At 63.0% G+C, this 113,401-nt stretch carries 111 protein-coding genes and 1 pseudogene (2 of these 112 cut by a window edge); 54 read left to right on the top strand and 58 right to left on the bottom strand.

All coding sequences use genetic code 11. From position 1 onward, the window contains the following. From LC343_RS05900 to LC343_RS05920, 5 genes are all read right to left on the bottom strand, one after another. A protein-coding gene (locus tag LC343_RS05900) for a sugar ABC transporter ATP-binding protein (protein ID WP_223476188.1) crosses the window boundary here: on the bottom strand, positions 1-1,400 show its 5' portion. 112 nt of this gene lie to the left of the window's left edge; only the first 1,400 of its 1,512 coding nucleotides appear in the window; the start codon lies at positions 1,398-1,400; the stop codon falls past the left edge of the window. Further along, the gene (locus LC343_RS05905) at positions 1,397-2,419 is read right to left on the bottom strand and encodes an ABC transporter permease (RefSeq protein WP_223476189.1); all 1,023 of its coding nucleotides are present in this window, start codon (positions 2,417-2,419) and stop codon (positions 1,397-1,399) included. The genes LC343_RS05900 and LC343_RS05905 overlap by 4 nt, the downstream gene beginning before the upstream one ends. A 13-nt stretch (positions 2,420-2,432) precedes the next feature. Then, positions 2,433-3,425, bottom strand: a complete 993-nt coding sequence (locus LC343_RS05910) for an ABC transporter permease (protein ID WP_223476190.1) — start codon at positions 3,423-3,425, stop codon at positions 2,433-2,435. Positions 3,426-3,494: 69 nt separating this feature from the next. Further along, on the bottom strand, positions 3,495-4,292 hold the full coding sequence (locus LC343_RS05915; protein ID WP_223476191.1) for an SDR family oxidoreductase: 798 nt from the start codon (positions 4,290-4,292) through the stop codon (positions 3,495-3,497). A gap of 74 nt (positions 4,293-4,366) precedes the next feature. Continuing rightward, positions 4,367-5,332: a sugar ABC transporter substrate-binding protein gene (locus LC343_RS05920; protein ID WP_223476192.1), complete on the bottom strand. Its 966-nt coding sequence runs from the start codon at positions 5,330-5,332 to the stop codon at positions 4,367-4,369. Between the two features lie 341 nt (positions 5,333-5,673). Here LC343_RS05920 and LC343_RS05925 point away from each other — a divergent pair, with 341 nt between their 5' ends. From LC343_RS05925 to LC343_RS05970, 10 genes and pseudogenes are all read left to right on the top strand, one after another. Then, a complete protein-coding gene (locus LC343_RS05925; protein WP_223476193.1) occupies positions 5,674-7,368 on the top strand; it encodes an extracellular solute-binding protein in 1,695 nt (564 codons plus the stop codon). A gap of 21 nt (positions 7,369-7,389) precedes the next feature. Further along, positions 7,390-8,196 (top strand): SDR family NAD(P)-dependent oxidoreductase, encoded by an 807-nt coding sequence (locus LC343_RS05930; protein WP_223476194.1) that lies wholly within the window; start codon positions 7,390-7,392, stop codon positions 8,194-8,196. 70 nt (positions 8,197-8,266) lie between these two features. After that, entirely contained in the window at positions 8,267-9,568 is a 1,302-nt protein-coding gene (locus LC343_RS05935; RefSeq protein ID WP_223476195.1) for a M24 family metallopeptidase, read from the top strand. A 10-nt stretch (positions 9,569-9,578) separates the two neighbouring features. Continuing rightward, complete coding sequence (locus LC343_RS05940) at positions 9,579-10,583, top strand: thiamine pyrophosphate-dependent dehydrogenase E1 component subunit alpha (protein WP_223476196.1); 1,005 nt, start codon at positions 9,579-9,581, stop codon at positions 10,581-10,583. Between the two features lie 10 nt (positions 10,584-10,593). Then, on the top strand, positions 10,594-11,592 hold the full coding sequence (locus LC343_RS05945) for an alpha-ketoacid dehydrogenase subunit beta (protein ID WP_223476197.1): 999 nt from the start codon (positions 10,594-10,596) through the stop codon (positions 11,590-11,592). Next, the gene (locus tag LC343_RS05950) at positions 11,582-12,901 is read left to right on the top strand and encodes a biotin/lipoyl-containing protein (protein ID WP_223476198.1); all 1,320 of its coding nucleotides are present in this window, start codon (positions 11,582-11,584) and stop codon (positions 12,899-12,901) included. The genes LC343_RS05945 and LC343_RS05950 overlap by 11 nt, the downstream gene beginning before the upstream one ends. A gap of 14 nt (positions 12,902-12,915) precedes the next feature. Next, positions 12,916-14,346, top strand: a complete 1,431-nt coding sequence (locus LC343_RS05955; protein WP_223476199.1) for an NAD-dependent succinate-semialdehyde dehydrogenase — start codon at positions 12,916-12,918, stop codon at positions 14,344-14,346. A gap of 10 nt (positions 14,347-14,356) precedes the next feature. Next, entirely contained in the window at positions 14,357-15,241 is an 885-nt protein-coding gene (locus tag LC343_RS05960; protein WP_223476200.1) for a 2-oxo acid dehydrogenase subunit E2, read from the top strand. Positions 15,242-15,251: 10 nt separating this feature from the next. After that, positions 15,252-16,019 carry an SDR family oxidoreductase gene (locus tag LC343_RS05965; RefSeq protein WP_223476201.1) on the top strand — a complete coding sequence of 256 codons (768 nt, stop codon included), beginning with the start codon at positions 15,252-15,254 and terminating at the stop codon, positions 16,017-16,019. Positions 16,020-16,193: 174 nt separating this feature from the next. Then, positions 16,194-16,955 (top strand): annotated as a pseudogene (locus LC343_RS05970) (IS5 family transposase). Here the strand turns inward: LC343_RS05970 and LC343_RS05975 are convergent. Next, on the bottom strand, positions 16,952-17,374 hold the full coding sequence (locus tag LC343_RS05975; RefSeq protein ID WP_223476202.1) for an acyl-CoA thioesterase: 423 nt from the start codon (positions 17,372-17,374) through the stop codon (positions 16,952-16,954). The pseudogene LC343_RS05970 and the gene LC343_RS05975 sit on opposite strands and share 4 nt — an antisense overlap. 129 nt (positions 17,375-17,503) lie before the next feature. On the opposite strand from LC343_RS05975, the gene LC343_RS05980 reads away from it, so the two are divergent. The 10 genes from LC343_RS05980 (at position 17,504) to LC343_RS06025 (ending at position 26,260) form a co-directional block, all read left to right on the top strand. Further along, positions 17,504-17,947, top strand: coding sequence for a DMT family transporter (locus LC343_RS05980; RefSeq protein WP_223476203.1), 444 nt, complete (start codon positions 17,504-17,506; stop codon positions 17,945-17,947). 99 nt (positions 17,948-18,046) lie between these two features. Then, complete coding sequence (locus LC343_RS05985; RefSeq protein ID WP_223476204.1) at positions 18,047-19,069, top strand: BMP family protein; 1,023 nt, start codon at positions 18,047-18,049, stop codon at positions 19,067-19,069. Next, a complete protein-coding gene (locus LC343_RS05990; protein ID WP_223476205.1) occupies positions 19,069-20,622 on the top strand; it encodes an ABC transporter ATP-binding protein in 1,554 nt (517 codons plus the stop codon). Before LC343_RS05985 ends, LC343_RS05990 begins: the two co-directional genes overlap by 1 nt. Then, positions 20,612-21,661, top strand: coding sequence for an ABC transporter permease (locus LC343_RS05995; RefSeq protein ID WP_223476206.1), 1,050 nt, complete (start codon positions 20,612-20,614; stop codon positions 21,659-21,661). The genes LC343_RS05990 and LC343_RS05995 overlap by 11 nt, the downstream gene beginning before the upstream one ends. Positions 21,662-21,663: 2 nt before the next feature. Next, positions 21,664-22,605 carry an ABC transporter permease gene (locus tag LC343_RS06000; protein WP_223476207.1) on the top strand — a complete coding sequence of 314 codons (942 nt, stop codon included), beginning with the start codon at positions 21,664-21,666 and terminating at the stop codon, positions 22,603-22,605. After that, on the top strand, positions 22,602-23,888 hold the full coding sequence (locus LC343_RS06005) for an amidohydrolase family protein (protein ID WP_223476208.1): 1,287 nt from the start codon (positions 22,602-22,604) through the stop codon (positions 23,886-23,888). Before LC343_RS06000 ends, LC343_RS06005 begins: the two co-directional genes overlap by 4 nt. Positions 23,889-23,895: 7 nt before the next feature. Continuing rightward, positions 23,896-24,180, top strand: a complete 285-nt coding sequence (locus LC343_RS06010) for a hypothetical protein (RefSeq protein WP_223476209.1) — start codon at positions 23,896-23,898, stop codon at positions 24,178-24,180. Between the two features lie 16 nt (positions 24,181-24,196). Further along, positions 24,197-25,132, top strand: a complete 936-nt coding sequence (locus tag LC343_RS06015; protein WP_223476210.1) for a hypothetical protein — start codon at positions 24,197-24,199, stop codon at positions 25,130-25,132. A gap of 19 nt (positions 25,133-25,151) precedes the next feature. Next, entirely contained in the window at positions 25,152-25,631 is a 480-nt protein-coding gene (locus LC343_RS06020; RefSeq protein WP_223476211.1) for a hypothetical protein, read from the top strand. Beyond that, positions 25,628-26,260 carry a hypothetical protein gene (locus tag LC343_RS06025; protein WP_223476212.1) on the top strand — a complete coding sequence of 211 codons (633 nt, stop codon included), beginning with the start codon at positions 25,628-25,630 and terminating at the stop codon, positions 26,258-26,260. The genes LC343_RS06020 and LC343_RS06025 overlap by 4 nt, the downstream gene beginning before the upstream one ends. Here LC343_RS06025 and LC343_RS06030 read toward each other — a convergent pair. Then, positions 26,244-27,182 carry a hypothetical protein gene (locus tag LC343_RS06030; RefSeq protein WP_223476213.1) on the bottom strand — a complete coding sequence of 313 codons (939 nt, stop codon included), beginning with the start codon at positions 27,180-27,182 and terminating at the stop codon, positions 26,244-26,246. The genes LC343_RS06025 and LC343_RS06030 overlap by 17 nt on opposite strands. Before the next feature lie 527 nt (positions 27,183-27,709). Between LC343_RS06030 and LC343_RS06035 the strand changes: the two genes are divergently transcribed. From LC343_RS06035 to LC343_RS06045, 3 genes are all read left to right on the top strand, one after another. After that, a complete protein-coding gene (locus tag LC343_RS06035) occupies positions 27,710-29,803 on the top strand; it encodes a caspase family protein (protein WP_223476214.1) in 2,094 nt (697 codons plus the stop codon). A 25-nt stretch (positions 29,804-29,828) separates the two neighbouring features. Further along, complete coding sequence (locus tag LC343_RS06040) at positions 29,829-32,675, top strand: CHAT domain-containing protein (RefSeq protein WP_223476215.1); 2,847 nt, start codon at positions 29,829-29,831, stop codon at positions 32,673-32,675. A gap of 80 nt (positions 32,676-32,755) precedes the next feature. Continuing rightward, entirely contained in the window at positions 32,756-33,805 is a 1,050-nt protein-coding gene (locus LC343_RS06045; RefSeq protein ID WP_223476216.1) for a S1 family serine peptidase, read from the top strand. Between the two features lie 73 nt (positions 33,806-33,878). On the opposite strand, the gene LC343_RS06050 is transcribed toward LC343_RS06045, so the two are convergent. Then, on the bottom strand, positions 33,879-35,321 hold the full coding sequence (locus LC343_RS06050) for a patatin-like phospholipase family protein (RefSeq protein ID WP_223476217.1): 1,443 nt from the start codon (positions 35,319-35,321) through the stop codon (positions 33,879-33,881). A 138-nt stretch (positions 35,322-35,459) separates the two neighbouring features. Between LC343_RS06050 and LC343_RS06055 the strand changes: the two genes are divergently transcribed. After that, the gene (locus LC343_RS06055; protein WP_223476218.1) at positions 35,460-36,128 is read left to right on the top strand and encodes a hypothetical protein; all 669 of its coding nucleotides are present in this window, start codon (positions 35,460-35,462) and stop codon (positions 36,126-36,128) included. Between the two features lie 4 nt (positions 36,129-36,132). On the opposite strand, the gene LC343_RS06060 is transcribed toward LC343_RS06055, so the two are convergent. Next, on the bottom strand, positions 36,133-36,615 hold the full coding sequence (locus tag LC343_RS06060) for a hypothetical protein (protein ID WP_223476219.1): 483 nt from the start codon (positions 36,613-36,615) through the stop codon (positions 36,133-36,135). A gap of 88 nt (positions 36,616-36,703) precedes the next feature. On the opposite strand from LC343_RS06060, the gene LC343_RS06065 reads away from it, so the two are divergent. Beyond that, a complete protein-coding gene (locus LC343_RS06065) occupies positions 36,704-37,036 on the top strand; it encodes a hypothetical protein (protein WP_223476220.1) in 333 nt (110 codons plus the stop codon). Between the two features lie 6 nt (positions 37,037-37,042). Here LC343_RS06065 and LC343_RS06070 read toward each other — a convergent pair whose 3' ends face one another. Further along, positions 37,043-37,867, bottom strand: a complete 825-nt coding sequence (locus LC343_RS06070; protein WP_223476221.1) for a DUF1176 domain-containing protein — start codon at positions 37,865-37,867, stop codon at positions 37,043-37,045. Between LC343_RS06070 and LC343_RS06075 the strand changes: the two genes are divergently transcribed. Beyond that, a complete protein-coding gene (locus LC343_RS06075) occupies positions 37,830-38,231 on the top strand; it encodes a hypothetical protein (protein WP_223476222.1) in 402 nt (133 codons plus the stop codon). The two genes, LC343_RS06070 and LC343_RS06075, sit on opposite strands and share 38 nt — an antisense overlap. Before the next feature lie 57 nt (positions 38,232-38,288). Here the strand turns inward: LC343_RS06075 and LC343_RS06080 are convergent, their stop codons facing one another. From LC343_RS06080 to LC343_RS06100, 5 genes are all read right to left on the bottom strand, one after another. Beyond that, positions 38,289-38,618: a hypothetical protein gene (locus tag LC343_RS06080; protein ID WP_223476223.1), complete on the bottom strand. Its 330-nt coding sequence runs from the start codon at positions 38,616-38,618 to the stop codon at positions 38,289-38,291. 49 nt (positions 38,619-38,667) lie between these two features. After that, positions 38,668-39,504 carry a metal ABC transporter permease gene (locus LC343_RS06085; protein WP_223476224.1) on the bottom strand — a complete coding sequence of 279 codons (837 nt, stop codon included), beginning with the start codon at positions 39,502-39,504 and terminating at the stop codon, positions 38,668-38,670. Then, a complete protein-coding gene (locus LC343_RS06090; RefSeq protein ID WP_238484199.1) occupies positions 39,501-40,322 on the bottom strand; it encodes a metal ABC transporter permease in 822 nt (273 codons plus the stop codon). The genes LC343_RS06085 and LC343_RS06090 overlap by 4 nt, the downstream gene beginning before the upstream one ends. 39 nt (positions 40,323-40,361) lie before the next feature. Beyond that, on the bottom strand, positions 40,362-41,258 hold the full coding sequence (locus tag LC343_RS06095; protein ID WP_223476226.1) for a manganese/iron ABC transporter ATP-binding protein: 897 nt from the start codon (positions 41,256-41,258) through the stop codon (positions 40,362-40,364). A gap of 123 nt (positions 41,259-41,381) precedes the next feature. Continuing rightward, positions 41,382-42,284, bottom strand: a complete 903-nt coding sequence (locus LC343_RS06100) for a metal ABC transporter substrate-binding protein (RefSeq protein ID WP_274384735.1) — start codon at positions 42,282-42,284, stop codon at positions 41,382-41,384. Positions 42,285-42,529: 245 nt separating this feature from the next. Between LC343_RS06100 and LC343_RS06105 the strand changes: the two genes are divergently transcribed. Beyond that, positions 42,530-43,111, top strand: coding sequence for a VOC family protein (locus tag LC343_RS06105; protein ID WP_223476227.1), 582 nt, complete (start codon positions 42,530-42,532; stop codon positions 43,109-43,111). 98 nt (positions 43,112-43,209) lie between these two features. Here the strand turns inward: LC343_RS06105 and LC343_RS06110 are convergent, their stop codons facing one another. The 11 genes from LC343_RS06110 to LC343_RS06160 all read right to left on the bottom strand — a co-directional run bounded on the left by LC343_RS06110 (position 43,210) and on the right by LC343_RS06160 (position 53,585). Beyond that, positions 43,210-44,313, bottom strand: coding sequence for a DUF1513 domain-containing protein (locus LC343_RS06110; protein WP_223476228.1), 1,104 nt, complete (start codon positions 44,311-44,313; stop codon positions 43,210-43,212). After that, positions 44,313-45,398 carry an imelysin family protein gene (locus LC343_RS06115; RefSeq protein ID WP_223476229.1) on the bottom strand — a complete coding sequence of 362 codons (1,086 nt, stop codon included), beginning with the start codon at positions 45,396-45,398 and terminating at the stop codon, positions 44,313-44,315. The genes LC343_RS06110 and LC343_RS06115 overlap by 1 nt, the downstream gene beginning before the upstream one ends. Then, a complete protein-coding gene (locus LC343_RS06120) occupies positions 45,398-46,948 on the bottom strand; it encodes a di-heme oxidoreductase family protein (RefSeq protein WP_223476230.1) in 1,551 nt (516 codons plus the stop codon). The genes LC343_RS06115 and LC343_RS06120 overlap by 1 nt, the downstream gene beginning before the upstream one ends. Continuing rightward, entirely contained in the window at positions 46,917-47,405 is a 489-nt protein-coding gene (gene bfr, locus LC343_RS06125) for a bacterioferritin (protein WP_223476231.1), read from the bottom strand. Before bfr ends, LC343_RS06120 begins: the two co-directional genes overlap by 32 nt. Positions 47,406-47,479: 74 nt before the next feature. After that, positions 47,480-47,770: a (2Fe-2S)-binding protein gene (locus tag LC343_RS06130; RefSeq protein WP_425419467.1), complete on the bottom strand. Its 291-nt coding sequence runs from the start codon at positions 47,768-47,770 to the stop codon at positions 47,480-47,482. Between the two features lie 39 nt (positions 47,771-47,809). Further along, the gene (locus tag LC343_RS06135; RefSeq protein WP_223476233.1) at positions 47,810-49,087 is read right to left on the bottom strand and encodes an imelysin family protein; all 1,278 of its coding nucleotides are present in this window, start codon (positions 49,085-49,087) and stop codon (positions 47,810-47,812) included. A gap of 20 nt (positions 49,088-49,107) precedes the next feature. Further along, positions 49,108-49,638 carry a hypothetical protein gene (locus LC343_RS06140; RefSeq protein ID WP_223476234.1) on the bottom strand — a complete coding sequence of 177 codons (531 nt, stop codon included), beginning with the start codon at positions 49,636-49,638 and terminating at the stop codon, positions 49,108-49,110. Positions 49,639-49,758: 120 nt separating this feature from the next. After that, positions 49,759-50,403: a maleylacetoacetate isomerase gene (gene maiA, locus LC343_RS06145; RefSeq protein ID WP_223476722.1), complete on the bottom strand. Its 645-nt coding sequence runs from the start codon at positions 50,401-50,403 to the stop codon at positions 49,759-49,761. Positions 50,404-50,430: 27 nt separating this feature from the next. Further along, complete coding sequence (locus LC343_RS06150; protein ID WP_223476235.1) at positions 50,431-51,888, bottom strand: NAD-dependent succinate-semialdehyde dehydrogenase; 1,458 nt, start codon at positions 51,886-51,888, stop codon at positions 50,431-50,433. Between the two features lie 173 nt (positions 51,889-52,061). Beyond that, the gene (locus tag LC343_RS06155) at positions 52,062-53,114 is read right to left on the bottom strand and encodes an AbrB family transcriptional regulator (RefSeq protein WP_223476236.1); all 1,053 of its coding nucleotides are present in this window, start codon (positions 53,112-53,114) and stop codon (positions 52,062-52,064) included. A gap of 114 nt (positions 53,115-53,228) precedes the next feature. Continuing rightward, positions 53,229-53,585, bottom strand: a complete 357-nt coding sequence (locus LC343_RS06160; protein WP_223476237.1) for a protein tyrosine phosphatase family protein — start codon at positions 53,583-53,585, stop codon at positions 53,229-53,231. A 146-nt stretch (positions 53,586-53,731) separates the two neighbouring features. Between LC343_RS06160 and mutL the strand changes: the two genes are divergently transcribed. Together mutL and LC343_RS06170 are read left to right on the top strand one after the other, a co-directional pair. Continuing rightward, complete coding sequence (gene mutL / locus LC343_RS06165) at positions 53,732-55,540, top strand: DNA mismatch repair endonuclease MutL (protein ID WP_223476238.1); 1,809 nt, start codon at positions 53,732-53,734, stop codon at positions 55,538-55,540. 46 nt (positions 55,541-55,586) lie between these two features. Beyond that, entirely contained in the window at positions 55,587-55,805 is a 219-nt protein-coding gene (locus LC343_RS06170; RefSeq protein ID WP_223476239.1) for a DUF2093 domain-containing protein, read from the top strand. A 4-nt stretch (positions 55,806-55,809) separates the two neighbouring features. Here LC343_RS06170 and lpxK read toward each other — a convergent pair whose 3' ends face one another. The 6 genes from lpxK to LC343_RS06200 all read right to left on the bottom strand — a co-directional run bounded on the left by lpxK (position 55,810) and on the right by LC343_RS06200 (position 61,545). Then, entirely contained in the window at positions 55,810-56,841 is a 1,032-nt protein-coding gene (gene lpxK, locus LC343_RS06175) for a tetraacyldisaccharide 4'-kinase (protein ID WP_223476240.1), read from the bottom strand. Further along, positions 56,828-58,207, bottom strand: coding sequence for a lipid IV(A) 3-deoxy-D-manno-octulosonic acid transferase (waaA, locus tag LC343_RS06180; protein WP_223476241.1), 1,380 nt, complete (start codon positions 58,205-58,207; stop codon positions 56,828-56,830). The genes lpxK and waaA overlap by 14 nt, the downstream gene beginning before the upstream one ends. Beyond that, entirely contained in the window at positions 58,204-58,908 is a 705-nt protein-coding gene (locus LC343_RS06185) for a lysophospholipid acyltransferase family protein (RefSeq protein WP_223476242.1), read from the bottom strand. The genes waaA and LC343_RS06185 overlap by 4 nt, the downstream gene beginning before the upstream one ends. Positions 58,909-59,082: 174 nt before the next feature. Beyond that, on the bottom strand, positions 59,083-59,322 hold the full coding sequence (locus LC343_RS06190; RefSeq protein ID WP_223476243.1) for a DUF4170 domain-containing protein: 240 nt from the start codon (positions 59,320-59,322) through the stop codon (positions 59,083-59,085). Between the two features lie 49 nt (positions 59,323-59,371). After that, entirely contained in the window at positions 59,372-60,199 is an 828-nt protein-coding gene (locus tag LC343_RS06195; protein ID WP_223476244.1) for a 3'(2'),5'-bisphosphate nucleotidase CysQ, read from the bottom strand. A gap of 8 nt (positions 60,200-60,207) precedes the next feature. Further along, positions 60,208-61,545, bottom strand: a complete 1,338-nt coding sequence (locus LC343_RS06200) for a TldD/PmbA family protein (protein ID WP_223476245.1) — start codon at positions 61,543-61,545, stop codon at positions 60,208-60,210. A gap of 151 nt (positions 61,546-61,696) precedes the next feature. Here LC343_RS06200 and LC343_RS06205 point away from each other — a divergent pair, with 151 nt between their 5' ends. Genes LC343_RS06205 through LC343_RS06215 form a run of 3 tightly spaced genes read left to right on the top strand, consistent with a single transcriptional unit; the run spans position 61,697 to position 65,373 of the window. Next, on the top strand, positions 61,697-63,520 hold the full coding sequence (locus LC343_RS06205) for a monovalent cation:proton antiporter-2 (CPA2) family protein (protein WP_223476246.1): 1,824 nt from the start codon (positions 61,697-61,699) through the stop codon (positions 63,518-63,520). Between the two features lie 2 nt (positions 63,521-63,522). Beyond that, complete coding sequence (locus LC343_RS06210) at positions 63,523-63,939, top strand: VOC family protein (RefSeq protein WP_223476723.1); 417 nt, start codon at positions 63,523-63,525, stop codon at positions 63,937-63,939. A 9-nt stretch (positions 63,940-63,948) separates the two neighbouring features. Further along, a complete protein-coding gene (locus LC343_RS06215; protein WP_223476247.1) occupies positions 63,949-65,373 on the top strand; it encodes an MATE family efflux transporter in 1,425 nt (474 codons plus the stop codon). On the opposite strand, the gene LC343_RS06220 is transcribed toward LC343_RS06215, so the two are convergent. Genes LC343_RS06220 through LC343_RS06230 form a run of 3 tightly spaced genes read right to left on the bottom strand, consistent with a single transcriptional unit; the run spans position 65,374 to position 68,479 of the window. Then, positions 65,374-66,264, bottom strand: coding sequence for a patatin-like phospholipase family protein (locus LC343_RS06220; protein ID WP_223476248.1), 891 nt, complete (start codon positions 66,262-66,264; stop codon positions 65,374-65,376). Next, positions 66,248-66,826 (bottom strand): 16S rRNA (guanine(966)-N(2))-methyltransferase RsmD, encoded by a 579-nt coding sequence (gene rsmD, locus LC343_RS06225; RefSeq protein ID WP_223476249.1) that lies wholly within the window; start codon positions 66,824-66,826, stop codon positions 66,248-66,250. Before rsmD ends, LC343_RS06220 begins: the two co-directional genes overlap by 17 nt. Before the next feature lie 6 nt (positions 66,827-66,832). Beyond that, positions 66,833-68,479, bottom strand: coding sequence for a pseudouridine synthase (locus tag LC343_RS06230; protein ID WP_223476250.1), 1,647 nt, complete (start codon positions 68,477-68,479; stop codon positions 66,833-66,835). A gap of 101 nt (positions 68,480-68,580) precedes the next feature. Between LC343_RS06230 and LC343_RS06235 the strand changes: the two genes are divergently transcribed. Continuing rightward, positions 68,581-69,012 (top strand): nucleoside deaminase, encoded by a 432-nt coding sequence (locus tag LC343_RS06235; protein ID WP_223476724.1) that lies wholly within the window; start codon positions 68,581-68,583, stop codon positions 69,010-69,012. Positions 69,013-69,016: 4 nt separating this feature from the next. Here the strand turns inward: LC343_RS06235 and LC343_RS06240 are convergent, their stop codons facing one another. The 6 genes from LC343_RS06240 to LC343_RS06265 form a co-directional block, all read right to left on the bottom strand. Then, positions 69,017-69,589 (bottom strand): thioredoxin domain-containing protein, encoded by a 573-nt coding sequence (locus LC343_RS06240; protein WP_223476251.1) that lies wholly within the window; start codon positions 69,587-69,589, stop codon positions 69,017-69,019. A gap of 151 nt (positions 69,590-69,740) precedes the next feature. Next, entirely contained in the window at positions 69,741-72,788 is a 3,048-nt protein-coding gene (ileS, locus tag LC343_RS06245) for an isoleucine--tRNA ligase (RefSeq protein ID WP_223476252.1), read from the bottom strand. A 206-nt stretch (positions 72,789-72,994) separates the two neighbouring features. Next, positions 72,995-73,753, bottom strand: coding sequence for an SDR family NAD(P)-dependent oxidoreductase (locus LC343_RS06250; RefSeq protein ID WP_223476253.1), 759 nt, complete (start codon positions 73,751-73,753; stop codon positions 72,995-72,997). After that, positions 73,750-74,463, bottom strand: a complete 714-nt coding sequence (locus LC343_RS06255; RefSeq protein ID WP_223476254.1) for an SDR family NAD(P)-dependent oxidoreductase — start codon at positions 74,461-74,463, stop codon at positions 73,750-73,752. Before LC343_RS06255 ends, LC343_RS06250 begins: the two co-directional genes overlap by 4 nt. Before the next feature lie 2 nt (positions 74,464-74,465). After that, a complete protein-coding gene (locus tag LC343_RS06260; protein ID WP_223476255.1) occupies positions 74,466-75,455 on the bottom strand; it encodes a bifunctional riboflavin kinase/FAD synthetase in 990 nt (329 codons plus the stop codon). Between the two features lie 12 nt (positions 75,456-75,467). Continuing rightward, on the bottom strand, positions 75,468-76,322 hold the full coding sequence (locus LC343_RS06265) for a TIGR01459 family HAD-type hydrolase (RefSeq protein WP_238484185.1): 855 nt from the start codon (positions 76,320-76,322) through the stop codon (positions 75,468-75,470). Between the two features lie 208 nt (positions 76,323-76,530). Between LC343_RS06265 and LC343_RS06270 the strand changes: the two genes are divergently transcribed. The 12 genes from LC343_RS06270 (at position 76,531) to LC343_RS06325 (ending at position 88,658) form a co-directional block, all read left to right on the top strand. Beyond that, positions 76,531-77,094 carry a TadE/TadG family type IV pilus assembly protein gene (locus LC343_RS06270; RefSeq protein ID WP_223476256.1) on the top strand — a complete coding sequence of 188 codons (564 nt, stop codon included), beginning with the start codon at positions 76,531-76,533 and terminating at the stop codon, positions 77,092-77,094. Positions 77,095-77,101: 7 nt separating this feature from the next. After that, entirely contained in the window at positions 77,102-77,701 is a 600-nt protein-coding gene (locus tag LC343_RS06275) for a TadE/TadG family type IV pilus assembly protein (RefSeq protein ID WP_223476257.1), read from the top strand. Between the two features lie 10 nt (positions 77,702-77,711). After that, a complete protein-coding gene (locus LC343_RS06280; RefSeq protein WP_223476258.1) occupies positions 77,712-79,211 on the top strand; it encodes a pilus assembly protein TadG-related protein in 1,500 nt (499 codons plus the stop codon). A 126-nt stretch (positions 79,212-79,337) separates the two neighbouring features. Beyond that, positions 79,338-79,736: a hypothetical protein gene (locus tag LC343_RS06285; RefSeq protein WP_223476259.1), complete on the top strand. Its 399-nt coding sequence runs from the start codon at positions 79,338-79,340 to the stop codon at positions 79,734-79,736. 130 nt (positions 79,737-79,866) lie between these two features. Continuing rightward, positions 79,867-80,163: a co-chaperone GroES gene (groES, locus tag LC343_RS06290; RefSeq protein ID WP_223476260.1), complete on the top strand. Its 297-nt coding sequence runs from the start codon at positions 79,867-79,869 to the stop codon at positions 80,161-80,163. Between the two features lie 63 nt (positions 80,164-80,226). Next, positions 80,227-81,867 (top strand): chaperonin GroEL, encoded by a 1,641-nt coding sequence (gene groL / locus LC343_RS06295; protein ID WP_223476261.1) that lies wholly within the window; start codon positions 80,227-80,229, stop codon positions 81,865-81,867. A gap of 164 nt (positions 81,868-82,031) precedes the next feature. Further along, positions 82,032-82,202 (top strand): CsbD family protein, encoded by a 171-nt coding sequence (locus LC343_RS06300; protein ID WP_223476262.1) that lies wholly within the window; start codon positions 82,032-82,034, stop codon positions 82,200-82,202. Between the two features lie 97 nt (positions 82,203-82,299). Continuing rightward, entirely contained in the window at positions 82,300-84,213 is a 1,914-nt protein-coding gene (locus LC343_RS06305) for a tetratricopeptide repeat protein (protein WP_223476263.1), read from the top strand. Positions 84,214-84,497: 284 nt separating this feature from the next. Beyond that, positions 84,498-85,790, top strand: coding sequence for an extracellular solute-binding protein (locus tag LC343_RS06310; RefSeq protein WP_223476264.1), 1,293 nt, complete (start codon positions 84,498-84,500; stop codon positions 85,788-85,790). Between the two features lie 70 nt (positions 85,791-85,860). After that, the gene (locus LC343_RS06315) at positions 85,861-86,742 is read left to right on the top strand and encodes an ABC transporter permease subunit (RefSeq protein ID WP_223476265.1); all 882 of its coding nucleotides are present in this window, start codon (positions 85,861-85,863) and stop codon (positions 86,740-86,742) included. A 10-nt stretch (positions 86,743-86,752) separates the two neighbouring features. Further along, positions 86,753-87,595 (top strand): sn-glycerol-3-phosphate ABC transporter permease UgpE, encoded by an 843-nt coding sequence (gene ugpE / locus LC343_RS06320; protein ID WP_223476266.1) that lies wholly within the window; start codon positions 86,753-86,755, stop codon positions 87,593-87,595. 10 nt (positions 87,596-87,605) lie between these two features. Then, positions 87,606-88,658, top strand: a complete 1,053-nt coding sequence (locus LC343_RS06325; RefSeq protein ID WP_223476267.1) for a sn-glycerol-3-phosphate import ATP-binding protein UgpC — start codon at positions 87,606-87,608, stop codon at positions 88,656-88,658. Between the two features lie 57 nt (positions 88,659-88,715). Here LC343_RS06325 and LC343_RS06330 read toward each other — a convergent pair whose 3' ends face one another. Together LC343_RS06330 and LC343_RS06335 are read right to left on the bottom strand one after the other, a co-directional pair. Continuing rightward, positions 88,716-89,180, bottom strand: a complete 465-nt coding sequence (locus LC343_RS06330) for a DsrE family protein (RefSeq protein ID WP_223476268.1) — start codon at positions 89,178-89,180, stop codon at positions 88,716-88,718. Between the two features lie 127 nt (positions 89,181-89,307). Then, complete coding sequence (locus LC343_RS06335; protein WP_223476269.1) at positions 89,308-90,546, bottom strand: PhnD/SsuA/transferrin family substrate-binding protein; 1,239 nt, start codon at positions 90,544-90,546, stop codon at positions 89,308-89,310. Positions 90,547-90,710: 164 nt separating this feature from the next. Here LC343_RS06335 and LC343_RS06340 point away from each other — a divergent pair, with 164 nt between their 5' ends. Further along, a complete protein-coding gene (locus LC343_RS06340) occupies positions 90,711-92,321 on the top strand; it encodes a SulP family inorganic anion transporter (protein ID WP_223476270.1) in 1,611 nt (536 codons plus the stop codon). A gap of 69 nt (positions 92,322-92,390) precedes the next feature. Here LC343_RS06340 and LC343_RS06345 read toward each other — a convergent pair whose 3' ends face one another. Then, entirely contained in the window at positions 92,391-93,140 is a 750-nt protein-coding gene (locus tag LC343_RS06345; protein ID WP_425419502.1) for a L,D-transpeptidase, read from the bottom strand. 200 nt (positions 93,141-93,340) lie between these two features. Here LC343_RS06345 and LC343_RS06350 point away from each other — a divergent pair, with 200 nt between their 5' ends. Next, on the top strand, positions 93,341-93,973 hold the full coding sequence (locus LC343_RS06350; protein ID WP_223476271.1) for a DNA-3-methyladenine glycosylase I: 633 nt from the start codon (positions 93,341-93,343) through the stop codon (positions 93,971-93,973). Further along, positions 93,970-94,338 carry a DUF1801 domain-containing protein gene (locus LC343_RS06355; protein WP_223476272.1) on the top strand — a complete coding sequence of 123 codons (369 nt, stop codon included), beginning with the start codon at positions 93,970-93,972 and terminating at the stop codon, positions 94,336-94,338. The genes LC343_RS06350 and LC343_RS06355 overlap by 4 nt, the downstream gene beginning before the upstream one ends. On the opposite strand, the gene LC343_RS06360 is transcribed toward LC343_RS06355, so the two are convergent. After that, positions 94,335-94,883: a methylated-DNA--[protein]-cysteine S-methyltransferase gene (locus tag LC343_RS06360; protein WP_223476273.1), complete on the bottom strand. Its 549-nt coding sequence runs from the start codon at positions 94,881-94,883 to the stop codon at positions 94,335-94,337. The two genes, LC343_RS06355 and LC343_RS06360, sit on opposite strands and share 4 nt — an antisense overlap. A gap of 208 nt (positions 94,884-95,091) precedes the next feature. On the opposite strand from LC343_RS06360, the gene LC343_RS06365 reads away from it, so the two are divergent. The 5 genes from LC343_RS06365 to hisG all read left to right on the top strand — a co-directional run bounded on the left by LC343_RS06365 (position 95,092) and on the right by hisG (position 99,527). After that, entirely contained in the window at positions 95,092-95,547 is a 456-nt protein-coding gene (locus LC343_RS06365) for a BA14K family protein (protein ID WP_223476274.1), read from the top strand. Positions 95,548-95,650: 103 nt separating this feature from the next. Next, on the top strand, positions 95,651-97,195 hold the full coding sequence (hisS, locus tag LC343_RS06370; protein WP_223476275.1) for a histidine--tRNA ligase: 1,545 nt from the start codon (positions 95,651-95,653) through the stop codon (positions 97,193-97,195). Positions 97,196-97,345: 150 nt separating this feature from the next. Then, a complete protein-coding gene (locus LC343_RS06375) occupies positions 97,346-97,720 on the top strand; it encodes an endonuclease domain-containing protein (protein WP_223476276.1) in 375 nt (124 codons plus the stop codon). Then, entirely contained in the window at positions 97,717-98,835 is a 1,119-nt protein-coding gene (locus tag LC343_RS06380) for an ATP phosphoribosyltransferase regulatory subunit (protein WP_223476277.1), read from the top strand. The genes LC343_RS06375 and LC343_RS06380 overlap by 4 nt, the downstream gene beginning before the upstream one ends. Then, positions 98,832-99,527, top strand: coding sequence for an ATP phosphoribosyltransferase (hisG, locus tag LC343_RS06385; RefSeq protein ID WP_223476278.1), 696 nt, complete (start codon positions 98,832-98,834; stop codon positions 99,525-99,527). Before LC343_RS06380 ends, hisG begins: the two co-directional genes overlap by 4 nt. Before the next feature lie 142 nt (positions 99,528-99,669). Here hisG and LC343_RS06390 read toward each other — a convergent pair whose 3' ends face one another. From LC343_RS06390 to LC343_RS06445, 12 genes are all read right to left on the bottom strand, one after another. Then, positions 99,670-100,194 carry a DUF4405 domain-containing protein gene (locus tag LC343_RS06390; RefSeq protein WP_223476279.1) on the bottom strand — a complete coding sequence of 175 codons (525 nt, stop codon included), beginning with the start codon at positions 100,192-100,194 and terminating at the stop codon, positions 99,670-99,672. A 175-nt stretch (positions 100,195-100,369) separates the two neighbouring features. Next, a complete protein-coding gene (locus LC343_RS06395) occupies positions 100,370-100,774 on the bottom strand; it encodes a DoxX family protein (protein ID WP_223476280.1) in 405 nt (134 codons plus the stop codon). 116 nt (positions 100,775-100,890) lie between these two features. Then, a complete protein-coding gene (gene fumC / locus LC343_RS06400) occupies positions 100,891-102,276 on the bottom strand; it encodes a class II fumarate hydratase (RefSeq protein ID WP_223476281.1) in 1,386 nt (461 codons plus the stop codon). Positions 102,277-102,412: 136 nt separating this feature from the next. Then, positions 102,413-102,847, bottom strand: a complete 435-nt coding sequence (locus LC343_RS06405) for a universal stress protein (RefSeq protein ID WP_223476282.1) — start codon at positions 102,845-102,847, stop codon at positions 102,413-102,415. Between the two features lie 91 nt (positions 102,848-102,938). Then, positions 102,939-103,922 carry an aldo/keto reductase gene (locus LC343_RS06410; RefSeq protein WP_223476283.1) on the bottom strand — a complete coding sequence of 328 codons (984 nt, stop codon included), beginning with the start codon at positions 103,920-103,922 and terminating at the stop codon, positions 102,939-102,941. A 163-nt stretch (positions 103,923-104,085) separates the two neighbouring features. Continuing rightward, complete coding sequence (glcF, locus tag LC343_RS06415; RefSeq protein WP_223476284.1) at positions 104,086-105,429, bottom strand: glycolate oxidase subunit GlcF; 1,344 nt, start codon at positions 105,427-105,429, stop codon at positions 104,086-104,088. A gap of 23 nt (positions 105,430-105,452) precedes the next feature. Next, positions 105,453-105,836: a DUF4870 family protein gene (locus LC343_RS06420; RefSeq protein ID WP_223476285.1), complete on the bottom strand. Its 384-nt coding sequence runs from the start codon at positions 105,834-105,836 to the stop codon at positions 105,453-105,455. Positions 105,837-105,857: 21 nt separating this feature from the next. Continuing rightward, a complete protein-coding gene (glcE, locus tag LC343_RS06425) occupies positions 105,858-107,087 on the bottom strand; it encodes a glycolate oxidase subunit GlcE (RefSeq protein ID WP_428982511.1) in 1,230 nt (409 codons plus the stop codon). Next, positions 107,084-108,526, bottom strand: coding sequence for an FAD-binding oxidoreductase (locus LC343_RS06430; protein ID WP_223476286.1), 1,443 nt, complete (start codon positions 108,524-108,526; stop codon positions 107,084-107,086). The genes glcE and LC343_RS06430 overlap by 4 nt, the downstream gene beginning before the upstream one ends. A 147-nt stretch (positions 108,527-108,673) precedes the next feature. Continuing rightward, complete coding sequence (locus LC343_RS06435; protein ID WP_223476287.1) at positions 108,674-110,149, bottom strand: TRAP transporter large permease; 1,476 nt, start codon at positions 110,147-110,149, stop codon at positions 108,674-108,676. Then, positions 110,149-110,712: a TRAP transporter small permease subunit gene (locus tag LC343_RS06440; protein ID WP_223476288.1), complete on the bottom strand. Its 564-nt coding sequence runs from the start codon at positions 110,710-110,712 to the stop codon at positions 110,149-110,151. The genes LC343_RS06435 and LC343_RS06440 overlap by 1 nt, the downstream gene beginning before the upstream one ends. A gap of 148 nt (positions 110,713-110,860) precedes the next feature. After that, positions 110,861-111,892 (bottom strand): TRAP transporter substrate-binding protein, encoded by a 1,032-nt coding sequence (locus LC343_RS06445; protein ID WP_223476289.1) that lies wholly within the window; start codon positions 111,890-111,892, stop codon positions 110,861-110,863. Between the two features lie 284 nt (positions 111,893-112,176). On the opposite strand from LC343_RS06445, the gene LC343_RS06450 reads away from it, so the two are divergent. Beyond that, positions 112,177-113,127, top strand: coding sequence for a LysR family transcriptional regulator (locus tag LC343_RS06450; RefSeq protein ID WP_223476290.1), 951 nt, complete (start codon positions 112,177-112,179; stop codon positions 113,125-113,127). A gap of 13 nt (positions 113,128-113,140) precedes the next feature. Here LC343_RS06450 and LC343_RS06455 read toward each other — a convergent pair whose 3' ends face one another. After that, on the bottom strand, positions 113,141-113,401 hold the end of the coding sequence (locus LC343_RS06455; protein WP_223476291.1) for a DUF3422 family protein. 1,059 nt of this gene lie beyond the right edge of the window; 261 of the gene's 1,320 nt are visible here — the last part of the coding sequence; its start codon lies beyond the right edge, outside the window — the gene reads right to left on this strand; it ends in the stop codon at positions 113,141-113,143.

The raw sequence follows: 113,401 nt of genomic DNA on the forward strand, positions 1-113,401 counted from the left end.
CGGTCGGAGACCCGCAGAATTTCAGGCATCTCCGAGGAGATTACGATGACCGCATATCCAGAATGGGCCAGTTCGCGAATGAGGTTGTGGATCTCGGCCTTCGAGCCGACATCGATACCGCGCGTCGGCTCGTCGACGATCAGCACGCGCGGCTTCATTGCTAGCCACTTTCCGATGACGATCTTCTGCTGGTTGCCGCCGGAGAGATTGCCGACTTCGCTGCGCCAGCTTGGCGCCTTGATGTCGAGCCGGTCACGATACATGTCGTAGATCGCGATCTCCGCTCCGTTTGAGACGAACGGTCCGGCTGTCATGTCATCGACCTGCGGCAGCGTAATGTTGTCGCGGCAGTTCATGCCCAGCACGAGGCCCTGCTCTTTGCGGCTTTCGGGCACCAGCGAAATGCCCTGCGCGATCGCCTCGGCCGGTGAGCCGATTGTGACATCCTCGCCGCCGAGCCGGATCGTCCCGCCCGACGGTTCTCGCAGACCGAAAAGGGTTTCGGCAATCTCCGTCCGCCCTGCCCCGACAAGGCCATAGAAGCCGACGACCTCTCCGGCGCGCAGTGAAAAGCTTACATCTTGATAGAGTTTTCCGCAGGACAGGCCGCTGACCTCGAGGGTGATATCGCCAATTTCGCCTTTCTCGACATTGCGCGAATAATCGAGACTGCGACCGATCATCAACTGGGTCACCTCGTCCTCGGTGGTGTCGGTCGCGACAAGCGTACCGCGGTAGGATCCGTCGCGAAGCACCGTGATGCGATCGGAAATCGTGAAGATCTCCTCCATGCGGTGAGAGATATAGACGATGCTGACGCCATCGGATTTCAGGTCGTTGATGATATCGAAAAGAACCACTTTCTCGGCGTCAGTCAGAGAAGCGGTTGGTTCGTCAAAAACGACGACCTTCGCCTGGTGGGTCAGGGCGCGGGCGATTTCGACCATCTGCTTCTTGGCGATCGACAACGTGCCGACATTCGTGCGCGGCCCGAAATCGCAATTTAGCTTGGTGAGGATGGCGCCGACGCGCTCTTCGAGCACTTTCCAGTCGACGAAACCCCAGCTCGTGCGAGGCAATTCGCCAAGAAAGACGTTCTCGGCGACTGTCATCTGTTCCGCCAGCGACAGTTCTTGGTGGATCAGAATGACGCCGTTTTGCTTTGCCTCGATCGGATTGCGCATGACGACCGGCTTGCCGTCGATCATGATGCGCCCTTCATTGGGCTGATACATGCCGGCGAGCACCTTCATCAGGGTCGACTTGCCGGCGCCGTTCTCTCCCATCAGCGCGTGCACCTCGCCGGGGAACACGCTGAAATCGACGCCGTCGAGCGCACGCACACCGGGGAACGTCTTGACGATGCCTTCTAGGCGCAGAACCGGTTGAGCTTCACTCATATCCGCAACTCCTCACCGCCCTTGCGATTCAATTGCTTGTCGAGGAACAGTACGGCGATCAGGATCACGCCGAGGGTCACGAGCACGTAGAATGCCGGGACCTGCATCAGATTCATGCCGTTGCGCAGGATGCCGATAGCAAGCACGCCGCCAAACGTCCCGATGATGTTTCCGGCGCCGCCCGTCAGCTTGGTCCCTCCCAGCACCGTCGCCGTGATCACCCACAATTCGTAGTCGCGTCCGAGATTGGGCGTGGACGCGCCCATCTGCGTCGACAAGGTTAGCCCCGCCAGCGCCGCGAAGAACCCGACGATCATGAAGTTGATCATCATGTGCGGCCCGACTCGGATGCCGGCATTGACCGCCGCTTCGCGATTGTCGCCGACGGCGTAGGTGTTTGAGCCGTGCACCGTTCGCGACAGCAGGACATGCATCAGAACGGTGAAGATCAGAAACACCCAAGCCAGGGTCGGCAGGCCGAGGAAGCGGCTGGCCCCGAAATCGGAATAGGCGAAATTCAGCGCGAAGAAGGACTGCTCGCCAGTATAGACGAAGACGAGCCCGCGCACGCCGAGCATCGCCCCGAGCGTGACGATGAAGGCGTCGACGCCTGTCTTCCAGACGATCAACCCGTTCAGCGCGCCAAGCAAGACTCCCGATGCGAGCCCGGCCAGCACCGCCGGCAGGATCTGCCAGTTGCCCCAGCTCTCGAACATCGGCCAGCCCATGATGTCGACAGTGAGACTTGCCGCCAATGCGACGACAGCGCCGACGGACAGGTCGATATTGCCGTTGATCATCACGATCGTCATGCCGAGCGCGATGAGCCCGAGCGTCGAGGTCTGGACGAGGATGTTCTCGAAATTGCCGAGCGAGAAGAAATTGTCGGTCATCAGCGAGAAGAAGATGAAGATCATCACCACGAAGGCCCAGATCGGATGCCGGACGAGCCAGCCCAAATTGGCCTTCATGCCGCCCGACGCCTGTACCGGCGTACTTTCCACGGATGTTTGCGACATATCTTCCTCCACTTCAGGCGATCGGCGACAGCAGCCGACCGCGCTTCGCCGCGACATCGAGCCAGACCGCAAGAATGATGACGACCCAAGTGACGATCCACTGGGCGAAATAGGGATAACCGAGAAGCAGCAGGCCGTTCTGGATGAAGCCCAGAATCAGCACGCCGATTACTGTTTTAAGGATGCTGCCGGACCCGCCGAGGAGCGACGTTCCTCCAAGGATGACAGAGGCGAGCACCAGCAGTTCGTAGCCCTGGCCGACATTGTTCTGCGATCCCATCACGCGGCTGCCGAGAATGATGGCCGCGATGCCGACGCAGAAGGCAGAGATGAGATAAGTCGAAAAGACGACGCGGTTTCGTCGAATCCCGGAAAACACCGCTGCGGTCGGGTTGCCGCCGACCGCGTAAACGCGTCGGCCATACGGCGTGAACGCGATGACGAAACCGATAATGATCGCCAGCACGAAGAATATGATGATTGGCATGTCGATACCGGCCACCTCGCCACGACCGAAGACGCGAAACCAAGTCGTGTCCTGAGTGCTCGGGTTGACATCGACATTCTTGCCGCCGGAATAGATCAGGGTCAGCCCCTGGATCGCCGAGAGCATGCCAAGCGTAACGATCAGCGAGTTCAGACGAACGAAGCCGATCAGGAAGCCGTTCACCGCGCCGAGCAGCAACACGCAGACCATCATGACCAGAATTGCCGGCCCCGGACCGATCTTGTCATGCAGGTCAACGACCATGACTGTACCAAATGAGAGCATAGACCCAACCGATAGGTCGAGATTGCCGGAAATGACGACGATGGTGACACCGAGGGCCATTACGCCGATCATTGCCGAGGACCGGACGACGCTTTCCAGGTTGTTGAAGGACAGGAACTTGTCCGACCCAATTCCGAAGGCAATCATGAACGCGATGAAAGCGATGAAGATGCCGTTCCTGGCGATCAGCCCTTTTGCTTCGCCTTGCCGGATTCTTTCGACGAACCCCGTCATTCCACTTCCTCCCTGGCCCTTTCGCGAAGCCACTCGCGCTTCAGCGTTTCGGCGGGCCCGCCGATTTCGTCAAACCAGAACCATGCCACCATCTATCATGACGACCTGTCCGGTCATGTAGTCGCTTTCCTTCGACGCCAGGAACGTGGTCGTTCCCGTAATGTCGTCAGGTGTGGCAACTCTGCCGCGCAGGATATCCGCAGAGAACTCTGCGATCGCCTGCCCTTCGCGCTCTGACGCGCCAATTTCCATCAGGTCCCGATCGAGCTGACTCCACATTTCAGTAGCCACCACGCCCGGCGCGAATCCCGTAACGGTAATCTTGTGCTTCGCCAGGTCGCGAGCGCCCGACTGCGTCAGCGAGACGACCGCCCATTTCGACGCGCAGTAGGGCGCGACATTGTCGAAGCCTTGCCGGCTGGCGATCGAGGCGGTGTTGACGATCTTTCCGCCGGTCCCCTGCCGGATCATCTGCTTTGCCGCTTCCTGCATGCCGATCAGCACACCAAGCCCGTTGACCTTCATGATCGTGTTCCAGTTGTCTTCTGTCACATCGAGCAGGTTCATCGGCTTGTTGATGCCGGCATTGTTGAATTTCACGTCGAGCTTTCCGAAGGCGGAAACAGCGATCCCGATCATCTCCTGGACCTGCTCCCGCTCCGTCACGTCGACCTTGGCCCAAGCGACCTTACCGCCGTTGCGGTCGGCGCGTTCCTCGTTTTCGCGGGCGGCCCTTTCTGCGGTATCACCGTCTATGTCGGCGAAACACACATCGGCGCCCTCGTCGAGCAGCGCTTCCCCGATGGCGCGGCCGATGCCCCGGGCGGCACCCGTGACAATGCATGAACGGCCAGACACGCGACCCATGGCTATCCTCCCACGAATTCAGAGACGCAAATGGACGCGGGGCCTCCGTGGCCCCGCGTCCCTCCGGGAGAAGATCAGAACACCGGCTTGGTGAACTGGTCCATGTTGTCCTGGGTGATTTTCGGCGTATCGAAGTAGTTGAGGAACGGGACGTCCTCGCCGTTGACGACCGCCTTGGCGGTTGCCAGCGCGTTCTTCGCATCATCGACCGGCGACTGGTAGATCGAGCCCCAATATTCGCCCCGCGCCATCGCCTCGTAGCCGACGGCGAAGTTTGTCGCGCCGACGAAGATGATGCCGTCGCGTCCGGCAGCCTTGGCGGCATTCAGCGCGCCGACCCCCATATTGTCGTCGCCCGCATAGACACCGTCGATATCGTCATATTTGACCAGGAAGGCCTCCATGACGCGCTGCGACTTCTCGCGGTTCCAGTCGCCAGGCTGGGTTTCCAGAAGCGTCACATTCGGACACACCTCGGGAAGCCGGTCTTCGAAACCCTTGGCGCGTTCGATGGCGGTCGTGTAGCCGGGCTGGCCGGAAATCTGGACGATCTGGGCCTCGTTCTCGATGCCCATGTCCTTGAACTTGTCGCACATGATTTCAGCCGAACGGGAACCCTGCGTGATGTTGTCGGGTCCGGAGAAGGACTTGATGAAGTCGAAGCCTTCCTCGGCAATATTGGAGTTCGTGATGACGACCGGAATACCGGCCTTGTCGGCAGCGCGCACTGCCGGGACCACCGCCTTGCCGTTGGTCGGCCAGATGATGATGGCGTCGACCTGCTGCTGCACGAGGTCCTGAATCTGCGCGATTTGGCGCGCTACGTCGCCGCCGGCGTCGAGGACAACGGTCTCGACCGAGGGATCTGCGTCGGCGGCCTCGATGAAGGCCTTTTCATAGGTGGTCTGATAGCTGTCGACGCCGACATTGTTCTGCGTGATGCCGATTGTCATCGGCTCCTGAGCCATCGCGGTGCCGGCAAACGCCATGCCCGCAAGAGCCGTCGTGCCTGCGATAAGTGACTTGTAGGCGATCTTCATTTCGTCATTTCCTCCCAATTCGATCCCCTTGCTGCGGTCGCCGCCGTTCGAGCGGCTTTTCGAATTCCCGACAGCAATGCGGGTAGCAGGAACTTGCGGCTTCCGTCGTTTCTGATCGCCATCAAATATGTCCATTCTGGATATAATGAAATCCAGAATGGATAGAATGCGCATATCGCAACATTCTCATTTTGAACAGTTTGGACGAAGGAGCTGCCATGACCCCCACGACGAAATCCATCTTGGACAATTCGGAAGCGGTGGCTCCTGCGCCCGTAACGCGGCAGCGCAACCCGAACACGAATAATGGAGGCAGGGAAAGGAAAGACCCACCGATTTCGATGCGCGCCCGCGACGAAATCCTCGAGATCATGAACTTTCTCGAAGACTTCGAACTAGAGGTGGAAACAGCGCTCGATCTCGCGACGCCTGATCCCTATTACAAGATGGCGACCTGTCTGATCCGCAACCATCTCGAGGCCAAGCCGGTGACGCCGTCATCGTTGACGGCCGCGGCCGGCGTGCCCTACGCCACGGCCGTGAGGCGGCTGAACGAGATGCAGCAGGCAGGCATCATCGAGCAACGCCCCCGCACTCGGACCGGCAAGAGCTTCACGTTGCATCCGAGCGCCGAACTCATCGAGCAGTGGCTTCAGATGTGCGGACGCATCAAGCGCCTTGCCGCCAAATCTTTCGGCGGCGACGTCCGCGAGACCAAGACGCGCGACTACTATTTCGGCGGCTCCTATATCTATGGCCAGTCGATCCAGCCGCCGCAAGTGCTGCCAGAGCCTCTGGCGCTTCCTGGCGGATTACGCATTCTCGTTCACGGCGACCCGACCTTCATGGTCATGGATGCCCTCAAGCGCCAGTTCGAACAAGTCATTGGCGTTTCCATTCACCAGCGCGCCTTCTCCATCGACCGATTGCACGAGGAAGCGCTGCGCAACGCCCAGCGCAAAACGAGCCGCTATGATATTATCGCCGTCGATTTACCCTGGATCGGCGAATTCGCCACCCAGGGCGTGCTGCTGCCGCTTGACGACGTCATGGATGTCGACCGGCTCGACCCTGGCGATTTCCACACCGCGGGCTGGCGCGCCACGCATTGGGCGGGCCGTCCCTATGGCGTTCCGGCCCAGACCACGCCGGAGCTCCTGTTCTTCCGCCGCGACCTCTTCGCCGAGGCCGGCTTCGAGCCGCCTACGACCACCGACGCGGTGCTGCGCGCAGCCGAAAAGTTCCATGACCCGGCTCAGAGGCGCTACGGTATCGCCTGGAACGCCGCGCGCGGCACGGCGCTCGGCCACCAGTTCATGATGACATGTGCCGATTTCGGCCAACCCCTTCTCAATCTCGAGGAGATTGCCGGTGGATATGATGCCGACCACCTCGACCGCGCTGATCTGCATCCGACGATCGACAGCGACGGTGCGCTGGAGGCCGCCGAATATCTGCTGGCGCTGGCGCGGTTCTCCCCGCCCGACATATTGTCGATGTCCTGGTACGAGCGCGTTCGCCCCTATGCGGCCGGCAAGATCGCCATGGCCTACGGCTACACACTTCTGGCGCCCTATTTCGAGCTTGATCCGTCATCGCCGGCTTACGGTCAGACTGGCTATCTTCCGCATCCAGCGGGTCCGAGAGGTACTCCGGTTGCACCCGTCGGCGGCTATGTGCTCGGCATACCGTCCAATCTGCCCGAGGAACGCTGCGCCGACGCCGCGGAGGCGCTGATCGCCTTCACCTCGCCCGAAGCGCAGAAACTCTATGTCCAGAACGGCAGCCGTACCGCGCCGCGATATTCCGTCGGCGCCGATCCCGAGGTCAGCCGGCTGTCGCCGATATTCGAGGCGGTCGACGGCATGTCCTGGCGGGACGAACTGCAGTTCTGGCCGCGGCCGCCGATCCCGCAGATCTCCGACATCATCAAGATTTGCGGCGAGGAGATGCACGACATGCTGCGCGGCATCATCGGACCACGCGAAGCGCTCAAGAAGGCCCAGGCAAGGGCCGAAGAAGCCATGAAAATCTAGAATTCTAAACGGGAGGAACAGATGGATCCGCAAAGGCTCAAGGGAAAGAATATCCTGATCACGGGCGCTGCCCGCGGAATGGGCGCCACCAATGCCGAACATTTCGCTGAACAGGGCGCAAATGTCTGCCTTGGCGACATCGATCTCGATGGCGCCAATGAGACGGCCGAGCGGATCAACAATCGCGGCAATGGCAGGGCGATCGCCGTCAAGTTGGACGTGACCAAGCGCGAGGATAACGCAGCGGCCGTAAGCGCGACCGTCGACGCATTTGGCATGATCAATGTGGGCGTCTTCAATGCGGGCCTGAACAAGCCCCGCTTCTTCATGGACATCGACGAGGACAACTGGAACCTCATCATGAACGTCAACACCAAGGCGATGTGGCTGGGTATGCAGGAGACCGCGAAACAGATGATCGCCCAAGGCTCCCAAGATTATCCCTACAAGCTGATCAATGTCGGTTCCATCGCCTCGCGCAAGCCGCTGATCGACGTGACCGTCTATTGCACCTCTAAATATGGCTGCCTGGCGCTGACCCATTGTGGCGCCGTGGCGCTCGCCGAGCACAACATCACGGTCAACGGCTATGCGCCGGGCGTCGTCGTGACACCGCTCTGGGAACAACTCGACAAGGACCTCGTCGACATTGGCTTCAAGGAGCGCCAGGGCCAGGCCTACGAGGACATCGTCGCCAACGAATTGAAGATCAAGCGCGTCTCCTATCCCGACGACATCAAGGGCACTGCCGCTTTCCTGGCCAGCCCAGAGAGCGACTACATGACCGGCCAGATGATCCATATCGACGGCGGCTGGTGCATCCAGTAGCCGACGCGCCCTTCAAACGATTTCCATCACATGACAGCGCGCCCGCCGGGCGTGCAACGGGAGGCATATAATGAACACGACAGCCCTCAATCCGCGCATCCTGCAGCCGGGCGACATCGATCCAAACTGGCGCTGGGACCGGCATATTCCCGCTCTTGGCCATACCGCGGTCGACTTCGAGCGCCGTGTCGATCACGATCGGCTGCGCCGCTATCGTCTCAGTCGCGCCAAGGACGCACTGAAGAAGTCGGACTGCGGCGCGCTTCTGCTCTTCGACGTCAACAACATCCGCTATGTCTCCGGCACCAAAATCGGTGAGTGGGAGCGCGACAAGATGTGCCGCTTCGCATTGCTGGCCGGCGACGAGGAGCCCTATGTCTGGGACTTTGGTTCGGCCGCCGTCCATCACCGCGAATATTGCGACTGGCTCGATCCCGAACGCATGCGTGCCGGTGTCGTTGGAATGCGCGGCACCATCCCGCCCTCCTTCGGGCTGATGAAGCGGTATGCCGAGGAAATTTATTCTCTTCTCAAGAAGGCCGGCGTCGCCGACATGCCGGTCGGCATCGACTATGCAGAGACGGCGATGTTCTTCGCACTGCAGGAGGCTGGCGTGAAGGTTGTCGACGGCCAGCAGATCATGCTCGGTGCCCGCGAGATCAAGAACATCGACGAGATACAGCTGCTCAACCAGGCCGCCTCGATGGTCGACGGCGTCTACCACATGATCTGGCAGGAACTCAGGCCGGGCATCCGCGAGAGCGACATCGTCGCGATGTCCAACAAGATGCTCTACGAAATGGGTTCCGACGACGTGGAGGCGATCAACGCCATCGCCGGCGAGCGCTGCAACCCGCACCCGCACAACTTCACTGACCGCTATTTCCGGCCCGGCGACCAGGCCTTCTTCGATATCCTGCAATCCTATCAGGGATATCGCACCTGCTACTACCGGACCTTCAATGTCGGCCGCGCCACGCCGTCGCAAACCGATGCCTATGTCCGCTGCCGCGAATGGCTGGATGCTGCGATCCAGCTCATCAAGCCTGGCGTCACGACCGATACCGTCGCCAAGGTCTGGCCGAAGGCGGAGGAATTCGGCTTCCCGGACGAATTGTCGGCTTTCGGCCTCCAGTTTGGTCATGGCCTCGGTCTGGCGTTGCACGAACGGCCGATCATCAGCCGCGCTGTCAGCCTCGACAATCCGATGGAGATCGAGACCGGCATGGTCTTCGCGCTCGAAACCTACTGTCCGGCCTCCGACGGCTATTCGGCAGCGCGCATCGAGGAAGAGGTCGTCGTCACCGACACCGGCTGTCAGGTGATTAGCCTTTTCCCCGCCGAAGAGCTACCGATTTCGCACCGTTATTGAGGACGCCGTCATGGCACCGAAGAAGAAAACCAACACTGAAGACTATCTGCAGATGTACCGGCAGATGGTCCGCATCCGCGCCTTCGAGGACAATGCCAACCAGCTCTATTTGTCCGCGAAGATGCCTGGCCTGACGCATATGTATTCGGGCCAGGAGGCGGTTGCCGTCGGCATCTGCGAGGCGCTGGAGGACACTGACAAGATCACTTCCACCCACCGTGGACACGGCCACTGCGTCGCCAAGGGTGCGGAGTTCAAGGAGATGTTCTGCGAACTGCTTGGCAAGGCGGAAGGCTACTGCCGCGGCAAGGGTGGTTCGATGCATATCGCTGACCAGAGCCATGGCAATCTCGGCGCCAATGCCATCGTCGGCGGTTCCATGGGGATTGCTACCGGAGCTGCTTTCTCGGCGAAACGGCTCGGCACCAAAGACGTCGCCGTCTGCTTCTTCGGCGACGGCGCGACGGCGCAGGGCCTCTGGTATGAGGTCATGAACATGGCCGCGCTCTGGAGCCTGCCGGTCATCTATGCCTGCGAGAACAATGGCTACTCGGAATACACGAAAACCGAAGAGATTGCCGCCGGCTCTCTGACGGCGCGCGCCCAGGCTTTCGGCATTGAGGCGCATTCGGTCGACGGGCAGGACGTTCTCGCCGTCAACGAACTGGCGCAGAAGCTCGTGGCCCGCGCGCGCAAGGGCGAGGGGCCTTTCTTCATCGAACTGAAGACCTACCGCTATCACGGCCACCATGTCGGCGACATCAACCGCGACTATTACCGTTCGAAGGACGAGGAAGCCGAGTGGAAGATTACACGCGATCCTATCGTCAATTTTGGCAAGTGGCTGGAGGCCGAGGGCGTCTTGTCAGCCGACGAACTGGTGGCGATTAATGACGAGATCAAGGCCGACGCGAAAGCCGCGGTCGATTATGCGCTGGACGCCGCCTATCCGCCGACAGGTGAGGTCGACATGCACGTCTTTGCCGGCGTCGACCACGCGCTTTCCTATGTCTGAGGAGACTTCCATGTCCCGCGAAATCACGCTGTCGAAAGCCGTCAACGAGGCGATAGCCGAGGAGATGCGGCGCGACCCGGCAATCTTCTTGATCGGCGAGGACGTCGCCGAAGCCGGCACTCCCTTCAAGGTCTTGTCCGGCCTCGTCGAGGAATTCGGGCCGGACCGCATCATCGACACGCCGATATCCGAGCCCGGTTTCATGGGCATCGCCGTCGGCGCGGCGATGACCGGCTCGCGGCCGATCGTCGACCTGATGTTTGGCGACTTCCTGTTCCTCGTCATGGACCAGCTCTGTAATCAGGCCGCCAAAACGCATTACATGTCAGGCGGAAAACTCCAGGTGCCGCTGGTGCTCCGCACCAATCTCGGCGCGACGCGCCGTTCCGCCGCACAGCACTCCCAGTCCTTGCACGCCCTCGTCGCGCACATTCCGGGGCTGAAGGTTGCCCTGCCATCCTCCGCCTACGAAGCAAAGGGACTCCTTAAAACGGCGATCCGTGATGACAATCCGGTCGTCATCTTCGAAGACAAGTTGATGTACAACGACAAGGCGCCGGTCCCGGAGGAGGAATACCTAATCCCCTTCGGCGAGGCCGCTGTCTTGCGCGAAGGCCACGAAATCACATTGGTCGCGACATCGTCCATGGTGCAGGTTGCACTTAAGGCGGCCGATTTGCTCGACCGTGACGGCATCTCGGCGGAAGTGATCGATCCGCGAACCATCGTGCCGCTGGACGAGGAAACGATCCTTTCCTCGGTGCGCAAGACCAGCCGCGCCATCGTCATCGACGAGGGACATCAGAATTTCGGCATCACCGGCGAGATCGCCAGCCGGATCAGCGAGAAGGCGTTCTATCATCTCGACGCTCCCGTCGTGCGCATGGGCGCGATGGACGTTCCGGTGCCCTTCTCGCCGGCCCTTGAGGACCTGACCGTACCGACGCCGGAAACGGTCGCGGAAAACGCGCGGCTGAGCGTCCGCGGGGAGCTCTTCCATGCCGCATGAAGTCATCATGCCGGCGCTCGGCATGGCGCAGGAAACCGGGTTGATCCTCGCTTGGCGCAAGGCGCCGGGGGACGCAGTGAAGATCGGCGACGTGTTGATGGAAGTCGAAACCGACAAGGCGGCGATGGAGGTTGAGGCCCAGGCCGAAGGCTACCTGGCCGATATCCGGGCGCGCGAGGGCGAAAACGTGCCGGTTGGCAATGTCATCGCCGTGATCGCCGACGAACCCGGTGCGGTCGCGGCCCGTGAAGAAGCCACGCCTGCGGACGCACCGTCCGACGAGCAGCCCCCCGCGCAGCAGGACGGCAATGAGGTCATCATGCCGGCACTCGGCATGGCGCAGGACACGGGTCTGCTTGTCGCCTGGCACAAGCAGCCGGGCGACGCCGTCGCTGCCGACGACGTCCTGCTGGAGGTAGAAACAGACAAGTCGGTCATGGAGGTCCAGGCCGGTCATGAGGGCTATGTCGCAGAATTGCGCGCCGAGGCCGGAGAGAATGTCCCTGTCGGCGACGTGATCGCTGTCATATCAGCTGAAAAACCCGAGGTGCCTGTAAAGCGCAATACCTCTAAAAAGAAGGACGCGAAACCAGAACAACAGGTAACGCCGGCTTCTCCGAAAAATCCTGAAACTTCTCGCCCTGCGCCGAAGCGCGCTGCTTCGCAGCCACCGACAGGGGACCGCATTCTTGCGTCGCCCAAGGCAAAGCGGCTTGCCGCAGAGCGCGGGCTCGACCTCGCCCGATTGGCCACCGACGGCCATCGCCAACCCTATCACGTTGCCGATCTCGATCGTCTCTCCGCCGTGCCCGCGCAGCCCTCCACCGCAACCGCCAACGCCTTCGACCACGTCGAGGCACGCGTCGACAGGAGCGGTTATGACGCGTTCCGTCTGTGGCTGGCGGGCGAAAGTCAGATCGATGATCTTGCTGTGTGGTCAGCCTTTGCGATCGCCACCCTGCGCGCCGCCATTCAATCGGAAAGCCGGCGAATGGTCGCGCAAGCACACCGGCCGCTCCGCCGTCAAAGCGTTCGCTTTTGCGATCCCGACCTTTCCGGCCTGTCCGCCATCGAGGCATCGCAGGACGATCTTGCGCCCGACCTTATCCTGCGGGACTTGACCGGCAGTGCCGTGACCAAGGCGCATTTCGGCGCGCCCGCCGTACCGGCGATCAGCATTTCCGACAGTAACGGCACGTTCGAAATAATACTGGAGTTCCCGGCCGGAATGCTGGAACCGGAAACGGCGCTCGCGATTGTTCATGAAATGGCCGCGCGGCTGGAAGAGCCGCTGCGCCACCTGCTTTGACTGGGAGACACCGAATGGAACATACCGATCTCTACATCGACGGCGAGTGGCGCAAGGGCGCCGCTGGCGAACGTTTCGATGTACTGAACCCGGCGACCGAGGAAGTTCTGGCCTCCGTCGCCTCCGCCGAAATCGCCGACGCCGATGCGGCGCTCGATGCCGCCGAGGCCGCCTTTGCCGACTGGGCTGGCCGCAAGCCGCGCGAACGCGCCGAGGTGTTGCGCAAGGCCTTCGAATTGATGACGGCGCGTCTGGAGGAGTTCGCGCGGTTGATTACGCTGGAAAACGGCAAGGCACGGGCCGACGCCATGGGCGAAGTGACCTACTCCGCCGAGTTCTTCCGTTGGTTCTCCGAAGAGGCCGTGCGCGCCGACGGGTTGATCACCCACGCGCCGGCATCGGGCGCGCGCATCGTCGTCCAGCACAAGCCCGCCGGCATCGCTGTTCTGGTAACGCCGTGGAACTACCCGGCGGCCATGGGCACCCGCAAGATCGCGCCGGCGCTCGCCGCCGGTTGCCCGGTGATCATCAAGCCCGCCTCCGAAACGCCGCTGACGATGCTCGAACTGATGCCGCTTCTGGAGGAAGCAGGCGTGCCCAAGGGGCTTGTTAACGTCCTGCCGTCGAAAAGGAGCGGCGCGCTCGTCGACCACATGCTGCATGATCCGCGTGTGCGCGTGATCTCGTTCACGGGTTCGACAGGCGTCGGTCGCAAGCTACTACATGCCGCCGCCGACCAGGTGCTCAAGCCGGCGATGGAACTCGGCGGCAACGCGCCACTGCTCGTCTTCGAGGATGCCGACATTGACACCGCCGTCGAGGGCGCGATGCTCGCCAAAATGCGCAATCTCGGCGAAGCCTGCACGGCGGCCAATCGCTTCTACGTGCATGAAGAGGTGGCCGAGGCCTTCACGCAGAAATTCACGCAGAAAATGGCCGCCCTGAAAGTCGGCAATGGCCTCGACGCAGGCGTAGATGTCGGCCCTCTGGTCAATGCCGATACGCGCGACAAGGTCGCACATTTCGTCGAGGATGCGGTTGCAAAGGGCGCGGAACTGCGCCTCGGCGGCACCATTCCAAACAGCAAGGGTTTCTTCTACCCACCGACGGTCCTCTTCGGCGTCTCCGAGGACGCCGAATGTATCCATGACGAGATCTTCGGCCCGGTCGCCGCGATCCAGACCTTCGCCGACGAGTCCGACGTCATTCGCCGGGCCAACGACACCGAATACGGTCTCGTCGCCTATGTCTTCACCGAGGACATGAAGCGAGGCATGAAGGTCTGCGAACAGCTTGAATACGGCATGGTCGGCCTCAACCGTGGCCTGGTTTCCGATCCCGCCGCCCCGTTCGGAGGCGTTAAGCAGTCGGGCCTCGGCCGCGAAGGCGGCCACGAGGGCATGCTGGAGTTCATGGAAACCCAATACATTTCCGCAAACTGGTGAGGAGACGCCAATGACAGCCGCCATCGCCAGCCCGTCGACCCGCGCTCTCGCCGGGCGCAAGGGTATAGACATAGACGCTTTGGCCGACGAACTGGGGCGGGAGACGATTGCCAAAGAGGATCTTGACCGCAAGGCAGGCGACAAGCCTTCCGCCGCTGCCGACGGGACGTCATATTGGGACGTTGACCATTCCGCATTCGGTCCGGTCACCGAGGAACCGATGTCGCGCTTCGCGCAGGTCGCCTCGGATAATCTTGCCGCGGCGCAGGCTTTAATCCCGGCGGTCACCCATCACGACCGCGCCGACATGAGCGCTATCGAAAGCTTCCGTGCCACGTTGAAGGAAGAAGGGCGCGCGCGGGGGGTCAAACTGACCGCTCTCGCCTTCCAAGTCAGGGCGCTCGCCCGGACTCTGCGCGACTTTCCTCGCTTCAATGCCTCTCTGTCGCCCGATGGCAAGACGCTGATCATGAAGAACTTCGTTCATATCGGCATAGCAGTCGATACGCCGCGCGGGCTGCTGGTGCCGGTGATCCGGGACGCCGATCGTAAGGGGCTTTGGGCCATTGCCGCTGAGATCGCCGATCTCGCCGGTCGCGCCAAGGACCGAAAAGTGCGGCCGGAAGAGATGGGGGGCGCGTCGATGTCTATCACCAATCTCGGCAGCATCGGCGGCACCGCCTTCACCCCGATCGTCAATCCTCCGGAACTGGCGATCCTCGGCATCACGCGCGCCGAAATCGCACCGGTCTGGGATGGGGATACATTTAAGCCGGTTCCGATGGCGCCGCTGGACCTCTCATACGATCACCGGGTCATCAACGGTGCCGACGCGGCACGGTTTCTCGCCCAGTTCGCGCGGCTTCTCGCCGATCCCCGGCGCATTCTGATCTGAGGAGAATCGCATGTCGAACGGCCCATTCGATCTTTCCGGCAAGACCGCGCTGGTCACCGGTTGCCGTCGCGGCATCGGCCGCGCCATTGCGAACGCTCTCGCAGAGGCCGGCGCGGACATCGTCGGCGTCAGCGCCGGTCTGGAAACACTGGGAAGCGACGTCGAAAGAGATGTGCTGGCGGCCGGCCGGCGTTTCGATGCCCATCGCTGCGACTTTTCCGACCGCGCAGCGTTGCACAGCTTTCTAGAACAACTCGACGAGGACGGTCATTCGATCGATATCCTCGTCAACAATGCCGGCACCATCCGCCGCGCGCCGGCCGCAGAACATTCCGACGAGGATTGGGACCACGTGATCGAGGTCGACCTCTCGGCGCCTTTCGTCCTGACGCGCGAGATCGGCAGGCGCATGATCCAACGCGGCAGCGGCAAGATCATTTTCGTCGCCTCTGTGCTTTCCTTCCAGGGCGGGATCAACGTGCCGAGCTACGCATCCGCAAAAGCTGGAGTCGCACAACTGACGCGCTCCTTAGCCAATGAGTGGGCGTCGATGAGCATCAACGTCAATGCGGTCGCGCCCGGCTACATCGCTACCGACAACACAGCGGCTCTGCAGGCCGACGACAAACGCAGCGCCGAATTGATGGCGCGTGTTCCAGCCAAACGCTGGGGAGAGCCGGCCGATATCGCCGGCCCGGTCGTGTTCCTCGCGTCCGAGGCCGCAAGTTTCGTGCATGGGTCTATCCTGCCCGTCGACGGCGGCTGGCTCGCGCGATAGGCAAGTATGTTCACGGACGTAAAAAGTGAGATTTCAGTTGGGCCGCTTTGGGTCATGAACTGCCCTCGTAGCTTGGCGGAACGACGACCGCTTCCGGGTGGAATTCAGACATGCGATCCCGCTTGAGAACAGGTGCCTTGGCCTGATTCAAGCTCCGAAAAAAGAGCCTCCATCATGCGATACGCCCTCAGCGAAACCGAATGGAACATCATCCAGCCGATCCTGCCGAGCAAACCGCGTGGCGTCCCGCGCGTTGATGACCGGCGGCTCCTAAATGGCATCTTCTGGGTTCTGCGATCAGGAGCGCCATGATGTGACCTGCCGGAGCGGTATGGTCTCTACACAACTTGCTACAACCGATTTGTCCGGTGGCGCAGGGCGGGCGTGTGGGAAAGGATCATGGAATGCCTCGCCGTCGATCACGACGCAGCGATCCAGATGATCGACACATCCATAATCCGCGTGCACCAGCACGGTGCCTGCGTTACCGGTGGTCCCGCCGAGAGCATCGGCCGCTCGCGTGGCGGGCTCACAACCAAGCTCCACGCTGTCGTGGATGCCAACGGCTTGCCGGTACGGCTCGGTCTCACCTGCGGTCAGGCGCACGACAACCGGCTCTGCTCGACGCTCCTGAGCTCGCTTCAGCCGAACGCGCAGCTCTTGGCCGACCGAGGATACGACGCAGACTGGATCAGGACTTTTGTCGCAGTGCGCGGCGCGTGGGCCAACATACCACCGAAACGAAACAGGACATCGCCGATCTGCTTAAGCCGGCACCTATAGCGGGACCGCAATCGGGTCGAGCGGTTCTTCAACCGGATCAAGCATTGCCGGCGCGTGGCCACCCGTTGTGACAAGCTGGCTGCGAACTACCTTGCCTTTATCAAGCTCGTCTGCATCCGCCTGTGGCTACGGGTTAATGAGTCCACGTCCTAGTCGGGCTCGGACAGCATCTTCTCGGCCGTAGCGCGGACCTCGGGCAGGATCGGCATCCCTCGCCGCGCCTTCATGTCGAATTGCGCGGTGACCGATTCCAGTTCGGCGGCGATCTCGCCGGTGTGCAGGTTGCGCATGCGGTAATGCGCGGTCATCGACTTGTTGCCGACGCGGACGACCCGGCCATGGACGATGATCAGCGACCCGGCGCTCAGTTCGGCGAGGAACGTCGTCGTCAGCTTCACGTCGGCGATCCCGATGCCGGATGCGAGATGGTCGGGTGTATAACCGAGCGTGGCGAAGAGGTGATAGGACGCATCGTCGAACATCGCCGTGTAGTGACGCGTCGTCATGTGTCCCATGCTGTCGCACAGCCACGGATGCACGACGCCGCGATAGCATTCGATTTCGGTAGCCAAGGCAGTTCTCCCGTCAGATCGTCACGCGCCCTTATGCGGATTCGGTGCAGGCGAGGCAATGCGCAGCGACGGGTGACGCGTCGGCTTCGTTTCGTATAGCGTGTCGCGGCTGACTACGGGGACAATACCATGACCGGATTCTGGATAGCGCTGCTCTGCGTCTTTGCCGGCGGCGTAGCGATCGGCCTGCAGCCGCCGGTGAACGCCGCCCTGGCGCGCACGCTCGACGACAGCATCGTCGCCACAGCCATATCCTTCGCCGTCGGCTTCATCGCGCTTTTTGCCCTGATCGCCGTGCGCAACGCCTTTCCGAGCCTGACGCTGGTCCGCGAAATCAGGCCATGGATGCTCTTGGGCGGCCTGCTCGGCGCCTTCTATGTCTGGACATCGGTCTGGGGCGTGTCCCGGCTCGGCGTGGTGACGTTGATCGCCGCGATCATTATCGGGCAGATGTTCGCGGCCATCCTGATCGACCGCGCCGGCGCCTTCGGACTCCCGGTCCATGAGATCAGCTGGCAGCGTGTCGTCGCGGTCATCCTGGTCGGAGCCGGGCTCGTCATGTCACGCCTGTGAGGAAACATCTCCGCCTCTTGCCGTTTTTTTGATCCCGATTTACCATCTGATCAAAATTTTGGCGGGTTACCGGATTTTCAACAAGCAGGAGTGCGCGCAATGTCCAACAAATCCTTCACCACAACCCGCCGGAGGCTGCTCAAGGCAGGCGCCGCGGGCGCATCGGTTCTCGCCATGCCGGGCCTGATCGGCCGGGCCGCCGCGCAGGAAAAGCTCAAGGTCGCGGCGATCTACACCGTTCCCGTCGAGCAGCAATGGGTGAGCCGCATCCATATCGCGGCCAACGCCGCCGCCGAGCGCGGCGACATCGAATACGTCTTTTCCGAGAACACGTCGAACAGCGACTATGAGCGCGTGATGCGCGAATATTCCGAAGCCGGTCACGACCTGATCGTCGGCGAGATCTTCGCTGTCGAGGAAGCCGCCCGCCAGGTCGCGCGCGACTATCCGGACACGGCCTATCTGATGGGGTCTTCCTTCCTGCCACAGGACGACACGCCGAACCTCGCCGTCTTCGACAACTACATCCAGGACGCCTCCTATCTTTCCGGCATCATCGCCGGTGCGATGACCGAGTCGAAGAATATCGGCATGGTCGGCGGCTTCCCGATCCCGGAAGTGAACCGCCTGATGCACGCCTTCATGGCAGGCGTGCGCGAAACGGCGCCGGACACCACCTTCCAGGTCGCATTCATCGGCTCGTGGTTCGACCCGCCGAAGGCCAAGGAAACCGCCTTCGCGCAGATCGATGCCGGCGCGGACATCATGTATGCGGAGCGTTTCGGCGTCTCGGACGCGGCCAAGGAGAAGGGCATCCTGGCGATCGGCAACGTGATCGACACCCAGCCGGACTATCCGGACACGGTGGTGGCCTCGGCGCTGTGGCATTTCGAGCCGACCCTCGACGCCGCGATCGCCAAGGTGAAGGCCGGCGAGTTCAAGGCCGAGAATTACGGTATCTACTCCTTCATGAAGGAAGGCGGATGCTCGCTCGCACCGCTCGGCACCTTCGAAGGCAAGGTGCCGCAAGAGGCGCTCGATCTTGTCGCCGAGAAGGAAGCCGCCATCAAGTCCGGTGACTTCACGGTCGAGATCAACGACGAAGAGCCGAAATCGAGCTGATGAACGCCGAGGGGGGCGGAGAGGCGGAGACCGTACTCCGCCTCTCGAACATCACGAAACGCTTCGGTCCACTGACAGCCAGCGACTCCGTTTCCTTCGACCTGAAGCGGGGCGAGGTCATCGCGTTGCTTGGCGAAAACGGCGCCGGCAAGACCACGTTGATGAACATCCTGTTCGGCCATTACGTGGCCGACGAGGGCACGGTCGAGGCGTTCGGCAAGACATTGCCGCCCGGCGAGCCGCACGCCGCGCTCGCCGCTGGTATCGGAATGGTCCACCAGCATTTCACGCTGGCCGACCAGATGACCGTCCTGGAGAATATCGCGCTCGGCACGCAAAGCCTGTTCGCACCGCGCTTCGATCGCGGCAGGGCGCTGGCCCGGATCGAAGAGCTGTCGCGCGATTTCGGTCTGGAGATACGGGCGGATGCGCTGATCTCGGACCTGTCGGTCGGCGAGCGACAGCGCGTCGAGATTCTCAAGGCACTCTATCGCGACGCGCGGGTTCTCATCCTCGACGAGCCGACCGCAGTGCTGACGCCGCTCGAGACGGAAGCGCTGTTCGCGACGCTCAGAAAGCTGGTCGCCACGGGGCTTTCGATCATCTTCATCTCGCACAAGCTCAACGAGGTCATGGCCGTCAGCGACCGGGTTCTGGTGCTGCGCTCGGGCAGGATTTCCGGCGAACGCCGCACGGCGGACACGGACCGGGGCGAATTGGCGGCCCTGATGGTCGGCGAGACGATCAAGGAGCCGGAAGTCGTCGAACATTCACCGGGCGACACCGTGATCGAACTCGTGGCTGTCTCGACGGCGGGTCGCGCCGGCGGCGCGCCGCTCGACGCGATCGACCTCGCCCTGCGCGAAGGCGAGATCACCGGCCTTGCAGGCGTTTCCGGAAACGGACAGGCGGCGCTTGCCTCCCTCATCGCCGGCACCACGAAGCCGGAATCCGGCACGATCCGGATCCGCGACGAGATCGTCTCGGACTGGTCGGCGCGCGCGGCCCTGGCGCACAGGATCGGGCGCATTCCCGAGGACCGGCACGCAACAGGCATGATCGGCGACATGAGCGTCACTGAAAACGTGATCTCCGAAGCCTACCGCTCGCCGCGCTTCAGCCGCGCGGGCCTGCTCGACTGGAAGTCGGCCGAGCAATTCGCCGAGACCATCATCCGCGACTATGACGTGAAATGTCCCTCCCCGAATGCCCGGGTGCGCCTGCTCTCAGGCGGCAACATGCAGAAGCTTATCCTCGGGCGCGCCTTTGACGGCGAACCGCAGGTGATCCTCGCAAACCAGCCGACGCGCGGCCTCGATGTCGGCGCCGTCGCCTATGTTCACACCAAGCTGCTCGAGGCGCGCAATCGCGGCGCGGCGGTGCTGCTGATCTCCGAGGATCTGGACGAGGTTCTGGCGCTGGCCGACCGCGTGATTGTGATTTCCAAGGGCCGTCTTTCGCCGCCTTCGAAACGCGGCGAATTGTCGGTGCGCGAGATCGGCGAGCGCATGGCCGGGCACGGATTTGCAGACGGGGTGACCGATGCGGCTTGAACCGAAACCGACGCCCGGGCTCGCGACCACCCTGCTCTATCCCGCCGGCGCGATCCTCGCCACGATCGTCATCGCTTCTCTTCTGGTGCTGATCGCGGGCGCATCGCCCTTCAACGTCTTCTGGTTGGTCGCGAAAGGCGCGGCAGGATCGCAATTCGCCCTGCTGGAAACGCTGACGCGGGCAACACCGCTGATCTTCACCGGGCTTGCGGTCGCCGTCGCCTTCCGTGCCAAACTCTGGAATATCGGCGCCGAAGCGCAGCTCTATATCGGCGCGGTGGTGACAGTCGTGCTCGGGACAGGCGCGGTCGCGATGCCCACGCCGGCGCTGATCCCGCTCATCATGATCTGCGCGATGCTGGCCGGGGCGTTGCTGCTGCTCGGCCCCGCCGTCCTCAAGGTCCGGTTCGGCGTCGACGAAGTCGTCACGACCCTGCTGTTGAACTTCATCGTCATCCTGTTCGTATCGATGCTGCTCGAAGGCGTGTTGAAGGATCCGATGGGGCTCGGCTGGCCGCAGTCGAAACGGGTGATCGCCGACGCCCAGCTGCCAAGGCTGATCCAGGGCAAGCGGCTGCATTTCGGCTTCGTCATCGCCGTGGCCAGCGCCGTCGTGATGTGGGTGGTCATGAAAAAGACCACGCTCGGCTACGAGATGCGCGCCGTCGGCAACAATGCCGAAGCGGCACGTTTCGCCGGCATTCCGGTGAACCGGGTTCTGATGAAAACGGCGCTGCTCTCCGGCGGTCTCGCGGCGCTCGCCGGCTTCTCCGAAGTCGCCGGCCTCAAGGGCAACCTGACGCTCGATCTGTCGCCGGGCTTCGGCTACACGGGCATCGTCGTCGCCATGCTGGCCATGCTCAATCCGCTCGGCGTGGTCGCATCCGCGATCTTCGTCGCCGGCATTTTCGTCGGCGCGGACGCGATGAGCCGGTCGGCGGGCGTACCGAGCTACATCGCCCAGGTGATGGTCGCGACCGCGCTCCTGACCATGGTCACCGCGATCATGCTGACGCGCTACAGGATCAGGTGGAAGTAGTGATGGAAGCCTTCGATATCCTGCTGACGACGAGTTTCTGGGTGGCGGCGATCCGCATCGCTTCGCCGCTGATCTTCGCGACGATGGGCGAACTGATCTGCGAACGGGCGGGCGTGCTCAATCTCGGTATCGAGGGGATCATGACCGCCGGGGCCTTCGCCGGCTGGATCACGGTCTATGCCGGCGGCGATCTCTGGCTCGGCGTGGCGGTGGCGGCGCTGACCGGCGTCGTCTTCGGATTGTTGCACGGTTTCCTGACCGTCCCGCTCGGCCTGTCGCAGCACGTCACCGGCATCGGCATCACGCTGCTGGCGACCAGCCTGACCTATTTCACCTATCGCGTCTCGCTGCCGGAGGTGACGTCGCCACCCAAGATCGAGCCGTTCCAGCCCTTCGCCATTCCCGGCCTGTCGGACATACCGCTTATCGGCCCTGCCCTGTTCAACCAGACGCCGCTGACATATCTCGCCTATGTCACCGTCGCGCTCGTCGCGTGGGTTCTCTATCGCACGCCGGTGGGAATCGCCGTGCGCGCGGTCGGGGAAAACCCCTCCGCCGTCGAGGCGCAGGGCATCAGCGTCACGGCAATGCGCATGGGCGCGGTCGCCGTCGGGTCCGCGCTGATGGCGGTCGGCGGCGCGTTCCTGACCATGAGCGCCTTCAATTCCTTCTTCTTCGAGATGATCAACGGACGCGGCTGGATCTGCATCGCGCTCGTCGTCTTCGGATCATGGCGGCCGGGCAAGGCGCTGATCGGCGCGATCCTGTTCGCTGCCTTCGACGCGTACCAGGTCCGCCTCCAGCAGGTGACCGGGGGTGTCATCCCCTACCAGATATTCCTGATGATGCCCTATGTGCTATCCATCCTCGCACTTATTGTCGTGGCGCGGCGTGCGACCTATCCGAAGGCGCTGATGGTCCCCTATCAAAAAGGTGAGAGATGAGTTTCGACCTGCTGTTGAAGGGCGGCGTCCTGCCCGACGGAACATCGGCGGATATCGCGATCGCGGGCGACACGATCGCCGCGATCGAGCCGGACATCACCGCCGAGGCCGGCGAGACCATCGACATATCCGGCAATCTCGTCTCGCCGCCTTTCATCGATCCGCATTTCCACATGGACGCGACGCTTTCCTATGGCCTGCCGCGCATCAACGCGTCCGGCACGTTGCTCGAAGGCATCTCGCTGTGGGGCGAATTGAAGCCACTCCTGACCGAAGAAGCCGTCGTGGAGCGGGCGCTGGCCTATTGCGACTGGGCCGTCTCGATGGGCCTGCTCGCCATCCGGTCCCATGTCGACACCTCCGACGACAACGCGATGACCGGCGTGCGCGGATTGCTGGCCGTGCGCGAGATGGTGAAACCCTATCTCGACCTGCAGCTCGTCGCTTTCCCGCAGGACGGGTTCTATCGCGCGCCCAAGGCCCGCGAAATCACCATCCAGGCGCTGGATATGGGCGTCGATGTCGTCGGCGGCATCCCGCATTTCGAGCGGACGATGGAGGACGGCCGACGCTCGGTGACCGAGCTTTGCGAGATCGCCGCGGAGCGCGGACTGCGCGTTGACCTCCACTGTGACGAAACCGACGACCCGATGTCACGCCACGTCGAACAGCTCGCCTACGAGACGCAGCGGCTCGGCCTGCAGGGCCGGGTGAACGGATCGCATCTGACCTCGATGCATTCGATGGACAATTACTATGTCTCCAAACTGCTGCCGCTGATGGCCGAAGCGCAGGTTTCGGCGGTTCCCAATCCCCTGATCAACATCACGATCCAGGGCCGCCACGACACCTATCCGAAACGGCGCGGCCTGACCCGCGTGCCCGAGATGCTCGCCCATGGCATCCGCGTCGCATGGGGGCAGGACTGTGTTCTCGATCCATGGTATCCGCTCGGCACCGCCGACATGCTCGACGTCGCCTTCATGGGCCTCCACGTCGCCCAAATGACGAGCCCGGCGGAGATGCGCCGTTGTTTCGACATGGTCACGACGGAAACTGCCGCGATCATGGGGTTGGAGGATTACGGGTTGGAAAAGGGCAAGAGGGCCAGTCTGGTCGTACTCGACGCTGGCGATCCTATCGAGGCGATCCGCTTGCGGCCGGGACGACTGCTGGTCGTGTCGAAGGGAAATGTCGTCGCGCGGCGCGCAAAGGGCGAGAGCGCGATGTCGCTGCCCGGACGCCCCGCCAGTGTGACCCGGCGTTTCCAGCCGCCGGCGTAAACACTCCATGGTTCAGTTCCTCGCCTATGCCGGTATTGCCGGCCTCGTCGTCAGCATTGCCATCGGGATCATCGGCGCCGTGATGGCGATCAGGCCGTGGCCCGCCTACGTCGCGCGCTGCCATGCGCAGGGCGAACAGCCGGGCTTCGTGTGGTCCAACCGCTATATCGACTCCATCGCCGACGAAAAGAAGCGCAAGTCCGTCAAACGCGGCATCGTTCTGCACGGCATCGGTCTTGCCGGCCTCATCCTCTTCTTCCCGTTCGTTCTCCTGTCGGGGATCGCGTCTTGACGGAGAAACCGGTGAGATGAACCTGCTTGGCAAGATATTTTTCGGCACGATCCTCGTCATCGTGCTGCTGGCGATCTGGCTTTTCGGATCGCCTCCGGCAATCTCGATATTCTGGGAACGCACCGACGTCACCGTCATGCGTCACGACACGCGCGAGGTGTATGACGGCTGGGGCAATGTGGTTCGGACCGATCCGATCGTCGAGATCGATAACGGCCGGGTCATCAGGACGCCAATTCGCCTTCTGGTCAGGAACGCGGTGGATGGCCGGGACGCGGTTGTGGATGCCTGGCCGGTCGGGGCCACGGTCAGTGCGCGGCTCGCGCCGGGCGGCAATGTCGCCTACCCGGCAACCTGGCGACCTTTCCTTCTCATTCCCGCGATTGCCTTCACGATCGTTGCGGCATTCATCGGCTTTCTCTTTTTCCGACCCTTTTTCGAACGCCGATGGCGCAGCCAGGGCGGTGACGCGGTTCGCAGCAATGCCGGCTATTCCTTCCGGCCGATCGCGTTCGGTTTCGGCATGGCATTCACGGCCGTGCCCCTCATTCTGCTTTATGCGATGTGGACTTTCGGCGACCCTCCTCCCTACTCGATAACATGGCCGCGCCACGACATGCGGGTCGTCGACTCGCGCGTTCGGCCACATCAGGTCGGCAACGGAAACATCGCGGCCTATCTCGATGTCGAAGTCGAATTTCCCGACGCGATCAACAACGAGAAAATTCTCCTTCAGGGTATCACCTATGGCTGGGTGCCCATTCCCGAGGCGCGCGAGTTGCGCGAAGCGCGTTACCTGCCCGGCGAAACCGTGCGTGCCATGCAATCGCCCGATGGCACGTTCTACGTTGTGCGCTGGCGGTTTTCCGATTTCCTCGCCTTCTTCATCATTCCGCTGGCGTTGATCACCGTGCCCATCGGTTTGTTTGCCATGCGACTGGCGCTTGTCTAGACACTCCGGGGGATCGGTCATGGCATTCGCGGCACGTTACGAGGATACGGTTCGCACGGGGACGCTCTTCGCGGCGATCGCCGGTTTCGTGGCGAGCGCTCTCGCGGTCTTCATCATCACCGATGACTTTATCGGCGCCGGCCAGGTCCAGATCATAAGCCTGTCCGCCATTATCGGCGGCACGGCCTCCATGGCGGCGGCGTGGCGATGGCTCGTACCGGGTCATGACGGTTTCGGCATGTGGCGCGCCGTCGGAGCGGGCGCGGTGTCGGCAATCGCCTCGTCGGTCTTCATGTGGCTGATCGCGTTCGTCGCTTTTCTCTCCGACATGGCAAGCGACCCGCTCAGCATGATCGAGATGATCCGGCGGGCGCTCATGCTCTCGTTCTACTTCGCCATCATCGGCAACATCCTCGTCGGGTGGGTCACGATCCCGCTCGGCATCGCCGCCGCCTGCGTGGTCACCGCCTGGGCGCAAAAACGGATCGAAACGCCATGACCGAACTTCCCGTTCGCGTGACATACAAGCCGGCGCTTCTGGCCGGCAGTCAGACCGTCGAGATCGGCGAGACGCATCTGACCTGTTCGGACAATGATGGCCGCGAGAAATGGCGGCTCGCCTGGCCTGATATCTCCCGCGCCGCATTCGTGGAGCACACGATCCGTGGATCGCGGCTCAGCCGGATCGACCTGATCACGGCGAACGACGCGCAAAAGTTTTCTCTCAGCCGCACCACCTACGCGGCCCGTTCGATGAGCGATCCGGATTATGTGAGCTTTCTTTCCGCAGTCGGCGCCATCGCGACCAGGCTCGGCGAAGTCGCTCCGGACCTTCCGGTCACGATCGGAGAATATGGCCGCTCCCGGCTCGCGATGTTCATTGTCGGCGCCCTGTGCCTCATCGGCGGCGTCGGCATCGGCATCGCCGCTCTCGCGGACGGCCGCGGCGACCGGTTGATGGGCGAAGCCATGACGCCGCTCGCCCTGATGATCCTGGTTGGCATATTCTACTCATGGAAGCACGCGCCATGGCGCGCCAGCGAAAGCCTGTCCGCGAAGATCTTTGCGGTGGTGTTCGCCAAAACCGACGCCCCGGAAACGGAACCGGGGCCTAATCCTCCAGCGTAACGAGTTCGCCGCTCACATCCCGATAGCGCACCTGGATGTGCTCCACCCCCGACGCACGCAGTTCCGCACGCATCGCAGCCGCCAGTTGGGCCGCGCGTTCGACATGGCGCGCCTGTTGACCCTCCGCCCACATGGCAACGGGCTCCTCATCCACCTCTTCACAGGCGGCATCGAACTCGTCCTGCCACGCGGTGAGTTCGTCCGCGAGCTTGCCGGACAGGCCGAGACGGATCGGTGAATTGTATTCCGCATCGTCCTCGAAAAATTCGATATGGACCGGCCAGGCCCAGTGCTCCGGCGAAAGACTGAGCGCACGGATCCGCGTCATGTCCATCAGCGCCTCGTCAGGTTCGACCGGTTCCAGTCCGGCCCCAAGCCCACCATTTCCGGCCGGCATGCGGGACCTGATCGCGACCCAGACGACATAGACGGCGAGCATGGACCCTGCGGCGACGAGTGAAGGCATTCCGTCGCCCGTCAACGGAAGAAGCTTGCCCGAAAGCCCTGCCGCCGCGACACCGAGCGCGCACGCGCCGAAAATGAAGGCGGCGTTTATGGTTTGCCTGCGCCCGGCCGGGTCCGGCTCCTCATCGCGATCGAAATAGCGCGGCGCCAGCCATGTCAGGTAGATGACCTGTTGCAGCATAGCAGCCGCGAACAGCCAGACGGCGATGCCGGACAGGACGAGCAGCGCCGCGCCGGACGCGAAGACGAGGATCGCGCCCGATGTCATCCACGCGGTCTCGAAACGCTCGAGCCGGCTGGGCTTTTCAAAGGAGATCATTTCGATTGCGCGTGTAAGCACCCGGTCAAGCATCACCTGGCGCGCGAGCACGAGCCCCGCGAAAATGTAGAAGAGGCCGATGACCGCAAGGAGGACGCCGGGAAAGCCTGCCAGCCTTTCGAGATAGGGTTCGAACACGTCGTCAGCCCTTCATTTGCCTACGTTTCCCGGCTGCCGTCGTCGCAACCACAACCCGTTAGCGGAAGTATCCCCGCGAAAGCGCCCCCCTGAACAGAGGGTTGACCGGGTAACCGCATGCCCGCTTTCTGCCACAAAGCTGCGCGGCAGTCCGCTAAATGCAGCGATTACGGCGCTTTATCGAGAAAATACGCGATGCATTTTTTGCATTTCCCGGTTGCATGCGGCGACTTCGCGGCTACCGTGCAAAATACCAAGATTTCAGGGGTTGGGAGGCTGAAATTGGCGAATTGTGCGTGTCGTGCATCGGCGGCTGACCACTCCCGGAATCATCACCAGACATTACCGCTTGAAAGATTCTGCGAGAACCGCCCAATTTTCTCCATGCTTGAACCGAAACTTCTGGCCGCGACCAGAACATGTACGCCCCGCAAGCCGGGCGCGGAAATGACAGGACCCGGAGCGCCAATGCCTTCGCGCAGGCGAACCGGAGCACGATTTGAGGGAACGGGATGATGAAGTGGTCTTTGAAGACACGAGCTGCGCTTGCGGCCGCACTTGCGGCCGGAACGCTTCTGGCCGGACCGGCATGGGCGCGCACGAACCATGCCCTGATCGTGGCCGTTTCGAAATATCCCAATCTGTCGGAAGACAAGTGGCTCAACGGGCCGGTAAATGATGCGAAACTGGTGCGCCAGTATCTGCTCGAAGGTGCGCCCCTCGATTTCGAGGAAAGCGAGATCACCGTTCTTGCAGACGGGATCGAAGGCGCGGCGGAACCGACCGGCGACCATATTCGCGAGGCCTTCGCCAGCCTCGCCGAAGAGGTCGAGCCCGGCGATTTCGTCTTCCTGCATTTTTCCGGCCACGGATCGCAGGCACCCGCCCTCGTGCCGGGCTCCGAGCAGGACGGCATGGACGAACTGTTCCTGCCCGCCGACATCTCCGGCTGGGACCAGGCAACCGGCACGGTTCCCAATGCGCTTGTCGACGATGAACTCGGCGCGATGATCACGGCGCTGACGGACAAGGGTGCGAATATCTGGGCCATCTTCGACAGCTGCCACTCGGGCACCGTGACCCGCGCGGCGCCGTCCGGCGATCCTCTGGACGCCGAAAAGTCCCGTGACATCAGCCCGGCCGCTCTCGGCATCCCGCAGGACGTGCTGGACGCCGTCGAGCCGATCCGGACCCGCAGCGGAACGCCCGAACCCGAAATCGCGACGATCGAGACCACCGGCTCCACCGAAGGCCAGCAGGTTTTCTTCTATGCCGCGCAAACCAACGAAACGACGCCGGAGATGCGGCTTCCCGCGGACGATCCGGACCGCGTGTCGCACGGGCTTTTCACCTTCACCCTGTTCGAGACGCTGGCGCAGAACCCGGCGCTGACCTATCGCCAGTTGGGCGAGGAAGTGCTGCGCCGCTATTCGATCGGTTACCGGGTCCAGCCGACACCGCTCTTCGAAGGCGCACTCGATGCCCCCGTGTTCGGCGCGGCGGACGGAGAAGCGGGCCGTATCCAGCAATGGCCGGTCAAGCAGGACGGCGGAAAGCGGATCTTCTCGGCCGGACGCCTGCACGGCATTTCGGTCGGCGACGAACTCGCGCTGCTCGACAGTCCGGCTGCGAGCGACGACGAGAAGATCGCGACGATCCGCGTTACCGCGACGAGCGATTTCCGTTCCGAATTCGAAATCGTGGATGGCGGTTTCGTCATGCTCGACACCGGTTTCTACGCCCGCAAGGCGCAAGAGGAGATGCGGTTTTCGATCGCGGTCGCAAAGCCGGATCTGTCCGAAGCGCCGGAGGCGACGCGCGCGGAGATCGATGCCGTCATCGAGGCGCTGGTCAACACCGAGAAAGAAGGTCTTCGGCTGGACATGGTTGAGCCGGGCGACAATGCGGACATCTACCTGCAAGTCGCCGACGGCGCCTTGTGGCTCGTGCCGCGCGGCGGCGAACTGGTCAGAGACGGGGCCAACAAAACCACTTCGATCGGCTATGCCGACCGAGAAACGAAGGAAACGACGTTCTATCTCGCCGACAGTCTTTCGCGCATCGCCCGCGTCGCGAACCTTCTGAAGCTTGGCGGCGGTTCCGGCTCCGGCGGCGCCGGCCTGGAGATCAGCTATTCGATCCAGTACCCGGACAGCGAAGAACGCATCCCGATCGCGCCGCCATCCATACCGCGTATCGAGCCCGGCGCCATCGTATGGGTCGAGGTCGGCAACAAGACCAACCGGCCGCTGGACCTCAACATCCTGTATACCGGCGTCAATTACTCGATCGACCACATGTTCAACGATCGCTTTCTTCCCGGTGAGTCACGCGCCATCGATCTTCTCGACGTCATCGAAGGCGACTATGGCCGCGAGCGGCTGATCGCCATCGTCACCCCGGTGGAGCCGCAATCGGTCGTCGCCGATTTCGGCTGGCTGTCGCAGCCCGAGCTTGGAAAAACACGCGCAGTCGCGCGCGGCGGGTTCAGCGCCATGCTCGAGGAAGCGGGCTTCGGCGAAAAGACACGCGCCGTCCGCAAGAGATCGCGCGATGACGCTGGAGGCGGCATTTCCCAGGTCGCCGTCGAAACCGTCCCGCCCGGCTCGGTCTCGGACTAGGTCGCGGAACGGTGGAGCCGATGACATGAGAACGACCGGCGCGAAGATTGCTCTCCTTTTCTGGCTGCTGCTTTCCGGCATCGCCGGGGCATTGGCCGACGGGCTCGATCCGAACGCGCCGATCGATCCGAAGCTGCTCGAGGGCGCGGAAGCCGGCGATGCAGCCTCGCTGTACAATCTCGGCTGGATTCATCTCAACCGGGAGAACAACACGGAGAACTCGGTCGCCGCGCAGGACTATTTCGAGCGGACGCTGGATGCCTATCAAGGCGCGACCGGCGACGACCTCAAATGGAAAGCCGAGACCTTTGCCAATCTGGCCTATATCCACCTGAACCGCGGCAGCGACGAAGACCTCAATACCTCCATCGACTACTTTAACAAGGCGCTCGACACCTATGCCCTGACCGAAGGCGAGGATTTCGGCAGCTATCGCAGCTCGCTCTACAATCTCGGCTGGATTTATCTGAAGAAGGGCGGCGCTGAAAATCTCACGCTTTCGCGGACCTATCTTCAGCGCGCGATCGACGCCTATGCGGATGCGACCGGCGATGACCTGAAATGGAAAGCCGCGCTCTACCGCATGCTGTCCGACGCCGACCAGGCCGCGTCGCGCTACAGCGAATCCCTCGACGCGCTCGACAACGCCATCACGATCTACGGGGAGATCGGCGAAGACGGGGCCGAGTTGTCGCACGCGCTCGAAAGCTGGGGCATGGCGCTGCAGGGCCTGTCGAAATACGAGGAGGCCATCACCTATTTCGAGAAGTCCCGCGCCATCCGCACGGAAATCTTTGGCGACATCAGCACCGAAGTCGCCGACACCTATCTCGACGAAGGCATCTCTCTGGAGGGGGCGGGCAAGTATCGCGAGTCGCTCGACACCTACACCGAAGCCCTGCTGCGCTATTCCAAGGTGCTCGGCAACGACGCGATGCAGGTGGGCTGGGTGACGAACAATATCGGCTGGGTGCATCGCCGCCTCGAGGAATACGAAGTCTCCAAGCGCTGGTTCCTGAAGGCGCATCCGATCATCGCCCGCCACGAGGGCCGCTATTCGCGCAATATCGGCAAGGTCAACATCAATATCGGGATCATCGAACACTATCTCGGCAACGAGGATTCGGCGATCCGCTGGACCATGAAGGCGATGCCCTTCATCAAGGCCAACAACGAGATCACGCTGGACGAGCAGCGCTGGGCGTATGACACGCTGGCGCGTGCCTTCCGCGCAAAGGGCGACACGGAGCGCGCCATCGCCTTTGCCAAGCTTGCCGTTAACGCCCAGCAGTCGATCCGCTCCGCGAACAAGTCGCTGAGCGAAGACGAGAGCAAGGAACTCAAGGACGAGTGGCGCTGGCTATACCAGCATCTCGCGGACATGCTGATCGAACAGGGCCGCTTCGTCGAGGCCCAGGCCGTTCTCAACATGGAAAAGGAGCAGGAGGTCTTCGAATTCCTGCGCCGCGACAGCGCGGCCGATCTTCGGGAGACGAAGGCGCTGCTCAACGACACCGAGCTCGGCGAGGAAGAAAAGATCGTGGCGCTTGCCGCCTTCCCGCTTGCGGCCGCGCAGGAGCTCGACCGGCTCGTCGCCAAGCTCGACAGCGGCGAAGCCACGGCAGAAGACGAGGATCGCATTTTCCTACTGCAGGAAAGCGTCCAGGTCGCCGCCGACGATTTCGAGGCGCAGGTGGACGCGTTTCTGGAAAGCGCCACCGGTCCGAAACAGGAAGTCTACAAGGCGCAGTTGAGCGCGGTCGGCTCCTACCAGGACCTCCTCACCTCTTTCGAGGAAAAGACAGCCATTCTCCAGATCGCCGCCATCGACCAGGCGACGCACATCTTCCTGACGCTTCCCGAACTGACGCTGCATGAAGAGTCGAACATCTCGAAAGCCGAGCTCTCGCGGATGACCTTCGACGCGCTGGTCGCGATCGAGGCGCGCGGCAGCGATGCCAACACGAAACTCGGCGCGCTCTACGACGTTCTCGTCCGGCCGGTCGCCAAGTCCCTTGCCGATGCCGGCGTCAAGGTCGTCATGCTCAATCTCGACGGCTTCCTGCGCTACGTGCCCTTCGCGGCGCTGTATGACGGCCAGCGCTATTTCATCGAGGACTACGCGGTCGCGCTCTACACGTCCTCCGTGCCGACCCGTTTCGAGCGCGGCGGTCGCGAGGCGCAGAAGAGCGCCGGGTTCGGCGTCACGGCGGCGCATCCGGGCTTCTCGCCACTGCCCGGCGTGCGGCGCGAGATCGAGACGATCTTTGCGGGCGACGACGCCTCCGGCGTGCTGCAGGGTCCCGCCGGACTGGACGAGGATTTCTCGGAACGCAGCCTGCGGCGCACTCTTCTGTCGCGGCCGTCGATCCTCCACATCGCCAGCCACTTCAACCTGATTCCCGGACGCGAGGACGATTCCTTCCTGCTTCTCGGCGACGGTTCGCACCTTCCCCTGTCGGATATCCGCTCCAAGCGGGCGCTGTCCTTCAAGGGTATCGATCTCGTCACGCTGTCGGCCTGCCAGACGGCGCGCGGCGGTGGCGACGGTTCGGAAATCGAGGGTTTCGGCGCGACGGCGCAGTTGAACGGCGCGTCCTCGGTCATGGCATCGCTCTGGCCGGTCGCCGACGAGGCGACCGCGCGCCTGATGGGCGATTTCTACGAGGGCATGGTGCGTGACGGCCTGTCGAAGGCGGACGCCCTGCGCGCGGCCCAGATCCGCATGATGTCCGGCGAGATGAGCGTCGCGTCGGCGGAAAGCGGCGAACGCGCCGCACAATCGAGACAGAAGAAGACGCAGGCGGCCCAGACGGGATTTTCCCATCCCTATTTCTGGTCGCCATTCGTCCTGATGGGAAACTGGCTATGATGCATGTTGCAATCACCCGCCGGAAAGCCCCCGTACCAATCAAGGCACAACCAACTATTGCAAACCCGAAAGGATCGAAAATGACATCACGTCTTACAAAGATTGCGAGCATCGCCGCCATGGCAGTGATGCTGCCAGCCATGGCAACGGCCGAACCGACCTGGCAGAAAGAAGAAGGCTCGCCCGAGATGCCGTTCAATTTCGCCGGAAGCGCGGAAAAGGCCGCATTGCTTGAAGGCAGCACGGACGGCGAGAAATCGCGCGTTCTCAACGGCAAGATCGCCGAGGATGGCGCCTGGCCATGGCAGGTCGCGCTGATGCGCGTGGATGTCGAGAACGATCTCCTTTCGCAGTTCTGCGGCGGCTCGATGATCCAGAACAACTGGGTCCTGACGGCGGCACACTGCGTGGTCGAGGAGAAGTCCGACGGCTACTACCTGATCAATCCGGCGAACACCCGGATCATGGTTGGCACCAACCGCATTTCCAACGAAGGCGATTTCGTCGAGGTCGAGCAGATCATCGTTCACGAAGGCTACAATCCCAACAGCTTCGACAACGACATCGCGCTGATCAAGCTGGCCCGCCAGCCCAACGCCAAGTTCGCCACGATCACCATTCCGACCGAGGAATATGCCGACATTCTCGAAAAGCCCGACACCACGACGATCGTCACGGGTTGGGGCCGCACCGAGGCCGGCACCCCGTCGCGTGAACTGCGCGAGGGCAAGATCGAGATCATCGACCGCGGTATCTGCAACCAGGTGCTGCTGAGCGGCCCGATCAAGGCGGCTGCCGGTTACTTCCAGCAGACGGTCACGGCGCTCGATATCCCGGGTAACACGGCCAACGAGCTGTGGAGCCAGGTTCTCGACAACGTGCCGGTGCCGATGACCGAGAACATGATCTGCTCGGGCACGCCCGAGGGACCGCGCGGTGCGTGCGACGGCGACAGCGGCGGTCCGCTCGTCGTTCCGGTCGGCGATGGCAAGTACATCCAGGCGGGCATTGTCTCCTGGGGTCTCGCGTCAGCCGACGGTGTGGGCTGCAACCGCGACGCCAAGTTTTCCGCCTATACGCGCACCGGCAACTACGCCGACTGGGTGCTGGGCAAGCTCGGCTACAAGTAATGGGACGGGCGATAGCCTGAAGAGGCGGGCGGCGGATTTATCCGCCGCCCGTTTTGCATGGGCAGGCACAGGGTCAGAGACGCCGCTTGCCCTTGGCCGATATGCCCTGGATGGACGTCAGATAGGTCAGGAAGGTCGGGCTTATCGACAGCGCCTTGCGGCCCGCCGCGATCGTCAGATCGACCTGCTCGCGCGGCAGTTTGAGCCGTGTCGGAACCTCGTTCAGCTTTGCTTCCATATCCGCGCCAAGCTGGTCGAAGCGCAGTTCGGTGACATAGAGCTTGAGGCTGCGGCAGTTCCAGGTTTTCGGATCGCCGCCGAACTTCTTCACTTCCGCCTTGGACAGGGAGCAGCGATAGGCGATCAGGTCGTCGTGCCAACGCGCCATCGCGGCGCGAAACGCGTCGAAGCCCTCGCGCGTCGCCGACGCCATGGCGGTATCGGCGATGGCCGACACCAGATCGAGCCCTCCGGGCCCCGCCACCTCGTTCGCCCAGTCGCCGTCCAGTTCGCGACCGGCATTCGCGACGACGAACAACATGCGTTCGAGAGCGACCGCCTCGCGTTCCGTAAATGGTGCGTGACGGCTTTGCGCGCGCCCTCGTGCGATGGAGATGCCGGTCAGGCCGAAATTGTCCGTCACCGCGCCGTCGAGCAGCTTCACGTAACGCATCTTTTCCGGGTCGCGATAGTTGCGCAGCGCGCGCGCATAGGCGCGGAGCGACGCCGAAGCCTCGGTGTTGTGCGCGGCGGTGGTCAGCCAGCCCGGCTGTTCGTAGCTGCAGCGCGGTCCGTAGGCTTCCAGCACGATCGGGCTGAACACGATCGGCACAGCCGCCGACGCCGCGACCGCTTCTGCGACCGGCAGCTTGTTGAGGTCGCTGCACAGTGCCCGGAACGTCTCGGGCTCGAAGGTGAAGGGCGTGCGATTGTAGATGTCGGACGCGTTGATCCAGGTCGTCGTCTTCTTGTTGCGGTAGAGATCGGCGAAGGTCGCGCCCTTGAACAGGTTCTCGTCCAGCCAGCGTCCGAAGCCCTGCCGGCTGTTCACACCGCCGCTTGCCGCACGCAGGAGGTTGATCGGATCCACCTTCGATGTGCGCAGATACTCCTCGCCGTTTCGCACGAGGAAATTGCTCTTGAAATCGCCGAAGGCGCGTTCGCCCTTCAGGCCGAAATAGGCCGCCGTCACCGACCCGCCGGACACGCCGGACAGGAAGTCGATCTCATCATAGACCGTCGTCCCTTCCTTGCCGGGAAAGGGCGTCGCGCGCATCTGTTCGAGGATACCGTAGGCGAAGGCGGCGGCGCGGGTGCCACCGCCGGAGAAGGACAGCGCGACAAAATCGGTTTCGGGTTTTGCACCCTCTTCCTGAGACGTCAGGCCCGGATCGAATTCGGGCTGTATCTCGGTGAAGGAATTGAGCGTGTCGTTGACCGACACGCAACCGGCGAGCGCGGTCGCCATCATCAGGCCAGCGGCCCTGCGCAGAATTGTCGATCGAATTCGCGGCATCGCCGTTCCCAGTCTCCTGCAGCCCTCCTTATCTTACCTGAAGACAATCGGCTGCCAACCACTTGTACCCTCTGCCCTTTTAACGCCGAATTCTGACGGATTATTGGTGCCGTGAAACCCGGGCTGGAGATTTCGCTCATGAACACCGCAAAACGCCTTTTGGCCGCGATTTCGGCGTCCGCGCTTGTCGCCGCCGCGACCGTCCCGTCGGTTGGACAATCTGCACCCGACGACCCGCAGGCCGACGCGCTCGCGCTGATCCTCATGTCGCGGCAACTGCATGACCGCGCAATCGAAACCTCCGACCCCGTGCTCATGCTCTCCGCCGCGCGGCTGCGCAAGGATTCCGGCATGAAGCGTGGCGAAATCGGAACGCCGGATGCTCCCGACGAAGACATTCCGGAAGAGGATGTTTTCGGCTGGGAAGGCTGGCTGGATGAAGCCGTTCGCATCTCGGGCGGAAGCACGATCATCGCGGGTCTCGCCGACGACATCAGGACATCGAAGTCAAAGGGTCTGAAGGATGGCGGCATCTACACGGAGCGCCGCATCCCCGCGCGCGGCAAGAAGAGCCATCGCGCGCTGAACTTCATCGGCGGGGAGTTCGCCCTGGTCTATTCCGAGGGTATGGGCGACGCCGACATCGACATGTTCGTCTATGACGCGCGGGGCGCTCTCGTCTGCTCGCAGACCGACACGAGCAATCTCAACCAGTGCGGCTGGACGCCTGGCGTGACCGGGCCATTCGACGTGACGCTCGAAAACAAGAGCGATTTCGGCGACACCTACGCCCTGTCCACGAACTGAGCGTCTACCGGCAACCCGCGCGGTACCAGATCTGCGTCGGGATCGCGACGGGGTCTGCCGACCCGTTCGTCCCGTACCACAACGCACTGCCGAGGCCGGGCATGAAGACCGCGTCCGGCGCCGGCTCGCCGGAAGCCGGCATATCGTGCTCGGAGGGCACGAGACGGTCTCCCCGACGCTGGAAGAAGAAGACGATCAGGCCATCCTCCGAGACGGATTCGTCGTCGGGGATGGCGTAGAAATTCCCGTATCCGTTGGATGCGGTGAGACGGAACCCGAAACGCTGCGGCACATCGCCGGCCGTGACCGCGATATCGAGATCGGAATAGGCCGTGGAATGTTTACGTCTTTCAAAGACGAGTTGGCCGCCTTTGGCGTCGGCCATTTCATAGACCGCGTCCTCAACCGCGCATTCCTGCGCGTATGCGGGCGCAGCGAAAAACAGCGCAAGCGGCAGGAGCGAGAAGAAGCTTTTTCCGGTGGTCATGGGCATACGAATGCAATTCTGTTTTAGCTCAGGTCGGTGACGATACGCCGATTGCGGACAATGGCGAAGCGGGAGATAGTGCCGGGCCATGACACGGCGCGTGAAACTGATGGCCGATTACGATTGCTGGCCCCTGTGGGGGATGGACGGCGATGATATCGGCAATCTCGACCCGGCCGGTCTCGGTCTTTCGTCCGGCCTTGTCGCCCGCCTCGTGCATTGGTCCGAAGCCTATGACGCGCGGCTGGACCGGACGGACCCGGCCCGCTCGCCGCAGACTTCGCCGGAGGACTCCAGCCGTTTCGAACGCGAGGGACTGGAACTCTGGCGGCTCGTTCGCGAGGAACTCGGATCCGGTTACGAGGTCCACTATTTCAGCGACCTCGAACAGCGCCTCATGAGCCCTGACAAGTCGGGCTGAGGCACCTCAGTAATCCAGCGACAATTGCGGATCGATCTCGCCGTCGTAGTCGGCGTCCGCCTCGAAATGTTCGAGGACGAAACCGCCGTCCCGAAATACCCAGCGCCCCTCGTCATAGGCGTCGCCAATTCCCCGCCAGTAGGCTCGTGCGGTGACGGTCTGCGATTCCTCATCGAATTTTGCATTGGTCAACGTCAGCGCGGACTCGTATCCGGTCACGGTGATGGCCTTGACCGGGGAGTCGTAGTCTTCGGTTTCGTTCTCGATCGAAATCGCCGGACGCGCGAAGGCTAATGGATCAAAATGTTCGTCCATGAACTTGATGAAGGCGGACTGGACATTGTAGGCGCCGGCGTCGCAGAAGAACTGGTAGATCGTGGCGGTTTCGGGCTCGTCGCCCGGCAACTCAAAGCTCGGCATCCACGAAACCTCGAAGCGTGCCGGCATTTCATCCGCGCCGCCGTCGAAGAGGAACAGGGTCTCGGAATAGGGCCGGCACCGATCCTTGAAGGCGCTGTCGAAATAGGCAACCGCTTCTTCGGTCGTCCCCTCCTGAGCGACGGCCACCTGCGTGGCAACCATCGAGCCGGCAATTCCGGCCAAGACCCCGAGGGTCAATCGAACCGCGTTCACCTGATCTCTTTTCGCTTTCGCCATTACCAGCCTCCAAATTGCCCTGAAATGACCTAACATCACGAAAAAACAGCCAAAATTAAGACTGTTTCCTTGTGCAATATTTCGTGAGGCCGGAGTTGTTTCCTGCCCGTCGAAACCAATTTCGAGAGGAGCCAGAATGAAAATCCTTCGCAACACAGCAATCGCGGCCGTCATGGCCGGCGCCATGATCCAGCCGGCATTTTCCGCCGACAATAACCTGGAACTGTCGGAGGGCGCGCAGCAGCAATTGCAATTGTCCGACAATCTGATCGCGCTCGGGCGCGAACGCAAGGACCCGATCCTGATCATCGCCGGTGCGCATCTGCGCAACACTCTGACCAACGATTCCATCGACGGTTCCGGCGACATTCCCTCCAAGAGCGATCTGCTGGCTGAAGCCAAGAGCTACGCCAATGGCCGAGCCGACCTGATCGGCATCGCCGAGGACGTCGATGCGGCAAGCTCGCGCGGCTGCTACAACTGGAATGGCGGAACGGGCGCGTTTTCCTGCCCGCCGGATTCGCAATTCGCGAACTGACATTCGGGCTTTCGATCGCCGCATGCGCCCATCACGGCGTATGCGGCGTTTGCATTTTCACACCCGTTTCTTTGCCCCGCCCGAGAGAATGCCGCTGACATCCTCGTCGCCCAGCGGTTTGAAGGCCCGCAGGTTGTGTTCCGCGTTTTCCAGATAGAGCATGCCGCATTGCGTGCACTGCCAGGCGCTGCGCGCCATGTCGCCGATCAGCCTGCGCATATGCATCGCGGATGCCTCGCGTTTTCTCGCATTCCCCTCCCTCTCGATCGCCTCGTCCAGTGCATCCCACATCTCGTTCCAGCGGCGGTCGGGAATGAAATGCGCCTTATGACCGAGACCGTCGGTCCCGTCATGGATGAGATGGCCACACTCGCACTGGATCTTCATCGTCCACTCCCCTTGAACCGTCGGCGGGACAATGCCCGGTTTCAACGGCTCAGGACAAGCGTGCCGTCGCGGAGCGCGTGCGCATCATCTTGGCGATAAAGGCGACGATGAAGAAGGCGGTCAGGATCAGGATGATCGTCGGCGCCGGCGCGCTGTCCAGCCAGAAGCTGGCATAGATGCCGCCGGTCATCGCCATGATCGTCACCGCCACCGCGACGGCGAGCATACGGCCGAAACTGCGCGTCATGAGAAAGGCGATGGAGCCCGGCGCGATCAGGAGACCGATGGCGAGGATAAGGCCGACGGCCTTGAGGGTCGCGACGATTGTCAGCGAGAGGATTGCCAGGAGCCCGTAGTGAAAGACCGCGACGGGCATTCCCGAAACCCGCGCCTGGGCGGGATCGAAGGAATGCAGCAGGAGGTCCTTCCATTTGACCAGGATCGCGACCGTCACGAAAAGCGAGATCAAGCCGGCCGTCAGCAGGTCGCCGGCCCCGACACCCAGCATGTTGCCGAAAAGGATGTGATCGAGATGCACGGTGGTGGAGATCTTTGTGTAGAGCACCATGCCGAAGCCGAACATGCCGGAGAACACGATGCCGAGCACCGTATCCTGCTTGATGCGGCTGTTCTGCTGCAGGAAACCTGCCCCCAATGCGCACACCATGCCGGCGACGAAAGCGCCGATGATCAACGGGATGTTGACGATATAGGCGATCACGATGCCGGGCAGCACCGCATGGCTGATCGCGTCGCCCATGAGCGCCCATCCCTTGAGCACCAAATAGCAGGACAACAGCGCCGTCGGCACCGCGACGATGAGCGCGATCCAGAAGGCGTTCTGCATGAAGGCGAACTGGAAGGGGGCGAGCAGCGTCTCGATCATGCGTCGCCCTCCAGCGCCTCGGCGGCGCGACGACGCGCCGCCAGCATGCCGTGCTTGGGTGCCAGGAAGAAGACCACGAGAAAGATGAGCGTCTGCAGGGTAATGATGACCCCGCCCGTCGCACCATCCAGGAAGTAGCTCAGATAGGCCCCGGTGAAGCTCGTCAGCGATCCGATCGCGACCGCAAGCACCAGCAGGCGCGGAAACCGGTCTGTCAGCAGATAGGCCGTCGCGCCCGGCGTCACGACCATGGCGATCACGAGGAAAGCGCCGACGGTCTGGAGCGCCGCGACGCAGGACGCCGAGAGCAGCGTGAAGAAGACCACCTTGAGCATGCCGGTGCGCAGTCCGATGGACCGCGCGTGGGTCTCGTCGAAGAAAGTGACCATCAGGTCCTTCCACTTGGCGAGCAATATGACCAGCGACACGATGCCGATGATCGCCAGTTGCAGCGTATCCTCCGGCGTGATCGCGAGAATGTTGCCGAGCGTGATGGTCTTGATGTCCACCGAGGTCGGTGAGACCGAAGCCAGGAACAGCCCGAGCCCGAAGAAGGAGGTAAATATCAGCCCGATGACGGCATCGACCTTCAAGCCGGAGCGTTCGTTGAGGAACAGCATGGAGCCGGCGGCAAGTCCGCCGGCAATGAAGGCACCGAGCGCGAAGGGAATGCCCAGCATGTATGCGCCCGCGACACCGGGAACGATCGAATGGCTGAGCGCGTCGCCGATCAGCGACCAGCCCTTGAGCATCAGATAGGCAGACAGGAACGCGCAGACGCCGCCGACCAGCGCGCTGACCCACATGGCATTCGTCATATATCCGTAGGAGAAGGGTTCGAGCAGCAGGTCCACGGCTCAGCCCTCCTCGCCGGACTGCGAATTCTCGTCCGGCCGATCGGGATTGGCGCGCTGGGTTTTCTCGTCATACATGACCAGCGGGCGTTCATCGTCGGTGAGGATCTTGATCTCGCGGCGATCGTCGTCGTCATGCAGGTCGCGCCCGCCGAGAACGAAATGACGCAGAACGCCGCCGAATGCCTCCTCCAGATTTTCGGCGGTGAAGGTCGTCGCGGTCGGACCATGGGCGAGAACCGTTCCCTTGATGAGCACCGTGCGATCACAGAACTCGGGCACCGATCCCAGATTGTGGGTGGAAACCAGCATGACCCTGCCCTCTTCGCGCAAGTCGCGCAGAAGCGCGACGATCGCCTCCTCAGTGGTGACATCGACGCCCGTAAAAGGCTCGTCGAGCAGAATGACGCGGCCATCCTGCGCGAGCGCACGGGCGAGAAAGACCCGTTTCTTCTGCCCGCCCGACAATTCGCCGATCTGGCGGTGCCGGTAATCCGACATCCCCACCCGCTCGAGCGCCTTGTCGACAGCCTCGCGATCTTTGGCCTTGGGAATGCGCAGGAAGCCCATGTGGCCGTAACGGCCCATCATCACGACATCCTCGACGAGGACCGGAAAGCTCCAGTCGACTTCCTCGGCCTGCGGCACATAGGCGACGATGTTCTGTCGCAGGGCCTCGGCGACGGTCATGCCCAGAATGCGAATCTCGCCTTTCGCCGTCGGCACGAAGCCCATGATGGCCTTGAACAGCGTTGACTTGCCCGAACCATTCACCCCGACAAGCGCCGAGATCGTGCCGGTCGGGATTTCGAAACTCGCATCGCGCAACGCCGTATGACCGTTGCGATAGGTGACCGTGATATCGTGAACGGACAGTCCGGAAGGGGATTGTTGCAACATGGGGCTCAGCGTTTCGGCGTGTGTGTTCGTATCATTGACTGCATGCACTTCCACAAACTTTCAGCGCAGCGCAGGTCTCATGGTTTCCCGCGAGGTTCCTCAGGCGAATTGATCCGTTCGTCGTCAATTGACCGTGGCCGCGAGACTGCGTGCGACGGTTTCCGACGTCACCCGGAGCAAATCGAGATAGGTCGGCACGGGGCCGTCGGAATCGGTCAGGGAGTCGACATAGAGCATTCCGCCGTATTTCGCGCCGGTCTCGCGCGCAACCTGCTTGGCCGGATCGTTGTTCACCGTGCTTTCGCAGAAGACGACCGGAATGTCGTTTTCCCTCACGCCGTCGATGACCTTGCGAACCTGTTGCGGCGTGCCTGTCTGGTCGGCGTTCATCGGCCAGAGATAGAGTTCGCGCAGTCCGAAGTCGCGGGCGAGATAGCTAAACGCCCCCTCGCAGGTGACAAGCCAGCGCTTTTCCTCGGGGACGGTGTCGATCATCGCCCTCAGAGGCTCGATCGCCGCCCGGATCTTCTGCTTGTAGGCTTCGGCATTCGCCTTGTAGGTCTCCGCGTTTTCCGGGTCATGCTCGACAAAGGCGTCGCGGATATTGTCGACATAGATCAGCGCGCTTTCGAGCGCCATCCAGGCATGCGGGTTGGGTTTGCCCTCATAAGACCCTTCCGCAATGCTGATCGGTTCGATGCCCTCGGTCAGCGTGACCGCCGGAATGTCGCGCAGATTGTTGAAGAACTGTTCGAACCAGAGTTCCAGGTTCATCCCGTTCCACATCACCAGATCTGCGCCCTGCGCGCGAACGAGATCGCGCGGCGTCGGATCGTAGCCGTGGATTTCGGCGCCCGGCTTGGTGATCGATTCCACCACGGCGGCATCGCCGGCCACATTGCGCGCCATGTCGGCAATGACGGTGAATGTCGTGACGGCCTTGAACTTGTCCGCCGAGAATGCGGCCCCGCCGGTCGCTGCCAAAATGGCCACACCGGCGATCAGAACTCGCATCGTCTTGAACATCGCGCACATATCTCCTGCCTAACTTTGAATGATTATGCGAAGCATTCGCAGAAAGTCAAGCTAGTTGCGAATGATTTGCAAAAAGATGGATGGAGGCCGACTAATTCGAGCGGCGAGACTCATCAGCCGCGGCCACCATTCCTGGAAAGCCCCTGCCCCGGAACACCCGCCCATGGTCTCGCCGTCGCGATCGGGCTAAACTCCCGGAAAAGCGGGCGTCCGCGACCATGCCGGAGGAGAAAACGATGCGAAAGCTGCAAACGCAAGGCGTTCACCACATCACCATCGTGGGTGCGGACCGTCAGACCTCGATCGATTTCTGGGAGGGCGTTCTCGGCATGCCGTTCGTGTTCGAACAACCCAATCTCGACAGCGAGCAGGAAAGCCACCTCTATTTCGATCCCGGCGACGGACGGCTGATCACGATCTTCACCGACGAGAGCCGCAAGCCGGACGCGACGCGCACGCCCACCGAGATCGGCTGCGTGCATCACCTTGCGCTTTCGGTTTCACAGGCGACCTTCTGGCAGGCTGTCGAACGGCTGGACGAACGCGGCATCAGGCACAGCGGTCCGAAGGATCGCGGCTTCATGGATTCGATCTATTTCAACGATCCGCTCGGGCTTTTGATCGAACTTGCTTCCTACCGGTTCGAGCCCCCTTGGGGCGTCTCGCATGGCCAGGTCATGCTGGAAGCCCACAAGATCCGCGTGGCGCGGGGCGATCATCACATCGACAAGATTCACCTCGCCGACGCGATCGAGAAACTGACCGCCCAAACCTTCGACAGCCTGTCCACCGACCGAGATCCGAAGAACCCTTACTAGTGCAATTCAGGTTTTGGTTGAAACATCAGCATCGGAATGCGCGTTCGAGCCGAAGGCGAGAGGCAGCGCATTCAGATCCTATTGCAACCTGAAATGCGCTAGGCCGGGTTCCACGGACGGCGCACGATGTGATTGTCCCAGGCCAGTTGGGTCTGGTGACCATCCATGACGCCCATGCCGCTCGACAGCAGGAAGCCGTCGCCGCGATCGGCCGCACCGCAAATATCGGGAAGCGTCACGCGTTCGCGCACCGCGCCGCTCGCGCCGTCGATTTCGAGCGCGGTGTTGCCCTGCGGCGATGTGAGAACGACCGCGCCCGTGCGGTCATTGGCCGCCACCGAGCCGACATAACCGCGCATCAGCCGCAAATCCTCCGGCGCAAGATCGAGCAGGCGCACATTACCGTCCGGCGAAATCGAGCCGGCAAGCGGCAACGGTTCGTGGATATCGCCCTGGTTCTGGGACGCGAACCAAGTCGTGCCATCCTCCATCATGGCGAGGTGGCGGATCGACAGCTTGTGAAGATGCGGCGCCAGTTCATGCACCGACAGGATGCGTGACTCTTCGAGATCGACAAAGGTCAGGTTCGGTTTCATCGTCGCGACATTGAGCACTGTCCGGCCGTAATCCGGATGCGTTTCGAGCCCGCCATTGGCGATCAGCATCGTGCGGCCGTCGGGGAGAACCGTCATGTCGTGCGGCCCGATTCCGCCGGAAAAGAACTCGCCAATTCGCCGGAAGCCATCGGTTGCATCATGTACGCCGATAACGCCGCGCGCATTGTCGTAATCATTGTCGGTCGAATAGAGCAGCTTGCCGTCGGTGGAGAAGCAGCCATGACCGTAGAAGTGGCGCCCTTGCGGCGCATGGAAGACGAGCGGTTCGTTGTCCTTGCGGAGATCGATCGCCGCGGCGAAGGTCCCCGGCCGCCGCGCGAAGACGACGACCCTTTCGCCGCGCGGGTCGAACACCGCGTCATGTCCCCGTTCGGGAAGAGCGTAGCGATGGATGACCGTGCCGTCTTCCGCAAGAAGTGCGATGCCGTAGCTCCCGTCGCCATCATAATAGGCGGACGCGAAAACCGCATCGGTATCCTGAAGCGCCCTGGCGGCGCGCGGAGCGAGACCGGCAAGGAACGTCCCGCCCGCGGCGCGCAGCAGTGTCCGTCGGTCGATCAGCCCGGTCGATGAAAACAGTCGCATCAGTCTCCGTCCAGCGATGAGAACCCGACCGACAACCCCAACGCCGCCGTCACCTGCTGGCCGAAGAGGCTCTGCAGGCTCTGAGTCAGGATGACGAGATAATCCAGGTCCTTCACTCGCTCTTCATTGGCGAGAACCTCTTCGACCGGCATATTCAGCCGGTCGAGCGTCGCCTCGGCATTATTGAATTCGAACTCGATCGAGCGCGCCAGCCAGCTTTCGTCTTCCGGCAGGATGTCGGAAATTCCAGCGGTTTCGTAATAGGAGCGAAGCGCCTCGAACGCCGCATCGACAAATTCCAGCGAAATCCCGGACCGCCAGAACAGCGCCCTTTTCGGATTGGCTTGCCCGTCCTCGGGAAGCATCGGCTTCAACCGCTGATCGCGGATGATTTCGAAAGCTTCGGCGGGAATGGACAGGAGCTCGCTGACGACCTCATCGGCATTGCGGAAGATCGGGTTCTCCTCGCCCGGGTTCGACCAGAGCGTCGCGTATCCGTCCTTGTCCTGCCAGGCGGCGTTCAGCTCCACCGCGATGGCGTGGATGTTGCGGGCGACAGCCCTGGCGAAAAGGCAACGGTGCCCCGCATCGGACGCAAGATCGTCGGATCCGGTGCCGAAGAGAAGGAATTCGAGCGTTGTAAAGCCCTGCAGGGCGACGCTTTTCGCGGGCAGGTTTTCCGCGTCGGTCACGCTCTCGTCGCCGGACCCGATCACGCCCTGGACCTGCCTCAGTGCAATGCCGCGACGATCCGGCCAGAACAGCAGGCGCTCGAGCCGGTTCTCCTGGATCAGGGGCCCGGTGCGCAGGAATTCGACCCGGGCAAGGGCGAGCGCGCTCGCGCGAAATGCCGCGCGGGCAGCATCGAGCGTCCGTTCGCCGGGGTCCTCGCAAAGCTCGTCCGTCGCGATTGCCGCCAGTTCCGCGTCGTCCGCGAAGCGCTCGAAACCGGGCTGGATGAAACCAGCGACAAGCAGGCGGACTGACCGGACGGCCTGCTCGCCATCGACCGTGAGTTCCTGCGAGGATGCAGGGCCCGCGAACAGCATGGCGAGACTGATAAACGTAGCGACAAGACGGCGCATCAAAGAGACTCCAGGAAACGGATTAGCGCATCGCGATCGGCCTTTTCCAAAGCCGCGAAACGGTCACGAGCACCCTGCGCCTCGCCACCATGCCAGAGAATCGCCTCCGTCAGATTGCGCGCGCGGCCGTCGTGCAGAAAGAAAGTGTGACCATTGACCGTTTCGGTCAAGCCGATACCCCAAAGCGGCGCCGTGCGCCATTCCCGTCCGTTCGCAACCCCGACCGGCTGGCCGTCGGCAAGCCCTTCGCCCATGTCGTGCAGAAGAAAATCGGAATAGGGCCAGATCAGTTGAAAGGCATGGACCTCGTCCGCCGCATCGCGGCTGGTGACGAATTTCGGCCGGTGACAGGAGGTGCAGCCGAGGCTGTAGAACATCTCCTTGCCACGCAGGACGTCGGGGGCCTCGTAGTCGCGCCGTGCCGGAACCGCAAGGTTCTCGGAATAGAAGGTGACGAGATCCATGATGGGGTCCGGAGCCTCTGTATCGCCGAGACGCTTCTGCACGCCTGTCGGCCGGGCGAGACATTCCTCCTGCGCCGGCATGCAATCGCCATGGCTCTTCGGAAGGTCGGGCGACGAGATGCCGATATCGCCGGCGAAGGCGGCGGCGGTCTGTTTGCGAATCGACGGGTTCTGCGCCTTCCAGCCGAAGCGGCCGATTTCGATCGCGGAGTCCGGTGTCGCGCGCGTCAGCTGGACACGGCCGGAAATTCCGTCGCCATCGGCATCGTCCGGGTCCGCATTCGCCACGATATCGGACGGCTCGATGGCCTGGATGAGTCCCATGCCGATCATCGGCGGCGCGATGCGTGGGGACAGCGTCGTTTCGGGATGCAACGGCCCGTATCCGAGATCGTCGATCGCATAGGTCGGCTTTCGCAGCGAAACGATCTCGCCCCCCGCGAGCGCGACCGGAACTTCCTCGTACTCGATGCGCATATGCCCCTCGGCCTTCAGGCCGGGCACGGCATTGTCCTGCAATTGCCCGCCGTAAACGGGATCGGGGAAATTCGCCGCGACGTAGCTCTCCAGCGCGGCACGCTCGGCATCGTTTTGCGCCGGGCGGGCGAGGCGCAGGAACATCGAGGTCGCGTCCGCGGCCCCTTCCGGCGGATGGCCACGCCCATCCTTGAGATGGCAACTCTGGCAGGCGCGCGCATTGAACAGCGGTCCGAGGCCGTCCGAGGCCTGTGTCGAGGACGGGGACGAAACCCAGAGCTTGCGGAACAGCGCGTTACCGAGCTTGAAATCGCGCTCCTGTTCGAAGCTCAAATTGGCCGAAAACTGGGAAAAGGCATCGCGGTTGACCTTCTTTCGGGAGGTCGTGGCGCCGCCGGACATGGCCTCGAAGGCTTCCGCCTTCGAAAAATCGCCTGTCGGTGTCGTGACCTTCTCGACGCGGGCGAGGTCTTCGGGCGTCAGGTCACCGCGCTGCGTTGGGATATCGTCGGCGAAGGCTGTGCCGGCGAGACCGGCCGCCAGAAGGGCGGCCAGCCGGAATGTCCGGGAAATCGCGCTATTCTTCCTGCTCGTCGGCACTTGCCGCATTGAGAAGACCGTATTTTTCCTCACCGAGTTTCCCGAGGAGTTCGAGTTGAGTTTCGAGGAAGTCGATATGACCTTCCTCGTCCGCGATCAGTTCCTCGAACAGGTTCTTGGTGACATAGTCGCCTTCCTGTTCGCAGATGTTTCGCGATTGCGTGTAGGACTTCCAAGCCTCGTACTCGCCGGCGAGATCGGCCTCGAGGACCTCCTTCACATTCTGCCCGATATGCAGCGGCGCCACGTTTTGCAGGTTGGGATGGCCCTCCAGGAAGATGATGCGTTCCACCAGCTTGTCGGCGTGATGCATCTCTTCGATCGATTCCGCGCGTTCCTTGGCAGCGAGCTTGCCGTAGCCCCAGTCCGCGAGAAGGCGATAGTGCAACCAATACTGGTTCACCGCGCCGAGTTCGAGAAAAAGAGCCTCGTTCAGACGCTCGATAACCTGTTGTTTGCCCTTCATAATTCACACTCCTGTCCAGACTGGCCGTCTCCGGCCTACAATCTCAGGAGGACTACTCCGAACACATCAGTGCATCAAGCTGCGGATCGCCGCATCCTGTTATGCCGGGCGATCATGCGCGCCGTTTCGCAACGCTCGTGCTCCGCCCGGATCTTCTGGATGAAAGGGATGATCTTCTCGTCCGGCGTTTCCAGCTCGCGGTGAAAGCGTTCGGTCGTGTCCACGATGATCGAGATCACGTTTGGAAAACAACCGCAGCACCGGCCTCGCTTCTTCATGGAATGATAAACGACGCCCGGCGTGATCAACTGCCAGGCATCCTTTTTGAGGAGGTCGATGATGACCCCCTCGATCTCATTCTTCATGATGACGTTGCAACTGCAAACGATCATGGTCGCTAAGCCTTACTGGAAAACAGCTCCGGGCGCGTCGAGGCTGTCGGAGCCCTCGAATTCTATCGCATCGAGTTCGAGAAGCGCAACAATTCTTTCGATGGAGCGGGTCTGGTCGACGAGACCGTCGATCGCGGCCTGCACGACAGCGTTGCCCTCTTCATTGCCTTCACCGATCATCTGGTCATAGGCCTCGACGGTATCGGCGCGTTCCGACATCACCGTCATGGCGTCGAGCGTGGTCTGAAGCTTCGCCTTCAGTTCGGCGTCGAGATCGGCATCCTTTACGGAAACCAGATCCGACACGGACGGGCCGGAAACGACCGAGCCGTCGATCCGCTCATAGGACCCGAGATAGACGTTGCGGATGCCGACGGCGTCGTAGAGATGCGACTTGTCGGTGTTGTCGGAAAAGCAGTCATGCTCTTCTTCCGGATCGTGCAGCAGCAGGCCGAGCTTCATGCGCTCACCGGCGAGTTCGCCATAGGAAAGAGAGCCCATGCCGGTCAGGATCGTCGACAGGCCGGCGGTCGGATCTGCCGTGACTTCCTTGCGGGCGTCACCACCCTCTTCCCAGTTCGCGACCATTTCCTCCAGATCGGAGACCAGCAGGTCGGCAGCCGCGGAGAGATATTCGGCGCGGCGATCGCAATGACCATTGGTGCATTCCGAGGTGGAAAAATCGGTCCACGGACGACTGCCCGCGCCTTCGCCGGTTCCGTTCAGGTCCTGGCCCCAGAGCAGGAATTCGATGGCGTGGTAACCGGTCGCCACATTGGCTTCGACCTCGTCGGCCTCATGCAGCGTGCCCGAGAGGAATTCCGGCGTGATTTCGGTGGCATCGACTTCCTCGCCGTTGATCGTCACCTTTTCATTGGCGATCACATTGGCCGCGTAGAGATTGTTCTCGTCGCTTTCGGTCCCGTAAGACCCGTCGACATAGTCGATCAGGCCTTCGTCGAGCGGCCAGGCGTTCACGCGGCCTTCCCAATCATCGACGATCGCGTTGCCGAAGCGATAGGCCTCGGTCTGCTGGTAAGGCACACGCGATGCGAGCCAGGCGTCCTTGGCCGCCTGCAGGGTTTCGGCCGACGGATCGGCGATCATGGCATCCACCGAGTCTTCAAGGGCTTTCGCCGTGGTCAGCGAATCCTGGTATTTCGCAAGCGCGATGTCGGCATAGTTCTTCACGACCAGTTCGGCGGTGACCGCGGCGGCGGACGCCGGTGTCGCCAGCGCGCCGGCAAGTGCCAGCCCCGTCATGATTTTCGCCGTTCGCATTCCAGTCATCTTGGTCTCCAGGTGTTGTTTCAATGCAGTGTTGGGTTTTGATCCGCGTCACGCCTTGCGGGGCGCGCAGGGCCGAGGATGTCCCGCACAACGGATGCGGGAATGGGCAGAAGCATCTTGTCGAGACCGCGCAGCACCAGCGCGAACGAACCGGCGGCCAGCGCCACCTCGTCGCAGCGGGTCTCGCAGGACAATTGCGTCAGGCAGAGTTCGGTGGCTTCGTCGTCCCGGTTCTGGATACCGGCGATCAGCCCCATCACGAGAACCTCGTCGCGGCAGATATGGCGCGATCCGGATTCGAAGGTCTTCAGAGGGCAGGTCGCGCAGCGGCCGAGCGTCGAAACGAATTCGGACAGCGCCTGAACGGCGGTTGTCGCGCCCCGGCCGCCGAGAATCCCGTGATACAGTTCGCAGGCGCGTTCCCATGCCCCGCGGTCGGCCATCGCCGCGCCGCAGGACCAGTGCCGGTATCCTTCGAGCACCAGCCGTTCGGCCGGACGCTGGAAATACGCGGCCGCATTTCCTCTGTGATGAGAGAACGGGTTGGTCACACGGAACTCGCTGCTTCAAACCTGACAGTTGCGATCAGGTTTATGCAGCAAGCTAAAACTGGTGTCAAACACTCTAGTTTTTAACGATTCTAATCTCTTACCGGTATAGGCGCACCATCGTCAGGCCGCGTCGGGCTGCTTCGAGGGATGCGCCTCGGCAAAGGCGGGCAGCGCCTCGCAGGCTTCATGAACAGCGCGAATGCGCGGCATGGCGGAGAGGTCCACATTGAAGCGGTGCGCCGAAAAGACCTGTGGAACGAGGCAGACATCCGCCAGGCCGGGCGTTTCGCCGAAACAGAAACTGGACTGTGTGTTCCGCTTGGCCAGGATCGCTTCGCAGGCGGCCAGCCCGTCGCCGATCCACCGCTGGCACCAGCGTTCGACGCCGTCCTGGTCCTCGCCGTAGTTTTCGCGCAGATAGGCCAGCACGCGCAGGTTCTGAAGCGGGTGAATGTCGCAGGCGATGATGTCGGCGAAGGCGCGAACGCGCGCGCGGTCATCGGCGGAAGCGGGCAGCAGCGGCGGATCGGGATATGTCTCGTCGAGCCATTCGAGCATGGCCATGGACTGCCCGATGGTCAGGTCACCCGCCTCCAGTGTCGGCACCAGCATCTGCGGATTGAGATCGCGGTAGCCGGATGACTTTTGCTGGCCGCCGTCCTTGAGCAGATGCACGGACACGAACTCGTAGTCCACGCGCTTCAGATTGAAGGCGATGCGGCATCGATAGGAGGAAGACGACCGAAAGTAACCGTGAAACCGGATCATGAGATCGCCATCCCCCTTGCGACGTTAAAGTCCGAGACCACCGATACAGACATATTTCGTATCGAGGTACTCGTTGATGCCTTCCTTGCCGCCCTCGGAACCGAGACCGGATTCCTTGTGGCCGCCGAACGGCGCTTCCGGGGTCGTGATAACACCCTCGTTGACGCCGACAAGACCGTAATCGAGCCCTTCCATGATACGGAATGCCTGGCCGAGATCCTGCGTGTAGAAATAGCAGGCGAGGCCGTATTCGGTATCGTTTGCGAGCGCCACGGCTTCGTCTTCCGTTTCGAACTTGAAGACCGGCGACACGGGGCCGAAAATCTCCTCGCGCGAGAAGCGCATCTCGGAGGTCGCTCCGGAGATGACGGTCGGCTGGAAGAATGACTGTCCGAGTTCGTGGCGCTTGCCGCCGGCAAGCACCTTGCCGCCCTTGTCGACAGCGTCGGCGATCAGTTCCTCGACCTTCTCGACGGCGGCCATGTCGATCAGCGGTCCCTGCTGCGTGCCTTCCTCGGTGCCGGGACCGACCTTGAGGCTTTCCGCCTTGCGCGCAAGCTTCTCGGCGAATTCGTCATAGACACCGGACTGAACGTAGAACCGGTTCGTGCAGACGCAGGTCTGGCCGGAATTGCGATACTTCGCCGCAACAGCGCCTTCGACGGCCTTGTCGACGTCCGCGGAATCGAACACCAGGAACGGCGCATTGCCACCCAGTTCCATCGAAACCTTCTTGACCGTGTCGGCGCACTGCTTGAGCAACACCTTGCCCACCTCGGTCGAGCCGGTGAAGGTGATCTTCTTGACCGCCGGATTGGAGGTCAGTTCGCCACCGATTTCGGACGCCGAACCGGTAACGATATTCATCACGCCGTCGGGCAGTCCGGCCATTTCGGCGATGACACCCCAGGCGAGACCCGAATAGGGCGTCTGCGAGGCGGGCTTGATGACGGAGGTACATCCGGCAGCGATCGCCGGGCCGATCTTGCGCGCCAGCATCGAGGACGGGAAATTCCAGGGCGTGATCGCGCCGACGACGCCGACTGGCTCCTTGCGCACAAGGATGCGCCGGTCCGCCCAGGGCGACGGCACGATGTCGCCATAGACCCGGCGGCCTTCCTCGGCGAACCACAGGATGTAGTTGGCGCCGATAACGATCTCGCCTTTCGCCTCGGCCAGCGGCTTGCCCTGTTCCAGCGTCAGCAGTTCGGCGAGCGCATCGGCGTTCTCGATCATGACGTCATGCATCTTGCGCAGCATCGCGGCACGCTCGGCGGCCGTCGTCTTGCGAAAACTCTCGAAGGCCGCCGCCGCCGCCTCGATGGCGCGTGCAGTCTCCGCCTGTCCCGACTTCGGCACGGTGCCGAGCACTTGCCCGTTCGCCGGATTGGTGACCGAAAGGGTCGCGCCGCCGTCCGCGGCAATCCATTTGCCGCCGATCAGATTGGCTTCCTTGAGAAAGGCGTTGGACTTCGTCAGCATGTTTTCTCCCTTCGAACGGCTTCGATGCCGCATTCGTTCTTGCGCCTGATCTGCACCAGCAGCGGCGTCTGGTCAAACTGCGTATCGGTCCTCTGAAATTTCCGGACCGAATGCTCCACATAAGAGCCCCGCGGACGATCGCAAAGGCGCGGCCCGCGCATTCCCGATATTCTTCAGGTCTTTCCCGACTTCCTCCCCACGGCGGCAAACAGGCCGACCATGACCGGCAGGATTCCGATCAGGAACAGAATGCGGAACACGTGGTGCGTCGCCACGTAGACCGGATCATATCCCAGCGCCAGTGCCATGGTCGTCATGCCCTCGACGCCGCCCGGCGCATAGGACACCCAAACCTGTCCGAACGGTAGGTCCAGCAAACCGGAAGCGGCGAAAGCGCCGGCCACGGATACGGCGACGGCGACGGCCGTGGAAACGAACCCGGCCAATGCCAGCCTCTTTATTTCAGACAGGGTAAACCCCGTAAACCGTGCGCCGATGACCGCCCCGGTGACACTGAATCCGAAGAAAAGCACCATGTCGGCAGGACGACCTGCGACGATTCCCGTGGCATGCGCAATGCCGCTGACGGCGAGGCCGGCAAGGATGTAAGGCGCCGGGAAACGCAATCGCGTCAGGATCATTCCGAGACCATAGGTCACAGCCAGAAGGACGGCGACCTCCCCAATGTGCAGATGCGGCACATCGGCAGCCGGTCCCGCGCCGACGCCCCCATTCGCAAAGCCGATCATCGGCGGCAACAGAACCGTAATCAGGAAAAGACGCAGGCTCTGCAACAACATCACGAAACGCAAATCCGCGTTCCTGTCGGCGGCCAGCGCAAGCGTGTAGGACAGCGCGCCGGGCGACGTCGCCAGGGCGGCGGTCGTCGCATCCGCCCCGAACATTAAGCGCAGGATCAATCCGCAGACGATCATGACGACGAGAACCGTCACCGCCAGCAAGAGGATGCTCAACGGCCAGTGGCTTATTTCCGCAAGGATGTCGGGCGTTACGCCCGATCCCAGCGAGACGCTGATCACGCAGAATGCGACATTGCGCAGCGGGTTGGGAATGTCCGGTTTGAGTCCCAGCAGCGCCACGATCGTGACCGCGAGCGCGGAGCCGATCAGGGCGGCGGCGGCGAGCCCCAGAAGCTGGGCCACGGCGGCACCGCCGAGTCCGGCGGCAAGCGCGATCACCATTCGCCGCCAATCCATGCCGTTCATTTGTCCCTGCCGTTCGAAACCGCGTCCGTAGATCGGTCTCTAACAAGGCAGCACCGCTTTGCGCTAGCTGGCGGCGGCATATTTACCCGCGCATCGGGAGCGTGACCGGCCCTGTCAGGGTCGGGAGAAAGCGTAGAGCTGCGTCGAACGCGCGCCGGACCTGCAATAGGCCAGAACAATTCCGTCCGCTTCCGCAATCGCCTTGCGCATCGCCTCGACGGTCTCGGCGGTGACGCCACTGTGACCGACCGGAATGTAGTGGAATTTCACGCCATGCTTGTCGGCTTCCGCCTTGATCTTCTCGGCGGCGGGCTGACCCCAGCCTTCATTGTCGGGGCGATTGCAGATGATGGTCGTACAACCTTCCTTGGCGAGCGCCTCGACGTTTTGCGGTGCGATCTGCCCGGAGACGTAGAAACCATTGCCGACCTGACGCATGCCGGCCGGTAGGGAAGCCTGGATTGTGTTCATCAGCGGGGTACTCCTTTGAGACCTATTATATACCAATTCCCGCATATATTCTTCAAGATGCCGGCGTTTCGAAAGCGCGAAAAGCTTCGGTTGAAACAGACGCAGCCGCGTTTCGTCCCTCCGGCGGCATGTTTATGATCGGGACCATGGCACAATCCCGAATCCATCGCCTCGACGATACGATCGTCAACCAGATCGCGGCCGGCGAAGTCATCGAACGCCCGGCGAATGTCGTTAAGGAACTTGTCGAAAACGCGCTGGACGCAGGCGCGGATCGTATCGAAGTGCTGACCGGTGCCGGCGGCAAGTCACTGATACGCGTTACAGACAATGGTTCCGGCATGGATGCGGAGGATCTGGGCCTTGCCATCTCGCGCCATTGCACCTCCAAGATCGAGCGCGAACTCGATGCGATTTCGACGCTCGGTTTCCGCGGCGAGGCCCTGCCCTCCATCGGCTCGGTGTCGCGTCTCGTCATCCGTTCGCGGCCGCGCGCTGGCGGCGAGGCTTTCGAGATCGCGGTCGATGGCGGGGCGGTCTCCGGACCTCGGCCTGCGGCGGGCAATCCGGGCACCATGGTCGAGGTCACGTCACTGTTCCGTTCCGTACCGGCGCGGCTGAAATTCCTGAAGTCCGATCGCGCGGAAGCCAATGCCATCACCGAGACCGTCAAGCGCATCGCCATGTCGCGGCCAGGCGTTTCCTTCACGCTTGCCGGCTCCGACCGGTCCACGCTCGACCTGCCGGCGACGGGAACGGATTCACAGGCCCTGATCGCCCGCATCGCCCAGATCCTCGGCCGCGATTTCCGCGACAACGCCGTGGCTCTGGCAGCTGAGAAGGAAGATGTGCGGATCGCCGGCTTTGCGGGGCTGCCGTCCTTCAACCGTGCGTCGGCCTCGCATCAGTTCGTCTATGTCAACGGCCGCCCTGTGCGCGACAGGCAACTGTCCGGCGCGCTTCGCGGCGCCTATTCGGACATGCTGGCGCGCGACCGTCATGCCGTGTGTGCGATCTTCATCGATACGGATCCGAGGCTCGTCGATGTCAATGTCCATCCCGCCAAGGCGGAAGTCCGCTTCCGGGATCCGGGTCTGATCCGCGCACTGATGATCTCGGCGATCCGGCGGGCGCTTGCGGAGGAAGGTATCCGTGCCTCCACCTCGGCGGCCGACGCGATGACGACCGCCTTTCGGCCGGGGTCTGTCCCGGGCGGACCACCTCAGCGCGCCTCATCCGCCTCTACACCGTCGGTGAACGCGCCGCTCGACTTCACGAACGGCCTTGCGGAAAGCGGACAATCGGGCTTTGCCGGCTTCACGCCCTCGGCCGCCGTCGCGGAAGCGCCTCCGGCGCAGGAGGCCGACCTTGGCGGCCACCCGCTCGGCGCCGCGCGTGCGCAGATTCACGAAAACTACATCGTCGCACAGACGGAAGACTCCCTGGTCATCGTCGATCAGCATGCGGCGCATGAAAGGCTTGTTTTCGAAGCGCTGAAGAACGCGCTTGCCGCGCGCACCCTCCCCTCGCAGATGCTCCTCGTACCCGACATCGTCGACCTCCCCGTCGAGGATGTCGAGCGGATCGTCGCGGAGAGCGAGACGCTCGCGCGGTTCGGACTCGAGATCGAACGCTTCGGCCCCGGCGCTGTCGCCGTACGGGCCACGCCGGCAATGCTCGGCGAAGTCGATGCGCAGGGGCTTCTGCGCGATCTTGCCGACGATCTCGCCGATGGCAATGATGCGCTTCGCATCCGCGACAATATCGAGAAAGTCGCCTCGACCATGGCTTGCCACGGCTCTGTCCGCTCGGGCCGGCGGCTGCGCGCCGAGGAGATGAATGCCCTGCTGCGACAGATGGAGGCGACGCCGGGGTCCGGCACCTGCAACCACGGTCGTCCGACCTTCATCGAGTTGAAACTGTCGGACATAGAGCGACTGTTCGGGCGCCGCTGAGGCCGCAGACGTTGACGCGGACGCCATTTTGTGGCGCTAAGGGGGTATGAATATTTTCGATATGGCCAATGCGTCGGAAGCAAAGATTCGCTACCTCGACGCGGATTATCAGGTCCTCGCACCGGGGGCATTCGTGCGCTGCGCGGTCACCGGCAAGCCGATACCGCTCGACGAGCTGAAATACTGGAGCGTGGCGCGCCAGGAGCCTTATATCGATGTCGAGACGTCGCTGAAGCGCGAACTGGAATTCATGAACCGCGGCTGACCGGCTACCGGCCGATCCTGCGCCTGTGATAGCGCGCGGCAACGTCCTTTATCAACGTGTCGAGCGTCAGCCTGTTGTCGAAAACGAGATCGACCGGCAGAACGCGGGTTGCCTCGCGCAGTTCGGCGATCGGTCCACCGAAACGGCTGAGCCGGACAGCGTCCTTCTCGGTGGTGACAAGCGTCAGGTTTTCGGTCCGCGCCCGGTCCAGCAATTCCGTCGCATCCCCATCCGTGAAAACATGGTGATCCCCGAAAGCGCGCCGCGAGGCGACATCGCAGCCGGCGGCGACCAGCGTGTCGAAGAATTTTGCCGGTTCGCCGATTCCCGAGAACGCAAGCAGCGGCTTTTCCCTGAGCCCCTCGACCTCACGGGGCCGGATGTCGGCGCGCAGGATCGGCTTTCCGGCCCGTGCGGCGGCGCGAACGACCCTGGTGCCGCGTTCGCCGTCGCCGATCCGCAAAACTCCGTCGGCATGGCGCATCTGGTCAATGATGGGAGCGCGCAAGGGGCCTGCGGGGATGACGGAGCCGTTGCCGATGCCGCGGCGGGCGTCGATCACGATCAGCGCGTAGTCGAAATGCACGGTGCGGCTTTGAAAACCGTCATCCATGATCACGAAATCCGCTCCATCGTCGATCAGGACCTGCGCACCCTCGGCGCGTCTGCGCGCAACCACGGTCGGCGCGACCCTGGCAAGAAGCAATGCTTCGTCGCCGACGGATAGCGCGGTATCGGCATCGGGGTCGACGAGATGCGGGCCGACATGCGATCCGCCATATCCGCGCGTGAGAAAGCCCGGCGTGTAGCCCGCCTCGCGGACGGCCTTTGCGACGGCGATCGCCGTCGGTGTCTTGCCCGATCCGCCGACCGTCAGATTGCCGATGCACAATACCGGCGCCATGACCTGACGCGGGCGGGCATTATCCATGCGCCAGCGGGCCACCGCGCCATAGACCCAACTCACCGGGGCAAGGCAATACGCAGCCCACCCTTTCTCGCGAAACCAGAAAGGCGGCGCTTCACTTCCAGCCAAGTGCACGCCTCCCGGCATGACCGGCGCCCCGACCACCCGACGCCGGGTGGGCTTCAGGCCCGTTTCCGTGCAGCGCCGCCTGGACGCGCAGCGGATGGATATAGGGATCGAGCGCACTCCAGGTCCGCTCCAGCGCGCCACCCATATCGGTGACGACGCGCATGCCGGCCCGCGCCATCGCATCGCACACCTTGGGTTGCGACATGAGGTGGTGAACGGTCTTCGCCAGCGTCGCCTCGTCTTCGACCATCCGCGCGGCGCGCGCTTCCGTCAGGCGGTCATAGGCCTCGACGAAGGCAGACACGTTGGGCCCGCTCAGGATCGCAGTGCCGAGCATCGCCGGTTCCAGCGGGTTCTGGCCGCCATGACCGACGAGCGACTTGCCGACGAAGGCTATGTCGGTGAGCCGAAGATAGAGGCCCATTTCGCCGATCGTGTCGCCAAGGAAGATATCGGTCTGCGGCGTCGGTGCTTCGCCATTGCTCCTGCTCGCCACCGACAGGCCTCGTTCCTCGAACATCTTCCTGAGGGCACCGGCCCTGTCGGGGTGGCGCGGCACCACGATGGTCAGCAATCCGGGCCGGTATTTCTTCAACGCCTTGTGGACACGGGCGGCGACAAGCTCTTCGCCGTCATGGGTCGAAATCGCCGCCCAACGCGAGCGTTCGCCGATCGCCGCGGACAATCGTCGCAATTCGGCCTGATCGACAGGAGGTATAGCGACATCGGCCTTCAGATTACCGGTCACGGTCACGGGTCTGGCGCCAAGCGCCCGGAACCGTTCACCGTCGACTTCGCTCTGCGCGGCGACGTGGGAAAGGTTCTCGAAGAGGGATTCGGCGAGCGCGAGACGATGCGACCAGCGCTTGAAGGAGCGGTCCGACATACGGCCATTGATCAGGATCTGCGGAATGCGCCGTGCGCCGAGTTCGAGGATCGTCATCGGCCAGATCTCGGATTCGGCAAAAATCGCCAAGTCCGGCTTCCAGTGGTTGAGAAACCGGCTCACCGCAGGCTTGATATCGAGCGGCACATATTGGTGCAGAAGGTCTTCACCAAGGCGTTCACGCGCGAAATTGGCGGAGGTGACGGTTCCGGTGGTCAGGATCACGCGAATATCGAGGTCGCGAATGCGCTGGATCAGGGCGGAAACAGCGCCTGTCTCGCCGACGCTTGCGGCATGGATCCAGATCAGCGGCCCATCGGGACGGTCGATCGTGCTGCGGCCGTAGCGCTCGCGCCGACGGCCGCGCTCTTCCTTGCCGCGCGTGATGCGGACGGCGACGTAGGTCCCCATCAGCGGATAAAGCGCGGCACCCAGCCAGCGGTAGGTTTGTAGCGCGGTTCTGGCCCACAACTCGCTCATGCCGAACCATCCACGAAGGCATATGCCTTGTCCTGGACGCCGTTCAGCGACTCCTCCAGGGACAAGCGTGCGGCTTCCATCGCAGCGTCATCCGCATCGGAAGGCACATGGATCGGATCGCCGAAGCAGAATGCCGCTTGTCCGAAGGGCAGATTGATCACCGTTTTGTCCCATGTTTTTTCCAGAACATGACGACGCGACGTTGCATAGGCGACCGGCACGATCGGCACACCCGAAATACGGGCGATCGAGACGATTCCCATCCCCGCTTGACGCGGCACGCCATGCGGTATGTCCGCCATCATGAAAACAGACTTTCCCGCCTTCAGATAATTGCGCAGTGCGAGGATACCGCTCACGGCGCCTTTCTTGACGGCAAGCTTGGGCTTCCTTCCACCGGAGGCCCGCACTGTCTGAAGACCCATGCGCTCGACGACCCGCGCGTTCAGCTCCGCGTCGCGGCTGCGCGAGACCATGGCCACGGAAGGGTGCCCGTTGCGCCTGAAAAGCGGCATCATGAGATGCTGGCCGTGCCAGCACGTCACGATCAGCGGCCCTTCCTCAGCGAGAATTCGGTCCGCCTTGTCCGTATCGAACTCGATCAGCGGATTGGTGCGATAAACAAACCGAATGTAATGCTCGATCAGGTAAGCGGCCGACGGCACGAGAAAAGGCGTTTTCGCGAATATCTTGCGTAACATGACCCGGAGACGCTTGAACGGTCTGCGCTTTGACCGCCCTTTTCTCCCCACGGTTATTTCACTGTTCGTCATGTTCCGCCGATTACGGGTCCGATAGGCAAATGCCGAATGAGGTTCGCATGGGGCCGCGCTTGCGGACAGTTCCCCAGACGCGCCACCGCCGACAAACCAGCCTTATGTGTCTTTTTCGGGATCGAGCAGGCGATGGAGATGGACGACAAAGTAACGCATGTGGGCGTTGTCCACCGTCTGCTGCGCCTTTGCTTTCCACGCGGCCTGCGCGGTCTTGTAGTTGGGATAGATACCGACGATGTCGAGGTCGTTCAAATCGCGGAAACGCGTGGTTTCCAGGGATTCCAGTTCGCCGCCGAACACGAGGTGCAGCAACTGAGTGTCCTCAGTGTTATCAGCCATTGCCGCATAACCTTCCAGATATGAGATTCCTGCCAAGTCACCCGGACGCTTAACCGAATGCTTGCGCCGTAACAACTCCGAACATTGCCCCCAACATCCCGGTCGGGCCAGCCATCATCTCCGGCTTGACGACGTCATCCTCGTTGAGCCTGACATCCACACCATCGAAATCGGTCAACCGTGCGCCGGCCTCGGCGAGAATCAGCATCGCCGCCGCGATATCCCAGTCATGGGCTCTCGGCTTCACCAGCGTGGCATCGAGCGATCCGTCGGCGACCATGGCAAGCCGATAGGCGAGCGACGGAATGTGGCCGTGTCGCTCATAGCCGGCGGGAAAGGCAAGGTCGAGTTGCGGTCCGGCCTTGGCGGGCGCGGCAACGACAGGGCGCGGCCGCGGCGTCGAGACCGTCAGCCGGTCGCCATCCTTCCACGCTCCGCCACCGGCGGATGCCCAGTAACGTGTCTTCAGAGCCGGGCATTCCAGCACGCCGGCAATCGGGACATGCCCCTCGACGACTCCGATCGAGACACACCATATGTCGCGGCCGTCGATAAAGGCACGCGTGCCGTCGATCGGATCGACGATGAAGCTGCGCGGCGCCGTAAGGCGCTTCGTGCGCGAAACATCGACGCTTTCCTCCGACAGCCAGCCATAATCCGGCCGCGCCGCCAACAGGGTTTCGCGCAGATAGCTGTCCGCGGCGAGATCGCCAGCGCTGACCGGCGATCGTCCATCCTTCATGCGCACATCCATGTCGTGATGGCCGCGAAAATAGGACAGGGCGATTTGCCCCGCCTTCTCGGCGGCATCGCGGATCAGGGCGAGATCCTGCTCGATCGTCGGTCGGGCCTCGCCGGATGTGCTGTTCTCGGTCATTGCGTCGTCTATTGACCGGCTAGCGTCATGCCCTCGATGACCAGCGTCGGCGCGGCCGTCGAGAAGTTGCGGTCGATATCGCTTGCGGGGACCATGCGCATGAAGATGTCTTTCAGGTTCGAGGCGATGGTCACCTCGGAAACGGGATAGGCGATCTCTCCGTTCTCGATCCAGAAGCCCGATGCGCCGCGGCTGTACTCGCCGGTCACCATGTTGACGCCCTGGCCGAAGACCTCCGTAACGTAGAACCCGTCGCCGACGGCGCGGATCATCTCTTCGGGCGACTGATCGCCGGGCTCCAGAGACAGGTTGGTCGACGACGCGGCGACGGAGGTGCCTGCCCGCGCGCCGCGCCCATTGGTCACCAGCCCCAGTTCGTTTGCGATCGAGGTCGACAGGAACCAGTGATTGAGAACGCCCTCTCCGATCATGGTCAGCGTCTCGCCCTGCACGCCTTCGCCATCGAAGGGACGCGAACCCTGTCCGCGCCGGCGCATCGGTTCGTCGATCACCGTGATTGCCGGATTTGCCACCTGCTGTCCCATACGGTCCTTCAGGAAGGAGGTCTTGCGCGCCACGGACGCGCCGTCGATGGCGCCCGCGAGGTGGCTGAGCATGCCGCGCGCCACACGCGGATCGTAAACGCAGGTCACCGTGCGCGTTTCCACCTTTCGCGGATTGACGCGCCGCGCGGTCCGCTCACCTGCTTCGCGGCCGATTTCCTCGGGTGCCCGCAAGTCGGAGAAGAAGATCCGCGAGGAAAAATCGTAATCGCGCTCCATGCCGGTCCCCTCACCCGCGATCACGCTGACGGAGCGTGAAAAACGGGAGCGGCGATAGGCGCCGGAAAATCCGTGCGAGGTCACCAGAACGAGCCCGCCGGAACCGGCCGAGACGCCCGCGCCAGAAGAATTCGTCACGCCCGGTACGGCTCGCGCGGCCTCTTCCATCGCGAGCGCGTCTTCCGTCATTCGTTCGGCCGGGATTTCGGTCTCGTCGTAAAGGTCGAGATCGGGGATATCGCGCGCCAGCAGTTCCTCGGGCGCAAGCGTGTTGAATTTGTCTTCCGGAGAGACTTTCGCCATGGCGACCGCGCGTTCGGCGAGCATGTCGGCGTCGCCCGCGATATTGGCGGAGACGCTCGCGACTTTCGAACCGACAAAGACGCGCAGGGAAAAATCGTCGCTTTCGGATGAGTCCGTGCCTTCCACCTTGCCGAGGCGTACGGATACGCTCTTCGAGCGCGAGCGCACCACAACGGCGTCGGCGGCGTCCGCGCCCGCGCGTTTGGCGGCCTCCACGAGCGAGGCGGCGCGGTCGATAAGGTTCTGGGTATCGTCTGTCATGGAATCTCCGAGTGACGGGCCGGTTTGCTGGACGGCAAAAAGCGCTTAGATAGGGCGCGATACCGAAAGGGCTGGGCTGTCATGTATTGCCCGGCGCGCCCGGCATCAAGTCGCGACAATGGTTCGGCCGATCCAAAGGGGAGCAGTATTCATGGCGGGAGGCGCAGCGCCGGAGCTCTACATGGAAGCCGTCATGCTTCTCGGCGGCGCCGTGGTGGCCGCTCCGCTGTTCAAGCGTATCGGCCTCGGCACGGTGCTCGGCTATCTCGCCGCCGGCCTTGTCATCGGCCCGATCGGGCGAATGATCACCGAGGGCGAGGAAATTCTGCACGTCGCCGAACTGGGCGTCGTATTCCTGCTGTTCATCATCGGCCTGGAGCTCAAGCCCGCACGGCTTTGGTCGCTGCGCCGCGACATTTTCGGGCTGGGGCTGACGCAGGTGCTCCTGACCGGCGTGGCCCTGACCGCGCTCGCCATGGCCGTCCCCAGCATCGGCATAGGGGCCGCAGCCGTGATCGGCTTCGGCCTGGCCCTGTCATCGACCGCTTTCGCGCTGCAGATCCTGGAAGAGCGCGGCGAGATCAATCGCCGGCATGGCCGAAAATCCTTCGGCATCCTGCTGTTCCAGGATCTCGCCATCGTCCCGTTGCTGGCGTTGTTGCCGTTTCTCGCGCCGGCCGCCGCGGAAAACGGCGGCAACAATCTCGTCGATTTCCTCGTTGCGATTATCGCGGTTGCCGCGCTCGTTTTCGCGGGCCGCTATATACTCAACCCGCTGTTCCAGATCATCGCCAAATCCGGCGCGCGCGAAGCGATGATCGCGGCTGCATTGCTGGTGGTTATCGGGTCCGCCCTGCTGATGCAGGTCGCGGGGCTGTCGATGGCGATGGGCGCCTTCATCGCCGGCGTCATGCTGGCCGAATCAACCTACCGCCATGAGCTCGAAGCCGATATCGAACCGTTTCGCGGACTGCTGCTCGGTCTCTTCTTCATGGCCATCGGCATGTCGCTGGACCTGAGCGTTATCGTCGAGAACTGGCTGACAATTCTTCTGGCCGTCCCCGTCCTCATGGTCGTGAAGGCGGCGATCATCTATGCGCTGTGCCGCGTGTTCGGATCCGATCACGACGTTTCCGTTCGAACGGCGCTGACATTGCCGCAGGGCGGCGAGTTCGGTTTCGTGCTGTTTTCCGCGGCGGTCGGCATGCAGGTTCTCGATGCGGCGACATCCTCGCAACTCGTCTCCATCGTCACGCTCTCGATGGCGCTCACGCCCGTCAGTGTCATGCTCGGCAGGTTTCTCGTGCGCGAGGACGACAACGAGGAGATGGACGAGGATTTCGAGGGCGCGGGCGCCGATGTTCTGATGGTCGGCTTTTCGCGCTTCGGCCAGATCGCATCGCAGATCCTGCTCGCCGGCGGCTCGGACGTCACCATCATCGATCACTCCGCCGACCGGGTCCGCTCGGCGCAGAAATTCGGTTTCCGGATCTATTTCGGAGACGGCACCCGCAAGGACGTTCTCGAAGCAGCCGGTATCAAGCGCGCCAAGATCGTGGCCGTCTGCACGCAGAAGAAGGAAATCACCGACCGGATCGTCGATCTGGTCCAGTCCGAATATCCGGACGTCAAGCTCTATGTGCGATCCTACGACCGCACTCATACACTCGAGCTTCGCGCGCGCGGCGTGGAATACGAGATGCGCGAGACGTTCAAATCGGGGCTGGAATTCGGGCAGCGCACGCTGGAAGCGCTCGGCACGACACAACAGCTTTCGAGCGAAATCGCCGAGGATGTGGAAAAACGCGACGCCGAGCGTCTCCTCATCCAGCAATCACAGGGCTTCTATGCCGGCCGCCACATGATACACACGCGACCGGTGACGCCCGAACCGCTCACGAAACCGCGCCGCGAATCGAAAGTCATCGACGCGACCGACAACGAGCGGACGGCCGTCGAGGAGGAGAATTCATGACATTGACGCCTTTCCACCTCGCGTTCCCGGTCGATGACCTCGAGGCCACGCGCCACTTCTATTGCGACGTACTCGGGTGTGAGCCCGGACGCGCTTCGGACAGTTGGGTGGATTTCAGCCTGTTCGGCCATCAGATGTCGGCGCATCTGCGCACGGCCCCACAAGGAGACGGTTCGAGCGGCGCCGTCGATGGCAAGGCGGTCCCGATCCCGCATTTCGGCGTTGTGCTCGCCATGCATGACTGGAAAATACTTGCGGAACGCCTGGAAGCCGCCGAAGGGATAGACTGGTTGCACAAACCCATGGTTCGCTTTGCGGGCGAGCCGGGCGAGCAGGCGACCTTGTTCATTCGCGATCCTTCGGGCAACGCGCTCGAGTTCAAGGGTTTTGCCTCTCTCGAAGCCGTTTTCGCGCACTAGGATTTTCCCATGGCAGCTCCCGGCGAAGACAGGGCCAAATTCACGACCGGCCCGACGATGGGCCATGTCGTTACGATGACCCTGACGGGTTCCGTCGGACTGATCGCGGTCTTTGCCGTCGATGCGCTCAACCTGTTCTACATCTCACTGCTCGGCCAGGCCGAGCTGGCGGCGGCCATCGGCTATGCGGGGACGTTGATGTTCTTCACCGTCTCGGTGGCCATCGGCTTCACGATCGCGACGGGCGCTTTGGTCTCGCGGGCTCTGGGAGCGGGCGATCGCGAGCAGGCCGCGAAATCGGGCGGCGCGGCGATCGTCTACATGGCCATCGCAATGACGGCGATCGCCGCGCTAGCCTGGATATTCATTCCGGAACTGCTGGGCATGCTCGGGGCGCGTGGCGAGACGAAACAGCTCGCCGACGGTTTCCTGCGAATCGTGTTTCCCTCCACGCCGCTCGTCGCGGTCGGCATGTGCACGACCGGCATCTTGCGCGGCGTCGGCGATGCCCGGCGCGCGATGTATGTCACGCTGGCCGGCGGGGTCGCGGCGGCTATCCTCGATCCGATCCTGATTTTCGGGTTCGATCTCGGTATCACCGGCGCTGCCGTGTCGACGCTCTTGTCGCGCCTCGCCCTTTTGTTGGTCGGGCTGCACGGTGCGGCGATCGTCCACCGGCTGGTCAGGATGCCTGACCTGGCCGCGCTCGGCGCAGCATTCCGGCCCTTCTTCGCGATCGGCGGACCGGCGGTGATGACGCAAATCGCCACACCGGTCGGCAATGCCTATGTGACGGCGCAAATCGCGGCCTTCGGTGACGGCGCCGTCGCCGGCTGGGCGATCATCGGGCGCTTGATCCCGGTGGCCTTTGGCGTGATCTTCTCGCTATCGGGCGCGGTCGGGCCGATCCTCGGTCAGAATTACGGCGCGAAGCTCTATCATCGCCTATTCGAGACCATGCGCGACGCGCTGATCTTCACGACGCTCTATGTCCTCGTCGTCTGGGGCCTGCTGGCGCTGTTCGCCGACGGCATCGCCGGGATTTTCCGCGCGGAGGGCGAGGCGTACGATCTCGTCGTCTTCTTCTGCCTTTTCGCGAGCGCGAGCTTCCTGTTCAACGGCGCACTCTTCGTCGCCAATGCGGCGTTCAACAATCTCGGTTTCCCGTTCTATTCGACGATTCTCAACTGGGGGCGCTCGACATTGGGCGTCATACCCTTTGTCTGGCTCGGCGCCCACTGGTACGGCGCGACCGGCGTCATCGCCGGGTGGGCGCTCGGCGCGGTCGTTTTCGGCATCGCCTCGGTCTTCCTGTGTTTCAGGGTTGTCGCGTCCATCGAGGATCGAGATGGGCCCGGCCACGACCGGCTGCCCGGACCGCCGCCAACCGCGAATTCGCCGTTCTCCACCGGCAAGGCGGCGACGCTCGGCTGATCAGGCCGTTTCTTTGGCGACGGCCTCCATGGCGCTTTCGAGCTTGCGCTTGACCTCATCCTGCACAGGCGCGGTCGCGCCGATGATCTGCTTCGCCTTGAGAAAGTCCATGACACGGTAATCGGACACGGGCGGCTGTATGAAGACGTCCGGCGGCTGCAGCTTCAGCTTGAGCTTCAGGATCGACCGCATCATGAGCTGCGACGTGCCGTAGAGACTGTCGATCGGCTTGGGCACCCGGCGCGGATCGCCGCGGGGCGTGCCGACGACATCGATCCCGACCACGATGTCGGCCTTGCCGAGGATATGATCGTAGGGAAGCGGGTTGAAGATGCCGCCATCGATGAAGATGCGGCCGTCCCGGCGCACCGGGCGAAACAGCGCGGGTATCGCCGCCGAGGCGGCCAGCGCCGACCACAATTCGCCCTCCGCGAAGACCGTCTCGTGATGGCCGTAATAATCGGTCGCGATCACCGAAAGAGGAATGCCGAGCGCGGCGAAATCATGCGGGATGGTTTCGGGCATGAAGTTCTGGACGATACGCTGGACGTCGAACTGGCCGATCCGGAAACCGCGATCGACCATGTCGGAAAGACTGGCGGGGCGCAGCCGCCAGATGCGCGCCAGAACATCGGCGCGGCTGGTCAACATGCCGAGCGCATATTCCTTAATGTCGTCGCCGGACATCCCGCTCGACATGGCCGCGCCCATGATCGCGCCGATCGACGCGCCGCTTATCGCGACCGGCCGAATACCCATCTCGTCGAGCGCGCGAATGACATGGATATGAGCCAGCCCCCGCGCGCCGCCCCCGCCAAATGCAATCGCGACCGTCGGATCGCCGGAGGCGCGCCTCTCGGGCATCTGGTCGTTGCTAGCCGGTTTCTTCATCGCTTTCGCCAACCATGAAATACATACGGGTGTCGCCGAAATCGCGCGTATCGGCAAGGGAAAAGCCTTGTGGCGCGGTGAATCCGGCGTTCGCCGCTTCCTCCACCACCACCAGCGCCCCCGGCTTCAGCCAACCGCCATCATGCAGGGAAGCAAGCGCGCGTTCGGCCAGCCCCTTGCCATAGGGCGGGTCGGCAAAAACGAAATCGAAAGGCTCCATCGTGCCGATCTCGCCCATTCGCGTCGCGTCCCTTCGAAACAGCTTCGTGCGTCCCTGCAAACCCAACGCCTCGATATTGGCGCGGATAAGGCCGCGCCCTTCCGCGGATTGCTCGATGAAAAGGGCCATGGCAGCGCCACGCGACAGGGCCTCGAAACCGACCGCGCCCGTGCCGGCGAAAAGATCGAGAATGCGGGTCTCGTCCAGTTTCTCCGGCCAGGCATGTGTGATGATGTTGAAAAGGCTTTCGCGCGTGCGGTCCGTCGTCGGCCGGATCGAGGCCGACCCCGCCTTCGGAGAGGCGAGCGCCCGGCCGCGAAAGTTCCCACCGACGATCCGCATCGCGGTCTATTTCCCCGGACCGCGCGGCTTTCCCGGCCGGCGCGGACCGGCACCGGATGAAGGCCGACCGCCCGCGCCCGGTTTTCCGGACTCTGGCGACTTGTCGCCCCGCCGCTCCGGACCACCGGTTCGCTTTGTTTCAGGTGCTCCGCCTTGTTCCGGCTTTGCCTTGCGGCCCTGCGGACGCGCGCCCGGCGCCATCCAGACATTGGATGCCCGCCCGTGGCGTTGCTTGTCGGTTTCACCGCGCGGCGAGGATGGTCCCTTGCCGCGCTGCGGCCGGCTGGTCTCCAGGCGCGACAGCGCCTCGTCACGTCCCATGCCCTTGCCGCGACGCGGTTTGCCGCTCTCCGGATCCGCGCTGACCCAATCGCCGCGCTTCTTCACTTTCACAAGCCGTGTCTCGCCCTCATCGTCGCGAACGGGCTTGTTGGTGAACGGCTTGCGCACCGGTGCGTCGAAATTGGCCCCGGCATCGGCGATCAGCCGATCGCCCAACTGGTCGCGCAGCGTGCGTCCCCGAATTTCCATCACCGCGCCTTCCGGCAGATCACCGAGCTGGAATGGTCCGAAAGAAATGCGGATGAGGCGGTTCACGTCGAGACCGAGCGCGCCGAGGATGTTCTTGACCTCGCGGTTCTTTCCCTCGCGCAGACCGACGGTCAGCCAGACATTGGAGCCTTGCTCGCGCTCGAGTTCGGCCTCGACCGCGCCGTAGAAAACGCCATCGACAGCGATGCCGTTCTTGAGTTCGTCGAGCCGCTTCTGATCGACCTTGCCATGCGCGCGTACACGGTAGCGGCGCAGCCAGCCGGTCTGCGGCAATTCGAGCATGCGCGACAGGCCGCCATCGTTGGTGAGCAGCAGCAGCCCCTCGGTGTTGATGTCGAGACGGCCGACCGAAAGAACGCGCGGCATGTCTTTCGGCAGGTTCTCGAAAACGGTCGGGCGGCCTTCCGGATCGCGGTTGGTCGTCACGAGACCGGCCGGCTTGTGATAGAGCCAGAGCCGCGTGCGCTCGATCTCCGGGATAGGCTCGCCATCGAGGAGAATAACGTCGTTGGGGGTAACATTTACCGCCGGTGAGACCAGCTTTGTCCCGTTCAGTGTGACGCGGCCGGATTCGATGATGCGCTCGGCATCCCGGCGTGAGGCGACGCCGGCGCGTGCGAGATATTTCGCAATCCGTTCCGGTTCGGCCTCTGCCGGCACATCTGCCTCCGGCGCGCGGTCGTCGTGACGCTCCGCGCCCTCTCCCGCGGCATGCTCCCGGCGCGGGGGCCGATCACGGTCGTCTCTCTTTGAAAATCCACGCGGCTTGCCGTCGCCGTCAGGGCGAGGCCGCTCCCGGAATGGACGCGGGCGATCGCCGCCAGCGCGCGAGGGCGCGGTGCCGTCCGGGCGATCCTTGAAGCCGCGAGACTTGCCGGCCGGCTTGCCGCCGCCGGGCCCATCCTTGAACCCGCGAGACCTCAAGCCGTCCCTTTTGCCCTCGCCGGCTCCACCGTCCTGGCCGGTCCGATCCTTGAAGCCACGCGAACGCGGCGCGCCGGATTTGCCGGCATCGCCTTTCGCTCCGGGCTTCCCGCTTCGGGGGCCACCACCCGGGCCGGGTTTTCCGGAACGGCCGCGGGGCTTGTCTTCATTCGTCATTTGCTGTTTGCCTTCGTTCGACGGCTCCCTATCAGGCAGGGGCCGGAGTTGCGAGAGAAATTGTGTCCGAGACACCGGCGGGAGCGAAATCCCCGAGCTTCATGGAACTGGCGATTCGCGAGGCCGTCGCGGCCGGCGAGCGCGGCGAAGTGCCGGTGGGCGCTGTCGTGGTTCGTGACGCAGCGGTCGTCGGTTCGGCGGGAAACCGGACCCGCGAATTCAACGATCCGACGGCTCACGCGGAACTGCTGGCCATACGCGAGGCCTGCGGAAATCTCGAACAGGAGCGGCTCGAGGGCTGCGATCTCTACGTCACGCTGGAGCCCTGCACGATGTGTGCCGCCGCCATTTCGTTTGCGCGCATCCGACGGCTCTATTTCGCCGCCGAGGACGCGAAGGGCGGTGCCGTGATTTCCGGAGTGCGCTTCTTTTCAAGCCCGACCTGCCACCATGCGCCGGATATCTATCCGCACATCGGAGACGGCGAGGCGTCGCGGCTGCTCAGATCCTTTTTTGCCGCAAGGCGCGGCTAGCCCCCTAGAGCCAGGGAACGAACCGGCGCCATCCGCCACCGTTTTCGCCGGCCTTCGCCGCCTTCTTGCGGCGACGCTCCTTGGTCGCCTCGGTTTCGCCGAGTTCACCGTAAGGCGCGGTTTCCGCCGGCTGGCGGTATTCCGACGGCGGATCGGTCAGATAGACGCGCTGCGCGCCGGCGGCGCGCTGGTGAACATTGGTCTGCAGCGGCTTGTCCGGGTCATTCGTATTGGAAAGGTTCGGCAGATACCGTCCCTCGTCCACTTCCTTGCGGATGCGGGCAAGACGTTCTTCCGGCGATTCCGGCCATTCGGGCGATGCTTCGGCGATATTCGTCTGAGGCGGCGGAAGGGTCGAAGCGTCGGTCGGCTCGACAAGGCCGGGACGCGGCTTGTAATCGATCACGGTGCGCTGGCCACGGCTCAGCTTTACCGAACTGGAAAGGTCGTCGAGGAACTGCGCAGTCGCCGGTTTGTCGGTCCCGTAGGTCGGTCCCATGCAGCCCGTAAGCGCAAGCACGCCCGCTCCAAGCGTTCCAAAGGCGGCTATCCGCACAGGGTATTTCCTGTCTGTCATCACTGCTCTGCCATTCCCCTGGTCGAAAGCGTCTCGTCGAATTCAGCTTCCGCGCTGACCGGTAAATCCGGCGAATTGATGGTGGTCTAACGAAAAACAACGGAATCGGCAATGCGTGCGGCCCTTCGGCCACACCCATCGCCAATGCACGTCACAGCTTTCCGAGCGCCTTGAGTTCATGCAGCGCCGCCGCATCGCGCGCCGACACATCCGGGAATTCCGGGTCGGAGCCGACATCCTGCGTCACGCGCCAAGAACGGGCGCATTTCGTGCCCTTGGCAAGCGCGGGAACCACCGCAACCCCCGGAACCTCGGGAATCGTGAAAGCCTCGTCCGGACCCGGCTTCGGCGAAACCGAGATGCCGGACGTGATGCTGATTTCGGCCATGTCGACATCCTCGATCGCCGCGCGCAGCGCATCGTCGGTCACATGAACGAAAGGTGCGGCTTCGAGAGAGGAGCCGATGCGCTTTTCCTTTCGCTCGATCTCCAGCGCGCCGGTTACCGTCCGGCGCACCTGGCGAACCTTCTTCCACTTGGATCCAAGATCGTCATTGCGCCATTCCGGCGGGCATTTGCGGAACTGCTCCAAATGCACCGACACGGCGTCGGGATAGCGCGACAGCCACGCTTCCTCCATCGTGAAAGGCAACATCGGCGCAAGCCAGGTCACGACCCGGTCGAAGATGTGATGGACGACCTGCAACGCGGCCTTGCGGCGCTTGCTCGACGGCGCATCGCAGTAGAGCGCGTCCTTGCGGATGTCGAAATAGAAGGCCGACAGTTCGAGCACCATGAAGTCGTGGACCTGGCGCGAGATCTTCTTGAAGTCGAAGGCCTCGTAGCCATTGTTGACGACGTTATCGAGCTCCCAGAGCCGATGCAGGATATATTTCTCCAGCTCCGGCATGTCGGCATATTCGACGCTCTCGCCCTCGTCGTGAGCGAGCGTACCGAGCATCCAGCGGATCGTGTTGCGCATCTTGCGATAGGCGTCGATGTTGGTCTGCAGGATCGCCTTGCCGAGACGCTGGTCTTCCCAGTAGTCGGTGTTCATCACCCAGAGGCGCAGGATATCGGCGCCGGAATCCTTCATCACGTCTTGCGGCGTGACGTTGTTGCCGAGCGATTTCGACATCTTCTTGCCGTCCTCGGCCATGGTGAAGCCATGGGTGATGACGGTGTCGTAAGGCGCGCGGCCGCGGGTGCCGCAACTCTCCAGCAGCGAGGAATGGAACCAGCCGCGATGCTGGTCCGAGCCTTCCAGATAGACGTCAGCCGGCCATTTCAGGTCCGGACGGTCTTCCAGCGTGAAGGCATGTGTCGAGCCGGAATCGAACCAGACATCGAGAATGTCGGTGACCTGTGTCCATTTCGCCGGATCGTGTTCGTTGCCGAGGAAGCGCTCCTTGGCGCCCTCGGCGAACCACGCATCGGCGCCCTCTTCCTCGAAGGCTTCGAGGATACGGGCGTTGACCGCCTCGTCCTTCAACACGTTTCCGTCCTCGTCGGCGAAGACGCAGATCGGCACGCCCCAGGCGCGCTGGCGCGAAAGAACCCAATCGGGCCGGTCCTCGATCATGGCGCGCAGACGCGTCTGGCCGCCCGCCGGCACGAAGCGGGTGTCGTCGATCGCCTTCAGCGCGCGCGAACGCAGCGTCGTGTCGTCGCCGAGATCCATGTCCATGTGGACGAACCATTGCGGCGTATTGCGGAAGATCACCGGCTTCTTGGAGCGCCAGGAATGCGGATATTCGTGCTTCAGGCGACTACGGGCGAAAAGCCGATCGGCAGCTATCAAGGCTTCGATGACCACCTTGTTGGCATCGCCCTTCTTGCCCTTGTCGTCGATGACGCGTGCCGGTCCGCCTTCACGGTCCGGTCCGAAACCCGGCGCGTCCTTGGTGAAATAGCCAGCGTCATCGACCGTAAACGGGATCATCGTGTCGATACCGCGTGCCGCGAGCAGCGGCGCCCTCTCCATCCAGACGTCGAAGTCCTCGCGGCCGTGACCCGGAGCGGTGTGGACGAAGCCCGTGCCGGCGTCCTCGGTCACATGGGATCCGACCAGCAGCGGAACATCGAATTCGTAGCCACCGGCGAGACCTTTGAGCGGGTGAGCCAGCGTAAGGCATTCCAACAGGATGTTGTCGACCTTGGCGAGGCGGTTGAGCTTCAGCTTCGCCTTTTCAGCGCAACCGTCCGCGAGGCGGTCGGCGATGACCACCTTCTCCCCGGGCTGCGGCCCGAAGTCGTTCTCGGCCTCCGCCACCTCGTACAGCGAATAAGCGATGTTCAGTTTCGCGAATGCGACCGCGCGGTTGCCCGGTATTGTCCAGGGCGTCGTCGTCCAGATGAGGATGCTCGCATCGCGCAACTGCGCGACGACATCCAGCATGTCCTCCGTGACGTGCCCGGCCTGTTCGGCATAAGCGCCCTCGCCGACCTCAAAACGCTTCTCAAGTTCCGTGGTTTTCCGATCCCGAATGCGGTGGAACTTCTCCTCGTCGAACTCGGCAACCGGGAACTTGACCCAGATCGTGTCGGACTCGTACTCCTGATACTCGACCTCGGCCTCGGCCAGCGCGGTGCGCTCGACGACCGACCACATGACCGGCTTCGAGCCGCGATAGAGCTGGCCGGACATGGCGAATTTCAGCAGTTCGCCGGCGATGCGCGACTCCGCGTGGAAATTCATCGTCGTGTAGGGATTGTCAAAGTCGCCCTCGATACCGAGGCGCTTGAACTCCTCCGACTGGACCTTGATCCAGTGGTCGGCGAAGTCTCGGCATTCCTTGCGGAACTCGTTGACCGGTACCTCGTCCTTGTTCTTGCCCTTGGCGCGATACTGCTCCTCGATCTTCCACTCGATCGGCAGGCCGTGGCAGTCCCAGCCGGGCACGTAGTTGGAATCATAGCCGCGCATCTGGAAGGAGCGCGTGATGACGTCCTTGAGGATCTTGTTGAGCGCGTGCCCGATATGGATGTTGCCGTTGGCATAGGGCGGGCCGTCGTGAAGCACGTAGCGCGGGCGGTCCTTCGCGTCATCGCGCAGCTTCCTGTAGAGGTCCATCTCCTGCCAACGCGCGACGAGTTCCGGCTCCTTCTTGGGGAGGCCGGCGCGCATCGGGAAATCGGTCTGCGGCAGGTTGAGTGTCTTGGAATAGTCCAGCGTCTGGTTATCGGCGGAATCGGTCATTCGTTTGCATTCGTTTCATGCTGCGCGGAGAGATTGCAGCGGTCATTAGCGGAAAAAGGCTAGGGGTGCGCGAAAAAATTGCGCGGCTTCCCGGTCCTGCGGCGCGTGTCAGCGGCAGGCCGGGCCAATAATTCGGATGATGGCGAAACGGGCCGTGGTCATGGCGCGGCTTTTAGCAACAGCACCGGCGCGAATAAAGAGCCAAATCACCACACCTCGCGATCCAGCTTGCGAAAGACCGTCCGCCCCATGAACCGCGTAGCCGCACGCGGCAACAGCCACCCGGCCAGCGCGGCCATCTTTGCCCGGTTGCCAGGCAGGATCGTCGCGAAACCGCGCTTTGCGCTTTTCAGGATCAGTCCCGCCGCCAAATCCGGTTCCATGCGATGCGCGGCGCTGGCGCCCTTCGGTGCGTGCCGGGCGGCATGGCGCGTGCGCAGCGGTCCGGGAAAAGCACAGGAAACGCGCACGCCGAACGCCTTGCGGAACGGTTTGCGGATCGATTTGGCATAGGCCGCGATCGCATCCTTGGATGCCGCATAGCTGGCGGCCCCCGGATAGCCGGTCCAGTGCGAAAGCGACGAAACGAAGATCACCCGGCCACCCGGCGCCAGCGCACCGCGCGCGGCAAGACCGGCGCACAGCACCAGCGGCGCCTCGGTGTTGACCGACAGCAATTTCAGATGCGCGTCGAGCGGAATCGCCTGGAAGCGCCCGGTCGCGGAAATCCCGGCATTCAGGACAACGACGTCGAATGGGCCCACGGCGGCAAGATTGACGATCGCGGCGTCGAGTTTCGCATGGTCCGACAGGTCGCACATGCGATGGGTCCATGGCACGAAGCCGTCGGGGGCGGTCTGGTCGAGGGTCGTCACCGCGTAACCCTCGTCGCAAAGGGCCGCGCAGAACGCCCGTCCGAGCCCGGCATTGCCGCCGGTCACCAGCGCTTTTCCGGTCGCGGTCAACGGATCGTCCTTCCCAGCACCGCGGCACCCGACAGATATTGCATGAAAGAAAGGGTTCGCGGCGTCTTTCCGGCACGGATCGCAGCCTCGATCATCGCCGCCATGTCGTCCGGGCGGATGAACCATTTGTGCGCCCAGCCAAGCTTGAGGCCGACCTTTTCCTGCATGCCGGTCATGGTCGGGCCGGGATGCAGAATCACGACGCGGACCGTTCCGCGCCATTCTTCTTCCAGTGCCCGGGCCAGCCCGTGCAGTCCGGCCTTGGAGGCCGCGTAGCAGGCGAATTGCGGCGCGCCCTTGCGCGCGGTGGACCCGATCAGTGTCAGCTGTCCATTGCCGCGCCTGAGCCACGAATAAAGAATATGCGCCATGGCGAGCGTGCCGGCGAGATTGACGTCCAGCGTGTCGCGCAGCGTATCCGGCGTCTCGTCCTGTGGAGCGGATGCATGGCCGGTGGCCGCGTTCAGCACCACGTGATCGAGCTTCGTCACGTTATGCTCCAGCAGCCCCCTGCCAAGCGCCTGCGCGGCGGCCTTCGGGTCGCTCTGGTCGGCGCGCACGTAATGCACGCTTTCGGGAAACAGGTCGCGCACCTTGCCCGGTTCGCGGCGGCCGGTCGCGATCACGTCATGACGGCCGGCAAGCCGGCGGACGAGCGCCAAGCCGATACCGTCCGTCGCGCCGGTCACGAGTATGGTGCGTCGCGCCATGATCAGTCTTCCGGGGCGTCGAAGGTAAGGGCGGCGTCGAGGGGACCGATCGGCTCGAGAGCAGAGAGGATCGAGCGCGCGGCTTCCTCGTCTTTTCTCATCTGGACCGTCAAGGCATCGATCGTATCGAACTTCTCCTCTCCGCGCAGGAAAGCGCAGAAAGCCACCGTGCAGGTCTCGCCGTAGATCTGTTCGTTGAAGTCGAACACGAAGGTTTCGAGAAGCGCTTCGCCGTCGGATTCAACCGTCGGGCGGCGGCCGAAACTGGCCACCCCGTCATGAATGCGCCCGTCCCCGCGCATGAAGCGCACGGCGTAGATGCCGTGTCGCAATGCGGCGTCGCCGGCCAGAACCATGTTGGCCGTCGGATAGCCCAGCGTGCGCCCCAGTTGCTTGCCGCGGACGACTTCCGCCTCGACGCGGTAATGGTAGCCGAGAAGTCCGTTCGCACCGGAGATATCGCCTTGCTGGAGCTTCTCGCGCACCCGGCTCGACGAGACGACTTCCGCGTTTGCGTCCCGGTAGGCATCGACCAGGGTCACGTGGAAACCGCGTGTCTCGCCCGCCTCCATCAGGAAGGCCGGTCCGCCCTGGCGGTTGCGCCCGAAATGGAAGTCGAAACCGGTAACGACCTGGCGGACGGCGAGATCTTCCAGCAATACGCCATCGACGAACTCGTCAGCGGTCAGCCGAGCGAATTCCTTGGTGAACGGCATTTCGATCACGCCGTCGAAACCCAGTTCGCGCAAAATGTCGGCCTTCATCGGCGCGGGCGTGATGCGAAACAGCGGCCGGTCCGGCTGGAAAAGCTGCCGTGGATGGGGCTCGAAGGTCAGCACGAGGGCGGGACAGCCATGATCACGGGCAAAGCCCAGCGCGGTTTCGAGTACGGACTGATGACCGCGATGGACGCCGTCAAAATTGCCGATCGCAACGACACTGCCGCGCAGCGCCGCCGGAAGCTCCTTCGAAGAGGGGAACCGAAACGTCACATGCCGCTCCGTTCAGGCCAGTTTGGTCATCGTGGCGACCGGATGTGCGCCGAAACCGTCGAGGTGGTCGGCGAGGCGCTGCGGGTCGGGATTGCCGGGCGTGCCGTATTCGCGCGCATGGATTCCGTCGGAGATAAACAGCAGATCTAGCCCGAAATCCATCGCGCCCTTGACGTCCGTGGTCATTCCGTCGCCGATTGCGAGCACCCGCGACGGCTCGACCTCGCGGCCCAGCGCAGTGGCGGCGCGGGCCATCGCCTCGCGATAGATCGGCGCGTGCGGCTTGCCCGCGATAAGCGTGCGACCGCCCATCAGGCCGAAATCCTTGGCCAGCGCGCCGGCGCAATAGACCAGCCGGTCACCGCGTTCCACGACGATGTCGGGATTGGCGCAGATGAAAGGCAGGTTGCGGGCCCGCAGGCGCTGCAGCATCTCGTGATAGTCCTTCGGCGTTTCCGTCTCGTCGTCGAAGAAACCGGTGCACACAACGGCCGCGGCCTCGCGCTCCTCGACCGGCTCGACGTCGAGCCCGTCATAGAGCGACATGTCGCGGTCGGGGCCGATGTGGAAGATCATCCGCGCGTTCTCGCCGATCAGCGCCCGCGTGACATCGCCCGACGTGACGATGTCGTCATAGGCTTCCCCCGGCACGCCGAGGGTCGCGAGTTGTTCCGAGACCGGCCCTTTCGGACGCGGGGCGTTGGTGATCAGCACGACCGCCTTGCCCTTCTCGCGTTCCGCCGCAAGCGCCTTCCATGCGGGCGTCCACGACCGCACGCCATTATGCAGCACGCCCCAGACGTCGCAAAAAATCGCATCATACTCGCCGGTGATATCCGCCAGCTTGTCCAGTACCCGAATGGCCAAAAGTTCTATCCCGTTTGCGTCACGCGCGCTGGCCGAATTAGAACCTTTCCAGCCCAAAGGGAAGCCGTCGCGCGTGGCGTTCGACTTCTCGCGCGCAAACCCATGGCTAACGAGCGGTAAATCCGCCGGCAAAAATGAGCCCGGGCGCGTGAACCGGGTGCCAATCAAGCGCTGATAGAAACGGCTCCGTAAATGGACGCCGTGACCGATGAACATCAAGCGCGTGAAACGCCGCTCGGGCTTTGCGCAAACCTTACGCCGTGCCCGCCAGGCAATCCGCGGGTACCGGACGAACACGCACGCCGCGACTGCACTGGAATTCGGCCTGATCACGCCCGTTTTCCTGCTGCTCATCTTCGCGATCATCGAAACCTCGATCTACTACTACAAGCAGAGCCACCTGAAATTCGTCCTGCATCAGGCCGGCCGCAACATTCAAACCGGCGAACTGCAGAAAAGCGCGCACCCCAAACAGGATTTCGACGCCGGCGTCTGCTCCGACGCCTCGCTCTTCTTCAATTGCGCCGAGGTCTATCTGGATGTGCGGTACTTCAACACGGTCGCCGACGTCGTTTTTCCGACCGCGAAGTTCGACGCGAACGGCAAGCCGACCAATTTCATTTTTCAGCCGGGCGGCTCGGCGAAGATCACAGCCATGCGGGCGTCGGCCATCCACAATTTCTACACGCCGTTCCTCGCGGACATCCTGCAGCCCGATGGCGACCCGGTGATCGTGGTCGGCTTTTCCATCTTCAAGAACGAGCCGTTCTGAGGGCGTCATGAGCAGGCTTGGGGGACATCGCATCGCAGTTCTTCTCCGCCGCTTCGGCGGCGACCGGCGCGGTGTCGCGGCGATGGAGTTCATCCTGTTGTCGCCAATCATGCTGGTGCTCGCCTTCGGCCTGGCCGAAGTCTATGTCGAGCACGCCACCGAGGACCAGTTCCTGCGCTACGTCCACCAATCGGGCGACCTGCTTGCCCGCGAACCGACGCTCACCAGTTCGTCGATCACGACCATACTCAACGCGTCGGACCAGATGATCGTCGGGTTCGATCCGAACAAGAGCCTCGAAATCAATGTCTCCAGCATCGGGTTCAAGGCCGACAACACGCCGACCCTGTTGTGGACGCGGTCGGCCGGCGGCGCGACGCTGACGGCGGACGCCTCCGGCGCGGCGGGCATGGGACTGCCGGCCGACACCGTGATCAGGTTCGAGGCGAAAATGAGTTACTCCAGCCCGTTCAACTACGTCTGGTCATCGACCAGCCGCACCCTCACCTCGACCGCATGGTTCCGTCCCCGCGAAACGCGGGCCATCGCCATGGACGGTGCGATCTCCGAATACGACCAGAACTGGGATTTCATCCCGCCCGAGTGACGGGCACACAGTGAAAGCAACCGCCATGGCGATCGACAGGAAAAGAGAAAGAGCAAGCGATCCCGCGAACCGCGCGACGGGCCTGTTCGCCCGCCTTCGGGCCATGCGCGAAAACCGGCGCGGCGCGATGGCGGTCAATTTCGCGCTTCTGCTGATCCCGCTGCTCGCCTCGGTCGGCCTGTCCATCGACGGATCGCGTTTCCTGTTGACCCGCTATCACCTGCAATCGGCCGTGGATGCCGCGGCGCTTGCCGTCGCCACCGTCTATCAGGACAAGCCGACGCTCGACGCGCTCGCCGGCAAATTCGTCACCAACAACTTCTCGCTCGCCGACGCCTCGCTCGACACCGTTTCCACCGCGGTTACCGGCGACGTCATCACGGTCGATGGTTCGGCGACGATGCAGACGCTTTTCATGTCCATCCTGCAGGTCAGCGAGGTGCATGTTTCGGTGCGCACGAAGGTCAAGCGCGCAGGCGGCGGCCTGCTCGTCAGTCTCGTGCTCGACAATACCGGATCGATGTGGAGCGGCAGCAAGATCGCGTCGCTGCGCAGCGCATCCGATATCCTGGTCGACGCGATCTTCGACGGCGAAGCCGAGCCGGCCGATCTGCGCGTGTCCATCGTTCCCTACGCGTCCACGGTCAATGTGGGTTCCGTCGCCGACAGCATCGTCGGGACGCACAGCTACGGGCTGCGTTCCGACGACAAGGACAAGTGGAAAGGCTGCGTCAGGGAGCGCAGCGGCGCCAACTCCATCGCCGACACCGGTCCCGACGTCGAGAAGTGGTATCCGTTCTTCTGGGAGCCGTCGGTCGACAACGATTACGACCTTGACGACGACTCGACGATCTATCCGGGCGGCTCCTACAATTCCAACGGTATCACCGGCCCCAATATCGGCTGTCCGACGCCGATCCTGCCGCTGACCAACTCCTATGCGGATGTCGATGCGGCCGTCGATGCGCTTTCCGCCTGGAACCGCGGCGGCACGCTCGGCGACATCGGCATGGCATGGGGCATTCGCACGCTTTCTCCGGGAGAACCCTTTACCGAAAGCACGGAACTCGATCCGAAAACCGGCGCGACATTGTGGGACAGCCCGCGCTGGCGCAAGGCGATCATGATCATGACCGACGGCGACAACCTGTTCTACGATCTGCCGAGCGATGCCGGGCCGAACGAGGCCCATCCGGGCAAGTCGGACTACACCGGCTATGGCCGTCTTGGCGAAAGCCAGGCGAATGCGATCTTCGAAACGAACAACGCGAACAACGCCAAGGGCATCATCGACACGCGGCTGAAGTCCCTGTGCACGACCGCGAAGGGCCAGGACGTCATCATCTATACGGTGACCTTCGGATCAAGCCCGAGTTCGAGCACCAAGCAGATCTTCCAGGACTGCGCTTCCGACCCCGGAAAGTATTACCACGCACCGAGCCAGACCGAACTGGAGAACGCCTTCGGCACGATTGGCGCGGAGCTTTCGAAACTGCGTATCATCGAGTGAGGCGGATTTTCGGTTGGAAAATCCCGGTTGGGAACAATTTTAACCACCGGATTTCACCGGCCATAAACATTCAGGCGTTATCGAGACCCCGCCAGCAATTGCGCTGGAATGTTAGGGGCATACACCATGATGGTGAAACGCGAGAATTTCGCGAAGCATGCCGGCGGCAATTTCAACGTGGCCATGAGCCTCGTCGCCGTTCCGGTGATAATGGGGCTGGCACTGGCAGTCGACGTCCCTCGCATCGAGGGCACAACGAAACAGGCGTCGGTCGCATTGTCGGCAGCGGTCGAGGCATCGCTGTCGGCTGATGGCCGGTTTGACGCGGATCGCGCTAACCAGCTTTACGCATCCACCCTTGAACTTCCCGAAGGCCAATATACATCGGCACCACGGTTCCGGCGCACGCATGACGGCCGCATGTCGGCCAGTGTCACTGCAATGACGCGATTGACGCTTGGCGGCGTCGTCCTGCCGGAAACCTTTCACCGCCCGGTGACCGTGACCGTCGGGAGCGGCGGCTAGCTCCGGAAACGCCAACAGCGGCGCCGCGCACCTTGACACCCGCGCAGCACATCACTATCTCCGGCTCGCTAGCACTCATGAGGAGTGAGTGCCAGAATAATCAAAGCCAACGTATCAAAGGTTCAAGTCAATGGCAGATGTGAATTTCCGTCCGCTGCACGACCGTGTTGTCGTGCGTCGCGTCGAATCCGAGGAGAAGACCGCAGGCGGCATCATCATCCCGGATAGCGCCAAGGAAAAGCCGTCGGAAGGCGAAGTTGTTTCCGTCGGTGCGGGTGCCCGTGACGAAAACGGCAAGGTCCAGCCGCTCGACGTTAAGGCTGGCGACCGCGTCCTGTTTGGAAAGTGGTCCGGCACCGAAGTCAAGCTGAACGGCCAGGATCTCCTGATCATGAAGGAATCCGACATCATGGGTATCGTCGGCTAAACCGCTTTCCCGATCGTTTTCTCAAGACAGACAGAATGGGCAGATTGCCCGGGAGTATAGAATATGTCCGCTAAAGAAGTGAAATTCGGCCGCACGGCGCGCGAGCGCATGCTGGACGGCGTGAACATTCTCGCCGATGCCGTGAAAGTCACGCTCGGCCCGAAAGGCCGCAACGTCGTTATCGACAAGTCCTTCGGCGCACCGCGCATTACCAAGGACGGCGTATCGGTCGCCAAGGAAATCGAACTCGAAGACAAGTTCGAGAACATGGGCGCGCAGATGCTGCGCGAAGTCGCGTCCAAGACCAACGACATCGCCGGTGACGGCACCACGACCGCGACCGTTCTGGCGCAGTCGATCGTTCAGGAAGGCCACAAGGCCGTTGCCGCCGGCATGAACCCGATGGACCTGAAGCGCGGTATCGACCTCGCCGTTGCCGAAGTCGTCGCCGACCTTCAGAAGAAGGCCACCAAGATCAACACCTCCGAGGAAGTCGCCCAGGTTGGCACCATCTCCGCCAATGGCGAGTCCGAAATCGGCTCCATGATCGCTGAAGCGATGCAGAAAGTCGGCAATGAAGGCGTGATCACGGTCGAGGAAGCCAAGACCGCCGAGACCGAACTCGAAGTCGTCGAAGGCATGCAGTTCGACCGCGGCTACCTGTCGCCTTACTTCGTGACCAATCCGGAAAAGATGATCGCCGATCTCGAAGATCCGTACATCCTGCTGCACGAGAAGAAGCTCTCCAACCTGCAGGCCATGCTGCCGATCCTCGAATCCGTCGTTCAGTCCTCGCGTCCGCTGCTCATCATCGCGGAAGACGTCGAAGGCGAGGCACTGGCCACGCTCGTGGTCAACAAGCTGCGTGGCGGCCTGAAGATCGCTGCCGTCAAGGCTCCGGGCTTCGGCGATCGCCGCAAGGCCATGCTCGAAGACATCGCCATCCTGACGGGCGGCCAGGTCATCTCCGAAGACCTCGGCATCAAGCTCGAGAATGTCTCGCTCGACATGCTCGGCACCGCCAAGAAAGTTTCGATCACCAAGGAAGAAACCACCATCGTCGACGGCGCCGGTGAAGCTTCCGAGATCGAAGGCCGCGTCAACCAGATCAAGGCCCAGATCGAAGAGACCTCTTCCGATTACGACCGCGAGAAGCTCCAGGAGCGCCTTGCCAAGCTCGCAGGCGGCGTTGCCGTCATCCGCGTCGGCGGTGCGACCGAAGTCGAGGTGAAGGAGAAGAAGGACCGCGTCGACGACGCCCTCAACGCGACCCGCGCGGCCGTCGAAGAAGGCATCGTTCCCGGCGGCGGCACCGCTCTGCTGCTCTCCTCCAAGGGTCTGTCGGCCTCCGGCGTCAATGCCGACCAGGAAGCCGGCATCAGCATCGTTCGCCGCGCTCTGCAGGCTCCGGCCCGCCAGATCGCGACCAACGCTGGCGCCGAAGCCTCGATCGTTGTCGGCAAGATCCTCGAGCAGGATTCGCTGACCTTCGGCTTCAACGCCCAGACCGGCGAATATGGCGACCTGATCAAGATGGGCATCGTCGACCCGGTCAAGGTCGTGCGCACCGCCCTTCAGGACGCGGCCTCGATCGCCGGCCTGCTGATCACCACCGAAGCCATGATCGCCGAACTTCCGAAGAAGGAATCTGGCGGCGGCATGCCCGACATGGGCGGCATGGGCGGAATGGGCGGCATGATGTAAGCCAAGCGCTTACAGCATCCATTTCACGGAAAGGCCGGGCGCAAGCCCGGCCTTTTTCGTTTGCGCTCAAGACACAATTCGTGATGGCCGCCGCCGGAACCAAAATCCGCCTGGCATGTTGATCAGTGCGCACAGCAAGTGCGTGGTCATCACGGAGACAGACGATGGCAAACATGGATCAGGTTAAGGGCGCGGCCAAACAGGCAAAAGGCGCCGTCAAGGACGGCGTCGGCAAGGCGACCGGCAACAAGAAGATGCAGGCCTCCGGCAAGCTCGACAAGGCCAAGGGCAAGGTCCAGAAGGCCTATGGCGACGCCAAGGACGCCGTGAAGTAAGACGGAATTCGCCGCTCAATTTCGGCCGGGCCTGTGCCCGGCCTTTTCTTTTTCGACCATCGTCTATTCTTGTGCTCGGCATTTTCTCTGCCTACCTATGGTTGAGGCGGAGGGCAGGACGATTTTCAAGGATCCCGATTCCATAGCGCATTCGGCCAATCTGCTGGTCTGCATCGGCGGACTGGCGAGCGCCACCGGCATGATCGCCGGGGCGGGAGCAGCAGTTGGCGGCTTTCTCTCCTATCGTGAAATCAGCAAGCGCCTGCCCGCCGCGACGAAGCGCCTTGCCGAGGAGTTGGGATCGGAGCTTCAAAAGAAGCTCGCGGAACCGGGCCTGAACGACGACACACGCCGCCTGATCCCGCAAATGATCGAGGCGAGTCTTCCCTCCCCGCAGCGCATCATGGAAGCCGGACACGACAGCGCCGCTCTGGTGGAAATGATGGCCGCTCGCCTGACCGACAAGGAACACAGCAACCCCGATCATATCGGCCCGTTCAAGCGGATCGTCGGCCACCTGCTGGAAAGGCTGCTGGCAGACCCGCAATTCGCCAACGAACTCGCCCCCGCTTTCCGCAAGCAGGTGCTCGCCGACGCGCAGACGATCAAGGCGGGCATCGAGGGCCTTGAAAGGCAGTTCGGGTCGGTAGCCCAAGCGTTGACCCATGTCGGGGCGCTCGGCAAGGCCAATCGCGATCAATTGGAAGCGCTCGCCAGCCGATTCGAGATCGACCGCGTGTTCGAAATCGGGGACGCCGATCTGCGCGCACTTCTTGAGGCCAAGGCAGAGGAATACCGCAACTACAAGGCGCAGATCGACATGATCGACGAGCGCATCGCCAGCCTCGGCAATCTCAAGGCGGCGGCGCAGGAGGCGGCGGAGCGGCTCGATCTCGAGGAGGTCGAGAACCTTCTGTCGATGGTACATGCGACCGAGCTCGATATCGCTGCAAAGACCGCCGACCTGCGTGCCGACAACGCGCTGCTGCGCGGCCGGGTGGACGAAGCCTATCGGATGATCTCCGCTGCAGCTGACAGTTTCGCGGCGATTGATCCGCGTGAACCGGCACGGCGGCTGACCTACGACCATCGCCTTGCGGAAAACGCGCTACGGTTTGGCGGAACCGGTTTTCTGCGAACAATCGACATGAAGCGGTCGGCTATCGCCATCGTCGAAACAAAAGGCGAAAAGGGTTCTATCTGGGCAGACGCGCATGTCGCACTCGCCAACGCCCTGAAAATTCAGGGAGCGCGGACCGGCGGCGCGGACGGCGCGGCCCTCATCGCCGAGGCCATCGACGCATACCGCGCCGCCCTGCGCGTCTACACCGAGACGGACCATCCCGCGGACTGGGCCATGACCCAGAACAACCTCGCAGTCGCCCTCAGCAATCAGGGCACGCGCACAGGCGGGGCGGACGGCGCGGCCCTCATCGCAGAGGCCATCGACGCCTACCGCGCAGCCCTGCGCGTCTATACCGAGACGGACCATCCCGTGGACTGGGCCATGACCCAGAACAACCTCGCAAACGCCCTCCGCAATCAGGGCGAACGCACCGGCGGGGCGGACGGCGCGGCCCTCATCGCCGAGGCCGTCGACGCATACCGCGCAGCCCTGCGCGTCTACACCGAGACGGACCATCCCGTGCAATGGGCGACGACCCAGAACAACCTCGCCGTCGCCCTGTACGATCAGGGCGCGCGCACCGGCGGGGCGGACGGCGCGGCCCTCATCGCCGAGGCCGTCGACGCCTATCGCGCCGCCCTGCGCGTCCGCACCGAGACGGACCATCCCGTGGACTGGGCCATGACGCGCGAGAACATGGCGCTGGCCGAGGAAGCCCTCGCCGATCACGACACCTGCACCGATCCGCGCCCGCATCTGCAAGCGGCGCTGGACCACCTCGACGCGGCGCTGCGCGTCTTCGATCCGGAGCACATGCCCTACAATTTCGAAAAGGCAACAAGAGTCCGCGCCCGCATCCAGGCCAAGCTCGACGCGCTCGACTGACCGCCCCTAGAACCCCGGGATCGGCACGCCGAACACGCCCGCCAGCAGCACGAAGTTCAGCCCCAGCGGCATGGGCGGAATGGGCGGGATGATGTAGGCCAAGCGCTTACAGCATCCATTTCACGGAAAGGCCGGGCGCAAGCCCGGCCTTTTTGCTTTCGACTATCCCCGCCATTTCATGCGCTGTCACTGATTTTTCACCGAACGGTCAAGAAGGCTTCACCGGATTCTCCTACGCGGCTTGCATCGTTTCGACTCCCGAAACGGAACCCAGGAGATTTCAGATGATCCGCAATATCCTTGCAGCCTCGCTGCTGCTGTCCACGTCCGCGCATGCTTTCGCCACAGACATCACCTGGTGGCACGGCATGGGCGGCAAGAACCAGGAAGTGATCAACCAGATCGCCGAGAAGTTCAACGCGGCGCAGGACGCCTGTTCGCTGACTCCGGTTTCCAAGGGCACCTACGAGGAAGCGCTCGCCGCCGGCATCGCCGCCTTCCGGTCCGGCGAGCAGCCGAACATCCTTCAGGTCTTCGACGCCGGCGCCGCCACGATCATCAACGCCAACGGCGCGGCGATCCCCGCGGAAGACCTGATCACCCAGGCCGGCTACGAGTTCGACCGCGAATCCTTCATCGAGGGCGTTCGCTACTTCTACGCCGACGCCGACGGCAAGTTCGTCGGCATGCCGTTCAACTCGTCGGCGCCGATCATGTACATCAACACCGCCGCCCTCGAAAAAGCCGGCGTCGAAGCCCCGAAGACCTGGGAAGAGTTCGAGACGATCGCCCCCGCGCTGAAGGAAGCCGGCTACATCCCGCTCGTCCAGTCGCAGCTGACGTGGGAATTCACGGAGAACTTCTTCTCGCGCAACAACCTGCAGTTCGCCAGCAACAACAACGGCTACGACTCCGTTCAGGGCACGACTCTCAACGTCACCGCGCCCGAGCATGTCATGATGTACGAAAAGCTGAAGGACTGGTACGACAACGGATATTTCGGATATTTCGGCGCCGGCTGGTCCGACAACCAGAAGCCGTTCGAGGAAGACAAGGTCGCGCTGTGGATCGGTTCGTCGGGCTCGTTCGGCGGCCTGCAGAGCTCCGCGCAGATGCCGTTCTCGGCGACCTTCCTGCCCTATTGGGACTCCATCGAGGGCGCCGGCACCAACTCCTTCATCGGCGGCGCGGCTCTCTTCGCGATGTCCGGCAAGTCGGATGAGGAAAACAAGTGCTCGGCCGACTTCTTCCAGTTCCTGACATCGGCCGAAATCCAGTATTTCTACCACCAGTCCACCGGCTATGTCGCGATCACCAAGGCCGCCTACGAGTTGGCCAAGGAAGACGGCTACTACGAGGAAAAGCCGATCGCCGAAGTCGGCATCCAGCAGCTTTCGCTGCCGGGCGGCGAATGGTCCAAGGGCTATCGCATGGGCTTCTACCCGCAGATCCGTGAAGTCATGGAACGCGAATACAATCGCATCTTCGCCGGCGAGACCACCGTCGAGGACGCGATGAAGACCATCGAGGAAGAAGGCAACGCCCTTCTGGCGCGCTTCGCCAAGACCGCCGGCTAAGTCCGGTTTCCCGAAAAATAGTCGATCCGGGGGCCTCGCGCTCCCGGATCATCCCCTCCGGAAAGCCCGCATGAAGCGCGTCCAGTTCTCCTCGCCATACCTGCCCTACCTGTTCCTGCTGCCGCAGATGACGGTGGTCTTCATCTTCTTCTACTGGCCGTCCGTACAGGCGATCCAGTCGTCCTTCTATCTTGAGGACCCGTTCGGTTTCGGCGCGACCTTCGTCGGTTTCGACAACTATCTCGAGGCGTTCAAATCCAGCCACTATCAACAGATCGCCCGTTTCACCGTGGTCTTCACGATCCTTGTGACGGTTTTCTCGCTGTCGATCGGATTGCTGCTGGCCACGACCGCCGACACGGTCATTCGCGGATCGGGGCCCTACAAGACGCTCCTGATCTGCGTCTACGCGATCGCGCCACCGGTGGCCGGCCTGATCGGCATGATGTTCTTCGACCAGCATATCGGCCCCTTCGTCACCATGGCCGCCTGGTTCGGATGGGACATGAAAGTCGGCATCGACTATGTCGACACGGCATTCGCGATGATCGTCGTCGCCGTCTGGAAACAGATCCCCTACAATTTCATTTTCTTCCTGTCCGGATTGCAGGGCATCCCTGTCTCCGTGCGCGAGGCCGCCGCGATCGACAACCGCTCGCGTCTCGGCCGATTTCGGACAGTGACCCTGCCGCTGCTGGCGCCGACTGCGTTCTTCCTTCTGATCATCAACATGACCTATTCGCTGTTCGACACGTTCGGCATCATCGATGTGATCGTGAAGGACAAGGCGGCCAACAACCCGATCACGCTCGTCTACAAGGTCTACATGGACGGCTTCCGCGGCAACGACATCGGCGGCTCGGCCGCCCAGTCCGTCATCCTGATGCTGATCGTCCTGCTTCTCACCGTTTTCCAGTTCCGCTTCATCGAGCGGCGCGTCCACTACAATTGAGGGCCTGATCATGCACAAGACAAAGGTCGTGGACCACCTGATCCTGCTCTTCGGCGTCTTCATAATGATGGCGCCCGTGGTGGTGGCCTTCATGACATCGACGCACGACGCACTCGATGTCCATCTGCACGGGCTGCAGGTGACCTGGGGCGGCCATTTCACCGACACCTATCACGAGATGCTGACGAAAAAGGGCGGCTTCACAGGCGAGGTCACCGGCGCGCGCATGGTCATGAATTCCTTCATCCTCGGCGTCGGCTTCGCCGTCGGCAAGATCGTGCTGTCGATGCTGGCCGCCTACGCGATCGTGTATTTTCGCTTCCGCATGGGAGTGATCTTCTTCTGGATGATCTTCACCACGCTGCTGCTGCCGCTGGAAGTGCGTATCCTGCCCTCCTACGACGTGATGACCAAGCTCGGCCTCGTCAACACCTATACCGGGCTGATCGTGCCGCTTCTGGCGTCGGCCACGGGAACTTTCTTCTTCCGCCAGTTCTTCAAGTCCGTGCCCGACGAATTGCTGGAGGCGGCGCGCATCGACGGCGCCGGGCCGTTCAAGTTCTTCATCGACATCCTGGTCCCGCTCTCCAAGACGATGATCGCGGCGATCTTTATCATCATGTTCGTCTATGGCTGGAACCAGTATCTCTGGCCGATGCTGATGACCAACGAGGAGAGCTTCTACACGCTCGTGCGCGGCATCAAGCAGATCCTGCTCGTCTGGGTCGGCAGCCAGATCCCCGAGTACAACCAGGCATTCGCGCTCGCGATCCTCGCGATGCTGCCACCGGTTCTGATCGTCGTGATCTTCCAGAGCTGGTTCATCAAGGGCCTGACCGAAAGCGACAAGTGAGACCGAAGACATGGCGCAAGTCACCATCGAGAATGTGAGCAAATCCTATGCCGGCGACGTGCGAGCGGTGAACTCCGTCTCCATCGCCATCGAGGACGGCGAGTTCATCGTCCTTGTCGGCCCGTCGGGCTGTGGCAAATCCACACTGCTGCGCATGGTGGCCGGGCTGGAGAGCGTCACCGAGGGCACGATCCGGATCGGCGAGCGGACCGTCAACGAGGTGGAACCGGCCGAGCGCGACATCGCCATGGTTTTCCAGAACTATGCCCTCTACCCGCACATGACGGTGCGCCAGAACCTCGCCTACGGGCTGAAGAACCGCGGCACCCCCAAGGCCGAAATCGACAAGCGCGTCGCGGAAGCCTCCAGGATCCTCGAACTCGACCAGTATCTCGACCGCAAGCCGCGGCAACTATCGGGCGGGCAGCGCCAGCGAGTCGCCATGGGCCGCGCCATCGTGCGCGAGCCGGCCGCCTTCCTGTTCGACGAGCCGCTGTCCAATCTCGACGCCAAGTTGCGTGTCCAGATGCGCGGCGAGATCAAGCAGTTGCAACGGCGTCTCGCCACGACATCGATCTACGTCACGCATGATCAGCTCGAAGCCATGACGATGGCCGACCGCATCGTCGTTCTCAATGGCGGCCATGTCGAACAGATCGGCACGCCGCTCGAGGTCTATCGCGCACCGCAGTCGGCCTTCGTCGCAAGCTTCATCGGCTCTCCCGCAATGAACCTGATCGCGGCGCGCGGCGAAGGCGGCCGTCTCGTCATCGGGGACCAGACGGTCACGATGAACGGCGCCGAGGTGCCGAACGGACCTCTGACGCTGGGCGTCCGTGCCGAGGACATGGCCCTTGCTTCCGGCAATGGGGACGGTCACGTCGAAATGGCGATCGACTATGTCGAGGAGCTCGGCGCAAGCCGGCTCGTGCATGGCCGGCTGACCGATGAGCGGCTTGCGCTATCGCTGCCGTCCGGCGCGCCCCTGTCGGACCGGCTGTCCATCACCCTCGATCCCCACCGTCTGCACCTGTTCGATCCGGATTCCGGCCGGCGGATCTGAGGCCGAGCAAATACGGCCGGTGCATGCACCGGCCGTGTTTCACTCCATCCATGCCGATCATGGCTTGATGTAGGTGTAGCCCATCATCTGAAGGCGGCTCAGTTCGGCCACGCCTGACGGCACGATATCGTCCTCGAACACTTCGAACAGGTCGTTGTGATAGTCGATATTGCGGCCGACCAGCGTGTTGTTACAGACATTGAACGCCACGTTCTGGGTCTTGAGGCTGGTGACGTCCATCTGCAGCTTGTCATTGGACTGGGCGCTCTTGAGGAGCCCGACACCATTGCCGTGCAGCACGACCTTGATTTCCATATTGTCCTTGCCGACCGCGTTGATGTGGTTCTGGATATTGCGCAGCGCACCGCGATAGGCCTTGTCGCCATCGCCGCCATTGTAATTGATATGGTAGACGACCTTCTGCTTGCCGTAGCGCTCATTGGCAGCGGATGCGCCGGTCAGCGCGGTCGCGACAAAGGCGATGGACGCGAAAATCGCGATGAATTTCGTGAGCAGTTTCATGGGGTAATCCTCCCGGTTGCAGACACCGCATCCTCCATGCGGCAATGCCGGAATGTTCCCAGCGGAAGGCCACGAAAACCAGCTGGGCGGACCCTCTGAATAGCCTGGGGTATACCCTGGGAAAGGCTCACGCAGCCAGCGCGCCGCCTGCCTTTCTGACGAGTTCGGCCATGTTCGCGGCCTCGTATTTGCGCATCAGATGCCCGCGATGGAACTCGACCGTTTTCGGGCTGATTCCGAGGTCGCGGGCGATCTCCTTGGTCGTTTTGCCCGCTCCGACCAACTGCAGGATTTCATGTTCGCGCGGCGTCAGGCGCACCTTCGCTCCCGGTGCCTGTGCCGGGTCCGTCTGCGCGGGTGACGCGTGGCGGCCTCGCCAGTAAATCAGCATCGCGACCACGATCGGTACGCCGCCCGCGGCCGCCGCCAGGAAGCCGGAGAGCGCGACCATCGGCGTATCCTCGCCGGGTTTCGCCGCGTCCACCGTCTGAAGGAGGGTGCGCACGGTCACGTCGGAGGGCACGGTCGTCCAACCGCCGTAACCGCCGGCTTCCACAGCCGGATGATCGCCGTCCAGCCGCAGCAAAGCGATCGCAATGGCGCGGCGCTCCGTCTCGGGAACGGACGCCGTGGAGGCCAGAATCCATTCCGGCATCAGTTCGGTGGAGAGAGCCGGTTCGAAACCCGGCACCCGCAACGGGTTGAGGATGCGCAGCTGGTATGCCTCGACCTTGCCCGCATTGACGGCGGCTTCCAGCAGGCCGGTACGCACCGTGCCGGCATCGACGGCGCCGTCGACCACCGCCTCGATGACACCGTCATGCGGAAAGCCGAGAAACACGATGGAGTCGAGATCGCGCCACGGATTGATTTCGTTGCGCACCAGCGTCGCCGCCGCCACCTCGAAACCGCCAAAGGCGTCGGGCGCGATGGCGGCGAGCCGCCTGCCCTTGAGATCGGCAAGCGTCCTGATTTCCTCATTGTCGGAGCGTACGAAAATCACCGCGCCGAAACGGTTGCCCGTCTGCGGGACATCCTCCCGGTCGGAACGCAGGCTCACCATCGGAAACAGGCGCGCCTGTTCGACCATCCTGTAGAGATGGCCGGGATTGGTGAAGAGGTAGTCGATCTCGCCACGCGCAAGCGCCGAGCGCACACCGTCGAGCGACAAAGGCACCACCGTGAAATCGGCGCCCGGCACGGCGGTTTCCACCGCGTCGAATGTCGGCTGCCAGCGCGCGATCGCCGCTTCGTCGCCGCGATAGGCAAGAATGCCGACTTTTCTGGTCACGCGATCACCGTCGCCTTCGGCCGCGACCGCACAGCCGGCAAGGGCGAGCAGGATCGCCAACGCCAGTCTCATCATGGAATTGCATTTCCTCCCGCCCGGGATTTTGCGCGGGGCCGGCGATCTTGTCCAGCAAAAGGACACGGAGGCCCCGCGGCATGGCTCATATGTGCCTCCGATATTGCTATGCAGCATCAAATCGGTTCAAAAGGGCCAGATCCAGAAACGGGAACCGATTTTACATGACACGAGCGACGCTTGCCGCGCTCGCTGGCCGCCTCCCCTTTGGCGGTCGCGATCCGGGCGCCTTTGCCCCTTTCACTCCGATGACGATCAAAACGGAACTGCTGTCCGGCCTCACCGTGGCGCTTGCGCTGGTGCCCGAGGCGGTGGCCTTTGCCTTCGTCGCCGGCGTGCATCCGCTGGTCGGCCTCTACGCCGCCTTCATCGTCGGCCTGATCACCTCCATTTTCGGCGGTCGGCCCGGCATGATCTCGGGCGCGACCGGTGCGCTTGCCGTGGTGATGGTCTCGCTCGTCGCCTCGCATGGCGTCGAATATCTGTTCGCCACCGTCGTGCTGATGGGAATCCTGCAGGTGCTGGCTGGCGTCTTCCACCTCGGCAAGTTCATTCGCCTCGTGCCGCATCCGGTGATGCTTGGTTTCGTCAACGGCCTCGCCATCGTCATCTTCCTGGCGCAGCTCACCCAGTTCAAGGTCCATGCGCCTGACGGCTCGCTGCAATGGATGACCGGCTGGCCGCTCGTCACCATGCTTGGCCTCGTCGCCGCCACCATGGCGATCATCTGGGCCATGCCGAAACTCACCAATGCCATTCCCGCGCCGCTCGCCGGCATCGGCGTCATCGCGGCGGTGGTCATCGTATTCGGCATCGATGTTCCGCGCGTCGGCGACCTTGCGTCGATCGAGGGCGGGCTGCCCACCTTCCATCTGCCGACCGTGCCTCTGACATTCGAAACGCTCGAAATCATCGTCCCCTATGCGGTGATCCTCGCCGCCATCGGCCTGATCGAGAGCCTGCTGACGTTGAACCTCGTCGGCGAGATCACCGGCCAGCGCGGCGGTGCGTCGAAGGAATGCATCGCGCAGGGCACGGCCAATGTCGTGACCGGCTTTTTCGGTGGCATGGGCGGCTGTGCGATGATCGGCCAGTCGATGATCAACGTGAAATCGGGCGGCCGCTTCCGCCTCTCCGGCTTGTCGGCGGCGCTGTTCCTGCTCGCCTTCATCCTCGTCGCCTCGCCGCTGATCGAACAGATCCCGCTCGCCGCGCTCGTCGGCGTCATGTTCATGGTCGTCATCGGCACCTTCGCCTGGCAGACACTGAAGATCATGCGCCGCATTCCGCTCACCGACGCGATGGTCATCGTGCTGGTGACGGTCGTTACCGTCGTCAGCGACCTTGCGGTCGCGGTCGTCGTCGGCGTGATCGTCTCGGCGCTGGCATACGCCTGGAACAACGCCAAGCGCATCCACGCCAGGTCCCATGTCACGCCGGAAGGCGCGAAGGTCTACCAGATCGAGGGGCCGCTTTTCTTCGGTTCGACCGATGGCTTCGCGGAGATATTCGACCCGGCCGCCGACCCGCAGACGGTGATGATCGATTTCATGAACAGCCGCGTCGTCGACCAGTCGGCGCTGCAGGCGATCGAGGATCTCGCGGCAAAATACGAGGCGCAGGGCAAGAAGCTCGTCTTGCGCCATCTGTCGCATGACTGCCACCGCCTCTTGAACCGCGCCGGCCAGCTGATCGTCGATTCCGACGACGATCCGGAATACGGGATCGCGGTCAATTATTCGGTGAAGACCGGCGCCTTCGGCGGCGGTCACTGACCCGCAAATGAGAAAGCGGCCGCCGTCATGAGACGGCGACCGCTGCCCGCTCCCCCGCGGAAAACGGATCTATTTCACGATGACCTTGGTGCCGACGCCGACGCGTGTGTAAAGGTCCATCACGTCCTCGTTGCGCATGCGGATACAGCCCGACGAGACGGCCTGACCGATGGTCCAGGGCTGGTTGGTGCCGTGGATGCGGTAGAGCGTCGAGCCGAGATAGAGAGCGCGCGCGCCGAGCGGATTGTTCGGACCGCCTTCCATGAAGACCGGCAGGATACGGCCCTTGGCCTTCTCGCGCGCGATCATCTCGGAGGGCGGGCGCCATGACGGCCACTCCGCCTTGCGCGTGATCTTGTGCGTGCCGGCCCATTCGAAGCCAGGCTTGCCAACGCCGACGCCGTAGCGGCGCGCGGTGCCGCCATCCTGGACGAGATAGAGGAACCGGGCATTGGTATCGATGATGATCGTGCCGGGCTTCTGGCCGCCGTCATAGGAAACCTCCTGCGGCAGGTAGACCGGGTCCATGCCGCGCGGCTTGGCCGGATTGGCTGGCCGCTGGACGGCGGCGCGCTGCACGGGCCGCGTTGTCAGCTGACGGCGCGGCGCGGTCGGCTGGCGGAAGATCACCTTCTTCGCATTCGAGCGCACCGACGTTCCGGTGATCGACCGGCCGCCGAGTTGCATCACCCAGGGGGCGGCCAGATCGGGGCTCAGGACGACCGGCGGCTTGGTGCCGTATCGATCCTGCGCGGAGGCGGAAAACGCCATGGCAATGAAGGCGGCGACAAGCGCCGCGAAAAGACTTGCAGGTTTCATCCGACGTACTCTCTACTCGTTCGTCATCGATCTGCTGACACCACATTGTCAGCAGAGCTCCGGCGCAAGCATGACGCGGCGTCCCCACTCAATTATGAATCGCGGACCGATAAAAAGCGATTTGGCGGCGCAATCTGTTGTCAAGGTTACCCGGCGGTTGCGACACATGGTGAATCGGAAATGAAGACGGAAAGAACCGCATGACCAGTGACGGATTGATCGAGGGACCGGACGGGCGCATCCGCTGCGCCTGGCACGGTAACCTGCCCGACTACCTCGCCTATCACGACAATGAGTGGGGCCGGCCGGTCTCCGACGACACGCGGCTGTTCGAGAAGATCTGCCTCGAGGGCTTCCAGTCGGGGCTCTCCTGGCTGACCATCCTGCGCAAGCGCGAGAATTTCCGCGCCGGTTTCGCCGGTTTCGATTTCGAGAAGGTCGCCCGCTTCGGCGATGACGATGTCGAGCGCCTCGTTCAGGATGCCGGCATTATCCGGCATCGCGGCAAGATCGTCTCGACGATCAACAACGCGAAACGGGCACTGGAGATGCGCGACGAATTCGGCTCGCTCGCCGCCTATTTCTGGTCGCACGAACCGCCCGCCTCCGAGCGTCCCGCCGTCGCCGACTGGGCGACGCTCAGGACGATGGGCAAGACCCCGACATCGACCGCGATCTCGAAAGACCTGAAAAAGCGCGGCTGGAGCTTCGTCGGCCCGACGACGGTCTACGCCTTCATGCAGGCGATGGGGCTCGTCAACGACCATGTCGAGGGATGCTGCTGCCGCGACGCGGTCGAGACCGCCCGCGCCGCCTTCACGAGGCCCGCGTGAGCAAGGCCGCCGGCCGGCTCCATGACAAGTTGCGCGCGCTGATCCTGGATACGGCGCGCGAAACGCCGGGGGTCGGGGAAATCGCTGAAAGCCTGAAATGGAGCGAACCGAGCTTTTCGCCCGTCAGGCCACGCATCGGCAGTTCCGTTCGCCTCGTGGCGCGCGACGACGACACGGTGGCCATGCTGTTCATCTGCCACACCAATCTGGTCGACCGGTTCCGCGAGCTTTATCCCGACACCTTCACGTTCGAGGGCGATCGCGCACTGGTCTTTTCCGCCGACCGGGCGGTACCGGTGGCGGAGACGAAGCATTGCGTCGCCCTCGCGCTGACCTACCATCTGCGCCGGCGCAAGACCGCCTAGAGCTTGATCATGTCGAAGAGATCGGGGCCGATCGCGCCCTCGATCTTCAACAGCGTGCGCTTCGTTTCCGTGCCGCCGGGCGCGGAAAAGCCGGTCATCGCGCCGTCCGCGCCGATGACGCGGTGGCACGGGATGACGATCGGAAACGGGTTGCCGCCGAGCGCCTGGCCGACACGGCGCGACAGCGAGATGTCGCCGAGATCGAGCGCCAGCTGGCCATAGGTCCGCGTGTCGCCGGGTTTGATCGCCGCTGTCAGCCGATAGACCTCGCGCTCGAACGCGCCGACGCCGGTCATGTCGAGTGGCGCGCCGTCGAAATCCGGGCTGCCGCCATCGGCGAGCGCGCGGATGCCCTCCACGATCCGGGCGACGGGTTCCGGCGCGGCATCCGTCTCCGGCGCGCCGGGCACGCGGCGTCGCAGACGCGCCAGCGTGGCGACGTCACTCGCCTCCGGAAAACTGACCGCGCGTATGCCGGTCTCCCCCCAGGCGATCCCGCACCGCCCGATGGCCGTCTCGAACAGCATGACACTGGTGTGGCTCATTCCCTTCTCTCCGCAGGCAGAGCAAGCCGACATGAACACGCCCTGGTTGTCGGAATCAGCGTCTCGGTTGCATCGACCGTCACGTAACCCGGGTGGGAAAATACTTCATCAGGAAGAAAGTTTAACAAGGGACATGAAACCGCACCCGTTTTCTTACATTATATAGTGGAGGGACGAATCCGGGCCACGCGCCCAAAGGAGAAAGACAATGATGGGAAGAAAAGTTCTGTCCGCGCTTTTGTCGGCCGCCATCGGTGTCGGCGCAGCCGCGCCGGTTGCCGCCGCGCCCTACACGTTCCAGCCGTCCGTGACTGTCGATAACGGCCTGGTGACGAATGTGGACCACCGCAAATACCGCAAGCATTTCAAGCACCGCAAACACCGTTTTCACAAGCGCAACGGCCATTTCTACCTGAACGGGCACCGGGGTTACCGGGACCGCAGGCACGGCTACCGCGAATATAACGGCTACTGGTTCCCGACCGCGGCTTTCGCGCTGGGCATCCTGATGCTTCCGGAAGTCCAGCAGGGCCGCACGATCCGGCTCACCCGCAGCCACTATGCGTGGTGCGAGAGCCGCTATCGCAGCTACCGCCGCTGGGACAATTCCTGGCAGCCCTATAACGGCCCGCGCAAGCCGTGCGCTTCGCCGTACATGTACTAAGGGCTGACGCCGACGGCGGACCCCGGTCCGTCGTCTTGCGGCAATTGAGCCTGTCTTGTAGGAGAAGCGCGACCCCGCCCCTCCCTGCCAGACAGGCTCATTCATGTCCGAGAAGAAGAAGAAAAAACTGCAGAAACTGAAGGCGCGCCTGCCGCGCGGCTTCGTCGATCGTTCGCCGGCCGATATCCGCGCGACCGACGAGATGGTCGCCAAGATCAAGGCGGTCTACGAACGCTACGGTTTCGACCCGGTCGAGACCCCGATCTTCGAATATACCGATTGCCTCGGAAAATTCCTGCCCGACCAGGACCGCCCCAACGAGGGCGTGTTCTCGGTACAGGATGACGACGAGCAGTGGATGTCGCTGCGCTACGACCTGACCGCGCCGCTGGCGCGTCACGTCGCCGAGAACATCAACGAAATCCAGCTTCCCTACCGCACCTATCGCGCCGGCTGGGTGTTCCGCAACGAGAAGCCCGGCCCCGGCCGCTTCCGCCAGTTCATGCAGTTCGACGCCGACACGGTCGGCGCGCCCGGCGTCCAGGCGGACGCCGAAATGTGCATGATGATGGCCGACACGATGGAAGCGCTGGGGATCGCGCGCGGGGATTACGTAATCCGAGTGAACAACCGGAAGGTGCTGGATGGAGTCCTTGAGGCGATTGGGCTCGGCGGCGAGAAGAACGCAGCCCGGCGGCTGACGGTGCTGCGGGCGATCGACAAGTTCGACAAGTTTGGTGACGAAGGCGTTCGACTGCTGCTCGGCGATGGCCGCAAGGACGAGAGCGGGGATTTTACTCCGGGTGCGAAGCTGGACGCAGATTCACTCGATCAGGTGATGGAATTTGTCTCCGCGAGAAAATCAGCAGAAGTCGGTGACTGGAACGACGAAGGGCTAATTGACGATCTTGAGCGCCTGAAATTCGTTGTAAACGAGACCTATCGGGTCGGCGTGCATGAACTCGCGACACTGCAGAAGTTATTTTCTAAATCTGGATATACGGAAGACCGAATTCTAATCGATACCTCATGCGTCCGCGGCCTCGAATACTACACCGGCCCGGTCTACGAGGCCGAGCTCCTCTTCGACGTCACCAACGAAAAGGGCGAGACGGTGCAGTTCGGTTCGGTCGGCGGCGGCGGGCGTTATGACGGGCTGGTCAAGCGCTTTACCGGGCAGGACGTGCCCGCAACCGGGTTCTCCATCGGCGTCTCGCGGCTGATGACGGCCTTGAAAAACCTCGGCAAGCTCGGACAGGACGACGTGATCCAGCCGGTCCTCGTCACCGTCATGGATGGCGACACGGAGGCCCTCGGCCGCTACCAGAAAATGGTCCAGATGCTGCGCGAGGCCGGCATCCGCGCCGAGATGTACCAGGGCAACTGGAAGAAGTTCGGCAACCAGCTCAAATATGCCGACCGGCGCGGCTGCCCGCTGGCGATCATTCAGGGCTCGGACGAGCGCGAGGCCGGCAAGGTGCAGATCAAGGACCTGATCGAGGGCAAGCGCCTGTCGGGCGAGATCACCGACAATGTCACCTGGCGCGAAAGCCGCCCGGCGCAGATCGAGGTCGCGGAAGACCGGATCGTCGCGGAAGTCATCCGCATGCTCGCCGACCAGGCCGAGGACCGCGCCAAGAGCGGCTGATACCGTGTCAGGCTGGACTACCCCCACCCTTCATCCCTCCCCTCAAGGGGGAGGGAAGACATCCGCACTGGCGCATCCGCTTGCCACGTCGATCCCGGCATGGACTCCTTCGCCAGCGACCTCCCTCCCCCTTGAGGGGAGGGATGAAGGGTGGGGGTAGCGATGCCGAGCAAAGTAACGCCGGCAGCCATCACGCGGTCCCGCCAGATGCGAAGAAACCTGACCGGGGGTGAAGCGAAGCTGTGGTCCGAGCTAAAGCAATTCAGGCGACTATACGGACTTCACGTCCGCCGGCAGGTTCCAATCGGACCGTATTTCGCCGACTTCGCGATCCAATCGCGAAAACTCATCATCGAGCTCGACGGCGAACATCACTACCAGCCGGGAGGACTGGAAAGAGACATGAAGCGCGATGCCTGGCTTTCGGAATTGGGCTATCGGACCCTCCGGATCACCACCGGCGAGCTTTCGGAGAACCTCGACGGTTGCATTGAAACGATTCTTCGTGAATTGGGACTGGCATGAATGCCCTGAGATCATTTTCGGCGCGTGCCGACATCGAGACGATCCTCGCCGGACTGGGCGCGGAGCGGCTTGACGTGCCGGTGCTGCATCCCGCCGACCCGTTCCTCGATACGGCCGGCGAGGAATTGCGCCGCCGTATCTTCATGTCCGAAAGCGAAACCGGCGAGGCGCTGTGCCTGCGGCCGGAATTCACCATCCCCGTCTGCCTGAACCATCTCGGCGCGGGCACTGACGGGCATCGCCGCTACGGCTATGTCGGCACGGTGTTCCGGCAGCGCCGGGCCGGCGGCAACGAATTCCTCCAGGCGGGTATCGAGGATATCGGCGACGCCGACGGACCGTCGGCGGATGCGCGCTCGCTGGCCGATGCGCTTTCGTTCCTCGACGCGCTGGACGCGGCGGAGGGAACCGTCACGACGCTTGGCGACCAGGCGGTCTTCAACGCCGTGGTCACCGGTCTCGGCCTGCCGCAGGGCTGGGCGTTGCGCCTCAGCCACGCCTTTGGCGACCGGGCGACGCTGGACGCGGCGCTGGACGCGCTCGCGGTGCCGCCGCCCCTGCCCGATCTTCCCGCCGACATTCGGGAACCGGCCGAAGCGCACGACCGCGCGGCGCTCGTCAACGCATTGTCCATGCGGTTGCGCATCGCCGGGCTGGAAAACGCCGGCGGGCGCGATGCGGACGACATCGCCGACCGTCTGCTCGCCCGCTTCGACGCCGCCGAGATCGCGCCCGACGCGGGCGCGCTGGCGACATTGCGCAAGTTCCTCGATATCCATGCATCGCTCGACAAGGCGGCCGATGCGCTGCGGGCGTTCGCTTCAGGCAATTCGCTCGACATGGACGACGCCATCGCCGGCTTTGCCGCGCGCGAGGCTGCGATTTCGGCGGCGGGAGTCGATACCGCCAAGGTTACCTATGACGCCGCCTTCGGCCGCGCGCTCGATTACTACACGGCGCTCGTCTACGAGATCGCGACACCGGCCGGCCTCGTGCTGGTCGGCGGCGGACGCTACGACCGGCTGCTGACGATGCTCGGCGCGAAAGAGACGGTGCCCGGCGTCGGTTTTTCCGTCTGGCTCGACCGTATCGGTTCTTCGGGAGGCAAGCCGTGAGCGCAACCGTCACCATCGCCATCCCCTCGAAAGGCCGTCTCAAGGAAGAGGCGCTGAAGCGCATGGATGCGGCCGGCTACGCCGTCGAGCCGCCCAGGGACGCGCGCACCTACCGCGCCGCCGTCGCGAGCCATCCGCATGTCGAGGTGGCCTTCCTGTCCGCCTCGGAAATCGCACGCGAACTCGGCAAGGGATCGATCGATCTCGGCGTCACCGGAGAGGATCTCGTGCGCGAGGGCCTGCCGGACAGCGAGAACCGCGTAATCCGCCTCGCGCAGCTGGGCTTCGGCCATGCCGACGTGGTCGTCGCGGTGCCGGAGGCGTGGTTCGATGTCGATACCATGGCCGATCTCGGCCTCGTCGCCGCCGATTTCCGCCATCGTCACGAACGCAGGCTGCGCATCGCGACGAAATACTGGCGGCTGACGCAGCAGCATTTCTCCCAGACCCACGGCATCCAGCTCTACAGGATCATCGAAAGCCTCGGCGCGACAGAGGGTGCGCCGGCGGCCGGGCAGGCCGATGTCATCGTCGATATCACCTCGACCGGATCGACGCTTCGCGCCAACCATCTGAAGGTGCTGAAGGACGGCGTGATCCTGCGGTCGCAGGCCTGCCTCTTCGCGCCGGTATCGGGTGATGACGGGTCCAATCCCGCCGCGGCGGAACTGGCGGCCGCGCTCGGCGCCTGAAACGTAAAAAGCCGCGCTGCGGAGGAGCGTGCAGCGCGGCTTTTGAAGGCGGCGGTTCGGGAATGCCGTCCTTAACCGAACCGTTTCGGGGGGGGATTAACGGTTCCGATCGTTCTTTCTACGTGTCGTTTCTCCGACCGGATCACTGACTATCGCCGGATCCGCCCGATGCGGCCAGAACGCCGGCAATATCGCTGGCGGACTTGCCCGACGCCTCGGCGATGCCATTGAGCGTGTCATCGGTCGAGGCGACGGTGTAGCCCCGGGCGCGCAGGTTTTCCGCGAGACCGTTTCCGTCCTGGCCGAACAAGGGCGCGACTGCGCTTATCGGCGCGGTCTGCACCGCCCTGAGCAGGGCGAATTCCGGCCGTCCGCCGCGTCCTTCGGACGTGCCGGTCAGGGATGGCCATGCAAAGGCGACACCGGCGACCAGAGACGCGACGAGCGCGATCGTCATGGCCGGGCGTTTGAAGTAGGTCTTGAACGCGCGCCAGTTCTTCCAGATATGCAAAACGAATGGCGCGATGAGGACCAGCGACAGCCATTCATGCATCGAGTGGAAATAGGCCGAGCCGATATGGAAGAACAACGCGACGCCGGATACGAGCGAGACGACGAACAGACCGGTGGTAAACGGCGTGGCATAACGGGCGAGCAGGGAAGGCATGGCAGTAACCTCTTTGATTCAACGTCCCGAGGTTAGTCCCGGCCCCGACCCGAATCCCGTTACAAATCCGTAATCGTGCGCAGGGCGCATGGCAGCCATTCGAAAACGGAATGCCTGAACGAAAACGCGGGGCCGAAGCCCCGCGTCATGATTGCCAGTGATCGCCGTGCCGGCGTCAGGCGAGTGCCGGGCGGGCAGTGCCGAGGCGCGCATCGAGCGACATCGAACCGGCGCCGGTCTGGCCGAGGGCGAGGAAGCCGCCTGCGATGGCCAGGTTCTTCATGAACGAGATCATCTGCATCTGGTCGGACGGCTGGAAGTGGAAGACGAAACCGGCGAACAGCGTAAAGGCCGCAAGCGCCCAGGCCGTTTCACGGGTTCGGAAGCCGACGAGCAGCGCAAGGCCGGCCACCAGTTCGAAGATCGCCGCCGCCCAGGCGAGCAGCGTCGCGGCCGGAAGGCCGACCGACGAGATGTAGCCGGCGGTGCCTTCGATGGCGAAGAACTTGCCCCAGCCGGACAGGATGAAGATGAAGGCGAGCAGAACGCGCGCCGCCAAGAGAAGTACGGAATTGGTCATTGTCTTGTTCCCGATTGATGATGGCCGGGAACATATTCATCCTGTGCGCTGCAACAATCCGGCAGATACGCGACAGATCGTTCATGAATTGAGAACGATTTCCGGATCGCCGTTCATCACACCATCTTTTCCGGCCGGACGATGTCGTCGAACTCCGCCTCGGTCACGTGACCGCTGGCCACGGCTTCCTCGCGCAGTGTCGTACCCTTCTTGTGCGCGGCCTTGGCGATCGCGGCGGCATTGTCGTAGCCGATGCTCGGCGCGAGGGCGGTGACCAGCATCAGCGACCGGCTCACGAGATCGCCGATACGCTCCCGATCGGCCTCGATCCCGGCGAGGCAGCGGTCGGTGAAGGACATCATCGCATCGGCTAGAATGCGAATCGACTGCAGCACCGCATCCGCGATCACCGGCTTGAAGACGTTCAGCTCGAAATGACCCTGGCTGGCGGCAACGTTCACCGTGGTCTGGTTGCCCATGACGCGGGTCGCCACCATGGTCAGCGCCTCCGCCTGGGTCGGGTTCACCTTGCCGGGCATGATCGACGAACCGGGTTCGTTCTCGGGCAGGATCAGTTCGCCGAGGCCGGAGCGCGGGCCGGAGCCGAGGAAGCGGATATCGTTCGCGATCTTGAACAGGTCGCCCGCGAGCGCCGACAGGCTGCCATGCAATTGCGCCAATGCGCCGTGGCTCGCCAGCGCCTCGAACTTGTTGCCGGCGGTGCGAAACGGCAGCCCGGTTATGCGCGCGACATTGTCGGCGAAGAGTTCCGCGAAGCCATCGGGCGCATTCAGCCCGGTGCCGACGGCCGTACCGCCCTGGGCAAGGGCATGAACGTCCTCCAGCGCCGTTTCGATGCGCTTCAGCCCCAGTTCCAGCGCCGCGCGATAGCCGGAAAATTCCTGGCCGAGCGTCAGCGGCGTGGCGTCCTGTGTGTGCGTGCGGCCGATCTTGACGATATCGCCGAACTCCGCCTCCTTGGCCGCGACCGCCTCGATCATGTGGTTCAGGGCCGGGATCAGCCGCTGGGCCGTCTCGACGGCGACAGCGATATGCATCGCGGTCGGGAAGGTGTCGTTGGAGGACTGGCTCTTGTTGACATGGTCGTTTGGGTGAACCGGATCCTTGGAGCCGATCGTGCCGCCGAGCAACTCGATGGCGCGGTTGGCGATCACCTCGTTGGCGTTCATGTTCGATTGCGTGCCGGACCCGGTCTGCCAGACGGCGAGCGGGAAATTGTCGTCCAGGCTGCCATTCGCCACCTCGCCCGCCGCATCGACAATGGCCGCGGCGATCTCGCGGTCCAGGGTTCCAAGCCCCAGATTGGCAAGCGCCGCCGCCTGCTTGACGATGCCCAGCGCATGGATCAGCGGCACCGGCATCTTTTCGGTCCCGATCGGGAAGTTGACGAGAGAACGGCCTGTCTGCGCACCCCAGTAGCGGTCGGCCGGCACCTCGACCTCACCCATCGTGTCGGTTTCCTTGCGCATCGCTTCACTCATGGCTTTCTCCTTTGTCCCGATATGGGGCATGGATGCGCGCGCGCCAACCGGTCGCCGCCGGATGTGTAACCGTCACGCCGCAGGAAAGCCCGATTCGCCGACACCGGCCGACGAAAAGCCGAGGCGCGAGAAAGCGCTACTTGACCGTCAGGACGGCGCAGGGCGCGAGCTGGGAGACCTTCGTCGTCGTCGAGCCGACCAGCAGCCCGGAAAGCGAACCGAGGCCACGGCGGCCCATGACGATGAGGTCGGACTTGTGCGCCTTGGCTTCCTCGACGATCGCATGAGCCGGATCGCCTGAAACGAGTTGGCTGGTGAAGTCGCTGATGCCTGCTTCACGCACCTCGGATTCGGCCGCGCCGATTACTTCGCGGCCGGATTTCTCAATCTCTTCCTTGGTCGGCGGCACGGGCACGGCGGTATAGCCGACGATCAGCGTATCGCCGATGGCTTGCGGCGTGTGAACGATGTGCAGCTTGGAATTGTATTTCTTCGCGAGATCGCAGGCGATCCGGATCGCCTCGCTCGCGTGATCCGATCCGTCGGTTGCGACAGTGATTTTCTCAAACATGATCTTCTCCAGTTCCGGGGTGCAGACACTCTCACGACACGCGGGTCGCGACATTGATTTCTGTCATATGCCCATGCAAGCCCCTCGGGCCTCAGCAATAACGTTCCGGACCGACCGACTGGCCGTCGGAATAGCGATCGCCATAGGCGAAGCCTACCGGCAGCAACCGGTCGATCTCGGCGATTTGCGTATCCGTCAGCACGACATCGGCGGCAGCGGCGTTTTCCGCCAGATGGTCCGGCGTCCGGGTGCCCGGGATGGCGATGACATGGTCGCCCTGGTGCAACACCCATGCATTGGCCAGGGTCGCCGGCGACATGCCCTGACTGTTGGCATATTCGTTGAACTTCGAGATGATCGCCTTGTTGAGCGCATAATTCGGCTCGGCGAAACGCGGATTGGAGGTCCGAAAGTCGCTGTCCGGCAGTGCCGGGACGTCCGGCATCCGGTTGGAGAAAACACCCCGCCCGACCGATGAAAAGGAAACGAATGTGGTTCCGAGTTCCGCGCAGGCCTGCAGAAGACCCAGTTCGGGTAACCGGGTCCACAGCGAGTATTCGTTCTGGACCGCCATGACCGGGTGCACCGCCGCCGCCCGGCGCAGCGTGTAGGGCGCGATCTCCGAAAGGCCGATGCCGCCGATCTTGCCTTCCTGCTTGAGTTTCACCATCGTCTCCATGACATCCTCGATCGGGATGTCCTGCTGGCGGCGGTGAATGTAGAAAAGCTCGACATGCTCGACGCCGAGCCTCTTCAGTGAGCCTTCCAGAGACTCGCGCAGATAGGCTTCGGTGTTGTCGAAGCGGCGCTCCGGCTTGGTGATAATCCCGGCCTTGGTTGCGATAGTGAACCGGTTCGGATGGTCCTTGATGAACGAGCCGATATAGCTCTCCGAAACGCCGCCGCCATAGAGCGCGGCCGTGTCGAGATGCGTGACGCCGAGATCGATTGCCGCTTCCAGGGTGCGGTGCGCCTCCGCCTCGGAAATCTTGCCATAGGCGCCGGCAAAACTCATACAGCCGAGCCCGATCGCTCCGACCGAAGGTCCGTCTCTGCCGAGTTTGCGCTGCTGCATCGATGCTCTCCGATTGTCATTCCGGGAATATGGCGGCCTTCATCCTATGCCGAAAGCGCGATTGCAACCCGTCATGATCGCGCAGGCGATGGCGGCCTTCCTGACGGTCTCGCCGGTTTTCGTCGCGATAGACAAATGGCTGGCTGCACGTAGACGCTGACGTTTACTCAGCCGCCAGAAGCGCATCGAGACGCGACGGCCGCGCATCCGGGACACCATCCGGCTTCGGCCCGCCATAGGCCCAGTCAAGCAGTTCGACCGTGTGGAGGATCGGGATACCGGTGCCCGACCCGATCTGCGTGATGCAGCCGATATTGCCGGTGGCGATGATATCGGGTTTCGTCGCCTCGATATTGCGGACCTTGCGCGCCTTCAACTGATCCGCGATCTCCGGCTGCATGATGTTGTAGGTCCCCGCCGAGCCGCAGCACAGATGGCCTTCCGCCGGATCCCGAACCGAAAACCCAGCCGCCTTGAGCAGGTTTTTCGGCGCTGCCGTGATCTTCTGGCCATGCTGCATGGAGCAGGCCGAGTGATAGGCCACCGTCAGGTTCGCCCGCACTGCCGGGTCCGGCAGTTCGATGGACGCCAGATATTCGGTAATGTCCTTAGCAAGCGCCGAGACCCGCTTCGCCTTTTCGGCGTAGGCAGCGTCTTCCCGCAACATCCAGCCATAGTCCTTGATGGTCGTGCCGCATCCCGATGCCGTGACGATAACGGCGTCGAGCCCGCCCGCTTCGATCTCCCGCGTCCAGGCATCGACGTTGCGGCGCGCGTCTTCCAAGGCCCGTTCCTCGCGGCCCATATGATGAACCAGCGAACCGCAGCAGCCTTCGCCTTTCGGCACGACAACCTCGATGCCGAGCCGGGTCAGCAGCCGGATCGTCGCCTCGTTGATGCCCGGTTTGAGAACCGGTTGCGCACACCCTGTCAGGATCGCGACACGGCCGCGTTTCTCGGCCGTGGGCGCATGCGTGCCGGGCTCCGCGAAACGCGACGGCTTTTCGATCGTCTTCGGCGCCAGATCGAGCATCGCGCCGAATGCCTTCAGCGGCGCGATCGCCTTGAACAGTCCGGCGAACGGACGCCCGAGACGCGCCGCATGGAGCGAGGCGCGGAAACGGCCCGGATAGGGCAAGACCAGTGCCAGCACATTGCGCGTCAGCCGGTTGAAGAAGGGCCGCTTGTAGGTCTTTTCGATATGCGCGCGGGCATGGTCGACCAGATGCATGTAATGCACGCCCGACGGGCAGGTCGTCATGCACGACAGGCATGAGAGGCAGCGGTCGATATGGGTCACGACCTTCTCGTCGGCCGGCCGGTCGTTTTCCAGCATGTCCTTGATCAGGTAGATCCGCCCGCGCGGGCTGTCGAGCTCGTTGCCGAGCGTGACATAGGTCGGACAGGTCGCCGTGCAGAACCCGCAATGCACGCAGGTGCGCAGGATCTTCTCCGACGCGGCAACACCGGGATCCTTCAATTGTTCTGGCGTAAAGCTCGTTTGCATTGCGACCTGTCTTTAACGGTTCGTCAGATCCACCAGGACTGGGGATCGGCGATCGGTTCGTTCTTGTTGAGCGCCATCAGGCCCTTGACGACGCGGATGATGACCCACACCGCCACGGCGAACATCAGGATGAAGCCGATGCCGATGATGAAAAGAAGTGCCGAAACCAGCGACGCGAGAAGCGCGATCCAGAAGGTGCGGATCTGCCACGTGTAGTGGGATTCGACGAAACCGCCTGCCTTGTTGCGATTCAGATAGGCCATGACGATGCCGACGATCGCCGTGATGCCGATCACGAAGCCGACGAGATAGAGAATGTAGATGACCAGCGCGTTCTGCGGGCCGGGCTCAAGCCATCCATCGGTCTGGCGCGGCGTGATGGGTGGCGGGGTCTGGGGGTCGGTCATGATGCTCTCTCCGGTTTTGGTTCATGCAGCCTTGCGGCTGCCATGGAACACCATTCTTCCCGGATTGAAAACGCCTGCCGGATCGAGCGCCGTACGCACCCGCTCCGAGAGCGCGGCAACCGGTGCGGCTTGCGGCTGGAATACCGGCACCGAGCGCCGGACTGCTTCCGGGGCCCGAACCAGCGTCGCATGACCGCCGCCGCATTTGGCCACCGCGGCGCGCACCCGGTCGGCGCTGGCGTCGCTTTCATCGGCCAATTGCAGCCAGACCAGCCCGCCCTGCCAGTCGAAGAAGGCCTCACCGTCGACATCCCGCAGGACGATCGCCGCGACGTCGTGGCCCGCCATCGGCGCGACCGAAATTCTCCAGAGCGGCGACACCGATCCGGCAAATGGCGCGACATCGCGAATTTGCGCCCAGAGCGGCCGGGATTGGGCCTCCGGCAATTCATCGGCGTCCGCGCCTCCCGGCAGAGCCGCCCGCAACCTGTCCAGCCGCGCCGCGACGGAATCGGCGAAGCCCTCCAGCCTCAGCAGCGTCGCCGAGCCCGCACCGACGCCCAGTCGCTTCGCGACGGTCTCGGGCGCATGTGCCGCGCCGGACACTTCGGCGCTCGTCTGGAGGGCGGCGGCCATCATGTTCGCGCCGTCGCTGTCGGTTGCGCCATGGATGACCAGCGTCGCCTCGGTCTCCGTGCGTGGCAGCACCTTGAAGGACACTTCCGTCAGCAGCCCCAGCGTGCCCCAGCTTCCGGCCATCAGCTTGACGAGATCGAGACCGGTGACATTCTTCATCACCCGGCCGCCATTCCTGATCACCTCGCCCGAGCCGTTGACAAAACGCACGCCAAGCAGCCCGTCGCGCGCCGCACCGGCGGAAATCCGCCGCGGACCCGAGATGTTGGCGGCGGCGACCGCGCCGATGGTCGGCACGCCGTTCGCGCCGGTCAGCCCGCGCCAGTCGCCCGGTTCGAACGCCATCATCTGGCCCGCTTCGGCCAGCGCCGCCTCGATTTCGGCGACCGGCGTCCCGGCTTTCGCCGTCAGCACCAGTTCGGCGGGATTGTATTCCGTGATTCCGGAGAGCTTCGCCATCGATAGCGTCCGGTCGGCCTCGAAGGGCTGGCCGATGCCGCGTTTCGTGGCGCCGCCGGCGATTTCCAGCGTTCCGGCTTTCGCCGCCGTCTCCCGGATGATCTCGGCGGCTTCTTCCTCCGAAGCCGGTGTCAGCACCTCATTGGTCATGGTCATACCGCCTTGCGCATCGCGAGATCGAGCGGGAAGACCTTCGACGGATTGAGCATCCAGCCCGGATCGAAGGCGGCGCGCACGCGCATCTGCTGGTTGAGGTCGGTTTCGGAGAACTGGTGCAGCATCAGGTCCCGCTTCTCGATGCCGACGCCGTGTTCCCCCGTCAGGCATCCGCCCGCGTCGACGCAGAGCTTGAGGATTTCCATCCCCGCGGCCTCCGCCTTTTCCGCCTCGGCCGGATCGTTGACGTTATAAAGGATCAGCGGGTGCATGTTGCCGTCGCCGGCATGGAACACATTGGCGACTCGCAGGCCGAATTTCTCGATGATATTCGTCGTCTCCCGAAGCACGTGGGAAAGCTGGCCGAGCGGCACCGTGCCGTCCATGCAGATATAATCGGCGATGCGGCCCGTCGCGCCGAAGGCGGATTTGCGGCCCTTCCAGATCTGGGCGGCCTCGAGCGCGGACTGGCTCTCCTTGACGCGCTTCACATTGTGCCGGCGCGCGATCTCGATGATCCGGGCAAGCATCGCGTCCATCTCGTCATCGGACCCTTCGACCTCGACGATCAGCAGCGCCTCGACATCCATCGGATAACCCGCATGGGCGAAGGCCTCACAGATGTCGATCGCCTCCTTGTCCATGAATTCGATGGCCACCGGAATGATCCCGGCCGCGATGATATCGGCGACGCATGCGCCGGCCACCTCGGAGGAATCGAAGCCGAACAGAACCGGTCGCGCGCCCTCCGGCTTGGCGATCAGGCGCACCACCGCCTCGGTGATGATACCGAGTTGCCCTTCCGAGCCGCAGACCAGGCCGAGCAGGTCGTAGCCTTCCGCGTCGAGCGCCTTGCCGCCAAGTTCGATGATTGTGCCGTCATGCAGCACCATCTTCACGCCGAGCAGATTGTTCGTGGTCACCCCGTATTTCAGGCAATGCGCGCCGCCGGAATTCATGCCGATATTGCCGGCGATCGTGCAGGCCAGCTGCGAGGACGGGTCCGGCGCGTAGAAGAAGCCGTCCGCGGACACCTCGTCGGAAATGCGCAGATTGGTGACGCCGGCCTGAACGCGTGCCGTGCGGTTCTCGAAATCGACTTCCAGGATGCGCGCCATCTTGGACACACCGACCACCACCGCATCCTCCTGCGGGATGGCGCCACCGGAGAGCGATGTACCGGCTCCGCGCGGAATGACGGGAACGCCGCGTTCCGAGCAATATTTCATGACCGCGGCCACCTGCTCCGTCGTCTCCGGCAAGACCACGGCGAGCGGCACGCGCCTGTAGGCGGTAAAGGCGTCGGTTTCGAAGGGCACGAGCTCGCGCTCCTCTGTGACGAGGCAGTCGGCCGGGACCAGGTTGGCAAGGCCGGCACGAATCTCATCGCGCCGGGCGACGACGTCGGCGCGCGGTTCGAGAAAGCGGATCTGGTTCATGCAGTCCTCCCGACAGTCACTCGGTGCCAAGTGGTAAAAATAACTTACCACTTGACTTTCCGACGCGCAACACGACCGCCGGATGCGAAACCGCCCCTCCGGCGAGAAGCAGTTTCGCCGTCCCGGAAAAGATGCCGGCGCGGTGCGCTAGCCGAAGACCTGCCGCGGCAGCCAGAGCGCCAGTTCCGGGAACAGCACGACGAGCGCGAGCGCCAGGAGCTGGATCAGCACGAAGGGAATGATCCCGAGATAGATCTTCTGGATCTTGATCTCCGGCGGGGCCACCGCCTTCATGTAGAACAGCGCGAACCCGAAAGGCGGCGTCAGGAACGAGGTCTGCAGGTTCACGGCCAGCAGGATCGCGAACCAGTAGGTGACCTCGCTGCGCATGACGTGATCGCCGAAATCGAGCCCCGCGACGACCGGCGCGAAGACCGGCAGCACGATCAGCGTGATCTCGATCCAGTCGAGGAAGAAGCCGAGCACGAAGACGATCGCCATCAGCATGAACAGCAGGCCCCAGGGGCCGAGACCGAGATGCTCGATGAAATTGTCCACCTGGGCCTCGCCGCCCAGAGCGCGGAACATGTAGGAGAACAGCGTCGCGCCGACGAAGATGCCGAACAGCATGGCGTTTGTCAGGCCGGTGCGAACGACGACATCCTTCAGCACGCCCCAGAAATGCGCGAGATCGGCGCCGGACCCCTGCCCCGTCGCGTGGTCGTCGAGATCGGCCTTCGCCTCACCCTCGAAATGGAATTCCGGGATCTTGAGCGCCGGAAGCAGCACGAGATTGATGAAAGCGAGGATGACAGACCCGATGGCGCCGACACCGGCGGCCTCGGTCGGCGTGGCGAAACCGCCGAGAATGGACCCGAGCACGCAAAAGATCAGGAAGACAGGCGGCAGGAAGGAGCGCGCGAGCATGAGCACATAGGCACCCGCCGATCGCGGCCCCAGTTCGGGCGGCAGTTTCGGCGCGAGCTGCGGCTTCAGCATCGACACCACGACGATGTAGATCACATACATGAAGGACAGCATGAAGCCCGGGATCACGGCCGCGACGAAGAGATTGCCGACGGACCGCGACAACAGGTCGGCCATGATCACGAGCATGATCGACGGCGGGATGAGAATGCCGAGCGTGCCCGACGCGGCAATCGTGCCCGTCGACAGCGTCTGCGCGTAACCGCGCTGGATCATGACCGGCAGGGCCAGCAGGCTCATCATCACGACCGATGCGCCGATGATACCCGTCGTCGCCGCGAGGATTGTGCCCATCAGGGTCACGGCCAGCGCGAGGCCACCGGGAACGCGGCGCAGCAGCACCTGCAGGCAGTTCAGCAGGTCGCGCGCGACGCCCGATTTCTCGAGCATCGTTCCCATGAAGATGAACATGGGAATGGCGGTCAGGATCAGGTTCTCGGCGATCGCGCCGAAAATGCGCGACGGCAAGGCTCCGAACTGCGCGAGATCGAACAGCCAGGGGTCGATCCAGTAGGCGATGAAGCCGAAGCCGAGACCGATGCCGCCGAGAACGAAAGCGACGGGGAAGCCGGAAAACAGGAAGATCGCCAGCGAGGCGAACATCAGTGCCGGCAGGTAGGGACCGAGCCACTCCATCAGCCCTCACTCCCCAGCGTTTCGGCGATCATCTCCTTGGGCAAAACGCCCCGGAAACCGGCAAGCGCCTTGATGAATTGCGATATGGCGGCGAACCCCATCAGGATGAACATCAGGACGAGCGCCGACTTGACGATCCAGATATTCGACAGGCCGATCGTCGACTTGGACATCTCGTGTTCGAGGAAGGAGGACAGCGCGTATTTGTAGGTGTACCAGGCGCCGAGCAGCGAATAGGTGAACAGGAAGATGGCGATACCGACCATCTCGACGAGATACTTCACCTTGATCGGAAAGCTGTCGCGCACGAGGTCGATACGGACATGGGCCTGCCGCGTGTAGGCATAGCCGATCATCAGCGCGAAAAGGAAGGTATGCAGCCAGTATTCGGATTCCTGCAGCTGCGTCGAGTTCCAGCCGAAGGGTTTCGGCACACCGAAATAGCGCGTGACCACGTCGATGCAGACGGCGAAGATCAAAAGGAAGCCGGCCCAGGCGCCGATCTTGCCGAAAAAGGCAAGCATCTTGTCTATGGCCGCGCTGACGCCCAGTAGCGATTGCATGAATTGTTTCCTCCCGATGCCGCGACATCCCGGAACGCGTGTTCCGGCCTCCCCGTCGCGGACCTGATCGCCGACGGCCGTTCGTGGCCGCCGGCTGGCGGGAACCGGCGCCGGAAAGGCGCCGATCCCTGTCGTCAGGCGATGCTGCCTATTTCAGGTAGCCGAGTTCGGCCCAGACCGCATATTCGGCACGGAAGGCCTGGAGCGATTCCCAGGTTTCCTTGAAGGTGGGATCGGCCGCGGCCTGTTCCGCGGCGACCTCGTTCCAGGTCACCTCGAGCGTGTCGAGGATTTCCTGCGGCCAGCGGTGGATCTGCACGCCCTTTTCCTTGAGCTCGGCAAGCGCCTTGCCCTGGATGGCCTCACCCTCGGCGAGACCGAGCGCGATGTTGGCGCGGCAGGTGGTCGTGATCAGCTTCTGCTGCGACGCGCTCATGGCGTTCCACTTGTCCATGTTGATCATCAGTTCGAACATGGTCGACTGCTGGTGCCAGCCCGGGAAGTAGTAATGCTTGGCAACCTGGTAGAAGCCGAGATTGAGGTCGATGGCCGGCATAGAGAACTCGGTCGCGTCGATCGTGCCGCGCTCGAGCGCAGGGTAGATGTCGGCGCCAGCGAGAAGCTGCGTATCGACGCCGAGCTTCTGCATGACCTTCGCGCCGAGGCCGAAGAAGCGCATCTTCTTGCCCTGCAACTGGTCGAGAGAGGTGATCTCCTCACGGAACCAGCCCGACGCCTCCGGCGCGATGACCGCGCAGATGATCGAGTGGATATTATGCTTGGCATAGACTTCCTGCATCCTGGCTTCGCCGCCATCATAGAGCAGCCATGCCAGGAACTCGCCAGCCGACGGTCCGAACGGTACGGCCGCGAACAGGGCCAGCGACGGTTCCTTGCCCTGCCAGTAACCGGGCGTGGACCACGCCGCATCGACGGAACCGTTCTTGACGGCATCGAACACTTCGAGCGCGGGCACCAGCGCGCCCGGTTCGAAGAATTTCAACTGCACATCGCCGCCGGAAGCCTCGGTGACATTCTCCTCCAGAAGCTTGCCGAGAGTTCCGAGCTGGGTCAGGCTCGACGGATAGGTCGACGCCATCTTGAGGCGTACCGGTTCAGCCGTTGCCAAACCGGCAGTGAGAAGGCAGGCGGCGCCTGCCAGCAGCAGTTTCTTGAACATGTTGTCTCCTCCCATGTGCGAGCTTGAACGCTCGAAGACCAGGTTACGCTACAGAACAAGCGCCAGAAAGCAACAATTCGGTAACGAAAATCCACGTCGTACGACTTTCGTCGGCGTAATTCGTCACCTAGATAGAGCCACTTGCTGATCCAGTTCGCGACCCGGATCGTAAGATCCCCTCACAAAATGGAAAAAATACCTTCCAATTTACCTCAAAATGCAGCTAAATGCGCATCTGCCGTTAGGTAATGTAGCGGGATAGTCAGACGGAAAACGATAACAAAATGAGCAATTTCGGCGATCTTGAAATCTTTGCCCGGGTTGTGTCGGCGGGCAGCATGTCGGCGGCCGGGCGCGAACTCGGCCTGTCACCCGCCGTCGTCTCGAAACGGCTACGCCGGCTGGAAGACAGGCTCGGGACGCGGCTGCTTCAGCGTACGACCCGGCAGATCGCGCTGACGGAGGCCGGTCAGGGCTATTACGAGCGCGTCGTGGCGATCCTCGCCGGCGTCGAGGAAGCCGAGGCATTTGTCGCGCGGCGATCGGCCACCGCGCGCGGGACGCTGAAGGTTTCCGCGCCGACTTCCTTCGGCCGGATGCATATCGCGCCCCATCTCGGCGCATTCATGGAAGCCAACAGCGACCTCTCGATCAATCTCGTCCTGTCGGATTCGTTCGTCGATATCGTCGGCGAAGGGTATGACGTGGCGATCCGCATCGCCGAACTGGCCGATTCCAGCCTCGTCGCACGCAAGATCGCGCCGGTGCGGCGCGTGCTGTGCGCGTCGCCGAAATATCTGGAACGCCGCGGCACGCCGCAAACGCTGAGCGATCTCGAAGATCACAACTGCCTGACCCATCTCGCCGGCGAGGCATGGCGGCTGGAAGGGCCAGAGGGTCCGGTCTCCATCCGCCCGAATGGCGCGCTCAGCACCAATTCGTCGGAGGTCGTGCGCGAGGCCGTTCTGGCCGGCATCGGCATCGGGTTGCGCTCGACATGGGATGTCGGCCCGGAACTCGCCAGCGGCGAACTCGTGCAAATCTGTACGGATTACGAGGGATCGCGGAGCATCGCCGTCCATGCGATCTATCCGACCCGGCAGTTCCTGCCGGTCAAGGTGCGCCTGTTCATCGACTATCTGGCCGATCTCTATGGCGGCGTGCCCTATTGGGACGCCGGACTGGAACACGCCGCCGGCGAAACGGAACCGGCGCGTCTTTCGGTCGCCCGGTAATTCGCAGGCAGCGTCAGTGGGATCCGTCGCTGTGGGAGCGGCGGATTCGGCGCACAAGAAGCCAGATGACAATCAAAACGATCGGCACGGCCATCGCCGTCACGGTCGAATCCTTCAGGCCAAAACGCTCCGCGCCCGCGCCCTTCGCCACATAACCGATCAGCCCAACGACGTAATAGGACACGGCAGCGACCGACAGCCCCTCCACCGTCTGTTGCAAGCGCAATTGCAGCTTTGCGCGCGTGTTCATCGAATGCAGCAGGTCGCGGTTCTG

The organism is Oricola indica (assembly GCF_019966595.1).
GTDB lineage: Bacteria > Pseudomonadota > Alphaproteobacteria > Rhizobiales > Rhizobiaceae > Oricola > Oricola indica.

What these genes read in the sequence shown, in the direction of transcription:
- LC343_RS06070 (WP_223476221.1), bottom strand. Translation starts at nt 37,867, where the DNA reads ATGACGGCCGCGATTGCTGTGTTGCGAAGGATTTTCATTCTGGCTCCT.
- LC343_RS06110 (WP_223476228.1), bottom strand. Translation starts at nt 44,313, where the DNA reads ATGCGACTGTTTTCATCGACCGGGCTGATCGACCGACGGACACTGCTG.
- LC343_RS06395 (WP_223476280.1), bottom strand. Translation starts at nt 100,774, where the DNA reads ATGACCAATTCCGTACTTCTCTTGGCGGCGCGCGTTCTGCTCGCCTTC.
- LC343_RS05940 (WP_223476196.1), top strand. Translation starts at nt 9,579, where the DNA reads ATGGCACCGAAGAAGAAAACCAACACTGAAGACTATCTGCAGATGTAC.
- LC343_RS06055 (WP_223476218.1), top strand. Translation starts at nt 35,460, where the DNA reads ATGAACACCGCAAAACGCCTTTTGGCCGCGATTTCGGCGTCCGCGCTT.
- LC343_RS06315 (WP_223476265.1), top strand. Translation starts at nt 85,861, where the DNA reads ATGAAGCGCGTCCAGTTCTCCTCGCCATACCTGCCCTACCTGTTCCTG.
- LC343_RS06195 (WP_223476244.1), bottom strand. Translation starts at nt 60,199, where the DNA reads ATGACCGAGAACAGCACATCCGGCGAGGCCCGACCGACGATCGAGCAG.
- LC343_RS06090 (WP_238484199.1), bottom strand. Translation starts at nt 40,322, where the DNA reads ATGACGAATGCCATGTGGGTCAGCGCGCTGGTCGGCGGCGTCTGCGCG.
- LC343_RS06190 (WP_223476243.1), bottom strand. Translation starts at nt 59,322, where the DNA reads ATGGCTGATAACACTGAGGACACTCAGTTGCTGCACCTCGTGTTCGGC.
- LC343_RS05935 (WP_223476195.1), top strand. Translation starts at nt 8,267, where the DNA reads ATGAACACGACAGCCCTCAATCCGCGCATCCTGCAGCCGGGCGACATC.
- LC343_RS06310 (WP_223476264.1), top strand. Translation starts at nt 84,498, where the DNA reads ATGATCCGCAATATCCTTGCAGCCTCGCTGCTGCTGTCCACGTCCGCG.
- ileS (WP_223476252.1), bottom strand. Translation starts at nt 72,788, where the DNA reads ATGACCGATTCCGCCGATAACCAGACGCTGGACTATTCCAAGACACTC.
- LC343_RS06300 (WP_223476262.1), top strand. Translation starts at nt 82,032, where the DNA reads ATGGCAAACATGGATCAGGTTAAGGGCGCGGCCAAACAGGCAAAAGGC.
- waaA (WP_223476241.1), bottom strand. Translation starts at nt 58,207, where the DNA reads ATGAGCGAGTTGTGGGCCAGAACCGCGCTACAAACCTACCGCTGGCTG.
- LC343_RS06020 (WP_223476211.1), top strand. Translation starts at nt 25,152, where the DNA reads ATGGCATTCGCGGCACGTTACGAGGATACGGTTCGCACGGGGACGCTC.
- fumC (WP_223476281.1), bottom strand. Translation starts at nt 102,276, where the DNA reads ATGAGTGAAGCGATGCGCAAGGAAACCGACACGATGGGTGAGGTCGAG.
- LC343_RS06115 (WP_223476229.1), bottom strand. Translation starts at nt 45,398, where the DNA reads ATGCGCCGTCTTGTCGCTACGTTTATCAGTCTCGCCATGCTGTTCGCG.
- LC343_RS06420 (WP_223476285.1), bottom strand. Translation starts at nt 105,836, where the DNA reads ATGACCGACCCCCAGACCCCGCCACCCATCACGCCGCGCCAGACCGAT.
- glcE (WP_428982511.1), bottom strand. Translation starts at nt 107,087, where the DNA reads ATGACCATGACCAATGAGGTGCTGACACCGGCTTCGGAGGAAGAAGCC.
- LC343_RS06060 (WP_223476219.1), bottom strand. Translation starts at nt 36,615, where the DNA reads ATGACCACCGGAAAAAGCTTCTTCTCGCTCCTGCCGCTTGCGCTGTTT.
- LC343_RS06120 (WP_223476230.1), bottom strand. Translation starts at nt 46,948, where the DNA reads ATGCGGCAAGTGCCGACGAGCAGGAAGAATAGCGCGATTTCCCGGACA.
- LC343_RS06135 (WP_223476233.1), bottom strand. Translation starts at nt 49,087, where the DNA reads ATGACTGGAATGCGAACGGCGAAAATCATGACGGGGCTGGCACTTGCC.
- LC343_RS06085 (WP_223476224.1), bottom strand. Translation starts at nt 39,504, where the DNA reads ATGATCGAGACGCTGCTCGCCCCCTTCCAGTTCGCCTTCATGCAGAAC.
- LC343_RS06000 (WP_223476207.1), top strand. Translation starts at nt 21,664, where the DNA reads ATGGAAGCCTTCGATATCCTGCTGACGACGAGTTTCTGGGTGGCGGCG.
- LC343_RS06010 (WP_223476209.1), top strand. Translation starts at nt 23,896, where the DNA reads ATGGTTCAGTTCCTCGCCTATGCCGGTATTGCCGGCCTCGTCGTCAGC.
- LC343_RS05905 (WP_223476189.1), bottom strand. Translation starts at nt 2,419, where the DNA reads ATGTCGCAAACATCCGTGGAAAGTACGCCGGTACAGGCGTCGGGCGGC.
- LC343_RS06095 (WP_223476226.1), bottom strand. Translation starts at nt 41,258, where the DNA reads ATGTTGCAACAATCCCCTTCCGGACTGTCCGTTCACGATATCACGGTC.
- LC343_RS06130 (WP_425419467.1), bottom strand. Translation starts at nt 47,770, where the DNA reads ATGAAGAATGAGATCGAGGGGGTCATCATCGACCTCCTCAAAAAGGAT.
- hisS (WP_223476275.1), top strand. Translation starts at nt 95,651, where the DNA reads ATGTCCGAGAAGAAGAAGAAAAAACTGCAGAAACTGAAGGCGCGCCTG.
- LC343_RS05980 (WP_223476203.1), top strand. Translation starts at nt 17,504, where the DNA reads ATGACCGGATTCTGGATAGCGCTGCTCTGCGTCTTTGCCGGCGGCGTA.
- LC343_RS05920 (WP_223476192.1), bottom strand. Translation starts at nt 5,332, where the DNA reads ATGAAGATCGCCTACAAGTCACTTATCGCAGGCACGACGGCTCTTGCG.
- LC343_RS06255 (WP_223476254.1), bottom strand. Translation starts at nt 74,463, where the DNA reads ATGGCGCGACGCACCATACTCGTGACCGGCGCGACGGACGGTATCGGC.
- groL (WP_223476261.1), top strand. Translation starts at nt 80,227, where the DNA reads ATGTCCGCTAAAGAAGTGAAATTCGGCCGCACGGCGCGCGAGCGCATG.
- LC343_RS06350 (WP_223476271.1), top strand. Translation starts at nt 93,341, where the DNA reads ATGACCAGTGACGGATTGATCGAGGGACCGGACGGGCGCATCCGCTGC.
- LC343_RS06365 (WP_223476274.1), top strand. Translation starts at nt 95,092, where the DNA reads ATGATGGGAAGAAAAGTTCTGTCCGCGCTTTTGTCGGCCGCCATCGGT.
- mutL (WP_223476238.1), top strand. Translation starts at nt 53,732, where the DNA reads ATGGCACAATCCCGAATCCATCGCCTCGACGATACGATCGTCAACCAG.
- LC343_RS05950 (WP_223476198.1), top strand. Translation starts at nt 11,582, where the DNA reads ATGCCGCATGAAGTCATCATGCCGGCGCTCGGCATGGCGCAGGAAACC.
- LC343_RS06025 (WP_223476212.1), top strand. Translation starts at nt 25,628, where the DNA reads ATGACCGAACTTCCCGTTCGCGTGACATACAAGCCGGCGCTTCTGGCC.
- LC343_RS06390 (WP_223476279.1), bottom strand. Translation starts at nt 100,194, where the DNA reads ATGCCTTCCCTGCTCGCCCGTTATGCCACGCCGTTTACCACCGGTCTG.
- LC343_RS05930 (WP_223476194.1), top strand. Translation starts at nt 7,390, where the DNA reads ATGGATCCGCAAAGGCTCAAGGGAAAGAATATCCTGATCACGGGCGCT.
- LC343_RS06005 (WP_223476208.1), top strand. Translation starts at nt 22,602, where the DNA reads ATGAGTTTCGACCTGCTGTTGAAGGGCGGCGTCCTGCCCGACGGAACA.
- LC343_RS06360 (WP_223476273.1), bottom strand. Translation starts at nt 94,883, where the DNA reads ATGAGCCACACCAGTGTCATGCTGTTCGAGACGGCCATCGGGCGGTGC.
- LC343_RS05995 (WP_223476206.1), top strand. Translation starts at nt 20,612, where the DNA reads ATGCGGCTTGAACCGAAACCGACGCCCGGGCTCGCGACCACCCTGCTC.
- LC343_RS06050 (WP_223476217.1), bottom strand. Translation starts at nt 35,321, where the DNA reads ATGCCGCGAATTCGATCGACAATTCTGCGCAGGGCCGCTGGCCTGATG.
- LC343_RS06155 (WP_223476236.1), bottom strand. Translation starts at nt 53,114, where the DNA reads ATGAACGGCATGGATTGGCGGCGAATGGTGATCGCGCTTGCCGCCGGA.
- LC343_RS06040 (WP_223476215.1), top strand. Translation starts at nt 29,829, where the DNA reads ATGAGAACGACCGGCGCGAAGATTGCTCTCCTTTTCTGGCTGCTGCTT.
- LC343_RS06435 (WP_223476287.1), bottom strand. Translation starts at nt 110,149, where the DNA reads ATGGAGTGGCTCGGTCCCTACCTGCCGGCACTGATGTTCGCCTCGCTG.
- LC343_RS05925 (WP_223476193.1), top strand. Translation starts at nt 5,674, where the DNA reads ATGCGCGCCCGCGACGAAATCCTCGAGATCATGAACTTTCTCGAAGAC.
- LC343_RS06305 (WP_223476263.1), top strand. Translation starts at nt 82,300, where the DNA reads ATGGTTGAGGCGGAGGGCAGGACGATTTTCAAGGATCCCGATTCCATA.
- LC343_RS05955 (WP_223476199.1), top strand. Translation starts at nt 12,916, where the DNA reads ATGGAACATACCGATCTCTACATCGACGGCGAGTGGCGCAAGGGCGCC.
- LC343_RS06200 (WP_223476245.1), bottom strand. Translation starts at nt 61,545, where the DNA reads ATGACAGACGATACCCAGAACCTTATCGACCGCGCCGCCTCGCTCGTG.
- LC343_RS06220 (WP_223476248.1), bottom strand. Translation starts at nt 66,264, where the DNA reads ATGAAGAAACCGGCTAGCAACGACCAGATGCCCGAGAGGCGCGCCTCC.
- LC343_RS06340 (WP_223476270.1), top strand. Translation starts at nt 90,711, where the DNA reads ATGACACGAGCGACGCTTGCCGCGCTCGCTGGCCGCCTCCCCTTTGGC.
- LC343_RS06205 (WP_223476246.1), top strand. Translation starts at nt 61,697, where the DNA reads ATGGCGGGAGGCGCAGCGCCGGAGCTCTACATGGAAGCCGTCATGCTT.
- LC343_RS06440 (WP_223476288.1), bottom strand. Translation starts at nt 110,712, where the DNA reads ATGCAATCGCTACTGGGCGTCAGCGCGGCCATAGACAAGATGCTTGCC.
- LC343_RS06080 (WP_223476223.1), bottom strand. Translation starts at nt 38,618, where the DNA reads ATGAAGATCCAGTGCGAGTGTGGCCATCTCATCCATGACGGGACCGAC.
- LC343_RS06230 (WP_223476250.1), bottom strand. Translation starts at nt 68,479, where the DNA reads ATGACGAATGAAGACAAGCCCCGCGGCCGTTCCGGAAAACCCGGCCCG.
- groES (WP_223476260.1), top strand. Translation starts at nt 79,867, where the DNA reads ATGGCAGATGTGAATTTCCGTCCGCTGCACGACCGTGTTGTCGTGCGT.
- LC343_RS06015 (WP_223476210.1), top strand. Translation starts at nt 24,197, where the DNA reads ATGAACCTGCTTGGCAAGATATTTTTCGGCACGATCCTCGTCATCGTG.
- bfr (WP_223476231.1), bottom strand. Translation starts at nt 47,405, where the DNA reads ATGAAGGGCAAACAACAGGTTATCGAGCGTCTGAACGAGGCTCTTTTT.
- LC343_RS06215 (WP_223476247.1), top strand. Translation starts at nt 63,949, where the DNA reads ATGGCAGCTCCCGGCGAAGACAGGGCCAAATTCACGACCGGCCCGACG.
- rsmD (WP_223476249.1), bottom strand. Translation starts at nt 66,826, where the DNA reads ATGCGGATCGTCGGTGGGAACTTTCGCGGCCGGGCGCTCGCCTCTCCG.
- LC343_RS06185 (WP_223476242.1), bottom strand. Translation starts at nt 58,908, where the DNA reads ATGTTACGCAAGATATTCGCGAAAACGCCTTTTCTCGTGCCGTCGGCC.
- LC343_RS06170 (WP_223476239.1), top strand. Translation starts at nt 55,587, where the DNA reads ATGAATATTTTCGATATGGCCAATGCGTCGGAAGCAAAGATTCGCTAC.
- LC343_RS05960 (WP_223476200.1), top strand. Translation starts at nt 14,357, where the DNA reads ATGACAGCCGCCATCGCCAGCCCGTCGACCCGCGCTCTCGCCGGGCGC.
- LC343_RS05915 (WP_223476191.1), bottom strand. Translation starts at nt 4,292, where the DNA reads ATGGGTCGCGTGTCTGGCCGTTCATGCATTGTCACGGGTGCCGCCCGG.
- LC343_RS06380 (WP_223476277.1), top strand. Translation starts at nt 97,717, where the DNA reads ATGAATGCCCTGAGATCATTTTCGGCGCGTGCCGACATCGAGACGATC.
- LC343_RS06335 (WP_223476269.1), bottom strand. Translation starts at nt 90,546, where the DNA reads ATGATGAGACTGGCGTTGGCGATCCTGCTCGCCCTTGCCGGCTGTGCG.
- LC343_RS06160 (WP_223476237.1), bottom strand. Translation starts at nt 53,585, where the DNA reads ATGAACACAATCCAGGCTTCCCTACCGGCCGGCATGCGTCAGGTCGGC.
- LC343_RS06345 (WP_425419502.1), bottom strand. Translation starts at nt 93,140, where the DNA reads ATGAAACCTGCAAGTCTTTTCGCGGCGCTTGTCGCCGCCTTCATTGCC.
- LC343_RS06330 (WP_223476268.1), bottom strand. Translation starts at nt 89,180, where the DNA reads ATGAAACTGCTCACGAAATTCATCGCGATTTTCGCGTCCATCGCCTTT.
- LC343_RS06405 (WP_223476282.1), bottom strand. Translation starts at nt 102,847, where the DNA reads ATGTTTGAGAAAATCACTGTCGCAACCGACGGATCGGATCACGCGAGC.
- LC343_RS06045 (WP_223476216.1), top strand. Translation starts at nt 32,756, where the DNA reads ATGACATCACGTCTTACAAAGATTGCGAGCATCGCCGCCATGGCAGTG.
- LC343_RS06270 (WP_223476256.1), top strand. Translation starts at nt 76,531, where the DNA reads ATGAACATCAAGCGCGTGAAACGCCGCTCGGGCTTTGCGCAAACCTTA.
- LC343_RS05965 (WP_223476201.1), top strand. Translation starts at nt 15,252, where the DNA reads ATGTCGAACGGCCCATTCGATCTTTCCGGCAAGACCGCGCTGGTCACC.
- LC343_RS06150 (WP_223476235.1), bottom strand. Translation starts at nt 51,888, where the DNA reads ATGCTGACGAAGTCCAACGCCTTTCTCAAGGAAGCCAATCTGATCGGC.
- LC343_RS06285 (WP_223476259.1), top strand. Translation starts at nt 79,338, where the DNA reads ATGATGGTGAAACGCGAGAATTTCGCGAAGCATGCCGGCGGCAATTTC.
- LC343_RS05985 (WP_223476204.1), top strand. Translation starts at nt 18,047, where the DNA reads ATGTCCAACAAATCCTTCACCACAACCCGCCGGAGGCTGCTCAAGGCA.
- LC343_RS05945 (WP_223476197.1), top strand. Translation starts at nt 10,594, where the DNA reads ATGTCCCGCGAAATCACGCTGTCGAAAGCCGTCAACGAGGCGATAGCC.
- LC343_RS05990 (WP_223476205.1), top strand. Translation starts at nt 19,069, where the DNA reads ATGAACGCCGAGGGGGGCGGAGAGGCGGAGACCGTACTCCGCCTCTCG.
- LC343_RS06430 (WP_223476286.1), bottom strand. Translation starts at nt 108,526, where the DNA reads ATGAACCAGATCCGCTTTCTCGAACCGCGCGCCGACGTCGTCGCCCGG.
- LC343_RS06075 (WP_223476222.1), top strand. Translation starts at nt 37,830, where the DNA reads ATGAAAATCCTTCGCAACACAGCAATCGCGGCCGTCATGGCCGGCGCC.
- LC343_RS06410 (WP_223476283.1), bottom strand. Translation starts at nt 103,922, where the DNA reads ATGCAGCAGCGCAAACTCGGCAGAGACGGACCTTCGGTCGGAGCGATC.
- LC343_RS06325 (WP_223476267.1), top strand. Translation starts at nt 87,606, where the DNA reads ATGGCGCAAGTCACCATCGAGAATGTGAGCAAATCCTATGCCGGCGAC.
- LC343_RS06450 (WP_223476290.1), top strand. Translation starts at nt 112,177, where the DNA reads ATGAGCAATTTCGGCGATCTTGAAATCTTTGCCCGGGTTGTGTCGGCG.
- LC343_RS06445 (WP_223476289.1), bottom strand. Translation starts at nt 111,892, where the DNA reads ATGTTCAAGAAACTGCTGCTGGCAGGCGCCGCCTGCCTTCTCACTGCC.
- LC343_RS06235 (WP_223476724.1), top strand. Translation starts at nt 68,581, where the DNA reads ATGGAACTGGCGATTCGCGAGGCCGTCGCGGCCGGCGAGCGCGGCGAA.
- ugpE (WP_223476266.1), top strand. Translation starts at nt 86,753, where the DNA reads ATGCACAAGACAAAGGTCGTGGACCACCTGATCCTGCTCTTCGGCGTC.
- LC343_RS06105 (WP_223476227.1), top strand. Translation starts at nt 42,530, where the DNA reads ATGCGAAAGCTGCAAACGCAAGGCGTTCACCACATCACCATCGTGGGT.
- LC343_RS05910 (WP_223476190.1), bottom strand. Translation starts at nt 3,425, where the DNA reads ATGACGGGGTTCGTCGAAAGAATCCGGCAAGGCGAAGCAAAAGGGCTG.
- glcF (WP_223476284.1), bottom strand. Translation starts at nt 105,429, where the DNA reads ATGCAAACGAGCTTTACGCCAGAACAATTGAAGGATCCCGGTGTTGCC.
- LC343_RS06065 (WP_223476220.1), top strand. Translation starts at nt 36,704, where the DNA reads ATGACACGGCGCGTGAAACTGATGGCCGATTACGATTGCTGGCCCCTG.
- LC343_RS06275 (WP_223476257.1), top strand. Translation starts at nt 77,102, where the DNA reads ATGAGCAGGCTTGGGGGACATCGCATCGCAGTTCTTCTCCGCCGCTTC.
- LC343_RS06240 (WP_223476251.1), bottom strand. Translation starts at nt 69,589, where the DNA reads ATGACAGACAGGAAATACCCTGTGCGGATAGCCGCCTTTGGAACGCTT.
- LC343_RS06100 (WP_274384735.1), bottom strand. Translation starts at nt 42,284, where the DNA reads ATGTTCAAGACGATGCGAGTTCTGATCGCCGGTGTGGCCATTTTGGCA.